The organism is Granulicella sp. S190 (assembly GCF_009766095.1).
Taxonomy (GTDB): Bacteria; Acidobacteriota; Terriglobia; order Terriglobales; family Acidobacteriaceae; genus Edaphobacter.
Map to the genome: position 1 here is coordinate 1 of NZ_LMUD01000040.1, position 83,156 is coordinate 83,156.

Below are 83,156 nucleotides of genomic sequence, written 5' to 3' on the forward strand. Positions count from 1 at the left end.
ATGGGTAATAGATGCGGGGTGAACTGAATTTGATCTCCGGTGATGTGGAGTTGCTCGAGCAGCTCGCCGGTGTGGCGGTGGCCGAAAACGGCGTAGGCAGAGAGGTTGTCCGCCGCGTACATGAAGTGCGTCTTGGCGGTGGGCGCCTTGCCTGCGCCGCTGACTCCGGACTTGGAGTCGCAGATGATGCCGTGATCGAGATCGACGACGCCGGCCTGAATGAGAGGAGCCAGCGCGAGGATGACCGAGGTCGCGTAGCAGCCAGGGTTGGCCACCAACCGGGCTTTGCGGATTTCGTCGCGGTGAAGCTCGGGGCAACCATAGACGGCTTCGGACTGAAGCTGCGCGGCGTGATCCGCGTCTGCGTCCTTGAGCTTGTAGATCTCGCGGTTGGCGGGGTGTTGGAGACGCCATGCGCCGCTGAGATCGATGACCTTGATGCCTCGTGAGATGGCCTGCGGGACCCACTCGCGGGACTGCTCATGTGGGGTGGCGAGAAAGAGGACCTTGGTGCCGGAGTCTACAAGGCGTTCCCAGTTGAAGGGAAGGATCTCGTGGCTGCGATGGCCGCCGGCAACTGCGAGCTGCGGGTGGAGATCTTCGAGGAAGATCTTGCTGGCGGTCTCGGCTTCGCCGGCGCGGCCCAGGAAGACAGGCGCTGTTTTATGGAGCCTAGGGTGATGCAGGAGCAGGCGTGCGAGCTCTCCGCCCGCGTAGCCGCCGATGCCCACGATGGCCGTGCGGGGCGCGGTGGAGTGCGTGAGGGTGGATTCGAGAGTCTCTGAGGTTGCCAAATTAGCCAAGGTAGCCTTCGATTCGTATCTTGAGGAGATTTGCCTGCTTCTCATCGGGGCAGATGATGAGGACGGTGTCGTCGCCTGCGATGGTGCCGATGACCTCCGGCCAATCTTCGTAGTCGATGCCGGCGGCGATGGGTTGAGCGCTTCCCGTGGTGGTGACGAGGACGAGGAGATTGATGGCCTGACGGACCTCAAGGCCGAAGCTTTCGAGGACTTCGCGGATTCCGGGGAGCGCGTCCTCGTCGGAGTCGTTGCCGCCGGGAAGCGAGTAGCCGGTGGGCCCTTTATTTAGCCGCAACTCGTGAATGTCGCGCGATAATGTTGCTTGAGTGACATGAAATCCGCGTCCGGCAAGTTTTCGACGTAGCTCGTCCTGGCTGGTGACTGCGGTTTTTACCAGCAATTCTCGAATTACGGCGTGACGCTGTTGTTTCATGAGTTTGTTGTACCTGTGTTCTTGTATTTAAGTCGTCAATAGAGGCTCAATATCGAGCTTACTTGTTATGTATAAATATACATTATTTGTGTATATTTATACATGCATATCTCGTCCTTTTTTGTAGAGGATGAATCGCCAATCATAAAAAGGAAGGGATCGCGGCTACGTATTTTTTATCCGCCGCGACGTATAGTGAAGCATGGAACGGTCTCTTGCAGCTAGTCTGAACCCAACTCGCCGAGATGTGGATGGTTCTTCCGAGGTTTCGCTCTCCCTGGATGCTTCTCGCTCGTTAAATGCTTCGCTCTCGCTGATCGATGAGCGTTTCGATCATGATTCCTGCGGTGTGGGTTTTGTGGCTTCGGTGGATGCCGCGGCTTCGCATGTGATTCTGGAGCAGGCGCTGACGGCGCTGGGCCGGCTGGCGCATCGTGGGGCGACGGCTGCGGATGGCAAGAGCAGCGATGGTGTGGGTGTGATGACTGCGGTGCCGCGGTCGTTGCTGTTGAAGGCTGCAGATGTTTCGCTAGACGACAAGCAGACGCTGGGTGTGGGGATGCTGCTGGTTCCGCTGGAGGAGACTCGTGCCGAGGAGGTACTGGAGCGGTGCCTGCTGTCGCATGACTTTGAGGTGCTTTTTTGGCGCGACGTTCCGGTGAAGACTGAGCACCTGGGTGAGATGGCGCTGGGGACGATGCCGAAGATTCGGCAGGTGCTGGTTGTGGATGCAGCAGATGCAGAGCCGGAGACGATGGAGCGGCGGCTGTATCTGGCGCGGAAGCAGTTTGAGCGTGCGCATGAGCAGGGAGATGTGACGGGATACGTCTGCTCGCTGTCGTCGCAGACGATTGTCTACAAGGCGATGTGTACCGGGAGTCTGTTGCGGGAGTTTTATCCAGATCTTGCGTCGGCGGAGTATGTGACGCCGTTTGCGGTGTTTCATCAGCGGTATGCGACGAATACGTTGCCGACGTGGCATCGGGCGCAGCCGGGACGGAAGCTGGGACATAACGGTGAGATCAACACGGTGTGGGGAAACCGGGCGCGAATGGACGCTCGCGACTCGACGCTGCCGGTGGAGTGCAAGCCGGTGCTGACCAAGGATGGAACGGATTCTACGAGCCTGGACGAGGCGGTGGAGCTGCTCTCGCAGAATGGCAGGACGCTGGCGGAGTCGATCCGCATGCTGTTGCCGCCTGCGACCGAGGGGCATCATGAGTCGTCGTTTCTGCGGTACCACACAGACTGTGCGGAGCCGTGGGATGGTCCTGCTGCGCTGGCGTTCAGCGATGGACGAGTGGTGGGCGCTGCGCTGGACCGGAATGGATTGAGGCCTTGTCGATTCGCGATCACTAGTAAAGGGCTGGTGGTGGCGGGGTCTGAGGCGGGACTGGTGGATCTCGACCCGGAAGAGGTGACGCATAGCGGCCGGTTGGGGCCAGGGCAGATGCTGCTGGTGGATCTGGAGAACCACAAGATTTATGAGGATGAGGAGCTGCTGGAGCTTTTCGACGCGGGGGCGACGTACGCGAAGCTCGTCGAAGATACTCCGCTGATTGCTGTAGATGTAATTGCTGTGGATTCGACTGCGCTGGCTGCGTTGCAGCGCGGGTTTGGGTACACGCGGGAAGATGTGAAGATGATCCTGCAGCCGATGGCTGTGGAGGGTAAGGACGCGGTGTATTCGATGGGGGACGATACGCCGCTGGCGTTTTTGGCCCGGTCGCCGCGGCCTGTGTATGCGTACTTTCGGCAGAGGTTTGCGCAGGTGACGAATCCTGCGATCGATCCGCTGCGCGAGGCCTGCGTCGTGCAGCTGCATACTCGGCTTGGGCCGTGGCCACACATGCTGGATAAGAATGCTCCGCTGCCGGGGCTGTCGCTGCCTTCTCCGTTTCTTACGCTGGGGCAGGTTGATGCTCTGCGTAAGGGGGATTATCCGCACAAGGATGAGTTGAAGCTTGCGGAGTTGCAGGCGGTGTTCAGCGTGGAGAAGACGTTGAAGCAGGGAATCGATGAGCTTTGCATGCAGGCTATCAAGCTGGTGCGAGAGGGGGCGCGGATTCTATTGCTCTCGGACCGCAGCTCGAGCGCGGAGAGGCTGCCGATTCCAATGGCGATGGCTACGGGTGCGGTGCATCATGCGCTGGTGAATGCAGGGTTGCGCACGCTGGCGGGGCTTGCTGTTGAGGCGGGCGATTGCAGGGATATTCATCACGCTGCGGTACTGATTGGATACGGCGCCGGTGCTGTGTGTCCTTGGTTGGCGCTGGAGACGGGGATGAGCCTTGCTCCTGCTGGTACGGATGCGCTGGACGCTGAGCGAAAGATGATGAAGTCGCTCGATGCGGGGCTGGCGAAGGTGATGTCGAAGATGGGGATCTCGGTGGTGGATAGCTATCGGGGGGCGCATCTGTTCGACATTCTCGGTCTGCACTCGAGTGTGGTGGCGCGATGTTTCTTTGGGACGCCTGCGCCGTTGTCCGGCGTGGGATTTGCTGAGGTGGAGCGGCAGCTGCGGCAGACCTGGGTGCCAGGTGCGGCTGTTTCTGCGGCTGCGACGGAGCTGCCGGACTATGGTTGGGTTCGGTTCCGTAAGGCGGACGTTTCGGAGCCGCATGCGTGGCAGCCGCCAACGGTGAAGGCGCTGCAGTCGGTGGTGGGGAGTGCGCGAAATGTGCCGCAGCCTACCGATCCCGCGGGTGCATTTGCGATCTACACGAAGGACGTGATCGCGCGCGATCCTGCGGTGTTGCGGGATCTGCTTGAGATTCGTCCGGCGGGGCCTGAGCTTGGGTTGCACGAGGTCGAGATGCCGGCGGAACTGTGCAAGCGATTTGTGGCAAGTGCGATGTCGCTTGGGTCGCTGAGCCCGGAGGCTCACCAGACGATTACGGCTGCGATGAATATGCTTGGCGGCCGCTCGAATACGGGTGAGGGTGGAGAGGATTCGGCGGTGTATCGGCTGCACCCGGAGAGCGCTGAGCGCATTGATACCGGTGGCGGGATGAGCCTTGCTGCGCGGTCGGGTGGAGGGACTGCAATTGCAGAGGCTGCGGTGGAGGCTCCTGCGGTCCATGTATCGCTGAATAACAAGATCAAGCAGGTGGCGTCGGGACGGTTTGGCGTGACGGCGGAGTATCTGGCACACGCAGAGGAGATTGAGATTAAAGTGGCGCAGGGCGCGAAGCCTGGCGAGGGCGGCCAGCTGCCCGGGCATAAGGTGAGCGGATTGATTGCGCGTTTGCGTCATGCGCAGCCTGGGGTTTCGCTGATCTCTCCGCCGCCGCATCACGATATCTATTCGATTGAAGATCTGGCGCAGCTGATCTACGACCTGAAGCGGGTGAATCCACGCGCTGCGGTTGGGGTGAAGCTGGTGTCGGGTTGTGGTGTGGGCACGGTTGCGGCTGGCGTGGCGAAGGCTTATGCAGACTTTATCGTGATCGCCGGGAATACTGGCGGGACCGGTGCGGCTGCGCTTTCGAGCATCAAGTATGCCGGGAATCCGTGGGAACTTGGGTTGGCTGAGGCGCAGCAGGTGCTGATTCAGAACGGCATGAGGGGACGAGTGCGGCTGCGGACCGATGGCGGGCTGGCTACGGCTCGGGACATCCTGGTCGCCGCGTTGCTGGGTGCGGACGAGTATGCATTCGGAACTGCGGTGCTGGTGGTGCTGGGCTGCGATATGGCGCGGCAGTGTCATCTGAATACTTGCCCTACGGGCATTGCGACGCAAAAGCCTGAGCTGCGTGCAAAGTTCCGTGGAAAGCCGGAGCATGTGGTGCGATTCTTCGAGCAGCTTTCGGGCGATCTGCAACATCTGCTGGCTCGTTATGGTCTGCCGTCGATTGAGGCGGCTGTGGGACGATCCGACTTGCTGGAGCAGGTGCGTTTTGACGGAAATCTGGATCTGCAACCGATGTTGACCAGAGTGTCGGATGGCCCGAGCAGGTTTATGGGAGTGCGGAACAATCAGCCTTTGGCGTGTCCGCCGCTCGATGAGGCCTGGGTTGCGCCTGCGATGGCTGCGATCGATGCAGAGATGCCGTTCGTGATGGATTCGAAGATTGCGAACTGCGACCGGGCGGTTGGTTCGCGGTTGGCAGGAGAGCTTGCACTGCGCCGGGCGCAGGGTGAGTTGGCGGCAGATGTCACCTTCAATCTGACAGGAACGGCCGGGCAGTCGTTTGGCGCGTTCACGGTGGAAGGGATGAAGCTGGTGCTCGATGGGCAGGCGAACGATTTTGTTGGCAAAGGACTGTCGGGTGGTGAGCTTGTGATTCGAGCGCGCGGCCTGGCGGCGAAGGATAGTGGGAATCATGTGATTCTGGGAAATGTAGCTCTATATGGTGCGACCTCCGGCAAGTTGTTTGCGGCGGGACGTGCGGGGGAGCGGTTTGCGGTTCGCAACTCCGGTGCTACGGCGGTAGTCGAGGGTGTAGGCGACCACGGATGCGAGTACATGACCGGAGGAACGGTTGCGATTCTTGGCCGGGTGGGGATGAACTTTGGGGCGGGAATGACGGGTGGTCTGGCGTGGGTGCTTGATGCAGATGGTTCCTTCTTGTCTGGGGCGAGGTATCACCCGGACTTTATTGATGCTGAGCCGTTTAACGCGGTTGGAACCGAGGCTCAGGAGAGTCTGCGAGCCTTAGTTATTGAGCATGTGAAGGAGTCGGGGAGTGGGCTTGGGCAGACGATGCTGTCTGATTGGCTGGCTCAGGCTGCGGCATTTGTGAAGTTGACTCCACGGCCACAGGCTTAAAGGGTTTAGTTCCCGCATGGAGGGTTTGTTTCACTTCGCCGCTTACGATGGTCGGTCGAGCTGCGCTAACAGCAGATTCCTCCTTGGCGCTGCGGAATGACAAACATAAAAGCACGCAACGGCAGATAAAAGGCATGCAAGGTCAAGCGAATGAGCCCACTCGAATCGAGAGAGGACGCGGACGGATAAGGGAAACGGAGAGAGTGGGAAGTTCCGTTTGTAGTCTAGGAATACAGGAAGAGAGTGCATAAAGATTCATTGTGGGGTAAATGAATCGCAATTCATTCTTGGCAAAGTCATGCCAATTCATTAGAGTGGCGGCACTGGAGATTTCCGGTTTGAGGCCTGGACTGAAACGTAAAGCGAAGACGACGAGGCCTGATCTAACAAAGGCAGAGGCACCAGCAACCGGACCTGGAAGCGAAAAATATCAGCGCATTCTGGATGCAGCGGTAGAGGTGATCGCCGAACATGGCTATTTCAGTTCACCGGTGAGCGCGATTGCGAAGCGGGCCGGGGTGGCCGATGGGACGATCTATCTTTATTTCAAGAGCAAAGATGACGTGCTACGGACGGCGATCGACTCGACCTTCGACAAGTTTCACAGGCAGGTGGAGGAGGAGTTCAAGACTCTACACGGGCCGCGGGAGCAGCTGGAGTACATCGCACAGGTTCACCTGGAGAGCCATGCCGTGAATCGCAGCATGGCGGTGCTGATGCAGACCGAGGTGCGGCAGAGCGCGAAGTTTATTGCGGAGTTTTCGCACCATCACCTGGTGAAGTACATCCAGGTGGTGCGTGAGGTGGTGCGGAGAGGGCAGCAGGAGGGGATCTTCCGGCGTGATGTCTCCGATGGCGTGGTGGCGCACTGCATGTTTGGGGCGATCGATGAGCTGCTAAGTTCGGCGGTGTTCACGGGGCGGGTCTATGATTCGAAGGCGACGGCTGCCCAGGTGATCGATGTGCTGCTGAGTGGGATTCAGGCGAGATGATAATGGATTTGGAGATAAGGAATGTTTGATTTTGCGACCTTGAATGATGTTTTAGAGCAGGCAACAGGTCGGGGCGACCGTGCAGTGATGATGTCGCAGGAGTTCGGCGGGACGTGGAAGCCTATTACTTCTGATGAATTGTATGGGCGGGTGCGGGCGTTGGCGGATGTCTTTCGCGGGTGGGGATTGGTGAAGGGGGACCGGGTGGCGATTCTCTCGGAGAACCGCTGGGAGTGGCCGGTGACGGACTTCGCTGCAATGTCGATCGGGTGCGTGGATGTGCCGCTCTATCCGACGCTGACGCCGGAGCAGATCGGATATATGTTGCGGGACTCCGGCGCGAAGGTGGCGGTGCTGTCGTCGCGGGAGCAGTATGACAAGCTTTCGGCTGCGGGGGATCTGCCGGAGCTGGAGCATGTGGTGGTGATGGATGCGGGAGAGTATCCGAATGCGGAGAGCTTTGGCGCGCTGATGCAGGGGGCTAAAGAACGAGAGCAGCGGAGTGCCGAGTTCGATGCGATGTTGAAGACGTTGAAGCCGGAGGATCTGGCGACGATTATCTATACCTCGGGTACGACCGGCGAGCCGAAGGGTGTGATGCTGACGCACGGCAATCTGATCAGCAATGTGAACTACTCGACGGGGAAGATGGGCTTTTCGGATAAGGACAGCTGCATTTCGTTTCTGCCGTTGTCGCATGTGACGGCGCGGCATACGGACTATGCTCTGCTTTGTTATGGGGTGCGGCTGGCCTATTGTCCCAAGTTCGATCAGCTGGCGGTGGCGATGCAGGCGGTGAAACCGACGATCTTTTTAGCTGTGCCGCGGGTGTACGAAAAGATTCGGCAGGCCGTGGAGGGCAAGTCAGCGGCGTCGCCGGTGAAGTTGAAGATTTTGCGATGGGCGCTGGGTGTGGGGAAGAAGCACAGGGCGGAGATACTGGCTGGGAAGACGCCGGGTTCGATGAGTTGGAAGATCGCGAACAAGCTCGTGTTTTCGAAGATTCATGAGGCGTTTGGCGGGTGCGCGGAGGTCTTCATCTCTGGCGGGGCTCCGCTGGGGATGGATTCGGCGGGGTGGTTTGCAGATGTGGGGATTCGGATCTTCGAGGGGTACGGGTTGACGGAGACCTCGCCGGTGATTGCGGTGAACTATCCAGAGGCTCATCGAATTGGGACGGTGGGGAAGGCGCTGACAAATGTCGAGTGCAGATTTGCTGCCGATGGCGAGCTGGAGGTGCGGGGGCCGTCGGTGTTCGTTGGGTATTGGAAGAAAGAGAAGGAGACGGCGGAGGTCTTTACCGAGGATGGGTGGTTCAAGACGGGAGATATCGGGAATATCGATAAGGATGGGTATCTTTCGATTACGGACAGGAAGAAGGAGCTGCTCAAGACCAGTGGCGGCAAACTGATTGCGCCGCAGCCGATTGAGAATAAGCTGAAGGCGAACGCTCTAGTGGCGCAGGCTGCACTGGTGGGAGATAAACATAAGTTTGCGTGCGTGCTGATCTCGCCGAACTTTGCGGCGCTTGAGGGATGGGCGAAGGGACAGGGGATTGCGACGAGCGACCATGTGGCGCTGGTAAAGGACGCGAAGGTGGTGAAGGCTTACCAGGAGATCGTGGACAAGGTAAATATCGGGCTGGCGAACTTTGAAAGCATGAAGCGTATGAGCGTTGTCCCGGAGGAGTGGAGCGTGGAGGATGGAACGCTTACACCTAGTATGAAGCTGAAGCGGCGAGTGGTGGAGCAGAAGTACGCGAAGGAGATTGGAGACTTCTATGCGGATGAGGCTACTGCGTCGAAGGGGTGAGTTGAATCTGGTGAGGGTAGGAGTGCTGCGGGTTGCCGGAGTCGTGGCGCTGGCTGGTGGGGTTTGCCTGGCGCAGATGGAGCCGCCGGTTTGCGCTGTGCCGGGAGGCAAGACGGCTGCGAGTTTGAGGCCGACTGTGGGGGCGAGGCCTTCAGTGGCGGCTGCGGTGACTACAGCTGAGATAGCGGCGGCGGATCCTACGATCCTGGTTGCGGCGGAGCCGATGGAGAACTTCGGCGTGGCGCGGTACCGCCTATCGGACTATGCCGACTGCGTGGGAACGGGCGGCTGTTACTGGATGGACCTTGATGCGCAGACGAAGCGGGCGGAGGTGGAGCTGGGACGGCTGATTGCTACTCGCAAGGACGGGGAGAAGCTGGCGCTGGTGTTGGATATCGATGAGACTTCGCTGACGAACTACTGCGAGATGAAGCGGGAAGACTACGGATTCATCTCGGTGCCTTTCAATGAGTGGGCGGTATCTCCGGAGGCTGATATGGCGGTGCCGGGAACGTTGCGGCTGTTTACTGAAGCTCGTGCGGCGGGGCTGGAGGTTTTCTTTATTACCGGGAGGCCGGGGCAGCAGAAGGCAGCTACGGCCAGGAATCTGGAGGCTGCCGGTTATAAAGGGTGGAAGGGGCTGGCTCTGCGAGAGGGGCCGCAAAAGACGATGGACACGGTTGCGTACAAGAGTGAGGAACGGAAGAAGATTGTGGATGCGGGGTATCGCATTGTGATGAGCGTGGGGGACCAGTGGAGTGATCTGAATGGTGAGCCCAAAGCGGAAGTTAGTGTGAAACTGCCCAATCCCTTTTACTATTTGCCTTGAGAGTGTCTGGACTTATCTGAGAGGGGCTTGCCTTGGGGACTGTAGTATCCAGCGATAGAACGATGTTGCGGCGGGCGAATAAGGTGGGACGGAGATTTTTGAATCCGGTTCCTACGGTGATCGGTGGATTGAGCACGATTTTTAAAGTGCTGCCGCATTACCTGATGAATAGAGCTGAGACGGTACCTGCGAAGGCGCTCGGGCCATTCAAAACGGATACTTCTGTTTATGCGACTTCTCCGGAGGGTGGTCTGCGGGTGACTTGGATGGGACACTCTTCGATGCTGGTGGAGGTCGATGGGGTGCGAGTGCTCATAGATCCAATTTGGGATGAACGGGCTTCGCCGATGCGTTGGGCTGGGCCTAAACGTTTTTTCGCAGCGCCGATGCGTCTGGAAGATCTGCCGCCTGTGGATGTGGTGTTGGTGTCGCATGACCACTACGACCATTTGGGCGAGGCTACGATTCGAGGACTTGCGGGATTGGAGTCAATGCGCGGTGCGAGATGGGTGACCTCGCTGGGAGTGGGAGACGAGCTGCGCGGGTTCGGGGTTGAGGCTTCGCGTATCTCGGAGCTGGATTGGACACAGAGTGTGTCCGTGGGTGGGCTGGAGATTACGGCTGTACCGGCGCGGCACTTCTCCGGACGGAGCTTGTTCAATCGATTTGAGACGCTGTGGTCTGCATTTATCTTCAAAGGGCCGAAGCATACGATTTACTTTGGCGCGGACTCGGGATGGTGGGAGGGATTCGCGGAGATTGGTGCGGCGTATGGGCCGTTCGATCTGACGATGCTGGAGATTGGTGCGTTCGATGCGCTGTGGGACGGGATTCACCTGGGACCTGATGGCGCGGCGCGGGCGTTCGAGGCGCTGGGTGGGAAGGGGCTGATGATGCCGATCCACTGGGGGCTGTTTGACCTGGCGCTGCATGCGTGGCGACAGCCGATTACACGGATGCTGGAGTTGGCGGAAGAGCGCGGGATTCAGTTGTGGGCCCCCGAGCCGGGGCGACCGACCGAGGTTTTGAGTGGGGTCGAGGTGCGGTCGGAGTGGTGGCGTTAGTCTATTTTTTGGAGACTGTTGTCCTGCCGGACGGGCCTCCTGCGCGGAGGGCGGTCACTTCGTGACTTTTATGCCGGTCCTGGTGTCGCGATTTCTGTGGGGCTCGCGTTGCTCGGCTTTGATTCCCGTTCGCAGATGGTCTGTTCGGCAGTAAATAAGGTTCCGGTAGTATGATTCCGCTTACGTTCGAAGGAGGCTTGATGCGGATTGGGATGTTGACTGGCGGCGGAGATTGTCCTGGGCTGAATGCGGTGATTCGGGCTGTGGTGCGTAAAGGGATTTTGCATCATGGGGACGAGTTTGTTGGGTTTATGGAGGGCTGGCGCGGCGTGCTGGATGATGTGACGATGCCGCTCACGCTGGAGACGACGTCTGGAATTCTGCATCGTGGTGGGACGATTCTGCGGTCTTCACGGACGAATGTGAAGAAGATTCCGGGTGGGTTCGATAAGTGCGTCGAGGTGTTGGGCAAGCATAAGCTCGATGCTTTGATTGCGCTGGGCGGAGACGATACGCAGTCGATCAGCCTGGCTCTGAGCGAGAAGGGTGTGAAGTGCGTTGGGGTGCCGAAGACCATCGATAACGATTTGAATGGGACCGATGCTTGCTTCGGATTCGATACAGCGGTGGGGATTGCGACCGAGGCGGTCGACCGGCTGCACTCGACTGCAGAGGCGCATAACCGCGTGATGGTATGCGAGGTGATGGGTCGCGATGCGGGATGGATTGCGATTACTGCTGGGATTGCGGGTGGTGCGGATGTGATTCTGGTGCCTGAGGTGCCGATCGATATCGAAGAGGTCTGCCGGTTGGTAAAGTATCGTCGCGAACATGGGAAGAAGTTTTCGATTGTGGTGGCGGCTGAGGGGGCGCAGTTTCCGGAGACGGGTCAGGCGACGCATGGGACCGCCGTCGATTCTTTTGGCCACGCGCGGTTGAGTGGGATTGGGCAGGCGCTGGCCGAAGAGATCGAGAAGCGGACTGGATACGAGACGCGGAGTGTGAACCTGGGGCATACGCAGCGTGGCGGGACTCCTTCAGCCTATGACCGGATGCTGGCTACGCGGTATGGCGTTGCGGCGATTAACCTGGTGCATGCGGGGACGTTCGGCCGGCTGGTGGTGTTGAAGGGGACGCAGATTACGGATATTCCACTGGCCGATGCGATTGCCAAGACGAGGACGGTCGGGGAGGATCTACTGGCGGTCATGAAGGGGTTACAGCCGTTAGCTTCCAGTTAACAAAGGAGATTTTAGTTGTGCCGGTAGGCGAAAGCGGGTACAAAGAGGGTGTCGGCTGGTTCTTCAGCCGACATCGATGTCAGGTGATCTTCCCTCGATCTTGGACTGAATGGACTTGGGCTGAACGGAGACTGTGATGGCTGTGTCGGTGCAGGCAACGGTACGCGAGGTGATGGACATCCGGCAGGCGTCGGAGTATCTGGGCATCAGCGGGGATACGTTGTACCGATATGCGTCGGAGGGTTTTATCCCGGCATTCAAACTTGGAAACCGGTGGCGTTTTAAGAAGACGCTGCTGGATTCATGGATGGATGAGAAGTCGGGCGTGAAGGCGCCGACTCCGATTGCTGTGATGCCGAAGCAGAAGAAGCCGGTAGCGCGGGCACGGTAGGTGGATTGACTATCCCGTTAGCGCTTCACATTAATGGATACATTGTCCTGTTCGGGGCGACTGCGGTTGCGGCGTTCTGGTTTGCGATTCAGCTTTGCTGGTCGGCTGCAGGGAAGCCGTGGTATAGCGTCGTCTGGCGGCTGCTGGGGGCAGTGGCTTTGCTTGGTGCGGGGATTGTGATGATCTTTTTCACTGCCTTTGGCGCGTAAGTGTGGGATCAGGCCGCTCCAAGGGTGATAACGGTGATCTCGGGTGGGCAGTTGAGACGAAAGGGAAGGCCGACCGTGCCGAGACCGCGGTTCACGTAGAGCTGCATTCGGTTGAAGCGGTAGTGGCCTTCGGGGTAACGCTCGCCTAGTGGGGGCAAGATGAGAGGGCCCAGAAAAGGCAGGCGAACCTGACCGCCGTGGGAGTGGCCAGAGAGCATGAGATCGACGAGTGGACCTCGGGGGTGGGCTACGACGGTGTCCGCGTAGTCAGGCTCGTGCGCCATGAGTATGACTGGGCCGTCGGGTGCGGTGGGGATGGCGAGGTTGAGGTCGGGAGCACTGGTGCCTGGGTCGTCAACGCCACAGAGCCAGAGGCGCGCACCGTTGCGTTCGATGGGAAGGTGCTGGTTGACGAGAAGCGGTGTGCCGCGACTGGAGAGAGCTTGAATGACCATGGGGGCGCTGACGGCTACGTCGTGGTTGCCGAGGATGCCATACCGCAGAGGGGCGGTGAGAGTCGAGATGATCTCGGCGCAGCGGTGGACGGCGTGCTTGCCATTGAAGAAGGTGAGGGAGCCGTGGGTGATGAAGTCGCCGGTGAGCAGGACGAGGTCGGCAGCGAGAGTGTTGACCTTCTCGATGACGCGCTCGAAGAAGAACGGTTCGGTGTACTCGTCGAGGTGAATGTCGCTGAGCTGAACGATGCGGTAGCCATGGAAGGCAGCGGGGAGGTTCGCGATGTCGATGGGTCGCTGAACTATTCCGATTTCATGGCGTGCAATCTCCCCAGCGTAGAGGGCGAATGCTGCGGCGGTGGTGCCGGTGCCAATGAGGAAGTTGCGTCGAGTAAAGCGCGACGGCTGAGAGGGGGGAGAGCCGGGCATGTCCCATGATAGCGGGTAGATGTGGGATAGACCAAAGGAGAGTGTGTGTGTCACGGAGTTGGGTAGAATCAAAGGTAATGAACTTTAGTTTGAGGAAGAGACGAGCAGGAGCTGCAGCGAAGATGGCCGGTGTCGATGCCATGTTGCTGACTCATCTGCCGGATGTTCGGTACTTATGCGGGTTTACGGGCTCGAGTGCAGCGTTGGTGCTGGTGGGTGGGCGAGCGACGCTGTTTACCGACGGACGCTATACGGTGCAGGCACGGGCCGAGGCGGCAGGGACAAAGGTCGTGATTGCAAAGAAGCCGGCGGTGGTGGCGGCTTGCGAGTGGCTTGAAAGTGCCGGAGTGAAGCGCTGTGGATTTGATGCTACGCACACAACAGTGACAGGTTTGGAGACGATGCGGAAGTCGTTGTCCGCGAAGGTGCGCAGAGGGATGTTTGTCGCGGTGAGGCCGGTGGTGGCCGGAATGCGAGAGGTGAAGGACGCGGACGAGATAGAGCGTCTGAGGGTTGCGGCGCAGGTGGGGTGCGAGTTGTTCGATGGGATGCTGACGTATCTTGAGGCGGGGCTGACCGAAGTGGAGGTGGCGGCGACGCTGGAGTACGCGGCGAGGCTGGCGGGTGCTGAGGGGATGTCGTTCGATACGATTGTGGCGAGTGGAGAGCGATCGGCGTTGCCGCATGGGCATGCAACCGCTGCCAGGCTGCCGAAGCAGGGGTTCGTTACGCTGGACTTCGGTGTTATTCTCGACGGATATTGCAGCGATATGACCCGTACCGTGCACATAGGCAAGGGATTGCCCATGGAGCGGGACGTGTATGATTCTGTGCTGGAAGCGCAGGAGGCTGCAGTCGCCGCTGTGGCTCCGGGAGTGACTGCCGGAGAGGTGGACGAGGCCGCCCGAAGCGTTTTGCGGAGGGTGAAGCTGGACAAATACTTCAGCCATTCCACCGGGCACGGTGTAGGGCTGGAGATTCACGAAGGACCACGGCTTGCGGCGAAGCAGACGCAGGTGCTGGAGCAGGGAATGGTGATTACAATCGAGCCTGGCGTGTATCTGCCTGGACGGTTCGGGTTGCGCATTGAGGATATGGTTCTGGTGACTGCGAATGGCGGTGAGATCTTGACGCCGAGTGTGAAGGCCTGGATAGAGCTATAAAAACGAGTTGGTGCCGCAAGAGGCACGGGAAGAGACATGATGGACGGAAATAAGTTGAATGAGCTGCGCGAACTGGTGGAGTTTCTGAAGGCGAATGAGATCGCCGAGTTCGATATGGAGCAGGACGATCTAAAGGTGCGGATCAAATTTGCGGGCGAGCCGGCAGCGGCTGCCGGCGGGTTCGATATGGCCCACTTGAGCCGATTAATGGCTTCGGCACCTGCTGCACCGGCGGCTTCTGCGGTTCCAGTAGCGGCAATCCCAGCAGCGGCTGCTCCGGTGGCCGAGGTCGAAGAGAAGCTGCACGAGGTTAAGTCGCCGATTGTAGGAACATTCTATGAGTCGCCCTCGCCGGGTACCCCTTCGTTTGTGAAGGTGGGGGATCAGGTAGAGGTCGGCCAGGTGCTCTGCATCGTCGAGGCTATGAAGCTTATGAACGAGATTGAGTCCGATGTGGCAGGCGAAGTAGTGAAGCGGATCGCAGCGAGCGGACAGCCGGTGGAGTATGGGCAACCGCTGTTTGCCATCAAGGCGCGTTAAGAGACTGAAGCGATTCGTCAGCAAAGTTTGATGGAAGGCATCTGTATTTATGTTTCGTAAGGTTCTGATTGCTAATCGTGGGGAGATTGCACTGCGCGTGATCAGCGCTTGCAAGGAGATGGGTATCCGCACGGTTGCGGTGTATAGCGAGGCGGATCGAAATTCGCTTCATGTGCGGTTCGCTGATGAAGCGATCTGCATCGGCCCTCCGCGGTCGGCAGATAGCTATTTGAATGTGCCTGCGGTGATCTCGGCTGCCGAGATCGCGGATGTGGATGCGATTCATCCAGGGTATGGTCTGTTGAGTGAGAATGCGAACTTTGCCGAGGTTTGCAGAGCGTCGAATATCAAGTTCATTGGGCCTCCACCAGAGGTGACGCGAATGATGGGCGAGAAGTCCACGGCGCGGCAGACGATGAAGAAGGCGAAGGTGCCGATTCTGCCGGGCTCGGATGGAATCATCGCCGACGAGAACGAAGCGCTGGAGTGGGCGAAGGATGTTGGGTATCCGGTAATTCTGAAGGCGGTAGCGGGTGGTGGTGGTCGCGGTATGCGGATTTGCCGCAACAAGGAAGAGCTGCCGGGAATGTATCAGCAGGCTTCGACCGAAGCGGCGAATGCGTTCGGCAACGGCGACATGTACATGGAAAAGTTCATCGAGCGGCCTCGGCATATTGAGTTCCAGGTGCTGGCGGATGAGCATGGGAATGTGATGAGCCTTGGAGAGCGGGAGTGCTCTATCCAGCGGCGACATCAGAAGCTGATTGAAGAAGCTCCAAGCTTGATGATCACGCCTAAGCTCCGGGAGGAGTTGGGTAAGACGATTAAGAAGGCGTTGGAGAATATCGGTTATTGGAATGCCGGGACGATTGAGTTTTTGATGGATGAGGACGGCAAGATCTACTTCATCGAGATGAATACCCGAATCCAGGTGGAACATTGTGTTACCGAGATGGTTACAGGTATCGACCTGGTGAAGGCGCAGCTGAGGATTGCCGCGGGAGAGAAGCTGACCTCCATTATCACGAAGCCGGTGGAGATTCGTGGGCATGCGATTGAGTGCCGCATCAATGCCGAGCATCCGGAGAAGTTTACGCCGAGCGCAGGAAAGATTACGGCGTTCAACCTTCCTGGAGGCAACGGTGTGCGAGTGGATACGGCGCAGTATGCCGAGGGATTTGTGCCGCCGTACTATGACTCGTTGATCGCGAAGTTGATCTGCCATGGAGCAGATCGCGAAGAGGCGATGAACAAGATGCAGAGGGCATTGTCGCAGTTCGTGGTTCAGGGAATACATACGACGATTCCATTGCATGAGAAGATCTTTGCCGATAAGGAGTTTCGATCGGGACAGTTCGATACGAAGTTTATGGAACGGTTCTTCGAACGGCAAAAGGACAGTTAGGCTGCGAAGGGGACGTGAAGGCATGAAGAGCGTGCTGCGTTCTCTTCCTAGTTTTTATACGGTAATTGATGCGGGTGTGTTGGCGAAGCGCGGTATCGCTCTCTCCGATTTTGCTCGATCGCTTCGTGATGCCGGTGTGGGGTTGGTGCAGTATCGCGATAAAGAGAGTGCCCCGCAGACGATTCTGCGGAATGCAGAGACCCTACGCGAGATTTTTGCAGGTACAGAGTGCCTACTAGTGTTGAATGACCGAGCGGATCTGGCTGTGATTGCGGGGTGGGATGGCGTTCATGTGGGTCAGGAGGATCTGACGCCTGAGGATGCACGGCGGGTCGTTGGGCTGGAGTGTTGGGTTGGCGTATCAACTCATGCAGAAGAGCAGGTCCGTGTAGCGGATTTGAGTTGCGCGGATTACGTTGCCGTGGGACCGGTCTTTGCGACAGGAACGAAGCTGGATGCCGAGCCGGTGATTGGGTTGGAAGGCGTGAGGCTGGCGAGGACGCTGACGAAGAAGCCGATTGTGGCCATTGGTGGAGTTACGCGGGCGAATGCGCGGAGCGTGATCGAGGCGGGAGCGGATTCTGTGGCGGTGATCAGCGGTTTGGTCGTTGAGGGAGAACCGGTTGAGAAATTGGCGAGAGACTTTCTCAATGGTTTACGGTAGAAGAGACAGACGTGAATCTTGTGAAAAAAACTGAACTTAGTGCTCCTGTACTGACTGCGGCCGATGGCGAAGGAGCGTCGAACGCGCCACAGTTTGTGCAGGGAATGGGTTTGTTTTCAGCTACCGCGATCGTAATGGGATCGATGATTGGGTCGGGCATCTTTATTGTGTCAGCCGATATGTCGCGTGGGCTGGGGTCGCCGGCACTGCTGATTGCGGCGTGGCTGGTTACCGCAGCGATGACGATCATCGGGGCGCTCAGCTATGGTGAGCTGGCAGCGATGATGCCTAAAGCGGGCGGGCAGTATGTCTATCTTCGCGAGGCGCTGGGGCCATTATGGGGATTCTTATATGGATGGACCCTGTTTCTGGTGATCCAGACAGGAACAATTGCGGCGGTGGGTGTCGCGTTCGGTAAGTTTCTCGGAGTCTTTATTCCGAGTGTGAGTGCGCAGAACTGGATCTGGCATATCGGTCATGTTCCGGCATGGCATGTGGGCCCGATGGTGCTGGGCAACATGGATATTGGATTGAACACGGCGAACCTGTCGGCGATCGTGGTAATCACGCTGTTGACGCTGCTGAACACGTTTGGTGTGAGGATGGGCGCTGCGGTGCAGAACGTATTTACCTCCGCCAAGGTGCTGGCGTTGGCTGCGGTGGTACTAGTGGGGGTGCTGGCCAAGAGTTCTATCGCTGTTGCTGCGAACTTCGGTGCAGGCTGGCACAACTTCTGGGCAGGTGCAGGCTGGCATACGTTGCATGCCGTGCAGGTGGGGGTGGGCGGTCCGACCGCGTATGTGGGGCTGTTCACGATGGTGGCTGTGGTGCAGGTCGGTTCGTTGTTCAGTTCGGATGCCTGGAATAACGTTACGTTTACGGCGGGGGAGATTCGGAACCCGAAGAAAAATCTTCCACTGTCGCTGGCGATCGGCACAGGCGTGGTGCTGCTACTGTATGTGCTTTGCAACTTCGTCTACCTTAGTGTGCTGCCGATGATGGGAGACGCGGCTGCGACGACGATAGCGGGACGTGGGATTCAGTTTGCTGCAGAGGATCGGGTGGCTACAGCGGTGATGGAGCAGGCTTTTGCGGGGTATGGCGCGAAGCTGATGGCCGCGGCGATTCTGGTTTCGACGTTTGGCTGCGTGAACGGAATGCTGCTGGCCGGGGCTCGGGTGTACTACGCGATGAGCAGGGATGGGCTGTTTTTCCAATCGGTTGGGCGGCTGAGCGAGAGATCGAAGACGCCGGTCAACTCTCTGTGGGTACAGTGGGGGTGGACTTGCCTGCTGTGCCTTTCGGGGAGCTATGGACAGCTGCTGGATTATGTAATCTTTGCCGTGCTGGTCTTTTATATTCTGACTATTGCGGGGTTATTTGTGTTGCGGCGCACGCGGCCGGATGCTGTACGACCCTATAAAGCGTTTGGATATCCAGTGTTGCCAGCGCTGTATATCGTAATGGCGTTGTGGATTTGTGCAGTACTATTGCGTTACAAACCTCAATACACATGGCCGGGCCTGATTCTTGTTTTGTTGGGTATTCCGGTGTACCTGGTGTGGAAGAGACAGGCAGTTACGGAAGCTGATTAGGGAAGTTGGGAGACGAGAACACGCATGGGAAATCTGTTTGCCAAGAAGTCAATGAACACGATGATGGCCGAGGCGAATGAGCACGGCGTCGATACGCTGGAGCGAGTGCTGGGTCCGGTGCAACTGACTGCGCTTGGCATCGGCGCAGTGATTGGCGCAGGTATCTTCGTGTTGAGCGGGTTGGGAGCGAGGACTGCCGGACCGAGCCTAATGCTTGCTTTTGTACTGAGCGGACTTGGATGCGCTTTTGCAGGTCTGTGCTATGCGGAGTTTGCCGCGATGATTCCTCTGGCGGGAAGCGCCTACACTTATGCGTATGCGACGCTGGGCGAGCTGATTGCCTGGATCATCGGGTGGGATCTGACACTTGAGTATGCGATGGGCGCGAGTACGGTGAGTTCGGGCTGGTCTAATAATTTTGTTGAGATGTTGAATATCTTCCATCTGAGATTTCCATTGTGGCTGGCCTATGATCATTGGACCGGGCTACGACAGGCGACCGATCGGGTGGCGAGAGGCATGGTATTAAGTTCGCATCCCGGGATGGTCCCGGGTACACCGGACTTCAGCGATGCAATGGACGCCTTGAAGGCTGCACACCCTCCCGAACTGGTGACACAGGCTCACGCTCTGCTGAATGCGCCGCACATCTTTGGTGTAGAGATCGGAGTCAATGTTCCGGCTTTTCTGATTGCGCTGTTGATTACAGCGGTGCTGGTGGTCGGCATTAAAGAGAGCGCGAAGTTCAATGCGACCATTGTGGCGATCAAGGTCGGCATCGTGCTTTTTGTGCTTGGACTGGGATCGCACTACATTACGAAGTCGAACTGGGGCACGGATTGGCATAGCTTCGCGCCGTTTGGCGTGGGTGGAATTGGTTTGGCTGCGGGACTGGTCTTCTTCTCGTATATCGGGTTCGACGCAGTGTCTACGACTGCACAGGAGGCAAAGAATCCGCAACGCGATCTTCCCATAGGGATCATTGTGTCGCTTTCGATCTGCACTCTGCTTTACATCGGAGTGGCGGCAGTACTGACGGGGATGGTTCCCTGGCGCGAGGTGAATATCGAAGCGCCGATCTCCCGGGCGTTCCTGGATCACAATCTTGGCTGGGCTTCGAATGTTGTGACGTTTGGAGCGCTGGCTGGGCTTACAAGCGTCATGCTGGTGATGCTGCTTGGCCAGAGCCGCGTGCTGTACTCGATGGCGCATGATGGGTTGTTGCCCAAGAAGTTTTTTGGCGATATTCATCACAAGTTCAGAACGCCGTGGAAGGGTACGATACTGGCTGGGTTTTTGGCGGCGATCGTGGGCAGCGTTACTCCTATCGACGATATCGGCAAGATGGTAAATATCGGAACGCTATTGGCGTTTGTGATCGTATGTATCGCCGTCATTGTGTTGCGAAGGACCGATCCGGATCGGGTAAGGCCGTTCAAAACACCGTGGGTGCCGTTCGTTCCGGCTCTTGGAATCATCTTCAACGGCTACATGATGTACAAGCTTGGAGTGTGGAACTGGGTGCGTTTGATCGTATGGTTGATCATCGGTCTCGTTGTGTACTTCACTTACAGTAGAAAGCACAGCACCTTGCAGCTGGCGCTTGAAGAGAAGCGGTCAGTGGAGACTAAGTAAATAAGGCTTGCTCTCTCAATGGGTCTAACGGGCGTCCGGCTATAGCCGGCGCCCATTCCGCTTTGCGGATCTGCTTATGACGTCTAAAGTAGCTAATTTTTAGTTGGGCCTTTGGGGTTCGAGGATATCGATGGGGCGTAAGGGGCGGATGCCGATCCCGAAGCTGGGAGGATCGGAAGGGTTACGATGTTCGCGGCTGTCGGGTCATCGCGCAGACGCAGGAAGAAGCCGGCTTTGGGGGGGCGGGGGAGAGTTAGGGTGGTCCCTACGAAGCCCTCAGGGACCGTGGTGGGGGCGGTGAAGGCCGGATCGGTTGCGATGGAGTCCACGAGATAGAGGCTTGAGCCTGTGATGGTGCAGGGTTGGCTAGCGTCTGTGGGGCAACGCAGGTCTTTGAAGGTGGGAAGCCGGACGAGGGTAACCAGGGGGATCCAGTCGCCTGTGGTTCCGTCGGGAGAGATGGGATGGAGACGGAGTGGGCCGAAGGCGGAGGTTCCGAAGTCTTTGATCGGGTCCAGAGTTGCGAGGAGAGTGTGGGGGTTCTGGAGCACCAGATTGCCGGTTGAGACGCTGAGCGTGGTGCGAAGGCTGTCGTCGGCGTTCGATATCTCAATCTTGCCGGTGCGGGGGAATGACGCTACGGATTTGAGTGAGAAGGTGAGTAGTTCGTCTGACGGTAGGTCGTCGTCGCCCGCGAGATGGATGGACGTCGGGGTAGCCTGACCGATGTTCTTGCTGATGAGAGTGACGGAGGGACGAGGGGGCGCGACGGTGACGGGAAGGGTGAGGGTGCGACCGTCATTGAGTGAGAAGCGGGCCGTGAGATGCTCGCCAACCTTGAGTTTTGGCGCCTGGCTGTTCGGCGGAAGAGTGAGGCGGAGTTGAGTGTCCGAGTTTGAAGGAGCGGGTATGGGGGTTGCGGTGTCCTGATTGGATGGGATGTTGACCGGGGCGGGAGTGAAGACAAGCTTGTCGATGGTGAGCTGCTGGACCTGGTCGAGGCTGGTGCCGGTGAGATCGGCGGTGGTGTCGCCGGCGTGGAGTTCGAGCGCGGTGAGGCGGGCGGGCTCGGAGTAGGTTTTGGCTGCGACGGTGTCGGCTTTGTCGTCGCCGAACTGCTTGATGGCGAGGTGGAGGGAGCCGGGGTCGATGGATTTGAGCGAGACGGTGACATCGACAGCAGCGGGTTTGTCCGCGGGCTTCCACTTGGCTTCGACTAGTTTGCCTGCGCTGGTGTCGAGGGAGACGGTGTCTAAGCAGGCTGTGCCGGTGGAGCTGAGCATGAGATGGTTTTCGCGACCGGCGATGAGAACGTCATCGTCGGCGAGCTTCCAGTCTTTGCCTGGGGTGTCCTGGAGTTGGAGGGTTGGACCTTTGAAGGCGTCGAAGCCCCAGAAGCCGGTGATGGTGCCGGTGACGGCGTTTGTGGCCTGATGCGGCACTGGCGCAGAAGCTGTTTCTGAGGGGTGGGATTCGGGGGTTGCGGTCGGCTTGGAATCGGTGTCGGAAGGGACGCTTGAGTCGAGGGGCAGAGGCTTGCGGGCGGGAGCGTGAGCGAGGACCAGACCGCCTCGAAAGGCGTCTGGAGTGACGGGAATATCGGTACCGCCGTTTGGGCCGTCGACGTGGAGGACGAGATCGTGTGCCAGAGCTGTTGCATAGACCAGAGGCGCGCCCTCAACGGGGAGAATCACTTCTGGCTTTAGCAGGCAGGCGATGCTTTCGGGGTGGGTGGAGCGCAGAGGCGGGGGCACTGCAGCCTGAATGGCAGGGAGACCGATGACGATGACCGATTTGGGGTTGTTGAAGGAAGGCGGGGTGTTGAGGCGGAGGTTGAGGGCGTCGCCGTCGGGAAAGGCGATGGCGGGGATGTACTGATATTTAGCAGTGTGGAGGGTGCTGGTGATGCGGATGAGGTCGACGATAGCGCCGACGTAGGGGCTGTAGTTTCCGCCGCCAGCGAGGCGGGTGTAGCTCGCTTGATTTATGAGGTCTGAGTTGGAGCCGTCGTTGAGTGCATCGGCGACGGACTGGCCATGGCCATCGTCGAGGAGGGTCTGGTTTCCGGCCTGGGTGAGACAAGTAGATTGTGTGTCGACGGGTCGCTTGAAGCAGTCGGCGTTGGGTTTGAGATTGAGGGTTCGGGAGAGGAGGTCGGAGTGTTCGGCGAGCCCCTTGGCGTCGTCGGGCGGGACGCGACGGATGGCGGCGAGGTAGGTTTCGATACGGGCTTGTTCGAAGCCGGATTCGATGAGGTCTTGTGAGGCACGAACGAAGATGCCGGGGCGGCCGCGTACGGCAGAGCGGAGAGTGCTGAAGTCGCCGCCAGTCTCAGGCGCGAGGAAGAGGATGACCTGCTGGGCTTCGGCAGGGACGGTGATGGTGACGCCCTCTTCGCGGACCTTCTTGTTCCAAGTCTGGATCTCGGTGAACCAGTTTTCGGGAGGCGGATTGGTGGTGCCTCGCAGGAAGACTGCGACGAGCAGGTAGTGGACCGATTGCGTGGGCGGGAGGTCGGCGCGGAGCCATATCTTGTCGCCCGGCTGGAGATTGGGAACCTGGGCGATCGGCAGGGTTTTGCCCGAGCGGGTTACGTGTACATCTACCTTTGGACCTGCGAGGTCAAAACGCGCGGGATCTGCATGAAGCAGCGGCAAAGCCAGAAGTGTGGCAGCGAGAGTTCCAACGATGCGCGAACGACGAAACACTTTTGCCATCATCCTATTTTAGACGGCTAAGAGGTTCCAGTGGCTGTTCACCGGATGTCGTTGATTCTCTACCACTACTAATTGCGAATGCGCGAGGACAAGTGGTCGCCGGCGACGACACCGTCCCGGATGGTGATGATGCGGTGGGCGTATTCGGCGATGTCGGGTTCATGAGTGACGAGGACGATAGTATTGCCGCTGGCGTGGAGGTCATCAAACAGCGCCATGATCTCGTCGCCGGTCTTGGAGTCGAGATTGCCGGTAGGTTCGTCGGCGAGGATGATGGAGGGCTTATTGACCAAGGCGCGTGCTATGGCGACGCGCTGACGCTGACCGCCTGAGAGTTCGTTAGGCTTATGCATCATGCGGGTGCCGAGGCCGACCGACTCAAGGACGCTCTTTGCGCGCTCAGTACGTGCGGCGGCGGGTGTTCCGTTGTAGATAAGGGGCAGTTCGACGTTGTGGAGCGAGGTGGCACGGGCAAGGAGATTGAAGGTTTGGAAGACGAAACCGATCTCTTTATTGCGAATGCGAGCCAGTTCGTCGTCGTTGAGCTCGGAGACGTCGTGGCCGTTGAGCCAATAACGGCCCTGGGAGGGTGAGTCGAGGCAACCGATCAGATTCATCAGTGTCGACTTTCCCGAGCCGGAGGGCCCCATGATGGCGACATACTCGTTATGGCGGATGCGGAGGTTGACACCGCGGAGGGCATGTACCTGCTGGTCGCCCATCTCGTAAGTCTTCCAGAGATTGTCGGTGACGATGACGTCTCCGGGGTTGGGACCGGAGGCGTTGCTGGTGCTCAGATTGGATTCGACTGCAGTTTCGATGGCCATCCGGTTCTCCGTGCTCCTACGAGTTTCAGGATAGTACGTTTGGGGTGGTGGGATGGTTCCGCGGTATTGATTGAGTCACTCCGAGGACAACAATTGTATGGACTTTTCTTGAGGAATCCATACTTTCTCACGATTTATCGGTGTCACCTGCGGCTTCAACGGTGTTATCTACTTTGACGGGAGTTCCACTCTTAAGGGTGCGCAGGATTCGATATCGACCAGTAACGATTTCATCCCCTTCTTTGAGGCCGCTGAGTACTTCGATATCTGTTGCACCCGTAACGCCGGTTGTTATGGGGACGAAGACCGCCCGGAGTTTTTTATGTTCGGTTTGAAGGACGTACACGCCCTGGGCCGGTTGAGGTTTATGACCTGGAGTGGAAGAGTTGGAGGCTGCGCCTGCACTTGGTTTGCCCGCGTTCTCTGCGAGAGCTTTCTCCACCGCCGGGTCACGCTGGACAAGAGCCTGAATGGGGATGGTAAGAGCGTTGGGTTTGTGGGCCGTCGTAATCTTTGCTGTAGCGGAGAGGCCGGGGCGAAGGTCGTCTGAGGCCTGATCCAAGGTGACGACAACTTTGAAGTCTTTTGCCTCCTCCGTGCCCGTGGTGCTTTGCGTGGTGGAGAGGCCTGTCGTGCGGAGGAGAGCCTGGTCACCGACCTCGGTGACATGCCCTTTGAAGATGCGGCCGGGAAGAGCATCGACGGCCACGTCGGCCGGTTGGTTGAGAGCGATGTTGACGATGTCGGTCTCATCAACCTTTACTTCGGCAGTAATGACGGACATGTCGGCGAGAGTCATGATAGTGGAGCCGCCGGCGTTCTGGATACCGACCACGACGGTCTCGCCTTCGCGGACCGGAACGTTGGTGACCAGCCCATCAAAGGGGGCGCGGCTGATGGTTTTGTCGAGCGCGTCGAAGTTAGCGCGTTGGCTCGCGACAGCCTGGTTTGAGTGGCCGCGCAGGGAGTCGGTTTGTGCGCGAGCCTGTGCAAGAGCCGCTTCACGCTGCTCGAGAGTCGCTGCGGACATGTCGTAGGCGGCTTTTTTCGCGTCGTAGTCCTGTTTGGCGATTAGTTTTTCGTCGAACAAGGACTCAGCGCGACCGTAGTCAAGCTTCTTCTGCTCGAGATCGGCTTTGCCTTGAGCAATGTTTGCCTCTGCGGTCTTCTCTGCCGCGATGGAGCTGGTGATGTCTGTGCGTGAGGCTTCGATGCCGGCCTGCTGCGCGGCGACCGTTGCCTGAGGCTGGACACTCTCGACCGTAGCAAGAGTGGCGCCGGCCTTCACGTGGTCCCCCTCTTTGACATAGAGATGGGTGATGCGTCCAAAGGCGGTTGCACCTACGTTAACGTAGGTCTTCGGCTTGATCTGTCCGGTGCCGTTGACGATGGAGATCAGATCCTGATGGACAGCTTTACCTGTGGCGACTTTCGTGACACTGGCTTGTCCGTGGAGGATAGTGCCCACCACGATGCCTCCAAGGATCAGAACCACAGCTACGATCAAGAGAATTTTCTTTATGCTCATTGCCGCTTTCTATCGCGCCTCACTCTGCTTCAGAGGTGCGTGGGAGTCTGTGCTCATTTAAAGACAGTACGGAGGCGAAAGAAATTGCGTTCCGTAATCTTTCGAAACCAAAGTTCGTTCGTCTTATCAGAGGGTTATACAAAGACCTGCAACTCTCTTATAGGCAACACTTGTGGGCTTTCCCGGAACACGAGCGATGATATCAGGAGTGTCCGACAGTCTCCTCTTGTAACGGAGGTATAACCGCTCTACAATGTTGGTTGGCAACAGGAGTGCACCCCTTTCTTATGACGACTTCACGGCGCTTGGTATCCGGCACGACCCTATTTTTGTTGATCCTGATGGGGGGACGTGTTTTGACTGCCCAGGATGCGGCCAATGGCTCTGCACAGACCGACGGCGTGACTAAAGGACCAGTGACGGTGGAGAAACCGGATCCTTTGAAGCGTCCCTTGACCGATAAGGAGAGGCGGGAGCAGCAGAAGAATTTGAAGGTCGAGTTGAAGGGCGTCTATAAAAAGTGGGTCGATGAGGACGTCCGCTGGATCATTACCGATCAGGAGCTTCAGGCATTTCGAAGTTTGAGTAACGACGAGGAGCGCGATCAGTTCATCGAGAACTTCTGGCTACGGCGCAATCCCAACCCGGACTCTCCAGAGAACGAGTTTCGCGAAGAGCATTATGCGCGCATCGCCTACGCGAACGATCATTTTGCTGCCGGTAAGCCTGGCTGGAGAACGGATCGCGGCCATATCTACATCGCCTATGGGAAGGCAGACAGTATCGATTCACACCCAAGCGGTGGGAGCTACGAGCGACCAATTGAAGAGGGCGGTGGAAATACCTCAACTTTTCCCTTCGAGATATGGCACTACCGCTACCTAGAAGGTATCGGAGACAACGTCGATATTGAATTCGTTGATACCTGCATGTGCGGCGACTATCACATGACGATCGATCGCTCTGAAAAAGATGCTTTGAAGCATGTTCCAGGCGCCGGCCAGACACTTTACGAGCAGCAGGGACAGTCTAAGCAGGCAGATCGGTTTTCAGGTGGCGGACTCGAACAGCTTGGCGCGGGACCGTTATCCAGCCAGAATCAAAGCAAGCAGTTTGACCGTTTGGATCGATTCGCGAAGTTGATGGCACCTCCTGAGATCAAGTTCAAAGATCTGGAGTCGTTTATGACGACTTCGAAGATTCTGACCGGACCTCCCTTTCTTTTTGATGTTCGGACGGACTACGTCAAGGTCACCAATGATACGATTCTGGTTCCTGTAACGCTGCAGATCAAAAACGGCGATATTACGTTTACTAACAAAGACGGCGTGGCGATGGGTACTGTGAACATCCTTGGTCGCGTATCGAATTTGAACCACAAAGCGATTCAGACCTTCGAAGACACGGTCAGCGTGCAGGTGCCGAGTGAGCTTCTCGCACGGAAGCGGGCTGATCAGTCAGTGTATTGGAAGTCCCTGCCGCTACGTCCCGGTCTGTACAAGATCGATATTGTCATCAAGGATGTAAACAATCCAGACCATATTGGACGTTGGCAACGTAGCTTGAATGTGCCAGCCTACGACGACGACCGACTTGCGTCTTCTTCCTTGATCTTGGCTTCGTCGATGGAGAGGGTGCCTTCGAAAGATATTGGTGCAGGAAATTTCATTATCGGTGATACGCACATTACCCCGCGCGTTCCCACGGGCCTCGGGGTTCCTGTGACCTTTCATAGAGCGCAAAATTTGAACTTCTGGATGCAGATTTATAATCTGGGGATCGATGAGAAGAGTAAGCAGAATGGAGCTACGATCGAGTACCAGATTCTCGACGTAGGGACAAATAAGTCCATTCTCACGACGCAGGAGCTTACTTCGAAGACTAATCCCAATGCAGATCAGGTTACGATTGAAAAGAGTTTACCGCTGGCAAGTCTTCAGCCCGGCAAGTATCAGATCAACATCAAGGTGAATGACGGAATAACGAAGCAGCAGATCGCAGAATCTGCGCCGTTTATCGTAGATTAGACAGGTGCGGCTAGTACGGGAACATGGTTATGCAGACCCCAATTCGCGATAACCAGCCACATCGCACTCTGTAACGACGTACCCTAATTTGCTGGGTGCGGAACAATTTGGATAGCCATCGACGCGCAGGACGGCTTTACTGTGCAACGACCCCAGGTGAAGATCGCGCTTCTCTCGCTAATGCTGCTGACTGCAGCGGTTGGCGTTGCTGTGGGACAAAATGCGGCTGTGTCAGGTGTCGTGCGCGACGCGCAGGGGGTGGCGCAGCTTGGCGCACTGGTTCAGGTGATCGCGGCAGACTCCGCGATGGCGGGAACGGCGTTTACCGATCTTCACGGACGCTACTTCATTCCTCATCTTCTTCCCGGTCAATACGAGGTGAGAGCAAGTGCGGCCTTGTTTGTTCCAGCGATGCGAGGCAATCTGGAGCTTAGGGCCGGAGCTCAGGCGGTCGTCAATCTGACTTTGAGTACACTTTTTGAATCGACCTCATGGCTTCCTGCTGAACGTCGCAGAGCGGACGAACCGGGCGACGACTGGAAGTGGACGCTGCGGTCGGTGGCCAATCGGCCGATCCTTCGCCTGACTGAAGATGGGGATGTGATTGTCGTCTCCTCCAGTGCTCGGGAGACACCGAAGCGTGCTGAACGAGTCCGCGCTGAAATGACCGCTGGTGATGGTGGTTTTGGGAGCAACGGAGTTCACAGTGTTTTTGCGTTCGATAGGGTGCTCGATGATGGAGCAGGTCTGACGCTACATGCGGATATCGGGACGCAGCCCGGAGCACCTTCTATTGGACAGTCTACGGAGATTGCGACTGGATATGGCATGCGGCTTGGGCCAGGCGGTGCGGCACGGACTGTGTTGAGCTACCAGGCTCATCCCGAGATCGTGGGTTCTGGTGGGACTTCGGGGCTTGAAGTGATGCAGATGGCCAGCGGACAACAGATGCAGCTTGGAGATATGGTCGACGTCGAAGCTGGGGGGACAATCTATGTTGTTCGGACATCCGGGTATGCTTCGGGATCGAGGCCGTTTTTAAAGGTTATGGCGCATCCGACAGAGAACTGGAGTGTTGGATATCGCATGGCCACCTCACAGGATCTGCAGTCTTTTTCAGGGCTCGATACGGTGAAGAGGGAGTTGCCGGTTGCAGTGCTTTACCAAGGAAGAATGCAGACTGAGGGTGGATTGCATCAGGAGTTCACCGTTGGCCGAAAGACTGGCCGTGGCATGGTGCAACTTTCCTATTACACGGACGCTTTGAATCGGGTTGCGGTCTCAGGCGGCGGCGCGTTGACAACAGCCGATATTGCCCAAACGGGACAGACTGGCGCGAGCGGGATTGTAGCCGACGCGACGACGGGAACATTCCGATTTTTGAGTGCGGGATATAAGGCCCAAGGTTTAAATGTCATGCTGACCGAACCGTTGACCACAAGCTTGTGGCTGGCTCTGGAGTATGGCACAGGAGCAGGACTCGCAGCGAAGGATGGCATTGCTGTAGCTCTGCCCAGCGCCGGGTCTGATCTGGCTCCTGTGGCTGCACGGACCGCAACGGTGGCTCTCCGAGGCAAAGTACTTCGTAGTGGCACGACACTTCGCGCAGCTTATCGCTGGCAGCCGTCTCGACTGGTGACCGCCGTTGATCCGTATGCTGCGTTCAACGATCAAGCCTTCCTGAGCTGTTACTTGCGTCAGGCTTTGCGTCTGGGTAATTTGTTGCCGCCGGGGCTTGAGGCGACGGTTGACGTCACAAATCTTCTAGCTCAAGGGTATCGACCGTTTCTGTCAGAGGATGGGCAGACACTGTTTCTTGCTCAGTCGCCTCGGACGGTTCAGGCCGGGCTCGCATTTACCTTCTAGTTGCTTTTTTGTCCTGCCCAGCATAATTAGATCTCATTTCAAGATGCCCATCGTAGTTGGGTATGATGTGTCTCTGTGCGATTCAGCTCTGAGGCTGATATCAAACGAGGAGGCTTGGCTTGCGAGTTGGTCTGATGACACGAGAGTACCCACCTAACGTCTATGGAGGCGCTGGCGTTCACGTCGAATATCTAAGTCGTGAACTGGCCAAATCTGTCGACGTCGAGGTTTACTGCTGGGGAGAACAATCACTCGACAAAGGTAACTTGCATGTCCACGGCGCTGAGCCTTGGTCTGTGATCACAAATGGCACTGAAGGAAAGTACAAGACCGCTCTCGAAGCGCTGAGTCTGAATCTCACGCAAGTGAAGTCGCTCGCGACGATTGATATCGTGCATACGCATACCTGGTACGTCTCTATGGCAGGCTTTCTTGCCAAGAAGCTCTTCCATGTTCCCTTTGTGCTGACCACCCATAGCCTTGAGCCGTTGCGTGCCTGGAAGGCGGAGCAACTTGGCAGCGGATATGCGATGAGCTCCTGGATGGAAAGGACGGCAATCCTGGATGCTGACGCGGTGATTGCCGTTTCTAAGGGCACCCAGGAAGACATTCTCCGTGCCTATCCGGAGATCGATCCTTCACGAATTCATGTGATCTACAACGGGATTGATCTAAACGAATATCAGAAGACCTCTGAGATCTCAGCATTAGTGAAGTACGGGGTGGATCCTTCTGTCCCCTATGTGTTGTTTGTGGGAAGAATCACGCGGCAGAAGGGTGTTACCCACCTTGTGGAGGCGATTCCTTATCTGCCGAAGGGAACTCAGGTTGTGCTCTGTGCCGGGGCACCCGATACCCCGGAGATCGCGGCGGAGATGCGAGAGAAGGTAGAGCAAGCCAGCAAAGTAAACTCTCGCGTTGTTTGGATAGAGAAGATGGTGACAAAACCGGAGGCGATTCAGCTTTACAGCAACGCAAGCGTCTTCTGTTGCCCATCTGTCTACGAGCCGTTCGGCATTATCAATCTGGAGGCGATGGCTTGTCGCGCTCCGGTTGTGGCGAGCGCGACGGGGGGAATCCTAGAGGTTGTAGTGGATGGTGAGACGGGCCACCTGGTGCCTTTCGAGCAAGACCCGGTAACGACTTTTCCATCTCATCCGGAGAAGTTCTCCCGTGATCTTGCGGAGAAGATCTCTGATCTTTTGACTCATCCGGAAAAGGCGAAACAATTCGGCGAGGCTGGCCGCAAGAGGGTAGAAGAGACCTTTTCCTGGTCGGCGATTGCTGCGCAGACTGTCGATCTGTATCGAACCCTTATTCGACAGACGAAATAAACTGGTGATCTCCGGTATGACCAACGCATATCGAAGATCGTCAACACATGCGACGCCAGGGATAAGTCCCTTATTGTTTGAGCCGCTCGAGCATAGCCCTTGGATCAGGCTCTTGTTGGGTATCGGCATCCCCCGCCCCCGCGATCACCAGGGCTATGGTTTCATCTCCAGCAGAATGAGTGCATTAGGTTCCAGCTTGAGGATGAGTTGATCGTTTTTAAGATGGGTTTGTTCGGATGGTCCAAGCGAAGTCTCTTGATTTAGCTGGTCTACCTGGGATTCAGAGGGGTCGAGGGGGCTGCCCATTGCTGCGTATTTTGGCAGGACATTAGCATGTTCGTTATCTACCCGCTGTATCGAGATAAGTGTGTTGGGGGGGACATTGTGGACGTCGAGTTTCATAGCGACCGATTCGCCTCTGTCTTCGGGGTCAACTAAGTTCCAGGCTGCTATGACCAGGGTGCCGTCTTTGCGCCTGGTGACAAGGACGTTGTGGGAGGGGTTTGGGAGACGCTCATCGCCTAGCTGATGAAGGAGGGCGAAGTCATAGAAACTAGGCTTGTTGATGCCGCCTTTGGCTCGGAGGCCAAAGGCTCCTTCAAACGGGCGAGGAGCTGGGCCGCCTTCCTCAAACACGTCCGAGAAGGTCCAGAAGGACATCATGTCCACCATTCCGCCATCGCACTCTCGGATAGTGTTGGCGAGGGCTGGGCCTACGTAGGTGGTATCGCGGGCCTCCATGTGGCCGGGGACGTTCCATTCGGTCCAGAAGAGGGGGACATTCGGGGTGGAGGACGCCAGGATCTGGTTGTGGACCTTCTGGACGGCGCGGCAGACTCTGTCGTCCATAGGGATTTTCTCGTCGGTACCGATCATATCTTCAACAGAATCATCGGCATAGCCGTGGGTGGAGACGAAGTCTACCGGGACGTGGTTGGCGGCGGTGTGGGCGAGGAACTCATCGACCCAGTGGGCAGCGGCGGTTGCTGGGCCGCCTACGCGGAGGCGGGGATTGACTGATTTCAAAGACTTTGCGGTGTGGTCGTAGAGCTCGAAGTAGCTCTTTTCGCGGGGAATTCCATTCCAGAAGTCGATGTTGGGCTCGTTCCAGACCTCGAAGTACCACTGCGCTACCTCGTTGATTCCATAGCGGTCTACGAGGTGCTGGGCGAAGTGGGTGATGAGGTCGTCCCATCGTTCCATGCTCTTGGGCGGGGAGACGTTTGGCTTGTACCAGAAGGGGTGAAGGGCGTCGGGATTGAAGGCTAACTTCTTTGGCATGAAGGAGATTTCGACGACGGGACGAACGCCGTTCTTGAGCAGGCCGTCATAAATCTGGTCGACGTAGGCGAAGTTATAGACGGGGTTGCCGTGCTCGTCTTCGTTGTAGACGCCGACCTCGTCGTGGAGGATGGCGTGAAAACGGACGTAGCGGAAGTCGGTGATCTTCTTGACGGCGCGGAGGTCGTCGCGGTAACTCTCGCGTAATGAGAGGATTGCGCGGCCTGAGCCGAACATCTGTTCCCAGAAATGGGGGAAAGGTGTGGCTTGGGCGTGGGCGTCGATTTGAACAGTTTCCTGCGCCGGGGCTGGGAGGGTTGCGGCGAGGAGGAGGAGAAGTGGAAAAAGTCTGAACATGATGGCCTCGGACGAGATAGAGGTGATTTCGGGGTGGTGTTTGGATGGTGTGACCGCGGTGTCTGGTGGTGGTGAGATGGTGTTTAAGCAACGAGTAAACGTGGTGAGAGGCTGGATTGACGCGGGTTTTAGCGAGTTGGTGGTGAAAAAAATATGGTGGCGTGGTGGTTCGTGCGTTTCCTGGGGTCTGGGTTGTCAAGTTTTAATAGCTGAGCGGGGCTGGGACCGGCAAAGACGGAATACAGGGATCCTTCACTTCGCTCAGGATGACGACCATTACCTACTACCTATGACTCCATTAGCTGTGATTCATCGCTCTTTTCAAGCCGTCCTCCAACTCGCTTGAGTCGGCCTATTACCTCGGCGCCGAGACGTACTCTTTCCCTGCGGCAAGTTACTCTTTTTACCAGAACTCGGAGCGGAGCTTCTTGGGAGAGGTCTTAGCTGACCTCTCCCTTTGACTGTTGTGGAGTGTTAGAAGCTGAAGCGGGCCTGGAGGTTGACGGTTCGAGAGCCGAGAGCAGTCTGGGCCTGACCGAAGTTGCTGGAGGTGATTGCGTTGGAGATGCTGGAGGTTTGGAAGTTGAGATTGTTGAAGAGGTTGAAGGCGTCGGCGCGGATCTCGAACTTCGCGTCCTCGCCGAGGATGGGGAGTTTGGGAAGGCCGAAGGCTTTGGTGATGGTTGCGTCCACGTCTTTGTAGCCCGGTCCGTCGAGGGAGTTGCGTGCCACTCCGGGGAGCTGTGGAAGAGGTGCGATGGATAGCGGACCGCCAGTGGGAATGGGAGCAGTGGGTGCAACAAAGTATGCTGTTCCCGTTGCGGTCGAGGCGAGTGGAAAGTTTTTATTCTGGCCGCCGCCGACGCCGGGGCCTGACTTGAAGGCGTCGTTGCTGGTGTCGTGGCCTGCTCCGCCAAGGTAAGAAGCAGGACGCAATGAGCTGTAGCCGCTGCTGGCGTAGTAGAGGCTGCCAGGCGCGTTGAAGACGGGAGTCCAGGGGAATCCGGTGTGGATGTTGAAGATGCCGCTGAGGGACCAGCCGCCTGCGACCTTCTCGACCCAGCTATGGGAGCCGTGGAAGAAGACGGGCTGCCAGAGGCCGTAGATCTTGAGCGCTTTGCCTACGTTGTAGTCTGAGCGGCCGCGGGCAAGGTATGGCGCAAACGGGTAGGGATCCTGATAGAAGGGTCCCGATCCGTCGTCCATGGTCTTGGCCCATTGAAACTGTGCCTCAACCTGGAACTGGTGCGACATTTGATGCTTCAGGCCAGCGAGCATGGCGTTGTTGTTGGATGCGCCGTTGTTGCCGAAGAGCTGGATGCTGTTGACGAGAGGGTTGAGAGCGATACCCTGAGCCACCGCAGTTACATATTGGTTGGAGGTATTGATGACGTGGCGCGTCGTGCTGCCTTGATAGCCCAGAGTTGCGACAAGTTGATAGGGAAGCTGGTATTGGGTATCGAGCGAGTAGTGCTGGGTGTAGATGGTGGGCAGGTTGGCAGGGAGGGAGACGAGCCCGACACCACCTTTGACGGGGAGATTGGCGCTGTTGAAGGTGGTGATGGTGTTTGGATTGGGCGGATAGCCGAAAAGAGAGTGCGGATCCGAGGCGATGCCGTAGACGATGCCGGGGCTGATGTTGGCGGGGCTCGCACTCGAGAAGTTCGAGGTAACGATGCTTGGCGGATTGCTGGCTACGTTGCCGGCGATGGCGATCTCTTCCTCGTTGTAGTTGAGTCCATAGCCACCACGCACGACAAATTTTCCATTGAAGTGCGGCGGGCTGTAGTTGAATCCGAATTGCGGACCGAAGTTGCCCTTCTGCGAGCTGTAGAGCGCGCCCCCTTGCCGAATGGAGAGGCCGGTGAAGGTGCTCGCTCCTGAGCCCAGCACAATTCCGTTGATGTTGTTCTGTTTCGAGTTGAAGGGGCCAAAGTAGGAGTAGCGCAGACCGAAGTTCAGGGTGAGGTTAGGCCGGACCTTCCAGTCGTCCTGGGCGAAGAAGCCCCAGAGGTCTTCTCGTGTGTCCTGACGATTGGTGGCTGGTGTTCCGGTGAAGGGGTTGAAGCTTCCGACTTCGGAGTTTGGTGCGTCGTTGAGGAAGTCCCAGTAGTTGTAGAAGTTGTAGCTGGGACGCGCGGAGTAGGTGGGATTGTTGAGGTAGTAGAGACGAGTTAGTTCGCCGCCGAATTTGATGGTGTGGTTGCCCACAATTTTGGTAGCGATGTCCCTGTAGCCGAAGGTCCACTGATTAACATCGCTTGGTCCGGGTGCGCCGAAGCTGCCGATGTTGGTGGTGGTGATGCTCCCGAAGGCTCCGATGGAGTCGGTGGGGAGGCCAAAGGGCTCCTGCGGATTGTCTCCGATCTCATTCCAGCGATAGCCAGCCGCGTTGGCACGGGCTTCGTTGAGGAATGTGGGGGAGAAGATGTGATTCCAGATGACGGAGAAGGCGTCGTTGATTGCGTTGTGGTTGTAGAGATTGTAGGCGCGAATGGAGCCGTTGTAGTCGGTGCTGGATGCTGGAACCCAGTAGATGGCGAAGGAGGCGTGATCTTTCCTGGTGACGTCAGCGTCGATGCGTCCGTTGTACTGAGATTCGGTGATAGCGGTGGGGTTTTCGAGGGTGTAGTTGGCGATATCGGCTACGTTGGCGAGGCCACCGCCGACACCCGGATTGGAGGTGCTCTTCCAGGTGAGGTCCTGGGTGCCAAGTCCGGTGGTGATCGGCGATCCGATGTTGAGGCCCTGACCAGCGATGGTGCGGCAGTTTACATTCTCGGTAAGGCCGGCAGTGGCGCAGGTCTGGTTGATGAGCCCAATGGAGTTGACGGCTGCGCCGGGGAAGGAGAGGAATGTCTTCGAGATACTGTTGGCGGGTGCAAGAGCGGCGAAGGCCGGGGTCTCATACCAGCCTGTGCTGGTAACCGAGGAGTTATTGCGTTGGGTCTCGTAAGCGAAGAAGGCGAAGACGTGATCCTTCCAGATGGGGCCGCCGACGCTGCCACCGTACTGATTGAAACGCTGCGTGTCTTTGAGGAGTCCGCGATCTGCGGGTGTACCGGACATGAGCGAGCCTGGGCCGTTATACCGCTGGTAGGCGTTGAGGCCAGGCCTGCTGGCGCGAAAGAAGAGGCTGCCATGCCAATCGTTGGTGCCACTCTTTGAGGTGACCTGAACCTGAGCTCCACTGAAGCGGCCATTCTCTGCGTCGTAAGAGTTTGAGACGATCTTGACATTGCCTACCGAGTCTTCGGTTGGGGTGATGACGGAGGTTCCGCCCCATACTGCGCTGACGGTACTGATGCCATCGATGGAGATACCGTTGGTCTCGTACTGGCCACCGTTGGAGACGGCCTGCGGACCGTTCTCTGTAGCGAAGATTCCGGCGTTCGCGCTGGTGCCGCCTGGGCCCTGGGTGCCGGGAAGGTTATTCGAGCCGCCAGCGCCGCCTTGCGATCCGTCGCCGAAGACACCGGGCGCGAGCTGAACGAGTTGGAAGACGTCGCGACCGGCTGAGGGGAGGTGCTGTATCTGATTACTGTCGACGGTACCGCTGGTGGAGGCGGTTTCGGTTTCAAGTGCGGAGACCTGGTCGCCGTTGACGGTGACGGTGGTGTTGGTGTCACCGATCTGGAGGGTGACGTTGATGGCGTTAGGCTGCTCGGGAATGATGTGGACGTCAGGGATGTTGTTGGTCTGGAAGCCCTTGGCGGTGGCGGTGAGGGTGAAGGGATCGGGCGGGAGAGCATTGAAGTTATAGACTCCGCTGCCGTTGGAGATGGCAGTGAGGGCGTGGCCGGTGGCGGTGTCGGTGAGGGTGAGGGTGGCGCCGGGGATGACGGCTCCGGTGGAGTCGGCTACGGTGCCCTGGATGGAGGCGCGGAACTGAGCGTGGGCGGGAATGGCGAAGATTGAGACCGCGAAGGCGAGAACGAGAGCCAGGAGGTGGTTCGAGCGCGTGGAGTTTGCGGCGGGTGCTTTAGAGGTTGAGAGAATCATGATGCGGCAGTCCTTTCTGAACAGGTGCGCGTGTGTGCTATGGGGAGGCAGAAAAAGGGTCATGAGCCAACGGGGAGGCTGGGGTCGATTGGGATACGGCGAGGGGGAGGAGACTTTGCGGCATGGGAATGGCGGAGGCATACTTCGCTCGTGGAGATAGGATGCAAAATCTTCCTCTTGGGGGGCATCTAAAACGGTAAAAGCGAGACGGGAGTTGTCTGCTTGCGTTCGGCAGCTACGTCAAAACACCCCGCATCGACTTTGAGAAACGTGATGACCACTTCGTGGGAGAATCAAAGCATCTGATTTATCGCATCGAAAAGAGCGGAACGGCGTAGAGCATCACCAAACTACTCCATTGCGTCGGCCCTGCCCAAGCAGAGATCTCATTGTGAGCGAACTCGGGAAGATGTGGCACAAGATTGCCTAGAAGATGATGAGGCACTCTTGCATCGAGCCGAGAGCAGATCCGAGGAGAGCGTAGCGATGGGCAATACGATGGCGTCTCAGTCTGCTGCAGCCGACCCCTCAGCATCCTCTAAGCGTCTCCTGCCATGGCTGGTGGCGGTAGCGTTTTTCATGGAGTCGTTAGATACGACCATCCTGAACACCGCGGTTCCGGCGATCTCCGCAGCGCTCGGCGTTGCTGCGCTCAGCATGAAGGCGGTGCTGGCCAGCTATACCTTGAGTCTCGCTGTATTTATCCCAATCAGCGGATGGATGGCAGACCGGTTCGGGACTCGGCGAGTGTTCGCGTCAGCAATCGGACTTTTCACCTTCGGGTCTTTCCTGTGTGGCATATCCGGCAATATTCATCTGCTGGTTGCTTGTCGGATCCTGCAGGGTTGCGGAGGCGCGATGATGGTGCCTGTGGGCCGGCTAACTCTGGTGCGTACTTTCGCCAAGGCGGACCTTTTGCGCACGATGAGTTTCGTTTCCATACCGGCCCTGGTCGCTCCGATGCTGGGACCGATTGCAGGAGGTCTCATCGTCGGCTATCTGCATTGGCGATTCATCTTCTTTCTCAACATCCCGGTGGGCCTGGCGGGACTTGTTCTCGTTTACATCCATTTGCCGGACTATCGGGAAGAGGCCTCTCATCCGCTCGACGTTGTCGGCCTGATTCTGTTTGGATCTGGAATCGCGTTACTGTCCTACGTCCTGGAGATCTTCGGGGAGCACACATTAAGCGCCCGAGAGATGTCAGGTCTCCTGGCGCTCTCTGTGATTCTGCTTGCAGGTTACTGGCTTCACGCCAGAAGGCTCAAGTTTCCTTTGCTACAGCTGAGGCTATTCACGATTCGCACCTTTAGAGCGGCGGTGAGCGGCAGCTTCTTCACTCGTCTGGGAATTGGCGGGGTACCGTTTCTTCTGCCTCTGCTGTACCAGGTCGGACTTGGCTTCACTCCAATTCAATCGGGGCTGCTCGTGATGCCCCAGGCGGTCGCCGCCATGACGATGAAGACGATTATGCCAAGGCTTTTGAGACGGGTTGGATATCGCGGCGTACTGATCTCGAATACTCTCATCCTGGGAGCCCTCTTATTAGGGTTTGCTACGATAGGTCTCCGAACGCCGATCTGGGCAATCGTTCTGCAGGCTTTCCTTTATGGTGCCTTTACTTCGCTTCAGTACACGAGCATGAATACCCTCGTTTACGCTGATATCACAGAGCAGGACACCAGCAGCGCGAGCTCTATAGCGAGCACGATGCAGCAGATGTCGATCAGCTTCGGTGTTGCTACCGCAGGCCTGGCGACTGCTTTCTTTATCTCCAACACGCATACCAGTCCAGTGGAGATGATCACGGGAGTTCATAAAGCACTCATCGCTCTTGGAGTTTTGACCATAGTCTCAACGATTGTGTTTCGCAGCCTCAAGAGCGGCGACGGCGACGACGTTAGCCAGCACAAAGTCCTTCACCCCGGCGGGTAATGGCGCGACCGTCCCGACGAGCTCAGCCACACGATGGGGCAATTGATTCGACGACCATTACATTTATTCGCGGAGTACCGAACTCTCATCGAGCCCAACTCCTCTCTCAAGTGTGCAGGCCACACCCAATCCGAAGGAGGCCCCAACCGCTGACCAGACACTCCTTGTTCTTCTGGCCCAAACCGGCGACCGGGCTGCGCTGGAGCAACTTCTGCGTAGTCACTATGCTCCGTTGCGCAGCTACATTACCCGCTTAGTCGACGTTGCCCTGGCAGACGATATCCTGCAGGAGACCTCGCTCCAGATCTTTCGCAAGCTCCCGTTTTTACGTGAGCCCGCGGTCTTCCGCGCCTGGACGTTTCGTATCGCCTCGCGCATTGCTTTTTCCCACCTGAGACGCGCTCGCCGTTGGCAGCCCCTCGACAGTGGTCCACCCGAACCCATCACTACCCCCAGCCCCAATCTTGGTGAGCCACCCGACGCCGCGTTCTTCGCTCTGCTCGACCTCGTCTCGCCCGCCAGCCGAGCCGTCCTCCTTCTCCATTACCAGCACGATCTCTCGCTTGAAGAGAGCGCCGCCATTCTGGAGATTCCGGTCGGCACTGCCAAGTCGCGCCTCCACTACGGAGTCACAACCCTTCGCAAACAGCTCGCCACTGAAAGGAAACCAACATGAGCCCCGAATCTCAGCAGCCTAACTCCGGAGATACTAACGCCGAACTCGCCTTCGTCCAACAAGCCCTCGCGGCCGCCGACAGGTCCGAACGCACCTCGCGCATCGTCGTCGGCGTTCTCGCGATCCTGGCCCTCGCCGCCTTCATCTGGATGCACCTCAATATGTTCCCGCCACAAACGCTCGGCGGACTTTTGCATTCCTTGCTTCGCGTCGACCTGTTTTTTCTTGTCCTCCTGTTCGCGATCACCATGTACCTTCGCCGGGTCATGAACCAGAACACCCGTACCTTACTCCGGGCGCTTGCCAACACCCGCCAGCGCTAGTTCATCGGAGATGAAGCGCGGACGCCGAGATCCGCGATGGTATGCGTTTGGACTTCAATCTTCCGGATGGGCTGATAGAAGATATATTCATTCATGACCGGATGATCAGTACCGGTCAAACGGCGATTGCGCAGATGGGTTGTAGCCAAGCGCTGTTCCCGCGGGGATTTATGAATATTGAAGCTGTCGCAAGACGCGCCAATGTCTCAACTGCCACAGTGAGCCGGGTGATCAATCGACCAGAACTGGTGCGGGCATCGACGGCTGCGGCGGTTCTGGAGATCATTCGTGAGTTGAACTTCTACCCCAACCGGAATGCGCGAGCGCTGGGAACAGGGCGCAGCAGCATGTTTGGGCTGATCATCTCCGATATCACCAACCCTTTTTTCCCTGAGCTGGTGAAGGCTTTCGAGACGATTGCGGTGGAACATGGGCAGGAGGTGCTGGTCGCGAACACTGACTACGATCCGGTGAGAATGGAGCATTGCCTGAGCCGCATGCTGGAACGCAAAGTGGACGGAGTCGCCATTATGACCTCGGAGATTGATGAAGCGCTGATCGGGCCTTTCGGCAGGCGCGGCATTCCGCTGGTGTTTTTAGATGGCGGGACGCCGGCGCTTGGAGTCAACACCATCAGCGTGGATTACAAAGCGGGTGTCGGCCTGGCGATGCGACATCTTAGATCACTAGGTCATCGGCGGATCGGGTTTATCAGCGGTCCACTGAGACTGATCTCTGCGCAGAGGCGTCTGGACGCATTTGCGATGGGTATGGCAGTCCATCAACCGCGCATGAAAGAGAAATGGATCGAGGAGGGAGATCATCGGATCGAAGGGGGAAAGATTGCGATGAGACGCATGCTTACTTCCAAGGTTCTACCGACGGCCGTGATAGCGTCAAACGACCTTACCGCGATCGGGGCGATCGACGAGATTCATGAAAAGGGTTTGCGGGTGCCGGAGGATATCTCGGTGATTGGCTTCGACGATATTCATATGAGCGCTTTTACGTATCCTGCGCTGACGACAATCAGCCTGCCCAGAGCGCAGATTGCGCAGATCGCGTTTCAGGCCTTGTTTGAAAGTTACGATGGGCAGCAGATAGAACCTCGCACAGGAAAGAACCGCGTGATTGAACCGACGCTGGTGATCAGGAAGTCTACTGGACCGCCGAAGAAGTAGAGTTGTTTGAGTGCGATATTGCGCTTCGGAGAAGAGCTTCGGCATGGGGCGGATTTAACTGCGGTTCGTGCTCTCGCGCAAAGTCCCCCACCCTGTCGCGATGAGACCGCGAAAGGATGGGGGCTGGGACAACACCGGGCACTGGGCGACGGGGTCAGGCTTGTTCTGGTGAAGATGCCGAGCACTGTATGTCGATCGTCTGCGTGCCCAGGACCGGGTGGATGGCGTGCAGGCGGAGGTTGCCGGGTTGCTCTTTCGTTCGGATCCATATGGCGCCTGTGCCACCAATGAGGGCGAAGGGATTGTCGCCGATGATTTCGCCGGGGCCGTCGAGTTCAAGGCGGATGGCATCGTTGGCGAAGGGGCGGACCTGGCCGAATTCGTCGTTTACGCGCAAGACCACCCGTGTTGCGTCCGCGCCGTCTGCGATCAGCTCGCGATCGTCGGGCAATATTACGAACTGCTGGTCGACGCCTTTGCCGGAGTAGCGTTTTGAGATGACCTGTTTGCCAGCGATGTAGCCCTCGATGCGGAGATCTCCCCAGTCACGAAGACCTTCGCCGAGCGGGATGGAGAAGGGTGGGTGCTTGAGGGAGGGGAACTGCTTGCGATCGGGATCGCCTTCGCCGACCAGGCGGTCTCCTTTGGCACTTTGGACGAAGAGCTTCAGGTGGTCGCAGTTCGAAGAGATCATGGCTGTTGTGAACCCCGTCGATTCGTCGTTGCGGGCCCAGTGGAAGGCCGGCTCGAGGACGATCTCTTCGGAGGGTTCGCACATGGATTTATAAAAGCCTGCGGCGGATTTGGGCGTGCGGAAGATGTCCATGACGCCGTGATAGCAGATGCGGTCGCCGGAGCCGAAGTTGTCGTGGGTGTTGTAGTCGAAGGCGCACCAGCCGATGCCGCCGGCGTATTGGGGGTTCGAGGCGAGAGTGTCGTGGACGCGAGCGTGGCGGACGACAAACTCCTGCAGGCGCTCCTTACTGTCGATGGTCTTGGTGGGGAAGGTGTGGCCGACGAACTCGGTGTTGAGGTAAAGGGGATGGTTTGGGGCCTTGAGGGGCCAGCCAAAGTCATTCATGGTGAAGACGTCTTCGAGGAATTCGGACTCCTGGAAGTAACGGATGCCGCCGGTCTGGCGCTGCTCGTCGAGTGCGTGGGCAAGGGCGTTGGTGCGGGTGTAGAAGTCGTGATTGTCGCGTGACTCATTAATGCGGACGCCCCAGAGGATGATGGATGGGTGGTTCCAGTCGCGCCGGATCATGCGGCGGACGTTGTCGACGGCGATGTCCTGCCAGGGCTTGTCGCCGATGTGCTGCCAGCCGGGAATCTCTTCGAGAACGAGGAGACCGATCTCGTCGCAGGCGTCCAAGAAGTGCCGGGACTGCGGATAGTGTGAGGTGCGGACGAGGTTGCAGCGAAGATCGTGCCGGAGGATCTTTGCGTCCTGCCGCTGCACGCGCGCGGGCATTGCCTGGCCGACGAAAGGAAAGGTCTGGTGGCGGTCCAGGCCGTGGAGCTTGATGATTTTTCCGTTGAGCGAAAAGCCTTGCGGGGTGAATGTCGCCTCGCGGAAACCGATGCGGCGCACGTCTTCGTCGATGACTTTTCCGTTTTCTACAAGTTGCACATGAACGGTGTAGAGATGCGGAGTTTCGAGATCCCATAGATCGAGCTTGCCCATCTTATCGAGGGTGAGGGTGTACGAGCCGGGGACCGGGGACGAGGGCGGAAGAGCGCCCAGGGCCTGATCGGCATCGGCCTCATGGTGTTCGATGGGCGAAGGCTCAGAGATCTTGTGAGTGGCCGAGGAGAGGACGTTGCCGTCGTGCTCGCGGCGGAGTTCGGTGCGGATTGAAAGTGCTCCGAGACGAGAGTTTGGGGCGCGGTCGAGGAAGCATTCGACCTCAACGGTCGGGGAGGCGCTGAGCACATTTTTTGGACGGGCGTAGATATTTTCCACGAAGGTCTGCGGGACGATCCGGAGTGCGACCTCGCGATAGATGCCGCCAAAGGTGAGGTAATCGACCTCGTTGCCAAAGGGCGGGATGTCGGCGCGCTCCGTTGAGTCGACGTCGAGCGAAAGAAGATTTTTGCCGGAGGGGTCAAGATGCTGGGTCAGTTCGAAGGAGAATGGCGTGTAGCCCCCGCGGTACTCGCCCAGCTTCGTGCCGTTGAGGTAGACGGTGGATGCGGTCATGACGCCTTCGAAGTCAACGAAGACGCGTCTACCGCGTGCGCTGGCAGGAATGTCGAGCGGACGACGATAGAGTGAGATGAACTCGTAGGTCTTCTCGTCAAAGCTGTGCCAGGGGAGGCGAACATTAGTGTGCGGAACGACGACGTGGGTAAAGCTGGAGTCATCGAAGCTGGGCGAATGGCCTTCGCTCGAGGTCTTGGGGCTATAGCGCCAGCCACGATTGATTGGCAGGATCGTGCGACTGCCAGGAGTGGTGACGGGGGCGATCGCCTGACTTGTGGCGACGGGGGCTATGGTGCCGGCGGCGAGGACTGCACCGGTGGAGGTGAGAAAGTTTCTACGGTTCATGCTGTTTGTATCCGTTCTATGTGTTGGGGAAGATTGGTTGGGATGGTAGAGGCATTATTTGTGATCGACCTTTTCGAAGACAATAGCGGTGCTGTCGTAGTCGCCGATGAGATGAAGTGAGATGCCTGGTCCCATGAGTTCACTCCCGGTTATCTGCTGGGGCAAGCCTGGAGCTTTCGATGGATCGAGTGGTTTGACGCGGTAGAGCGCAGCGGGCTCGAGTCCTTGGAGGCGAATGGTTTGAAACGGTTCTCCATAGTGCTGTGAGTGCAGGAAGCCAAAGAGGACGGCCTGATGCCTATCTTCGGCGACGTACTCGACCGCTGACTGCTCGCTCGCCTCGGGCGCGATGAGGCGATAGAGCGCACCTTGCTGCACGGTGGAGCGGACGGTTTTGTAGAACGCTACGAGACGTGTTGCGAGAGCTGATTCGTCCGGCGTCCATTTGGTGACGTCGCTTCCGATGCCGAGAGCCCCAGTCATGGCGACCGTGAAGCGGAATTCGAGCGGGATGTTACGGCGGTCGAGGAAGTTTGGGACGTCGGTGACCCAGGCCACCATGACTCCGGGGGTGTACGCCTGGGAGAAACCGTCCTGAATGGAGAGGCGGTCGAGAGCATCGGTGTTGTCGGAGGGCCAGACTTCGTCGGTGTAGCGGAGGATCCCGAGATCGACGCGGCCTCCGCCTCCTGAACAAGACTCAATCTCAAGCTTCGGGTGGCGTTTGCGGAGTTCTGCGAGTACCTCGTAGAGGTTGTTGATGTAGCGAACGTAGATCTCTTTCTGCTCAGGCAAAGGCACTGCATCCCAGCCCGGTTCGGACCAGTTGCGGTTGTAGTCCCACTTGAGGAAGGCAATATCGTTTTCGCTTACCAGCTTGTCGAGAAAGGTGAGAAGGTACTGCTTCACGTCGTCGCGGGCGAGGTTGAGCACGAGCTGATTGCGGGCTTCGGTTCGGGGACGGCCGGGGAAGCTCATGGCCCACTCGGGGTGCTTGCGATAGAGATCGCTATCCGGATTTATCATCTCGGGCTCGACCCAGATACCGAAGTCCATGCCAAGTTGATGGACCCGGTCGATGACGGGTTTGAGGCCGTGGGGGAACTTTGTCTGGTTGACGTACCAGTCTCCAAGACCGGCGTGATCGGTGACGCGCTGACCAAACCAGCCATCATCGATGACCATGCGCTCCACGCCGAGGCTGGCCGCCTTTTCCGCGAGCGCTAACTGACCAGCTTCGTTGACGTTGAACTCTGTTGCTTCCCAGGAGTTGTAGATGATTGGCCGGGGCTTTGGAGTCGGCGCTCCGGGCAGAATCTGCTTTTGCTGAAATCGGTGAAGTATTCGCGACGCCTCTCCGTGGCCCTTGTTGGTGTAGCCCACATAGAAGATGGGCGTTTTGAGGAGTTGGCCCGGGGCGAGAGGATAGGAGAAATCGAAGGTGTTATAGCCGCCGGTGATCTTGACGCGATGGCTGTAGGTTTGTTCGACATCGATCTGCCAACTGCCGCTCCAGCCGAGTTCTCCGAACCAGACGGGACCTGATGTCTCGGTGGTCTCCCCGGTGCGTCCAATGGCGAGCCATGGATTGGATTGGTGCGAGGTGCTGCCACGGCGGCTTTCCAGTACGCTGTGCCCAGGCACGAGGGGGACCGTGTGAAGCTGCCATTCAGCGCCCCAGCGACCGGTGAGTGAGCTTAGCTCGTAGGAGGTGCTGGGCGGAAGGTTGAGGGTTGCGGAGGCGGCTTGCTCCACCGTGATGACTCCCTTGGTGCGATTCTCTATTTGTGACCAACGAGCGAGAATACCTGTCGCGTACACCTTGTAGAAAAGATGGACATAGACCTCGGCGAGGCGGTCACGGAGTGTGATCTCCAATTGATCGCCATTGGGGCCGTCGGTCTGTTTGCTGTCGAGATAATCGAGAAGGAGAGAACGGTTGCCGTCGGGGAAGCTGATTTTGAGAGCGGGTTGCGTTGGTAAGCCCCCGCCCCAGCCGGCGTATTCGAGTGGGGTTGCCGAGACGGAAGGATCGAAGGACGCTGCCTCCGGGTAGGCCTTTGCCGAGACGAGTGTCGATGGCCCTTCAAGGCGTTGACCCCAGTAGATCGTCTGTAGGCCTTTCTGATCGTTGACGCCTATTGCGTAGGTCATCTCTCCTGCTGACAACTGCCAGACGCGTGAGTCCGCATCGTAGCGAATCGCAGACTGAGAGAGCGCAGCCCGTGAGCTTATTAACGCCACAAGGAGAACGAGGCAGATATTACGTCGAGACAAGAAGAGCTCCTTAATCGGGAGAATATAAGGCGCACGGATCAAAGTATCTGCGCGGCGCAGAGCTCCGGTTCGTTCGATCGATCCCGTCCAATGTACGCGCATACATTGGACGCTAGCAATCCTAATTTTTCGTACACGCTGCGAGAGACCATGATTCCAGCTCGTGCGCTATTTAATCGTTGGTGTTGCGAGAGTGGAGAGATGCGACTCGGATCAGGGTAAGCGTGGTTCACCTTCTAACAGAACGATGCGGAGGTATAGTTGCAGTCAAGTACATGAACAACCACCCTGACAACCTGTTTAATACACCTGGGGCGAATTTGCTGGCGATCCTATTGCGCAAGTTGCGTTCTTACTTCAAGGCGAGTGCTGCCGATTGGTTTCGCGGTGCTTTGGTGGCTGCCGCTATGCTTTTGTCTGTTGTCTTCCTTCGCGTGGCAGTTGCGCAACAGATCTCTGCCGACGCGACTGGGGTAGTGCAGGGAACTGTCCATTCCGTGGGCGGTAAACCTGTCGACGGCGCAGTCGTGCGGCTTGAACGGAAGGATGCTTCCGGGGGTGTCGAAACCCGAACCAACGCGGAGGGGATCTTCGCGTTTTCGTCACTTCAGCCGGGGACATACCTGTTGAGCGCGGAGAAGTTAGAGTTGCACAGCCGCGCTGTAGCTGTCACACCCTTTTCAAGGGGCACCCAACAGAAGCTTGATCTGGTCCTCGAAGAGGGCACTTCCGTTTCATCCAACTCCGGAGCAGCCTCATCGTCTTCCAGACAAGCTATGGCGTTCGCCGATAAACCGAACTTCACTGTTGCGGGAGTGACTGACTGGACCGCCGTTGGGGGGCATGGATCGGACTCGATGCTGCGAACCAGCGAAGCTCTGGCGAGTGAAACCGTTACGCTCAAACCGTGGGAAGAGCGAGGCAGTATCGGAACAGTCGATGCTGCTCCTGTTATGAAGGAGACGGAAGGCAAGCTGCGCGCAGAGGTGGGACATTCTCCCGGAAGCTTTGAAGCGAACCATCAGCTTGGCGAGTTCTATCTTCGAACTGGAAGATACGGGGAATCACTGGCGCCTCTACAAAATGCCTCCCGGATCGATCCTGAAAACATGGAGAACCAGTACGACCAGCTACTGGCTTATGAGCAGAGCGGTCGTGTTGCGGAGGCCGTCGCTCGCGTTCATGAACTACTCAAGCAGCACGGGAGTGGGAAGCTGTATCGGCTTGCAGGGGAGTTGGATGAGAGATCAGGGGATCCGCTAGCCGCTGTCCACGAGTATGAGGAGGCGGTCAGCCTGGAACCGAGTGAACAGAATTATTTTGAGTGGGGTTCTGAGTTATTACTTCATCGAGCTGTTTGGCAGGCACAGGAGGTCTTTCGCAGAGGAGAGGAAGCCTACCCGAAATCGGCCCGAATGCAGACGGCCCTGGGTGCGGCTCTCTTTGCGGGCTCGTTGTACGAGGAGGCGGCCGTTCGCCTGTGCAGTGCCTCCGATCTTGCCCCGATGGACCCCGAACCCTATGTGTTTATGGGCAAGATGCAGATTGTGGCTCCCGATATATTGTCATGTGTTGAGCAGAGGCTGGCACGGTTTGTGAAGGAGCAGCCTGACAATGCTCTTGCAAACTATTTTTATGCGATGGCGATCCTGAAGCGGCAGCAGCATTCGGCGGATACAGAGGCCACGTATCAGGCCGAGAAGCTGTTTACAAAAGCAGTCACTCTCGATGGAAAGTGCGGCGACGCTTACCTTCAGCTGGGGATACTGTCTGCGTCTCGATCCAAAGTTCCCGAGGCGATCGATTTTTATAAAAAGGCAATCGAAGGGGAGCCGCAACTGGGCGAGGCTCATTACCGGCTCGCGCTGGCCTATGACCGCGTCGGCGAACGAGCGAAGGCTGAAGAAGAGTTCAAGCTTCACGATGAGATCAAGAGCCAACAGGCAGAGGCGGTTGAAAAGGAGCGGCGCGAGGTCAAGCAGTTCCTGATCGTACTACCGGACCAGCCGGTTCCTTCGACGCACGATAAGAGCAACTAGACTCATTGAGCGCCTGTAGACAGTGTCTCCCTAATGAGAACCGATCTTATGTTCCCTGAGTGGAGCGTGAGGCGGAGGCCGGCTTGAAGGTTGCGACGACTCCCTCGCCTTCGCGGATGGTGAGTATTTGATTGGCTTTGACCTGCAGGAATCGTTCGACCTTTTGCGTTGTCGGCCACTTCACTTCAAGCACGTCCACTACTTCTGCTTTGCCAAGACCGAAGTGAAGGCGCAGGTCGCTTTGCGACATCACGCTTGTACCGCTGTGGACTTCGTCCATTTGAACGTGCTTTCCAGTTGTGACCCGCACGCGCGCTCCGATTGCAGTGCGATTGCATTTCACGCCCAGCAGTTTGATCTTGATCCAGTTTTGCTTGTTGCCTCCGTCGTTGCGAAGGAGAGATGGAAGATCGTTCATGTTCAGAATCAGCGCATCCATGTCGCCGTCGTTGTCGTAGTCTCCAAAGGCCGCGCCCCGGCTGGAAAAGTGTTCGGCGATGCCGGGGCCCATCTCCGACGAGACGTCCTTGAAGCGTCCATTGCCGAGGTTCTTGTAGACGAGACGGGGATTCTTGAAGGTCTGATCGAAGTGATAGTTGTCGATCTCAGGGTAAACGTGTCCATTCACCTGAAGGATGTCCTGCCAGCCATCGTTGTCATAGTCAATAAAAGCGCATCCCCACGCGACGTAGCGGTTGTTGATTCCGACGCCTGAGGGAAACGTAACATCGCTAAAGGTTCCATCTCCGTTGTTGTGATACAGGTTGCAGGTGTCGTCCGCAAAGTTGGTCTTGAAGATGTCGAACCAGCCGTCGCAATCGTAGTCGGCGACCGCGACGCCCATACCGGCCTGCTCATGGCCGCCGTCGCTGTAGGCACAACCGGCGATAACGGCGACATCGGTGAAGGTTCCGTCATGATTGTTCTGGAAGAGAATGCTCGGTTGTGAGTCGACCGCAACGTAGATATCCGGCCAACCATCGTTATCGAAGTCGTAAGAGACGGAGGTGATGGAGTATCGCGGGCCGGGTTTCAGGATGCCTGACTTTTGAGAGACGTCGGTAAAAGTGCCGTCTCCATTGTTGTGATAGAGAATGTTGGTGTCGCCGGGAAGGCCGCGGGGGCCGCACATGATGGGGACACCCTTCCACTGACAGTAGTGCGTATTGTCTGCGGCTGGAATCGTCTCAGGATTCAGCTTCAGATAGTTGCAGACGAAGAGATCGAGATGGCCGTCCCTGTCATAGTCGAGAAAGGTGCAGCCAGCACCCCAACGGACCTGTTCCTGATAGAGGCCGGCTTTGTGCGTGACATCGGTGAAGGTTCCATTTCCATTGTTGCGGAAGAGGATGTTATGCCCCCAGAAGGTGCAGAAGAGATCGTCCCATCCGTCGTTGTCGTAGTCACCGATGCAGACGCCGGTCTGCCAACCGGTGACACCCAGACCTGAGTTCTCGGTGACATCGGTAAACGTGCCATCCCGGTTGTTCTTGTATAGATGAGATATCGGCGCCTTTCCAGCGGGCCATTGAGTATCCAGTCGATTTCCATTGGTGAGATAGATGTCGAGCCAACCGTCGTGGTCATAGTCGAAGAAGGCCAGTCCGCTTCCCTTGGCCTCGATAATGGAGTGCTTGTGGTCGATACCACCCCACACATTTGGGATTTTCAATCCGGCTTGCTGCGCGACATCCACAAACTGCACAGGCGGCGCGGAATTCGAGGTTGCGGCCTGGACCAGCGTTGGATCTTTCCATTGCCAGAGCGGAGTCGTTAGCGCGTCCATCAACGGGGTGCCGAGCATAAAGAGCGATGAGCCGAGGAAGCGGCGCCGGGGAAGATTCATAGGTTGCGATTATAGAAGGACAGGTGGCTTCGGCTGTTGCTGACTTGAAGTGTTAATCAAGGTACTGCGTTCAACATCTCCGTGGCTTGTATGGCACTCTGGTTTTGCGGCTGAAGGCGTAGCAGATCCTGCAAAACCTCTTTGGCCTTTTCCTTGTCGTTCCGCAATGCGTAGAGTCGAGCAAGATTGAGATAGGACTGGTCGAAATTTGGGACGATGCGGATGCAAGTCTTGAACTGATCCTCTGCCTTGGCATAGTCCTGCTGCCTCACGAAGAGAACGCCAAGGTTATTGCGTGCTTCAGGATAATCGGGACGCAGTTCAACGGCTTTTTGCAGATAGTCCGATGCGGTCTGCATCTGGCCTTGCTGGACGTAGAACATGCCGAGACTGTAGTTGACTTCAGGATTGTCGGGCTCCATTTCTAACGCGCGTTTCAAGCAGTCCTGTGCCTTCTCAACAGCACCCTGCCGCCGGTACACATTGCCCAGGTTTAGGAGTGCGATGGCATAGTTTGGTCTGAGGGCCAATGACTGTTGAAAGCTCTGGATGGCTTCGTCAGGCTGGCCTTCCTGGGCAGCCATCATTCCAAGATTGTTCCACGCCTCGGGATAGTTCGGTCGGAGCTTCAGGGTTTGCTGAAGGTATTGGCGGGCCTGCTTGAAGTCATTTCTCCGCAGGCTGAGCGTTCCCAGGTTGTAATAGCCTTCCGGGTTATCCGGCTTTGCGGCGACGACCTGCTTGAATGACTCAGCGGCCTGTTCGAGATAACCGTGCTGAAAGAGCGCTACGCCATAGGTAAAGTCATTGCGTTGAAATGCTCCCTGGTAGAGCACACCGCCTAGAGGGATCGCCTTTTGCATGCGCCCTGCTGCCGTGGTGGGAACGGACTTTACATCCTCGAGCAGACGTGCTGGGATGATCGGTCCCTGATATAGCTTGACGATCATGCCTTCTCTGTCCAGCAGGAAGGAGGTTGGAATCGCGAGGTCTCTGCGACGATCAAACAAGTAGCGGTAGATGATGTTGTAGATCCCCGCTACTTCGGCTGTCGCGAAGACAAGTGGGAAGGTAAATTTTTCCTGAGCCGCGAAGGAGCGAGCTTTGCCTAGATCTTCCGGTTCGTCGACGCCTATTGCGAGAATCGTTAGCTGGTTTGCGGTGAAGGATGATTGGTGTCGATGAAGAAGTCTCAACTGGTCGCGACAGAGCGGAGCCTTTGTTGACCAGAAGTTGAGAAGCACGAAATTACCCCGCAGCGCTTGTAGTGTTCGCATGCTGCCCGTGAGATCAGGCAGGGAAAACTCCGGCGCTAGCAGGGGCTCAATGAGCCATGTGTCTGCCTGGGAGGGTAGAGGCTCTAACTTCGGCGCGGGACCCGCTTGCGCAAAGGAAGGGTTTGGGGCAGAGAAGGGCTTGGCTATAAATGTGGGAGTGCCCTCTTCGATTTCGATCCGATGGTTTGCTGTTAAGTTTTCGAACTTCTGAGAGAGCCCACTCGGCCAGGTGATCGTGACGCGGATCGGTCCCTCCGGCTTCCCAACCCCAAAGAACACTTCTTTGGAATGCTGAGCCAGGAACCCTGAGCCTGCTTGCAGATACTTTGTCTGGCTGAGAGTTCCTACTTCGACTTTAATGGCGGTTCCGATGGCATCGCGATTGCTTTTGGTCCCTCGCAGGCGAAATGCAATCGATTCGCCGATATTCTTCATCGAGTTGTGAAGGACCCGCAGCTGTGGGGCGTTGCGGTTTTTGAGGATGAGCTCCAAACGGCCGTCGTGGTCGAGATCTGCAAGAACGAAAGAGCGGCCGTCCTCTGGAAAGTCCAAACCGAGCGCGCCGGAGACTTCGGAGAAAGTGCCATCGTGGTTGTTGGCGAAGGCTACATTTCTTTCATGGCCGCTCCACGAGCTGTCCGATCGGATCAATTCGTTGAGAGCGTTCCATCCATGTTCGTAAGCCAACGAGGGCGTGGCGTCGTCGGGGGATTTCGCAACTACCTGTCGCCAGAAAAAACTGCCGAGGTCGTTTCGCTCCGATCGATGTTCAGGGGCGGAGATGTACCCATTGGCGACGTAGAGATCAGGGTAGCCGTCATGATCGAAGTCCCACAGATCGGAGCACCAGGCCCATCGGCCCATCTCTACTCCGGCTTGTTGGGTGACGTTTTGAAACTGCCCATTCCCCTGATTTTTATAGAGGGTATTACCTCGCGCGTGCCGCTGGTAGAGTGCTCGGATGTCTTCCGGGGCTTTTTGCTGAAAGAGCTTTTGTGCTGAAACTCTTTGACCCGCTGCCGACCACATATTAGCGACATAAATATCCTGATTTCCGTCGTTATCAAAATCGGACCAGCAGGCACTCATCCCTGCACCCACGTCCTCAACGTGGGCTGAGCTGGAGACGGCGGCGAAGGTTCCGTCACCGTTGTTGCGGTACAAGTTATTGCGCCCGAAGTCATTGGCCACGTAGAGATCGGGGAAGCCCCTGGAGGTGGATTCGCCCCAGGCGCACGCGAAGCTGTATCGATTGTTCTCGACGTTCAGTCCGGCCTCTTCGGTCTTCTCTACGAAAACTCCGTCCCCCTGGTTGTGCAGCAGACAGTTGGCTGGGCCATTGCGGGCGTCGAAGTAGGGTATTGGGTAGTGATATTGATCGAGGCCAAGGTAGTAGCTGTAAAGGCAGAAGTAGATATCAAGACGACCGTCGCGATCGTAGTCGGCGATGGCGGCATGGGTAAAAGATCCCTGGGGCGGATTCGCGAACTGGAAGGCGTCGCGCTTGATCGCGAAAGTTCCGTCCCCTTTGTTCAGGAAGAGCAGGGGGCCGCTGCCACAGACCACCAAAAGATCCTGAAGCCCGTTGTTCTGAAAGTCGGCGAAGAGAGCGCATGCGGTGTTGTCGAGCACTCCGACGCCCGCTTTTTCTGTCACGTCTTCAAAGGTTCCGTCGCCACGGTTGCGGTAGAGGCGGTTCGGCAGACCTGCCGGCTGACAGACATAAAGATCGTCGAATCCATCGTTGTCGAAGTCGCCCGCGGCCACACCGTTGTTGCCGTAGACATCGATGCCGCATGCACCATCCAGGACCGTACGCCAATAGTCGGATCCGCGAAGCATCTGGCTCGTGTACGACTCCGTTCCTGCGAGAGCTTGATGGGTGACATCGACAAACGCGGGCCCTTCGGTGACGCTCAGGACCTCTTCGGTGGCCTCCCACCGGTGCGCCTTCCAAGCCTCGGATGCGTTGCGGGATTCATCGTAGGACCACTCGGTGCGCCACGATCCGACTCGCTCCTCACGGCGTTGATCGCTAAGACTGGAGACGAGGTCGTACCGGATATCCAAGCGAACCGTGAGCCGATCTCCCGCGACTTCCTCGATACCAGTGATTTCGAACTCCGCGGTGTCCACGCGCGAGACCTGCGCCAGCCAGCCTTGGATTTCCTGGAGAAATCGCTCGCGTCCAGGGACGACCTGGGCGGGAAACTTTCGCTTCATTCGATGGATCGCATCCCCGGAGCCGAGCCTTATCTCCCCGACAGGTGCCAGAGGCGAGGCTTCCAATGAAGAATCCAAGAGCCTGGCTAATGAAGAGAGGTCGTGGACCGATGCCTCAAGGGCTCGACCCCATTGGGTCAGTTGTGAGGCGATTTCAAAGGCGTATTTTTCGGTGACGTACTCATCCGAACCTGGAGGGACGAGGCGGAGAACCTCTTCCAGAGGAGACCTTGCAGGGTAGTGGGGTGTGAGCCGGATGTCGGTGAAGGAAAAGTTGAAATCCTGACTCGGAAGGGTCTGCTGTGAGGCAAGCAGAGAGGAAGACGCATGGAGAGCAGCTGAACGAAAGAGCACGGGAGCCAAGCTTAGGCTCTTGAGGAGCTTCCGCCGTGAAAAAGAGTAGCTTCCGTTTTTGTGATGAGACATTTTTAAGCGAGGTCCGTGTAGACCGAATGTTAGCACTTGGCATGGGCCAGCCGGGGATCGTTTCGGCGAGTGAAGGGGCAGGTATCGAAGTGTCCATCAATCTGCGGACGGCGGTTTCAACCTTTTGATTGACAATAGTTATCTGGTTGTACTAAATTCCTCGCGTCGACAATGTAACCGCTTACTTTTATTTGAAAAACGTCTACATATGTCTCCCAATAGAGTTTCAGATTCGACCAAGCGTACTAAAGATAGAACAAAAATTGAGGTAATTCGGATGGCCTTTGATCGCGAAGTGACGAGTTGGTATAGACGTTTCGGCTTCATAACCTTTTCATTTTTGTGCCTTCTCCTGATCCAGACGCAATGCGTCTTTGGACAGGTAGACGAAGGTGCAATCAACGGTACGGTTGTGGACTCCGCAGGTGCGCTTGTTGCGAATGCGCATGTGACCCTCCTGAACAAGGACGTCGGCTTGTCTCTCGAGGCCACTACGAATAACAGCGGCGAGTTCACCTTCACGCCGGTGAGAATCGGAAACTATTCCCTTAAGGTTACCGCTCCTGGATTCTCCACCACGACACAGGAGAACCTGAAAGTGAACGTCGGACAGCATCTTCAGGTGCCTGTCCAATTGAAGACGGGCGCTTCGGCTGAAACCATTGAAGTGACTACAGCGCCGCCTCTGCTGCAGTCCGACGAAGCATCGGTTGGGCAGGTCATCGGCGAAAAGACGGTTAACGACCTTCCGCTGAACGGTCGTAACTTCACCTTCCTGGCACAGCTCGGCGCCGGCGTGAACACGCCGCAGGCAGACACCAGAGGCAACGCGGCCTCCGGTGCCTTCTCCGCCAATGGGCTCCGTCCTTCGCAAAACAACTACCTGTTGGATGGTATCGACAACAACTCCGATACCGTCGACTTCCTGAATGGAACAAACTTCATCGTTCTGCCTCCTGTAGACGCAATCCAGGAGTTCAAAGTTCAGACCGCGGATTTCAGCGCTGATCTTGGTCGTGCCGCAGGTGCCGTTCTCAACGCAACGATCAAGTCCGGCACGAACAGCATTCACGGCAGCGTTTGGGAGTTCTTTCGCAACGACAAGCTGGATGCAGCCGACTGGTTTTCAAACAACAACGGCACTGCGAAAGGAGAGCTACGTCAGAATCAATTCGGAGCCTCCATCGGTGGGCCGATCATTAGAAACAAGTTGTTCTTCTTCGGGGACTACGAGGGGCTGCGAGTCGTACAAGGTGTTACCTCCACCGCTACGGTGCCAACTCTGACAGAGCGCAACAGCGGTTATACCAACCTCTCGGACCTGCTTCAGAGCAAGACGCAAACGGACGCGCTGGGCCGCATCATACCGCTAGGCACCGTTTTGGATCCGGCGACAACGCGAGCGGTAGGTACCGGCTTTGTGCGTGATCCCTTTCTAGGGCCCGGGTCACCCTGTTCCGCTGCGACCAAGGACTTTTCCGCCGGCTGTAACCTCAATCAGATTCCTGTTGCCCGGCTGGATCCGAACGCTATCGCCCTGTTGAATCTCTACCCCTTGCCGACAAGCGGAGCGCTCAACACGACAAACTTCTCGTCATCGCCGAAGTCGACCCAGAACCGAGATGCCTTCGACGTCCGGGCGGACTTCAACCCCACCGACAGAAATCAGGTGTTCTTCCGCTTCAGCTATGTGGATAACCCCCAATTTATTCCTGGCACCTTTGGCGGTATCGCAGATGGTGGCGCCTTCCAGCAAGGCATCCAGACCGCGAAATCCGATCAGGCCGCGTTAGGATTCACTCATGCATTCTCGCCGACCGCGGTCAATGTGGCACGCGCCGGGTTCAACCATCTTCACACCACGCGATTCGGCCCAGAGGGCTCCGTCATGGGCATTCCCGCTCAATTCGGGATTCAAGGAATCCCACAGGTAAGTGAAAATGGCGGTCTTCCCGGCTTCACGTTCGGCGGTTTGTCTAACCTGGGCGGCAATAACTTCCTGCCCTCCGACGAAGTCAGCCAGACACTCCAGATCACCGATGACTTCACGAAGATCTACGGTAAACACAGCTTTAAGACAGGTATCGAATACCAGCACGTGAAGTTCTCAACCCTGCAGCCGGCATATTCGCGCGGCCAGTTCGACTACAACGGTACCTACACGGACGTTCCCAACAGCAACCAAAACCTCACCGGCATAGCGCAGTTTCTTCTACAGCCGATGCTGTCGACCGTTCCGGGAGGAGTCGATTATTCGGGGGGCTCCGATCAGGTACAGGCCTCCAACATCAACAAGACCTACGACGTGAAGAACTACTTTGCGGCGTACTTCCAGGACGACTGGAAGGTAAGTCCTAAGATGACTCTCAACCTTGGTCTGCGTTATGACTACTTCGGGCCGCTCGGTGAATCCAATGGCGGCCAGGCCAACTTCATTCAGGACGGCCCGCCAAACGGGACTCCTACCTACCTCATCCCTGCCACAGGCAAGGACGATAGGACGCTGTCGACGAGCTTCGTCAACCTGTTGGCTAAGGATGGAATTGCGCTTGAGTTGACCAACAAATACGGTAATGGACTGACGCAGACGCAAAAGAGCAACTTCTCGCCGCGCGTGGGATTTGCGTATCAAGCCTCTCCAAAGGCGGTGGTACGCGGCGGCGTGGGCTTGTTCTACAACGCCTTTGAAAACCAGGGATATGGCCCCAATATTGGCGAAAACTATCCCTTCGTCTACAACTTCAACTATCAAATACAAGGTGCGGTCAATCCTGTCAGTGCCGGTACACCTTTTGCCGGATGCCCGACGGCGGGTCCGGGTGGAACCGCGACTTTTGAGTCTGGTTTCTCCTGTCTCTCCTTTACGCCGTCTCTGGTCAATGGATCGCAACTGAATCTGCAGGGACTTCAGTTCAACTACCAGACGCCAGTCACGTTGAGTTCGAACCTGACTGTTCAATACGCGATAACGCCTACACTTAGCGCGACAGTGGGGTATGTCTTTACGAATGCCTGGAATCTTCAGACCGGCGTTGGTAACAATAACCCCTCACAGCTCTGGGCAGCCGGTACAAACCTGACCACTACACCAGGCGCATTGCCATTCCCTGACTTCGCGCGCAATGGCAGTTATCAGCGAACGATTGGAAGTAGTGACTACAATGGCCTGCAAACCAAGCTCGAACAGTCAAACTGGAAGGGGCTAAGCTTCCTCGCCACCTACACCTATTCAAAGACACTCTCCGATGCTGGCGACCTGTTGAATGGAGGAAGCATAGGCGGATACCGTGCACCGGCGGTACCGGGGCTTGGTATTGGTTTTGACAATGCTCTGGCCGGCTTCGATATTCGAAATGTATTCCACTTCAGCGGCGGATATAGCCTTCCATTCGGCAAGGACAAGCAGTTCCTGGCCAACTCAGGGAAGCTGACCAACGCTTTGATTGGTGGTTGGAGTGGAAACTGGATCGTAACTCTTGAGGGTGGCCAGCCGATTACGCTAAGCTGCCCCACCGCGACTACTTCAGGAACGAACTGCGACGATATCAATGTTCCTGGCGAGAGTCAGAAGCTCGGTCTTCATCTCGACTCAAACAATAAGTTGAGTTGGTTTGGTAATCCGAACGCGTTCCAGCAACCTTGCCCGCTGGGCCAACCGGGAACAGCTGGATGCATCACTGCAACAGGTTCAGCCCTACTGGGAGGCAACCCTGCGACAACAACTGGACCGGGAATCAAGACATTCGATTTCTCGGCGTTCAAGGCCTTCCAGCTTACCGAACGGTTCTCGATGCAGTTCCGGTCTGAGTTCTTCAACATCCTCAACCATCCCAACTTCAATGCGCCTAACTTCGGCGGCAACGGCGTAGTAGGGATCTCTGGCTCTGGCAACTTCACCAGTAACACGTTCGGTGAAATTGGATCCACTCGTACTGCTCCGAGACAGGTCCAGTTTGCTCTGAAACTGTACTTCTAAGCTAAGATGGAAGACACCCTTGAGGTCACAGAATCAAGTGGCTTCAAGGGTTTTCTTCTGCGTGACGCTTTGCTCATGCAGCTATAACAGAGGTGGAGTATGAGCACGCGGGCTCGGTTTTGGCTGCTGGTCTTTTGTTCCGCGCTGGCTTGCGTAAGTTTTGCGACAGCCGAAGACAAGCCAGACAAGCCCAACCAAAAACTGAACCTTCAATTTCAGTCCGCGGAAGCGCAATACGATGCAGGTCACTTTGCTGAAGCCGCGACCCAACTAGAGCATCTCTTACCTTCTGCCCCACAGAGCTTCGAGATTCATGAGCTTTTGGGCCTCGTCTACGCCGCTGAATCGGAGGATGCGAAAGCTCTCAAGCACCTCGAGATAGCGGTCCGATTGAAACCGGACTCGGCAGTCGCTAGAACGAATCTGGCAGCAAACCTTACCCACTCTGGAAAGCTGGATCTGGCCGAAGCACAACTCCGTAAGGCGCTCGCTCTCGCGCCTCAAGACTTCGATGCCAACCATAACCTCGCCGACTTCTATCTTCAGTCCAATAAGATTGCGGAAGCACTCCCTCTTCTCGAACAGGCGCAGAGAATCAGCCCCTCCTCCTACAACAACAGTTACGATCTGGCGTTGGCCTTCTTTCTAACTGGAAGATCAGACGATGCGCGGCCACTTATCCAGGGCCTTATGGCGCAGAAGAACACTGGAGAGCTGCACAACCTGTTGGGTCAGATCGACGAGAAAGAAGAAAAATTTCTTGATGCCGCGAACGAGTTCCAAATAGCTGCTCAAATGGATCCAAGCGAAGACAACCTCTTTACGTTGGGAAGCGAACTTCTGCTTCACAGGACGTACGAGCCAGCTATCCAGGTCTTCCAACTCGCAAGCCAGCGTTATCCGAAATCACCTCGGCTGTTGATCGGACTCGGCATGGCTCTGTATTCACAGGGCAAGTACGAGGAGTCGATCAAGTCTTTGCTTACAGCAGCAGATCTCGATCCTACTGATGCCCGATGTTATTTGTTTCTATCTAAGTCCTACCTCAGCTCTCCGAATCAGGCAGATGAAGTCATTCAGAGATTTCGGCGTTACTCAGAGTTACAGCAGAACAACGCGCTGGCACAGTACTATTACGCCATAAGCTTATGGAAGGGAAGGCGCCTGGAAGAGGCCAGTGTAGATTTTCGGACGGTGGAGTCTCTCCTGCAAAAGTCCATCGCACTGGACGGAAAACTAGCAGAGGCTCATTTGCAGCTAGGCATCCTCTACGCGGACCAGCATGAGTTAGCTAAGTCGCTTCCGGAGTATCAACGGGCACTGGAGCTGGATCCTAATCTTCCAGACGCACACTACCGCCTCGGCCAATATTATGTACGCGCAGGACAAAAGGACCATGCACAGCAGGAGTTTGCGGTTTATCAGCAGCTTCAGGCCCAGCATATGGCCGCAGTCGACAAGGAAAGAGCCGAAGTCCAGCAATTTGTACTTTCAGAAAAGCCTGGTTCTGTTACAAAACCTTGAGTGCCGCGTTTTGGTGATGACAAGAGATATCCGATAGGCGTACGAAGAGTAGAAGAAAGTAAATGCATGATCGAGCACGAGGAACCATAAGGTGGATTTACGTTGACGGTTTCATCTTCATTCAGCAAGACGCTTCCTGCACGACATGAAGTTGCCAGACATCTTGGTCGCAGCAGGCGCGACTTTCTTCGCAGTACAGCTGGACTCGCGCTAGGAAGCGCACTGATGAGCGGCAGCCCCTTTGTGCACGGACAAGCTGCGGCAAAGAAGCGAAAAGTCATCGTCGTTACCTTTGGTGGAGGTGCGCGAGATCAGGAGACGTTCGCTCCTGAAGGGCAGGAAAACATCCCACATATGCTCCGCGAGTTGGCTCCTCAGTCCAGCTTCTTCACTCAGGTGATGAACCAGGGGATATTGGGCCACTACGTGGCGACCGCAAGCCTGGCAACCGGCGTCTACGAGACGCTCAACAACTTTTCGGCAGTTCCACCCGACCATCCCACAGTGTTCGAGTACTTCCGCAAGGATCTCAATCGGCCATCATCAAGCACGTGGGTCGTCGCTCCCAGTAACGGCTTCAATCGAATTGGCGAAAGCGACAATCGCTCCTATGGTCCGGGCCTCGGGGCCAAAGTCATCTTGCCGAAGCATTTACTCAGTGCGGCAACCTCTGGAGCCACTGCGGACTACAACCACCTGCTACGTGACAACTACGAGACGCCGCTCTACACCCCGCAAATCGGAGGCGGCGAGTTCGAACTCCAGCAGATGGAACAGATATTGAAGCTCTCCGTCGATGACTTCAAGACGCACGCGCGAACTGTCTCAAGCCCGGATGAACTCTCCATTTACATTACGAAGCGCCTGATGAAGCTGGAATCTCCCAGTCTGTTATGGATCACGATGCACGACATCGATATCGCTCACTCCGGCGCTTACTCGCTCTATATTGAAGCAATTCGGCGCACCGACCGTCTCTGTGCGGAGCTCTGGCAGGCAGTCCAGGCCGAGCCCGAATATGCGGGCAACACAACGATGTTCATCCTTCCAGACTTTGGCCGCGATGCCGACGAGGATGCCGGCGGGAACGGATTTCAGCATCACCGTACCGGTGACGCAGCGTCACGCACTACCTGGATGATGACCCTCGGCGCAGGTGTTCGCCAAGGAATGGTGTATGACCGTCCGTTGCAATCGATTGATCTTGTCCCTACTCTCGGCTCAATCATGGGCTTCTCTCCCAAACTGTCACGAGGCACACCGATCCACGAGTTGTTGTAATTATGTTGCCAAGCGATCTCAAAGCCGAACAGTTTGCCGGATATCCCCCCAAGGCGAGGGAGCTCGCAGTGGCTCACCTTGGAACGCTGCGACAGCTGCCGCTCAGCTTCGTACCAAGTTTGTTGCGCGAAGTTATTGACTACGACTTCAAGTTTCCCGCAGAGCGCTCGTCAATCGATCGGGAACTTGCCACTCTCAGTTCACTTACGCCCGCGCAGCTCAGGGAATGGTTTCAACCGTTCTCTCAACTCTCGCTCTCGCCCAAGCTTCAGAGTCTTGATTGGATCAACCAGCCAGGTCAATTCGTCGAACAGCTATCCGCATATCTTTGGACGACTCATCAACTGGATGCATTTCGCGAGGCAGCGACGACATACGGAGACCGTACCCGCACGGTAGCGGCGTCAGACCCAGCTGCCGTGCGCAGGCTGGGAATCGCGGTTATAGGGCAGGGAGTTGAGTCGTATGACGGAACCCTCTTTCGCAACCTGCGCAAGCACGGCACCTACTTTAAGCGAGTCGAGCCGGAACGCGGAGTTGAGCTCTTGCTGACCAGCGTCGAGACCAGGGCAAAAGCACATCCCGTTCCTTACGGACATTGGTACATCGATGGAGGGCAGCACGCGGAACACAGCCCGTCGCTCACTTGCGTGTCATTTCAAAAGCTAGAGCCCGTTCGCGCCGCATTGCTGAAAAACATTCAAACCGAAATCGCAAGACCGGGGATGGGGCCGGAGGAGCTGCGCACACATATGGCGCGCCTCTCTCCTTCGGATCTCGGGATGGAACGAGGGGGAGACGAAGTGCTGGCGCGTTTTGAGGTCAAGCTCTTCACCGAGGGTTCTGGGACGCAGATCTTCAGCACAACCTTCGCTCAGTGGGCGACGCGCGAGGCATTGCGAAGGGCACAACCGCATACCCTATTGGTGCGCTATGCACCCAGGCAACGACAGAAGCCAATGAATGAGCTGATGGCTGTCAGCGACAGCAAACCTGAGCTAGATCCCCTGGGCTCACTGATAGATGCGGACATGGGCGCTTACTATCAGTGGATCAACCAGCAGCGGCTGCCTGAGTCTGAACAGTCATCGTTCCTAGTCTGGTTCGAAGGCCATAATCAGGCCCTTGTTATTGGCCCCTCACTGCCTCGGGGCACAGAGTCGAACACGATTCTTAATCTGGGAGAGTTGCTCTCCGTTGCCGTCGGCCGGACCTAAATGTGAGGAGTCTATCAGCGACTGATGGGCTTTAATGTGCTGGTCCCAGGAGTCGATTGAACCGGTTCGTCCACTCGAAGAATCTGGTCCGCCTTTATCTCGCCGAGCTTCTGGACGATACCACTGGGCCAGTGAATTTCAATCTCCTTTGCGACTGATTCCGCACCGAGCCCGAAGTGCGCGCGCTTATCGTTGGAGGAGAGGTAGCCGCCCGCCGTCGAAACGGTGACATATTGCGGGCCTTTGGATGTTGTCAGTTTTATCTCTGCGCCGATGGCGTCCCGGTTGCTGCGGTGTCCAACCAGGCGAAGAGTGAGCCAGTGATTCTGCGTCTCAGTTTCGTTATGCAGGATGTGGGCGGCTCCGCCGTTTGCTGTGACGACCGCGTCGATACGTCCGTCATTGTCGAGATCTCCTACTGCCATCCCGCGACTAACCCAAGGCTGCGCAAAGACGCTTCCTGAGGCCTCGGAGACATCTACAAAGCCATGACCAGTGTTACGTGCGAGAAGCATCGGCTCCTTGTAGTGAAGTTGCGGCGAAGTGAGTTCGATAGTGTCGAGATCGTGGCTCTGGGCGATAAGGAGATCCTTGAGTCCGTCGTTATCGTAGTCGAGAAAGTGCAGGCTCCAGCCGGAGTGGAGGAGAGTGATACGGCCAATGCCTGACATGTAGGTGTCGTAAGTGAAGCTGCCGTCGCCGTTGTTTTTGTAGAGGGCGTATGCCTGGTTGGCAAGGTTGGTGATGACGAGGTCGGGAAGTCCATCGTTGTTGTAGTCTTCAAAATCGATGCCCATGCCGGCGTAGGTGCGGCCATCACCGTCGACTGCGATCTCGGCGTTGAGCCCGATTTCTTCGAAGGTGCCATCTCCTTTGTTGCGATAGAGGAACTCGAGCATGGAATCGTTCGCGACCGCTATATCGATCTTGCCGTCACGGTCAAAGTCGGCGAGGGCGATGCCAAGACCTTTGCCGGGGACAGAGATCCCGTTTTTTTTAGAGACTTCGGTGAAGTGGCCGTTTCCGTCATTGTGATAGACCAGCGGAGCGATCGCAGGGAATGTGTCCGGATGACAGTAGGCGCGGTAGCCGTCACGGTGCTCACCGCACCAGATGTCATCAAAGTCCCATTTGACGTAACGAAGGACGACGAGGTCGAGCAGGCCATCGTTATCGAGATCGACCCAGGCTGCGCTGGTCGACCAGCCGCTGCCAGCGGTTCCGGAGCTTTCGGTGATGTCGGTAAAGGTGCCGTTGCCGTTGTTGTGATAGAGGCGATTGCCGCCATAGGCTGTCACGTAGAGATCTTCGAAGCCGTCATTGTCGAAGTCTCCTACTGCGACGCCCATGCCATAGCCAATGCCTTTTAGTCCGGAGTGTTCGGTGGCATCTTCGAAACTGCCGTCCTTTTTCTGGTGATAGAGGCGATTCCAATCCTGGGGACCCGACTTCTGCGGAATCGTGCCCTTTGGTGTTGGATTGCTTAGAGGAGCTCCGTTGACGAAAAAAATGTCGAGTAGACCATCATTGTCATAGTCGAAGACCGCTACGCCCGAGCCCATTGTCTCGAGCAGATACTTTGCCGAGGTGTGAGACGCGACGCCTAGAAAATGGACTCCACTACTTTGGGTGATATCTACGAATTTGCCGGGTATCGCGGGCCCTTCTTCAGAATGTTGTGTGGCAATGCGAGGAGGAGGCGAGGTCTGCCCGAAGAGAACAGATGCAGTCAGAAAACAGAGTACAACCGCACCGCCGATGCTTAAGGATCGCGCGGTCAGAGGGATTGGGAGTTGTGTCGGGAGTTTCGCGGCCTTAGATGAATCTCCTAAGTACACTGTTCGCTCTTTCTGCTTGTGCGATCTGGTGATTTCGATCTATTGATATGATCTCTCTCTTTGGCCATTGGGCAAGATTTAACTGGCAAAGTCCTCGTTTTTGGCCTACCCGTTTTTTTCGTTGCAGGAGCAGAAGATGACTGATTGCCCTCTTCCAATGCTGCGAGGGTATGGCCCACCTCCCCAATCCAGGGCTGTAGAGTAGCACAATTGTGAGAGTGTCTTCGGCAGCCTTTTTAAATCGTCCCGCGCCCGAAGACGCCGCGCCCATTCTTCTAATTACATCAGCCCTGATCGAGTTAATGAGATGGTCGCCATGGCCAACAAGCTGGCCCGCATCGCCTGGGGTGTGCTCTCCAGCGGTAACAAGTACAGACCCGGTCGCAACCTAACGGTTCTAGTTTACTTCGACAGTTTATTTTTGTTCGCGTCGCGAGAAAGCGAGCGTACCTATGTGCTCGTACCTGGATTAATATGATGAATATGTGTGGTGTCTCATCTATGAATTTTTCCGAACGTCTGGAATCGTCTCCCGTTATCCTGACCGAAGGTGCTGTCGTGACGCGCCTCAACTACGAATTCCATCTCTCTACTCCGGATTCCGCAGCGTTCGTACATCTATTTGATCGCACGGGTCGCGCCGCCCTGGATGCAATCTCTCGCAGTTACATGCAGATTGCGGCAGACCACGACCTGCCGATGCTGGTGAGCACACCGACTTGGCGAGCGCACCCAGAAGGTCTCGCCCGTCAGGGCTTTACGGCTACCAATGATCTTGCGCGTGTCAATCACGAGGCTGTTAGCCTCCTCCACGACATGCGTCGAGACATGGGACTTGAAGAGACTGTCTATATTTCTGGCGCCGTGGGCCCGCAGTTTGATGGCTATGATTCCAAAGGGCGCCTGATGCGACAGCGGCAGAGGCTTACCACGATGCCCAGGCGCAGATACTAGCAAGTCTCGACATTGATCTTCTCTACGCACCTACGTTTTCCAGTGCGAACAAACTGCTTGGCGTCTCCCGTGCGTTCGCTAAGACCAAGCTGCGCTATATCATCGCACCAGTCATCGATTCTGTCGGCTGTCTCCCGGATGCTGTGGCACAGGCGAAAGCCATATTCGAGCACTGGCGCAGCGATTTGCGCTTGGGGCCTCCCGTACGAATTAGATAACGCAGTTGAGCAAAGGTTGGCCGTGCCGCAACCGTTCGATATTTGCAGCGACGACGTCGGCGATGTCGTTGAACGACTCCTCCGTTACTCCTGCAAGATGAGGAGTGGCGATGACATTCGGCAGGGACAGAAGCGGATGGCCCACAGGCATCGGCTCCTGAGAAAACACGTCGAGGCCGGCGCCAGCAAGATGCCCCTCTTTCGAGGTCGAATACAAGTTATCCTCGTCGAGAAATCCACCGCGCGCGATGTTCAGAAGATAAGCGCCGAGGCGCAGACAACTCAGCTCATGCATGCCGATCGTTCCGCGCATCTCGGTGAAATACCGCATGCACAGCACCAGAATGTCCGTCTCTGCAAACGCCTTATCGCGATCGGCCACGGAGAAGCAGTGGTCAAGAGCGAACTCCGAGACCTTCTCAGAGAGCGGATTGCGAGTGACTCCGATCAGCCGAACGCCGAACGTCTGTAACCGTTTGGCGAGTGGTAACGCAATCGCGCCCAATCCATAGAGGCAGACAGTGCGTCCCGCCAATACCTTGCCGATCGGCGCTCCAAGAATGCTGGCGCGAACATTTGCCTGCGCCCTGGGGAGATCTCGAAGCAGCGCAAGAATCAGCAAAAGCGCATGCTCCGCTACCGATTCCGCATTGCCTCCAGTCGCGGGTACGTTGGCCACACGGACTCCGTTTTCGCGAGCTGCCGCAAGATCTACGCCTTCAAGACCCGCGCCCCACTGCTGCACAAGACGAAACCTTCCCACCTCCATCTCATGCCGCCCTACGCGCTCCATGCGCGGAATCACCACGTCGACACCATCCAGCATCGGGCGGACCGGCCACTCCGGACAGACGATCAGCTCGTCGTTTGCATCGGGTGGGAGTCTTCGCCGCAGGTAGTCGGGCTCGTCGGGAAACGCATCTCCGCAGAAAAGGATCCGCATCAGAGCACCTCCTTTTTTCGCGATGACGGCTCCGCTTCGACCTTATGCAGCACATCACGGCCGGCGCTGCGTTCGTCGCGGATGGCCATCATGGTCGCATTGGCTCGTGCGATCAACCGGTCTCGCTCATCGAATACGTCGCACTCGAAGAAACTCAGATTCTGCCCTCGCTTCACGCATCGTGCCTCCGAGCGAAGCAGCCCCCCGAGCGCAGGACGCAGGTAGTTGATCTTTGATTCGACAGTAGTGCCCGTCTCCTCAGGGGAGAGCGAGGCAATATGAGCCAGGCCAATCGCAGTATCGGCAAGTGTAAAAATGGTACCGCCATGGGTGTAGCCGAAGACATTCTGATGTCTCTGATCGCAGATCATTTTCACATTCGCTGCTCCCGGCTCAACGGATTCCACCTCGAAGCCCATCAGGGTACCTAACGGCATCATTGCCGCGTCCTTGCGCCGCAACGCATCAAGCTGCGACACACGTGTCTCTGAAACAAGAAAACTCGCCATATTCCAATGCTACGGTTGGTCTATTCATACTGTCCAATATCGAAAGTTCGATGATCTATATTGATTTAGATATGAATGAAATTGTCGATCTGCGCCAGATCAAATATTTTCTTGCAGTAGTAGAGACACTTCACTTCAGCCGTGCAGCCACAAAGCTCGGTATGGCTCAACCGAACCTGAGTATGCAGATCAGGAAGTTTGAGGAGGCTCTGGGATGCGCCCTGTTTGAAAGGACAACTCGCGGAGTCGCGCTGACGCCGGCCGGCGCATACCTGGCCAGGCGAGCGGAGATGCTGCAGACTCAGTTTCAGGAAGTCATGAACATGACCCAGCAGATTGGGCGAGGCGAGGAAGGTGCGCTCGCCATTGGGTTCAATGGGTCTGCAATGTATGGCCGCTTGCCTCTGGCTCTGGAACGTTTTCGCCGTCAGCATCCGGGGGTAGCAGTGCAGTTGCGGGAGATGTACGCAGCCGATCAGATGCCATTGCTCCTCGATGGAACACTTGACGTCGGTTTCATTCGAGATGGCACCCCAACATCCGGGCTGAAGATGACCTCTCTCACGCGCGAACCGTTCCATGCGGTTCTACCTCAGTCCCATCCCTTGGCAAAAGAAAAGGGACCGATCCGGCCAAGGGCACTTCGCGACGAGCGCTTTGTTCTGTTCGCACCGCGAATCGCGCGGCTCGCGTTTGAGCGGACGATGGAGGTCTGTAAGGCAGACGGATTCACGCCAAATATCTCACTTGAGGCGCCGCAGTGGGTAACGATCGTGAGCCTTGTTGCAGCGGGCATGGGAGTCTCACTCGCTCCGGCATCCGTGAACAAACTCAATATTCCCGGTGTTGTTTTCCGCCCGCTTCGCTCAAAGGGTTGGTCGTCCGTGGACGTATGGACAAAGCTTGATCCCCCTAATCCCGCGGCCAGAGTTCTTCTGAAGATCGCGCAGAAAGAGTTCTCGGGAGGTGAGCCGAAGAGTTGATAGGGGAGAGAGAGTGGTGGACGCGGTAGGGATCGAACCTACGACCAGTCGATTAAGAGTCGAATGCTCACATCATACTAACCGCCTGTATATTCATTGATTTGAATGCATTTACAGCCCTTTCCGCCCGCACAGACGCATGCCGCAAGTTGTTCAATTTGTTCAGTAGATTTGGAGATGTCTTTGGACGTTGGTCATGTTTTGGTCAGGTTCCATTAGTTCTTCTTGACCAGGTGCCGATTCACGTGGGTTCTGGATTTAGACCTGTCCTCGCAAGGACATCCTGTTGGTTACAAAGATGAGTCAAGAATTCATCTTCTAAAAGGACGTGGGCAAGCGGATCGACGTTTAAACCGATACAGCAAATTACCTTCCTCCAATTTCAAATACCGGTAGATACTTCGTAGTTCTTACACCAAACTATTTGGCTCTGACGAATCCAAAAATGACTGCCGCATCTTTCCCGTGGTACCCAAATCGAAGGGGACAAAGACACTCGACCGTTCCGTAACGTCAGTTCCCACTTCGGCCTTGCCGATGGCATGAGACATACATCGATTCGCTCGCCGCAGCCACAGGGACAAGAGAGTATCGCCCACTTATATCTAGCGGGCTTCCCCATGACGAAGAGACGATCGCCGAGCACGTCTGGAAGTTCCTGCATGGACGGGATCAGTTGGAGATGGAGTTGATCGGAGCGCTGTGCGACCGTAGCCCACAGGCGCCGTAGGACATTCTTGCTGTGCATAGGAGAGCATGATGCCACACTGCAACGTCTTGTTCTTATGCACCGGCAATTCGGCGCGATCCATCCTGGCCGAGGCCATCATGAACCGGAAGGGAGCGCCGAACTTCACTGCTTATAGTACCGGGAGCCATCCGTCAGGAAAGGTACGCCCGGAGGCGCTTCGACAGATGGAAGATGCGGGGTTGAATATTGCTGGTTTTCGCAGCAAGTCATGGGATGAGTTTGCCAAGCCGGATGCGCCGGTGATGAACTTTGTCTTCACGGTCTGTGACAACGCTGCGAACGAGGCCTGCCCTGTGTGGCCGGGGCAGCCGATCACGGCACATTGGGGCGTACCTGATCCAGCAGCCGCAATGGGAACGCCGCAAGAGATCGAGCGGTCGTTTACGCAAGCCTTCTACATTCTGGAGAGGCGCGTCACTCTCGTGCTCTCTCTTCCACTTACCAGCCTGGATTCGATGGCGCTCAAGAGCGAGTTGGACAACATCGGAAAGAAGTAACGGGAGACATCATGTTCAGAGTCATTTTCGCTTGTGTTCACAATGCCGGACGTTCCCAGATGGCGGCGGCCTTCTTCAACCAGCTTGCAGACCGGCAGAAGGCAGAGGCCATCTCGGCAGGAACGGAGCCGGGCGCGCGCGTCCATCCCGAGGTTCAGGCCGTCATGCAGGAGGTCGGGATCGACCTGAGCGATGTCAAGCCTCAGAAGCTTATCAAGGAATTGGCGAAGGACGCAGACTTATTTATCACGATGGGATGTGGTGACAAATGCCCTTATGTTCCCGGTTTGAAGAGGGATGATTGGCCGATCCGCGATCCTAAAGGGCTTTCGCCGGACGAGGTGCGTACTATCCGGGATGAGATCGAGGAAAGAGTGCAATCGCTCATCGCGAACTTCCCAACAAGCGCAGTGGCCGCTGGTGATCTAGCCAGCCAAGATTTATCGTAAGAAGCATGGAACGTCCCACCGCAACACGAGCCTGCGTTATCGCATGGCTGTTGTGCGCGGTGTTGGCTTGCCTGGCAGTTCACTCGCCGCACTGCGACTTGTGCGATGGGCCGTACTTTGTTGCCTCTTCACACCACTCTCATGCCAACCACCCGCTACCTGCCGCTTCGGATACCTGTAACGGAATCTGCTCGTGCTGTGGGTTTCGCGGGCTCCCGAATGCAAGCCCTGTCCTGGATCTGGTAAGTACGGTGACCACAGGTGTTTGGCCTGAATCGACTTCCCCTGCCCGTGGCCCGCGCTCGCCCATATTTCGACCACCCCGCATAGCATTCTCCTCTTAGCCTGTCGGCGCCCGCGCCCCTTCGCGCGGACACACACAACTTCAATATGGAGATTCGTTATGCGTATACGCTCGTTCACGCTCGCTGGAGCGTGCCTGTTTCTGTTTTTGTGTCTGCCCGCTCCTGGACAAACCTTCGGAGGTAAATCCTCGACCCATCCACCACCAGCAGCCGAGAACAAAGACCCTGTAGCTATCCTTGAACTTGGCGCCTCCACAAGCTGGAACTTCAGCGGAGGCGCGGCGACGTTCGCGCCGAACCTTGCAGCGGAGATTACGCCCATAGAGAATTGGCTGGAAATTGAAGCAGGCGTGTCGCCCTTCTACACTCGCAATTCTACGGAGTGGGACACCGACCTGCTCTTCAAGAAACCGTGGACCCTGTCGCGGACGGCAGAGTTCATGCTGGGCGTCGGTCCCGAGTGGGTTCACCTCAACCAAAATGGGAAGGCGAGCAACTCGATAGCTGGTGAGGTGGCGGGAGATTTTATGTTCTGGCCAAAGAGAAAGCACTGCTTCGGATGGTATCTTGAACCGGCTTACGACTACAGCTTTGCAAGAGGTCACCAGCAATCCATTGGCATGAGCGGCGGTCTGCTAATTGGCATTCCGTGATGCCCAGGGGCGATAGAAAAGTCGATTAGTGCGAAGGGAGAAGGGGAGGACCTTCTCCCCTCACTGAAGTCCGTGGCTGTAGATGTCCCTTCCGCAATGCACGTTCCTTCATCATCACGAAGAAGACGGGCACCAGGATCAGGACGCCTATAGTGGACGTAATCATGCCGCCCACTATAGGCGCAGCAATCGGCTTCATCACATCCGAGCCGATACCGGATTCCCAGAGGATCGGAACGAGACTGGCAAGCACAGCGCAGACGGTCATCAGTTTTGGCCTCAGACGATGCACCGCCCCTTCGATGGCCGCGGCTTCCACATCAGCCTCGGTCAATGTCTTTCCGCTTTGCAGTTTGTTTTCGAGCGCTTCATGGAGATAAACAACCATGACCACGCCGGTTTCTACCGCGATCCCAAAGAGCGCGATGTAACCAACGGCCACGGCGACGCTGAAGTTGTAGTGAAGAAGCCATTGCAGGAGCAGCCCTCCACTCATCGCATAGATGGTTGGAAAGATGAGAACAAGCGCTTCGGCAACTGAGTGAAAGACCAGATACAGCAATAGAAAAATCACAAAGAAGACCACCGGGAGAATCAATTGCAGGCGTTGTTTGGCACGTAGTTCTAGTTCATATTCTCCCGACCACTGGAAGGTGTAATTGGCGGGCAAGGCGAGTTTGTCGTGAATCAGTTTGTTCGCTTGTGCGACGAAGCCGCCGTAGTCGGAGTTCTTGAGATCGATGTAGATGTATCCCGTCAGTGCGCCGTCTTCGTCCCGAATCATTGCAGGGCCATGCGTGACGGAGATCTTCGCTACCTGACCGAGCGGAATCTGCGCTCCCGAAGGTGTGCCGATCAGCACGCCACGCATCTTCTCGACATTGTCGCGGAAGTCTCTCTGGTAGCGGACATTGATCGGATAGCGCTCTCGTTCCTCGATGTTCTCGGCAATATTCTGTCCGCCGATGCCGGATGAAACCGCTGTCTGCACGTCCGCGATCGTGAGACCGTAGCGGGCCGCCTCCTCTCGCTTGACCTCAACATTGACGTAGAAACCTTGCGCGACCTTTTTCGGCAAAGACGGATCTCACCTGCGGAAGCCCTGATAGGACAGTCTGAAGCTGCGAAGCCAACTGCTGAATGCCGTCCACATTCGGCCCCTGCACCTTCATGCCCAGAGGTGTCTTGATGCCGGTCAGCTCCATGTCTAAGCGGTTCTCTACCGGGCTTGTCCAGGTATTCGAGAGCCCCGGAATCTGGAGCTTCTCATCCATCTGCTGAATGAGCTTTTCGTAGGTTATTCCAGCGGGCCATTGCTCCCGTGGTTTGAGCATGAGCGTGGTGTCATACATATCCAGTGGAGCATTGTCAGTTGCGCTGTCTGATCGCCCAACCGCACCGACTACGCTGGCTACTTCCGGAAAGCTGCGCAGAACACGGTCCTGCTGCTGCAGGAGTACCTTCGCCTGTTCAATGGAGATGCCGGGGAGAGCAGTCGGCATATAGAGGGTGGAGCCTTCAAATAGCGCTGGCATGAACTGGCTGCCCAATCGGGATGCAAGCGGAAACGTGATCAGCAGAAAGATCAGGTTGACCACAATGGTGAGCCAGCGATGGTGCAGGCAGAACTTCAGGATAGGCAGGTAAATCGCCTGCGCGATGCGTGAGATTGGATTCGCATTCTCCGGCTTCAGCCGCCCTCGAATCAGCAAGACCATCAGGACCGGAACCAGCGTAATGGCGAGGATGGAGGAAGAGCCGACGGCCAGAGTTTTGGTCCATGCCAACGGGCGGAACATCCGGCCCTCCTGCGCTTCGAGCAGGAAGACCGGCATGAAGGAAACAACGATGATAATCAGCGAGAAGAAGAGCGCTGGACCAACCTGCTTCGCCGAGTTGATAAGAATGGCTTGTCGCTCCGGCTCCGATACCGGGTTTGCGTCGTTTTCCTGCCGTTTCGAAAGATGACGATAGCCATTTTCGACCATCACAATGGAGGCATCGACGAGCACACCAACGGCCAACGCGATGCCGCCCAGCGACATGATGTTCGAGCTCACGCCCAGCCAGTACATCGGGATGAAAGACATCAGTACCGCGATGGGTAACGCGACAATTGCGATGAGCGCCGAACGGAAATGAAAGAGGAAGACGATGATGACCAGGCTGACGATGACGGCTTCTTCGAGTAGATCGCGCTGCAATGTTTTGATCGACGCATCGCGTTCATCGAGTGACTCGTTCCGATGGCGGACTTTGCGAAGAGGTCTCAGTCAACTCTGCCCACGCGCGCAAACTTGAAATCGCTCTTAGTTTTTCTAAATGCGGACTTGGATAACGTGCTCTATTGTCCGTTTTTCTGAAGGGACTCCTTATTCGGAAGAACACGGATTTCACGACGGATCACATTGTCGTCTACATCGATTTTAACGGGGCTGCGGCTTCGGACCTGACAATTTCAAGTTCAAATCGAGTATGGCCGCCCTTCGAGTGCGCGCTCGACCGATTTCAAATCCCCAGGCGGGGCAAGGGGTGCTCATCGACTTCTGGGCATCCCCTGCCGGAGCGCGATGGCCGTGCTTTATCGGAGCGTTACGACTTAAAGAGGGGGGAGCGGTCGTTTTGGCTCTCCTCTGACCCATCCGTTACTTTACGGTGGCTAACCGTTACTCCAAGGGGGCCAAACGGAAGTTGTAGTGTGAAAAAGTGGTACACCCCTGTACGCTTCAGAGGTTATGCTTGGAGGGAAAGTGGGTCTGGTTGAGTTTAGCTCCTTTGAAGATAGTCTTCATCCTTGTTGTAATGCCATTCTCTCTGCCAACCAATACGTAAGGAAGATGAAAGGTGGTTCACAGTCGATGTTAGTTCGAGCCAATGATGGCAGAAACTACGTTGTAAAGATGTCGGACAATCCCATAGGCCCCAACCTCCTTGCCAATGAACACGTGGGCAGCCTCGTTGCAAAAGCTGTCGGGCTCCCCGTAGCGGAAGCCAAGGGGATATGGCTCTCTGACAGCTTCATCGACAGTCACCCGGACCTGTGGTTCGAACTTCCATCTGGAGTACGCCGTCCCAATAAGGGGATGCATTTTGGCAGTCTGTTAGTAGGCCAAACCTCTGGCGCTGACCGGCCAACGGAATACATAAGCCCTTCGAGAGTCAGCATGATCACGAATCGGCAGGCGTTTTTGGGGATGTACCTTCTTGATGTTTGGGCCAACCATCAAGATAACCGTCAGGCTATCTTCCGACGAAGTTCGACAAACGCTCAGGAAGTTTGCTTCATTGATCACGGCCATATGTTCGGCGGCCCAGAATGGAACTTTCAAGGTAATCTTGGTTCCGCTCTTCATTTAGAGATGGCAGTCTATACAGATCTTTGGCAAGATGAACAAGTAGCCTCTTGGATTTCACGATTTCAAACTATCATTCCGGAAGTGCTCACATCGATTGTCGCCCCTATGCCATCAGAATGGTATTCGGGAAACTTGCGTGAACTGCTCAGCAATTTAGCGGATCGCTTACTTCGCTTGCCGGAACTCGTCCAAGCAGATTCAGAAAAGACTTGGCACCCAAGTCAACAGAAAAGCATAGATGAATATCTGCGAGTATCAGATTTTGGAATACACGACCTCAGAACTCCGGGCACACGGAGTGCCTTTCGTCATAGTCGTGCGACTGCCTGAACGTAGTTCATACGCGTTACAGGTTCTTTGCCTGCGGGATTGGAAAATGAAAATTGGAGTTGCCTCCCAATGGGAGATTGATGAAATCGAAACCTTCTTAGAAGATCTTCGACTTCAAAGTAACGAACAGAGTTCGATTGCCGCTTTGTTTAAACGCTTAGCCAATCTGAACGTTGGCCCCATGCGTGCCATCGTGTCGGGCTCTTGCTCCGTGCAAGACCTAAATGAAGTGATCCAAGAGTTCTTTGATGTTGTTCGCGGATCTTTGCCTTGGCACGAGTATTTCGATAACCTTCTTTAGATCCAGAATGGGAATGCGCTCATAGGCCATTGCGTTTTTGTCAGCGTTGGTAGGCGATGTGCCCTTTACCATCTGATTTATGGAAACAGCGATCATCGAGAGTGGGGGCGACCATTCCTCGCATTCAGAAACCGAAATTACGCCGGCCATGCCGCTATCAGATTGCTTTGAAGCTTTTGTGGGACTGCGAAATGTCTGTCTAATCTCCGTTACTTTTTGGATTGTTCTTGCGAAGGTCATCCATACGCTGCACTTCATGTTTCACAATCCACAGTGATGATTATTTCCTCTGAGTGAATTGTCTGAATGCAGCCCTGGTATCCAGAGCACAACGATTCCAGGCAGCCGGCACAACTCGCTGCGCCAAGTTGCAGGCGCTCTCAAGAGCGCAGCATCCGGACAGCCGGCTGTGGCGAATGGAGCGCGGTGCAGGTAAAACTGATGGGCTCCGGTAAAACTGAACCAAAGCAAATGTTAGTCTTCGGCAAAATCTGAAGGGAGATTTTGCATGAAGAAGAAGTGATTTTCTGTGTAGCAGATTGTGGCCGTGCTGAAGCAGGCGCAGCTGGGAGTGCCTGTGGCGGAGGTGATTCGCAAGGTTGGGATCAGCGAGCAGACCTTCTATCGATGGAAGAAATAGCATGTTGGTATGGAGACGGACCAAGCACGGCAGATGAAACAGCTCCAGGAAGAAAATAGCCGACTCAAACAACTGGTCGCAGATCTAAGTCCGGATAAGACGATGCTGCAGGAGGTGCTCAGAAAAAGTTCTGAAGCCCTCGGGACGCCGTCCGATGGTCGATCATCTATGTGACCAGTATCGGGCGAGCGAGCGGTGCGCCTGCCGGGTTCTTTTGATGAGGCGAGGCACATATCGCTACTAGGGCTATCAGGAGCCATGGACGGAGTTGCGAATGCGAATACGCGAGATCGCGCAGAGCAGGGTGCGCTAGGGGGATTGTAAGATCCGCGTGCTGCTGAGCTGGGACGTTGGGAAGTATCTGATATATCAGTTGCAGGATGGAACGCGCTTCCGAGCGTTGACGATCCTCGATATTTACACACGGGAACCTGCCTGCTCAGTCTCAATGCTCCTCACAGGTGCAAATGGCTCCCTTTTACTCTGTCCTTGACAACAAGACTGCCTCGGCTTCGAGTTCTTCAGCGAAGATCTAGCCGAGATTAGACGGTACTAATCCAGCGTAGATAGATTACGTCACAATTACGGGTTAGATTTTTATCACCCGGATTCTTTATTTAGCCAAATCGCGTCTTGGCGCTTAGCCACGGCTGGGACTGGCAAATTAGAAAATCATAAATAGCGCTGGTCAGTTTTTGGAATCGAAGGTGCAGAGAGAGGTCAGGCAGCAGTGCTCTATCTGCACGCGAGACTACCTTACAACACGCAATGAAGATTAGAAGTCACTGCGCCTGGTTCAAAAGGGGGGATTTAAACGGATGAAACAGGTTGATTGTGGTTTATTCCGAAAAGCTAGTAATGGCTATAAGCCGATTATGGATAACCGGCTTATAGCACGCTCGGTCTTTAAATTGCGGTGCTTTTTTATTGCCAGTTGCTGTGTCTTGCTTGGCTTTCACGAAGAAGCTCTTGCTCAGCCTGCATTTATCTTCCCGTCTACAGTCCAGGTCGCGGGCGGATCTCTGACCGAATCGGTTACGGTGACGATTCAGTCTGCAGGAAGTCTCGCTGCAGTTCATGTGGTGACCCAGGGCGCCACCAACTTAGATTTCAACGGTTCCGGGATCGGCTCGTGTATCACTGCATCCTACGTTCAGGGACAGACCTGCGCCGTATCTGTCACCTTTACGCCTAAGTACCCTGGAGCGCGCATCGGAGCCATCTTGTTGATCGCTGACGATGGTCATGTCATGGCGACGCAATATCTCTCCGCTGTAGGGACAGGCGGCCTCAACGTGGTAGTTCCCGGCCAGATCAACACTGTAGTTGGCGACGGATGTCTAAGCGATAGCACCTGTCCCAGCAGCGGCGGCACACCTGCCACCCAATCCGCTTTGAAGCTTCCTCTTGGAGTGGTAACGGACGTCGCAGGGAATCTTTATGTCTCTGACACCGGAGGCAACAGTATTCGCAGGATCGATCTCACCGGAAATATCGCAACCATTGCAAACAATAGTGGGGTTGCGGGTTCGAGTGGAGATGGAGGTTCGGCTGTATCCGCTCTGATCAATCAACCGTCGGCGATTGCGATCGATGGAGCCGGCAACGTTGTCTTTGCCGACACAGGGAATAGTGCGATCCGCAAGATCGATGCGACTACAGGCAATATCTCGACGATCGCTGGAACTCTCGGGAGCTCAGGATTCGGCGGAGAAGGGCAGGCCGCGACAACTGCGTTACTGTCGTCACCTCAAGGTTTTGGCTATGACAAGAACGGCAATCTCTTCATCGCGGACACCGGAAACAATCGCATTCGTAAGGTGGATGCCTCCAGCCAACTCATCACAACCATCGCTGGGAACGGAGGTGCTGGGTTCTCTGGAGATGGCTCTGCAGCAATCTCGGCTCAGTTCGACCAACCGTGGGGCCTTACGATTTCGATAAATGGAAGCATCTATATCGCTGACTTCGCGAACAACCGCGTTCGCAAGATCGATGGAGTCACCGGAGACGTCACAACCGTTGCTGGAAATGGCAGCAGCGGCTTTGCAGGGGACGGTGGCCCCGCAACAGCAGCTACTTTAAACAGCCCGGCCAGTGTCATTACTGACCCGGCAGGCAATTTCTATATCGCAGACTCTGAGAATAACGTTATCCGTAAGGTCAACGTCGCAGGTGTCATAAGTACGATCGCCGGTAATGGCACGGCTCTCTTTGGTGGCGATGGTTTCAGTGCAGCACTTGCAGGCCTTTATAAGCCTTACTCGGTCTACCTTGATGGCGCAGGCAATCTCTTTCTCGCTGACCGTCTGGATCTTCGTATTCGTGAGATCAGCGCGTCTACAGGTAGCCTTCAGTACCCCACTTTGAAGGAGGGGAAGATCTCCTCACCTATCGCACAAAAACTAGAAAACGATGGCAACACACCACTCAACCTGTTTGATCTCACGGCCGAGCCGGCCACTCAAAATGCGGCTTTAGATCTCAACCCGACAGACCCGATCACAACTACATGCTCGACCTCTCACCCGCTAGGCGTTGATGGTAGTTGCATTCTAGCGGTAGAGTTCGCGCCGATCACTGTGGGCACTCCGGGAACGGGTGTCCTGTCGGTCACATCCGACGCTGGTAACAATCCCACTGGCGTAGATCTAACTGCCACTGTGCTCTCGGTCGATCCAAGCTCGACCACCGTTACATCAAGTCTCAACCCAGCCGGGGTTGGTTTGGCAGTGACATTTGCTGCTCATATCGCAAGCCCGAACCAGGTAACGGGAACCGTACAGTTTTTTGATGGGTCAACTCCGATAGGTGTTCCTCAGCCGGTGGACCCTTCGTCTGACACCGCAACGATCACTACCTCGTTTTCTGTTCTCCAGGGCCACACCATTACTGCTGCCTATAGCGGCGATAATTTAAATGCTGCCAGTTCACCCAATCATCCGCTCATCGAGACAATCGAACAGACGACATCTCTCAACGTGATCCCAAGTGCGAATCCAGTCGCCAAGTTTGTTGAGGTGACCTTCGCGGCTACGGTGGCAGGATGGATCATACCTCCCGCGGGAGTCATTTCATTTTCAGATGGCTCGGTCGCTCTCGGAGCCTCGACTTTGAGCAGCAACGGAACTGCATTCTTCACCATGCCTCTGCTTCCAGTAGGGACACACGACATCACGGCTACATTCGCCGGAGACGCGAACGATTTCACCAGCAGCTATTCCTTTGTGCAGACGATCAATCTTGCTCCTACATCGACCATATTGAGTACGAGCTCTGCTGTAGCGCAGTTTGGAACCCCAATTACTTTGACCGCTACGGTGACGGGAGTAAGCGCCTCAATACCAACTGGTGCCGTCAACATCATGGACGGCACCATCGTTCTCGCATCCATACCGTTGAACGGAGCAGGTGTCGCGACCTATATCAACGCGAGCCTGACTTCGGGAACGCATACGATCACCGCTGTATACCAGGGAGATGTGAACTATGCGACTAGTAAATCGACTCAGATCATTACGGAGACCATCTCGCAGACGCCGACGGTTACTGCTCTTTCTTCGAGCACGACCAGCTCGCTCTCTGGAAGAGCTGTCGTTCTTAGCGCATCTGTCACGGCAGCAGGGGGAAGCCCTCCCACTGGAACGATCGCATTCATGAACGACAATGTATCCCTCGGAACAGCAAATCTCAGCCATGGCACGGCTTCTCTGAGTGTCTCCAACCTGAGTGTCGGAACGGATAATCTGACCGCGATCTATAGTGGCGACTCCAACGATGTCGGCAGCAGGTCGCGGGTGGTTACGATCGTCGTTCTGCAAACTCCAACTTCGACGGCTGTCTCATCAAGCCAAAGTCCGCTCCCCACTCTTACTTCAGTCGTAATCTCTGCGGCGGTCTCCAATGGAGGATCGATTTCGCCTACTGGGCTGGTTACATTTTCCGAAGATTCGATCTCAATTGGAGTTGGCACTCTGGATGCGAGTGGTGTCGCGACTATCTCGATCCCATCTTTGCCGGCGGGCTCTCATACGTTCACGGCCAGCTATGCTGGCGATATTCAGGACATCCCAAGCACTTCCGGATCCTTTGTCCTGGTTGTGCAGCCTCGCTCTACCACCGACATCTTGACCACCTCGGCGACCTCCCTGAGCGGAGGCCAGCAACTGACACTTATCTCCGTTGTCCGCGCTATAGGCACTCCTCCTGCTACGGGGCCAACTGGAACCGTAACATTTCTATCGGGAAGTACCACATTGGCTACTACTCCCGTCGACGCGACAGGAGTGGCAACCGTCACCGTCATTCTGTCTGGAAGCACAGCTACCATCTCATCTACCTACGGAGGCGACGCCAACTACGCGCCCTCCTCTTCCTCGCCGACTCAGGTGACCATCGGTCCGGCACCTGATTTCAGTTTGGGAGCCACTCCGTCTACCTTTCAGATGCAGACTAAGCAACACAGTACGATTGCTCTTACATTGACCTCGGTCAAAAACTTCACCGATGTTTTTTCGCTTGGTTGCCTTGGGCTACCTCAGAACGCTACATGTACCTTCTCCAAGGACCAGGCGGAGCTACCTGCCGGCGGGGTGCTGCCCCTAACTGTAATCGTCGATACGAACTCTGCGTTGTTGAGCGGAACAGAGGCGCGTCTGGAACCCCGCTCCAAGGCCAACACAGTTCTTCTAGCGTGCTCACTTCCAGGTCTACTCGGTCTTGGACTGCTGGCCTTTCGAGCTAGACGGTCGGGCTTTAGTCACAGCCTCATCGTCTTGGTCGCGCTTTGTATGGTGGCCCTGGGCATTGCCGGTTGCGGCAATATCCAAAGCATCGGCACCCCACCGGGCACCTATAACTTTGTCGTGAATGCAACGGGTCGGACCGGCGTCTCGCAGTTTGTCAATATGACTATGACGATCACGAGATAGGGGGAACTTAATGAAGAATCTGTTCGCTCTCATCTCTTTCGGCTGCTTTTTAGCCTGTTGCCGCCAAGGTGATGCCCAGGCAGAGCCCACGGCAACAGCGCCGGGCGCTTACATCTCGGTCGGCACGACCTATTCCTTGTTCAATACCGGTTACGGCGGACAAAAGGTGCTGGGCTCTGGTGCCTATATTGACATCAACCCCGTTCGGGCTGCTGGCCTCGAAGCAGAGGGACGATGGATGAAGCAGAGCGGATGGCCCGACATCGGCCAGTCCGCGTATTTTATCGGGCCGCGAGTCCAATTTCGTAAAGGACCGTACACCCCTTACGTGAAGACTCTCGTCGGTCTAAGCTATTTCGAATTCCCCTACGATGCAGCAAAAGGGCGATACTTTACAGTTGCGTCGGGTGTAGGAGTGGACCTTATGCTGGGTAGCAATCTGAAGATCCGGTTGATTGATGTGGAGTATCAACAATATCCGCAGTTCACGTTTGGTACGATCAGCCCCTACGGTGTCAGCTTTGGCATAAGCTATCGAGTCTTCAACGGGAGTCGATGAATGCCAGAGAGGAATTGCAGTCCTCGATAAAAAGGACACGAAAACTGAAGCTCAGAGTAATTGGCAGGTGCGGGCGATTTGGAAGCTACAAGAAACATTCCCGACGACTCAGTCGATTGTCGTATCGCAAAGCTCTTCACGAAAGAGGAGAGACAGAATGAAACTGTGAAATCCATAAAAGCTATCTTTTTCTCCTTGCCAAAGGCGGGGGTCTTCTTGACCGGGTCGAGCAACATATCACATTCTGCACCAACTCTCAAAGATTGAGATTTGAGACTACTTCCCACGAAATGCAGCTCTGGCTAATGTTTTCTTGCTGGCTTCTTAGCGAGGTGCGACGACGAGCGGACCGAGCGATGCGAATGGCTTTATAAAATGTGTGTCTCACTGGAAGGCCTGAACTATTTCATCGACCGACACTATTCAGCTCCTCCTGCTGGCTAGTTCGGAGGCCTGGTGGTGGGTTCGAGTAATGGAAATGCGTTTGTCGGTGAGTGACATCTGTGCTCGATTGTAACCACTGCAGTTCAGCCGAATGGGCGCTCGAAGCAAACGTGATGCGTGGTGGATTGCTAGAGCAGTTCTGCAGGGTGTAATGACGCTGCGATATGAAATGCAAGGATCCTTCCCCATTCGGCACGCCCAGGGTCTTCGGATTCGACAAGGTGCGATACCGAGGCATTGCGACAAATCATCATCGGCTCTGCACGAACTTCGCCCTCATCAACCTCTACCTTCACCGCAAACGCCTGGCAGAACTCGGGGCATAAGTACGCCTGGAGGACGCAAAAACAGCCTCCAGTCCACCCAAATCAAAGGTCAACCCATCCACTCCGACGATCCCTCTGGCAGATCTCACCTCGCCAACGAAGTCAAATGTCCGCGCAGAGGCTCCCTAGAGGCGAAGAAAGCGGTTCACGCTTCCGCGTAAATGACCCACTCTTCGTGATGAGGCTACGAAAGGGTAGGTCACCCATTGTTGAAATAACCCACCTTTCGCGATGAGGTTTTTCCCAAGGACATGTGGTCGCAGTTCGTTATTCACAGGTTGTGGTGAGTTCCATTATGGGAGTTGGTCTTACTTTGAGGTATTACGAACGGCTCTTAGGTCGATAAAGAGACTATCGGTCGTCCTGGAGATATCTCTGTGAACTGTACTACGCACACTGTCTTATTACTGCTGGGGAGCTTCGCCAGCAGCTGCCCGTACCAACTACTTGCATCGAATAACTCGTCTAACCAGCCTTCTAACTCCGGTTGTCCTGAAGTGGTTGGAGTGAAAGCCGGCACGAACTCCATAACTACCGACGCAGGCTGTCGCACTCGAGAAGTTGCAAAGTCGGAGGCCTCAGCAGCTGCTGAACCGGGGAGCGATCATAGGGTTGCGACGGAGTTACCGGGCAAGGTCTCTCCCTCCACGGATTTGAAGACTCCGGGTGTTATCGGCGTATTGAGAACTACGATCAAGGTAGAAGGTAGACCAACCACTACCGATACGACGGAGGGATTTGAGCGAAAGGTCAGCGAGAAAGAGATCGAGGAGTCTGCGGGTACGTTTGGCGATCCGTCGCGGTTTCTGCAGCTGCTGCCCGGTGTGGTCTCTGACAACGATCAGTACAACGACTTTATCGTTCGCGGAGGAAACCCGGATGAGACGCTCTTCCTGGTAGACAATATCGAGGTCCCTTCGATCAACCAGCTTGCGCTCTCCGATACGACCGGCGGCTTTGTGTCGATGATCGATAACGCCGCGGTCCAGAAGTTGACCCTGCACACGGATGCCTACGACAGCAAATACGATCAGCGGCTATCTTCCATTGTGGAGTTCTCTACCATACCGGAGGGCAAGACCGTTGCGCACTCGGAGTCGGAGCTGGGCATCGCTGGAGTCGGAGGGTCGAGGACCGTGCCTTGGGGAGACGGATCTCTGTTTGTCTCCGCTCGTCGGAGCATCCTGAATTTGTTGACCAACGACATCGGGCTTAACGGTGTGCCCATCTATTCGAATGCGTTGATCAGAGCTGATAAGCGCGTGGACGATAGGAACAACTGGTGGGGTTTATCGCTGACGGGGATCGACTCCATTAATATTCATCCGAGTCCGACGGATCCGTTCGAGACAAATCCATACGATATTCACTATCAGGGTTGGAGAAATACTACTGGATTGAACTGGCAGCATGTACTTTCGGCGCGATCATTTGGTGTGCTTAGTGTGAGTAACTCGCAGCAGTCACAGACGGTGCTGCAAGATGCGCAGCTGCTGAACGAAGCACCTATCTACTCCGAAGAGTCGAGCGATGGTGTCAGTACGATAAAGTATGATTGGACCTTGCAGGCGAAGCAGTGGCTGACGGTGACCTCGGGTGCTCGGGCGTCAGTCGATCGTCTGGACTATCGGGTGGATCAGCCGCTGGGGCTGCAGAATCCTTACAGCGAAGATCCGGCTCCGCTGGATGCGACGTCACTGAATCGAAGATTTACACCATTCTCCTCGGCCGTGTATGGGCAGGCGAGCGTGTTGCTGCCGCATGGGATGAAGTTGGTTGGAGGGGAACGAGTCTCACAATGGGCCATCACTGGAAGTACGATCTGGAGTCCGAAGGTTTTGTTTGTGGCGCCTATTCTGGGCAGGCTCGTCCATGTTGGCTATGCAGAGTATGCGCAGCTTCCGCCGAATCTTTATCTGGTCTCGTTTACGAACCAACAGACGTTGAAGCCGATTCGTTCGAAGCAGTATACGGCGGGGATCGATGTGGTACAGAGCTTGCATATCGCGGTCTCGGTGGAGGCTTATCGGAAGCGTTACATGGATTATCCGGTGGCTACTAACTACCCGCAGCTTTCGTTGGCAAATATTGCCGATACGTTTGGACAAGCCTTCTTACTTTTTCGTATGACGAGTGCAGGGCTGGGACTGGCGCAGGGAGCGGAGTTATCTGTTCGATATAAACCTACGTCGGGATTTACGGTGACGAGCGCGGTGACGTATGCGAGGAGCTGGTACTCCGGGTTGGATGGCGTGTTGCGGCGCGGTAACTATGACATACCATTTGTAGCGAATATCGCGGGGACACTTGCTTTGCGGAAGAGGATGGTGCTCACGTCTCGATATAGCCAAACCTCCGGGCGGCCATATACGCCGGACAATATCGCGCTGAGCGATGCACAGGATCGAGACGTCTACGATCTGAGCATGATTAATGCGGCGAGATCGGCTGCGTATCATCGACTGGACTTCAGGTTGGAGCAGAGCCATCCGTTACGACGGGGCGTGTTCACGTGGCACGTCGGACTTGAGAATGCGTTGGGGTCGAGTAACTTCTATTCGTACCAATGGCGACCGCGAGCAGGAGATCTCGGCGTACTGGCGCAGGACCAGTTGCCGAGGTTTCCCGATGGTGGGATCAAGTTTCTGTTTTGAGTTGGAACTTATTGGGCCGCGGCTACGGAGAGTAGGTCGAGAGCGCCTTTGGAGTTGAAGTCGTCTGCGACACTTAGGCCAAGGGTGATGGGATCACTGTGTAAGGGGCTTCGGTATCGATCTGGACTGACCTGCCCCCAAAACCCGCACGTTTGTGAATACGAATTTATCCCGTCGCCGGAGCTGTGGCAAAGTGGGAAACGCTGGAGGCGTTTTCCAAGCAGGCGTAGCCTGCGTCTTTTCCATAGCTCGCCTTCTTGATTGCCAGTGCGAACTCATTGGGTGTTCTGTAGTCGAGGCTGCTGTGGGGCCGAACTTCGTTGTACTCCTTTCTCCAGTGAGCGATCTTGGTGCGTGCGTCGAACAGGTTGCGGAACCAGTTGGTTCGTAGGCACT

Annotated in this window: 55 protein-coding genes and 2 pseudogenes; 38 read left to right on the forward strand and 19 right to left on the reverse strand. The window is 56.3% G+C overall.

What is annotated here, in order from left to right; genetic code table 11:
• Both GSQ94_RS18085 and GSQ94_RS18090 read right to left on the reverse strand, forming a co-directional pair.
• On the reverse strand, positions 1-803 hold an 803-nt coding region (locus tag GSQ94_RS18085), incomplete at its 3' end, for an Asd/ArgC dimerization domain-containing protein (RefSeq protein WP_254063967.1).
• A complete protein-coding gene (locus GSQ94_RS18090) occupies positions 796-1,236 on the reverse strand; it encodes an arginine repressor (protein ID WP_158945268.1) in 441 nt (146 codons plus the stop codon). The genes GSQ94_RS18085 and GSQ94_RS18090, both read right to left, overlap by 8 nt.
• Positions 1,237-1,438: 202 nt before the next feature.
• Between GSQ94_RS18090 and GSQ94_RS18095 the strand changes: the two genes are divergently transcribed.
• The 8 genes from GSQ94_RS18095 to GSQ94_RS18130 all read left to right on the forward strand — a co-directional run bounded on the left by GSQ94_RS18095 (position 1,439) and on the right by GSQ94_RS18130 (position 12,545).
• Positions 1,439-6,007 (forward strand): glutamate synthase-related protein, encoded by a 4,569-nt coding sequence (locus GSQ94_RS18095; RefSeq protein WP_158945269.1) that lies wholly within the window; start codon positions 1,439-1,441, stop codon positions 6,005-6,007.
• Positions 6,008-6,345: 338 nt separating this feature from the next.
• Positions 6,346-6,999 (forward strand): TetR/AcrR family transcriptional regulator, encoded by a 654-nt coding sequence (locus GSQ94_RS18100; protein WP_158945270.1) that lies wholly within the window; start codon positions 6,346-6,348, stop codon positions 6,997-6,999.
• A 21-nt stretch (positions 7,000-7,020) separates the two neighbouring features.
• Positions 7,021-8,811, forward strand: coding sequence for a long-chain fatty acid--CoA ligase (locus tag GSQ94_RS18105; RefSeq protein WP_158945271.1), 1,791 nt, complete (start codon positions 7,021-7,023; stop codon positions 8,809-8,811).
• Entirely contained in the window at positions 8,780-9,640 is an 861-nt protein-coding gene (locus tag GSQ94_RS18110) for an HAD family acid phosphatase (RefSeq protein ID WP_254063968.1), read from the forward strand. The genes GSQ94_RS18105 and GSQ94_RS18110 overlap by 32 nt, the downstream gene beginning before the upstream one ends.
• Before the next feature lie 32 nt (positions 9,641-9,672).
• A complete protein-coding gene (locus GSQ94_RS18115; RefSeq protein WP_254063969.1) occupies positions 9,673-10,704 on the forward strand; it encodes an MBL fold metallo-hydrolase in 1,032 nt (343 codons plus the stop codon).
• 200 nt (positions 10,705-10,904) lie between these two features.
• A complete protein-coding gene (locus GSQ94_RS18120; protein WP_158945272.1) occupies positions 10,905-11,945 on the forward strand; it encodes a 6-phosphofructokinase in 1,041 nt (346 codons plus the stop codon).
• A 136-nt stretch (positions 11,946-12,081) separates the two neighbouring features.
• A complete protein-coding gene (locus tag GSQ94_RS18125) occupies positions 12,082-12,336 on the forward strand; it encodes a helix-turn-helix domain-containing protein (RefSeq protein ID WP_158945273.1) in 255 nt (84 codons plus the stop codon).
• Between the two features lie 5 nt (positions 12,337-12,341).
• A complete protein-coding gene (locus GSQ94_RS18130; protein WP_158945274.1) occupies positions 12,342-12,545 on the forward strand; it encodes a hypothetical protein in 204 nt (67 codons plus the stop codon).
• An 8-nt stretch (positions 12,546-12,553) separates the two neighbouring features.
• Here the strand turns inward: GSQ94_RS18130 and GSQ94_RS18135 are convergent, their stop codons facing one another.
• Positions 12,554-13,429, reverse strand: a complete 876-nt coding sequence (locus tag GSQ94_RS18135) for a metallophosphoesterase (RefSeq protein WP_158945275.1) — start codon at positions 13,427-13,429, stop codon at positions 12,554-12,556.
• 77 nt (positions 13,430-13,506) lie between these two features.
• On the opposite strand from GSQ94_RS18135, the gene GSQ94_RS18140 reads away from it, so the two are divergent.
• The 6 genes from GSQ94_RS18140 to GSQ94_RS18165 all read left to right on the forward strand — a co-directional run bounded on the left by GSQ94_RS18140 (position 13,507) and on the right by GSQ94_RS18165 (position 20,431).
• Positions 13,507-14,592 carry a Xaa-Pro peptidase family protein gene (locus GSQ94_RS18140; RefSeq protein ID WP_158945276.1) on the forward strand — a complete coding sequence of 362 codons (1,086 nt, stop codon included), beginning with the start codon at positions 13,507-13,509 and terminating at the stop codon, positions 14,590-14,592.
• Positions 14,593-14,631: 39 nt separating this feature from the next.
• Positions 14,632-15,132: an acetyl-CoA carboxylase biotin carboxyl carrier protein gene (gene accB / locus GSQ94_RS18145; RefSeq protein ID WP_158945417.1), complete on the forward strand. Its 501-nt coding sequence runs from the start codon at positions 14,632-14,634 to the stop codon at positions 15,130-15,132.
• Positions 15,133-15,181: 49 nt separating this feature from the next.
• Positions 15,182-16,537, forward strand: coding sequence for an acetyl-CoA carboxylase biotin carboxylase subunit (gene accC, locus GSQ94_RS18150; RefSeq protein WP_158945277.1), 1,356 nt, complete (start codon positions 15,182-15,184; stop codon positions 16,535-16,537).
• Positions 16,538-16,559: 22 nt separating this feature from the next.
• Positions 16,560-17,201, forward strand: a complete 642-nt coding sequence (gene thiE / locus GSQ94_RS18155) for a thiamine phosphate synthase (RefSeq protein WP_158945278.1) — start codon at positions 16,560-16,562, stop codon at positions 17,199-17,201.
• A gap of 104 nt (positions 17,202-17,305) precedes the next feature.
• Entirely contained in the window at positions 17,306-18,796 is a 1,491-nt protein-coding gene (locus GSQ94_RS18160) for an APC family permease (protein WP_174240966.1), read from the forward strand.
• Between the two features lie 24 nt (positions 18,797-18,820).
• Positions 18,821-20,431 (forward strand): amino acid permease, encoded by a 1,611-nt coding sequence (locus tag GSQ94_RS18165; protein WP_158945279.1) that lies wholly within the window; start codon positions 18,821-18,823, stop codon positions 20,429-20,431.
• Positions 20,432-20,523: 92 nt separating this feature from the next.
• Here the strand turns inward: GSQ94_RS18165 and GSQ94_RS18170 are convergent, their stop codons facing one another.
• The 3 genes from GSQ94_RS18170 to GSQ94_RS18180 form a co-directional block, all read right to left on the reverse strand.
• The gene (locus GSQ94_RS18170) at positions 20,524-23,148 is read right to left on the reverse strand and encodes a hypothetical protein (RefSeq protein WP_371417570.1); all 2,625 of its coding nucleotides are present in this window, start codon (positions 23,146-23,148) and stop codon (positions 20,524-20,526) included.
• A 68-nt stretch (positions 23,149-23,216) separates the two neighbouring features.
• Complete coding sequence (locus tag GSQ94_RS18175) at positions 23,217-23,975, reverse strand: ABC transporter ATP-binding protein (protein WP_158945280.1); 759 nt, start codon at positions 23,973-23,975, stop codon at positions 23,217-23,219.
• A 127-nt stretch (positions 23,976-24,102) separates the two neighbouring features.
• Positions 24,103-25,503 (reverse strand): efflux RND transporter periplasmic adaptor subunit, encoded by a 1,401-nt coding sequence (locus tag GSQ94_RS18180; RefSeq protein WP_158945281.1) that lies wholly within the window; start codon positions 25,501-25,503, stop codon positions 24,103-24,105.
• Between the two features lie 287 nt (positions 25,504-25,790).
• On the opposite strand from GSQ94_RS18180, the gene GSQ94_RS18185 reads away from it, so the two are divergent.
• The 3 genes from GSQ94_RS18185 (at position 25,791) to glgA (ending at position 30,730) form a co-directional block, all read left to right on the forward strand.
• A complete protein-coding gene (locus GSQ94_RS18185; RefSeq protein WP_158945282.1) occupies positions 25,791-27,530 on the forward strand; it encodes a GWxTD domain-containing protein in 1,740 nt (579 codons plus the stop codon).
• 141 nt (positions 27,531-27,671) lie between these two features.
• Complete coding sequence (locus GSQ94_RS18190) at positions 27,672-29,396, forward strand: carboxypeptidase regulatory-like domain-containing protein (protein ID WP_158945283.1); 1,725 nt, start codon at positions 27,672-27,674, stop codon at positions 29,394-29,396.
• A 119-nt stretch (positions 29,397-29,515) separates the two neighbouring features.
• Positions 29,516-30,730 carry a glycogen synthase gene (glgA, locus tag GSQ94_RS18195; protein WP_216843131.1) on the forward strand — a complete coding sequence of 405 codons (1,215 nt, stop codon included), beginning with the start codon at positions 29,516-29,518 and terminating at the stop codon, positions 30,728-30,730.
• Between the two features lie 153 nt (positions 30,731-30,883).
• Here glgA and GSQ94_RS18200 read toward each other — a convergent pair whose 3' ends face one another.
• Together GSQ94_RS18200 and GSQ94_RS18205 are read right to left on the reverse strand one after the other, a co-directional pair.
• The gene (locus tag GSQ94_RS18200) at positions 30,884-32,368 is read right to left on the reverse strand and encodes a glycosyl hydrolase family 39 (RefSeq protein ID WP_158945284.1); all 1,485 of its coding nucleotides are present in this window, start codon (positions 32,366-32,368) and stop codon (positions 30,884-30,886) included.
• Between the two features lie 474 nt (positions 32,369-32,842).
• Entirely contained in the window at positions 32,843-36,370 is a 3,528-nt protein-coding gene (locus GSQ94_RS18205; protein ID WP_158945285.1) for a TonB-dependent receptor, read from the reverse strand.
• Positions 36,371-36,856: 486 nt separating this feature from the next.
• Here GSQ94_RS18205 and GSQ94_RS18210 point away from each other — a divergent pair, with 486 nt between their 5' ends.
• The 4 genes from GSQ94_RS18210 to GSQ94_RS18225 all read left to right on the forward strand — a co-directional run bounded on the left by GSQ94_RS18210 (position 36,857) and on the right by GSQ94_RS18225 (position 40,485).
• Entirely contained in the window at positions 36,857-38,305 is a 1,449-nt protein-coding gene (locus GSQ94_RS18210) for a DHA2 family efflux MFS transporter permease subunit (RefSeq protein ID WP_158945286.1), read from the forward strand.
• Positions 38,306-38,417: 112 nt separating this feature from the next.
• The gene (locus GSQ94_RS18215; protein WP_158945287.1) at positions 38,418-38,981 is read left to right on the forward strand and encodes an RNA polymerase sigma factor; all 564 of its coding nucleotides are present in this window, start codon (positions 38,418-38,420) and stop codon (positions 38,979-38,981) included.
• Positions 38,978-39,304: a hypothetical protein gene (locus GSQ94_RS18220; RefSeq protein WP_158945288.1), complete on the forward strand. Its 327-nt coding sequence runs from the start codon at positions 38,978-38,980 to the stop codon at positions 39,302-39,304. Before GSQ94_RS18215 ends, GSQ94_RS18220 begins: the two co-directional genes overlap by 4 nt.
• A gap of 170 nt (positions 39,305-39,474) precedes the next feature.
• Complete coding sequence (locus tag GSQ94_RS18225; RefSeq protein WP_158945289.1) at positions 39,475-40,485, forward strand: LacI family DNA-binding transcriptional regulator; 1,011 nt, start codon at positions 39,475-39,477, stop codon at positions 40,483-40,485.
• A gap of 154 nt (positions 40,486-40,639) precedes the next feature.
• On the opposite strand, the gene GSQ94_RS18230 is transcribed toward GSQ94_RS18225, so the two are convergent.
• Positions 40,640-43,033, reverse strand: a complete 2,394-nt coding sequence (locus GSQ94_RS18230; protein ID WP_158945290.1) for a glycoside hydrolase family 2 protein — start codon at positions 43,031-43,033, stop codon at positions 40,640-40,642.
• 54 nt (positions 43,034-43,087) lie between these two features.
• The gene (locus GSQ94_RS18235) at positions 43,088-45,187 is read right to left on the reverse strand and encodes an alpha-galactosidase (RefSeq protein WP_254063971.1); all 2,100 of its coding nucleotides are present in this window, start codon (positions 45,185-45,187) and stop codon (positions 43,088-43,090) included.
• Positions 45,188-45,585: 398 nt separating this feature from the next.
• On the opposite strand from GSQ94_RS18235, the gene GSQ94_RS18240 reads away from it, so the two are divergent.
• Complete coding sequence (locus GSQ94_RS18240) at positions 45,586-47,349, forward strand: tetratricopeptide repeat protein (protein ID WP_158945292.1); 1,764 nt, start codon at positions 45,586-45,588, stop codon at positions 47,347-47,349.
• A gap of 46 nt (positions 47,350-47,395) precedes the next feature.
• On the opposite strand, the gene GSQ94_RS18245 is transcribed toward GSQ94_RS18240, so the two are convergent.
• Both GSQ94_RS18245 and GSQ94_RS18250 read right to left on the reverse strand, forming a co-directional pair.
• Entirely contained in the window at positions 47,396-49,195 is a 1,800-nt protein-coding gene (locus tag GSQ94_RS18245) for a CRTAC1 family protein (protein WP_158945293.1), read from the reverse strand.
• Positions 49,196-49,251: 56 nt separating this feature from the next.
• Positions 49,252-53,049: an FG-GAP-like repeat-containing protein gene (locus GSQ94_RS18250; protein ID WP_254063988.1), complete on the reverse strand. Its 3,798-nt coding sequence runs from the start codon at positions 53,047-53,049 to the stop codon at positions 49,252-49,254.
• Between the two features lie 349 nt (positions 53,050-53,398).
• Between GSQ94_RS18250 and GSQ94_RS18255 the strand changes: the two genes are divergently transcribed.
• From GSQ94_RS18255 to GSQ94_RS18270, 4 genes are all read left to right on the forward strand, one after another.
• On the forward strand, positions 53,399-57,097 hold the full coding sequence (locus GSQ94_RS18255; protein WP_158945295.1) for a TonB-dependent receptor: 3,699 nt from the start codon (positions 53,399-53,401) through the stop codon (positions 57,095-57,097).
• A 99-nt stretch (positions 57,098-57,196) separates the two neighbouring features.
• Entirely contained in the window at positions 57,197-58,621 is a 1,425-nt protein-coding gene (locus GSQ94_RS18260; RefSeq protein WP_158945296.1) for a tetratricopeptide repeat protein, read from the forward strand.
• Positions 58,622-58,846: 225 nt separating this feature from the next.
• Positions 58,847-59,902: a hypothetical protein gene (locus tag GSQ94_RS18265; RefSeq protein WP_254063972.1), complete on the forward strand. Its 1,056-nt coding sequence runs from the start codon at positions 58,847-58,849 to the stop codon at positions 59,900-59,902.
• Between the two features lie 2 nt (positions 59,903-59,904).
• Entirely contained in the window at positions 59,905-61,119 is a 1,215-nt protein-coding gene (locus GSQ94_RS18270; protein WP_158945298.1) for a hypothetical protein, read from the forward strand.
• 14 nt (positions 61,120-61,133) lie between these two features.
• Here the strand turns inward: GSQ94_RS18270 and GSQ94_RS18275 are convergent, their stop codons facing one another.
• Entirely contained in the window at positions 61,134-62,681 is a 1,548-nt protein-coding gene (locus tag GSQ94_RS18275; protein WP_158945299.1) for a CRTAC1 family protein, read from the reverse strand.
• A 777-nt stretch (positions 62,682-63,458) separates the two neighbouring features.
• On the opposite strand from GSQ94_RS18275, the gene GSQ94_RS18280 reads away from it, so the two are divergent.
• A complete protein-coding gene (locus GSQ94_RS18280; RefSeq protein WP_158945300.1) occupies positions 63,459-63,911 on the forward strand; it encodes a homocysteine S-methyltransferase family protein in 453 nt (150 codons plus the stop codon).
• A 210-nt stretch (positions 63,912-64,121) separates the two neighbouring features.
• Here the strand turns inward: GSQ94_RS18280 and GSQ94_RS18285 are convergent, their stop codons facing one another.
• Positions 64,122-65,072 (reverse strand): 2-hydroxyacid dehydrogenase, encoded by a 951-nt coding sequence (locus GSQ94_RS18285; RefSeq protein ID WP_158945301.1) that lies wholly within the window; start codon positions 65,070-65,072, stop codon positions 64,122-64,124.
• The gene (locus tag GSQ94_RS18290) at positions 65,072-65,551 is read right to left on the reverse strand and encodes a PaaI family thioesterase (RefSeq protein WP_158945302.1); all 480 of its coding nucleotides are present in this window, start codon (positions 65,549-65,551) and stop codon (positions 65,072-65,074) included. Before GSQ94_RS18290 ends, GSQ94_RS18285 begins: the two co-directional genes overlap by 1 nt.
• Before the next feature lie 2 nt (positions 65,552-65,553).
• Here GSQ94_RS18290 and GSQ94_RS18295 point away from each other — a divergent pair, with 2 nt between their 5' ends.
• Positions 65,554-66,564: a LysR substrate-binding domain-containing protein gene (locus tag GSQ94_RS18295; RefSeq protein ID WP_254063973.1), complete on the forward strand. Its 1,011-nt coding sequence runs from the start codon at positions 65,554-65,556 to the stop codon at positions 66,562-66,564.
• 382 nt (positions 66,565-66,946) lie between these two features.
• Here GSQ94_RS18295 and GSQ94_RS21930 read toward each other — a convergent pair whose 3' ends face one another.
• The gene (locus GSQ94_RS21930) at positions 66,947-67,312 is read right to left on the reverse strand and encodes a DUF6527 family protein (protein WP_371417560.1); all 366 of its coding nucleotides are present in this window, start codon (positions 67,310-67,312) and stop codon (positions 66,947-66,949) included.
• Between the two features lie 11 nt (positions 67,313-67,323).
• Between GSQ94_RS21930 and GSQ94_RS18300 the strand changes: the two genes are divergently transcribed.
• From GSQ94_RS18300 to GSQ94_RS18310, 3 genes are all read left to right on the forward strand, one after another.
• A complete protein-coding gene (locus GSQ94_RS18300) occupies positions 67,324-67,812 on the forward strand; it encodes an arsenate reductase ArsC (protein ID WP_158945421.1) in 489 nt (162 codons plus the stop codon).
• 11 nt (positions 67,813-67,823) lie between these two features.
• Entirely contained in the window at positions 67,824-68,261 is a 438-nt protein-coding gene (locus GSQ94_RS18305; protein WP_158945303.1) for a low molecular weight phosphatase family protein, read from the forward strand.
• A 403-nt stretch (positions 68,262-68,664) separates the two neighbouring features.
• Entirely contained in the window at positions 68,665-69,219 is a 555-nt protein-coding gene (locus GSQ94_RS18310) for a hypothetical protein (RefSeq protein WP_158945304.1), read from the forward strand.
• Positions 69,220-69,244: 25 nt separating this feature from the next.
• Here the strand turns inward: GSQ94_RS18310 and GSQ94_RS21530 are convergent, their stop codons facing one another.
• Positions 69,245-70,297, reverse strand: a complete 1,053-nt coding sequence (locus tag GSQ94_RS21530; RefSeq protein ID WP_254063975.1) for an efflux RND transporter permease subunit — start codon at positions 70,295-70,297, stop codon at positions 69,245-69,247.
• Positions 70,257-71,423 (reverse strand): efflux RND transporter permease subunit, encoded by a 1,167-nt coding sequence (locus tag GSQ94_RS21535; RefSeq protein ID WP_254063976.1) that lies wholly within the window; start codon positions 71,421-71,423, stop codon positions 70,257-70,259. Before GSQ94_RS21535 ends, GSQ94_RS21530 begins: the two co-directional genes overlap by 41 nt.
• A gap of 546 nt (positions 71,424-71,969) precedes the next feature.
• On the opposite strand from GSQ94_RS21535, the gene GSQ94_RS18320 reads away from it, so the two are divergent.
• The 7 genes and pseudogenes from GSQ94_RS18320 to GSQ94_RS18345 all read left to right on the forward strand — a co-directional run bounded on the left by GSQ94_RS18320 (position 71,970) and on the right by GSQ94_RS18345 (position 82,760).
• Positions 71,970-72,905 carry a HipA family kinase gene (locus GSQ94_RS18320; protein WP_158945305.1) on the forward strand — a complete coding sequence of 312 codons (936 nt, stop codon included), beginning with the start codon at positions 71,970-71,972 and terminating at the stop codon, positions 72,903-72,905.
• A 46-nt stretch (positions 72,906-72,951) separates the two neighbouring features.
• The gene (locus GSQ94_RS18325) at positions 72,952-73,206 is read left to right on the forward strand and encodes a hypothetical protein (RefSeq protein WP_158945306.1); all 255 of its coding nucleotides are present in this window, start codon (positions 72,952-72,954) and stop codon (positions 73,204-73,206) included.
• Between the two features lie 541 nt (positions 73,207-73,747).
• Complete coding sequence (locus GSQ94_RS18330) at positions 73,748-73,846, forward strand: helix-turn-helix domain-containing protein (RefSeq protein ID WP_158945307.1); 99 nt, start codon at positions 73,748-73,750, stop codon at positions 73,844-73,846.
• Between the two features lie 944 nt (positions 73,847-74,790).
• Complete coding sequence (locus GSQ94_RS18335) at positions 74,791-78,777, forward strand: Ig-like domain repeat protein (protein WP_216843133.1); 3,987 nt, start codon at positions 74,791-74,793, stop codon at positions 78,775-78,777.
• Between the two features lie 10 nt (positions 78,778-78,787).
• On the forward strand, positions 78,788-79,336 hold the full coding sequence (locus tag GSQ94_RS18340; RefSeq protein ID WP_158945309.1) for a hypothetical protein: 549 nt from the start codon (positions 78,788-78,790) through the stop codon (positions 79,334-79,336).
• A gap of 644 nt (positions 79,337-79,980) precedes the next feature.
• Positions 79,981-80,106: pseudogene (locus GSQ94_RS21540) on the forward strand (IS5/IS1182 family transposase); the annotation flags it as partial.
• Between the two features lie 377 nt (positions 80,107-80,483).
• The gene (locus tag GSQ94_RS18345; protein WP_158945310.1) at positions 80,484-82,760 is read left to right on the forward strand and encodes a TonB-dependent siderophore receptor; all 2,277 of its coding nucleotides are present in this window, start codon (positions 80,484-80,486) and stop codon (positions 82,758-82,760) included.
• Positions 82,761-83,019: 259 nt separating this feature from the next.
• Here GSQ94_RS18345 and GSQ94_RS21935 read toward each other — a convergent pair.
• Positions 83,020-83,156: pseudogene (locus GSQ94_RS21935) on the reverse strand (integrase core domain-containing protein); the annotation flags it as partial.

Excerpts from the sequence above, each read along its gene's own strand:
- GSQ94_RS18090 (WP_158945268.1), bottom strand. The coding sequence starts at position 1,236 with ATGAAACAACAGCGTCACGCCGTAATTCGAGAATTGCTGGTAAAAACC.
- GSQ94_RS18095 (WP_158945269.1), top strand. The coding sequence starts at position 1,439 with ATGGAACGGTCTCTTGCAGCTAGTCTGAACCCAACTCGCCGAGATGTG.
- GSQ94_RS18105 (WP_158945271.1), top strand. The coding sequence starts at position 7,021 with ATGTTTGATTTTGCGACCTTGAATGATGTTTTAGAGCAGGCAACAGGT.
- GSQ94_RS18110 (WP_254063968.1), top strand. The coding sequence starts at position 8,780 with ATGCGGATGAGGCTACTGCGTCGAAGGGGTGAGTTGAATCTGGTGAGG.
- GSQ94_RS18120 (WP_158945272.1), top strand. The coding sequence starts at position 10,905 with ATGCGGATTGGGATGTTGACTGGCGGCGGAGATTGTCCTGGGCTGAAT.
- GSQ94_RS18125 (WP_158945273.1), top strand. The coding sequence starts at position 12,082 with ATGGCTGTGTCGGTGCAGGCAACGGTACGCGAGGTGATGGACATCCGG.
- GSQ94_RS18135 (WP_158945275.1), bottom strand. The coding sequence starts at position 13,429 with ATGCCCGGCTCTCCCCCCTCTCAGCCGTCGCGCTTTACTCGACGCAAC.
- GSQ94_RS18140 (WP_158945276.1), top strand. The coding sequence starts at position 13,507 with ATGAACTTTAGTTTGAGGAAGAGACGAGCAGGAGCTGCAGCGAAGATG.
- accB (WP_158945417.1), top strand. The coding sequence starts at position 14,632 with ATGGACGGAAATAAGTTGAATGAGCTGCGCGAACTGGTGGAGTTTCTG.
- accC (WP_158945277.1), top strand. The coding sequence starts at position 15,182 with ATGTTTCGTAAGGTTCTGATTGCTAATCGTGGGGAGATTGCACTGCGC.
- thiE (WP_158945278.1), top strand. The coding sequence starts at position 16,560 with ATGAAGAGCGTGCTGCGTTCTCTTCCTAGTTTTTATACGGTAATTGAT.
- GSQ94_RS18160 (WP_174240966.1), top strand. The coding sequence starts at position 17,306 with ATGGGTTTGTTTTCAGCTACCGCGATCGTAATGGGATCGATGATTGGG.
- GSQ94_RS18165 (WP_158945279.1), top strand. The coding sequence starts at position 18,821 with ATGGGAAATCTGTTTGCCAAGAAGTCAATGAACACGATGATGGCCGAG.
- GSQ94_RS18170 (WP_371417570.1), bottom strand. The coding sequence starts at position 23,148 with ATGGCAAAAGTGTTTCGTCGTTCGCGCATCGTTGGAACTCTCGCTGCC.
- GSQ94_RS18175 (WP_158945280.1), bottom strand. The coding sequence starts at position 23,975 with ATGGCCATCGAAACTGCAGTCGAATCCAATCTGAGCACCAGCAACGCC.
- GSQ94_RS18180 (WP_158945281.1), bottom strand. The coding sequence starts at position 25,503 with ATGAGCATAAAGAAAATTCTCTTGATCGTAGCTGTGGTTCTGATCCTT.
- GSQ94_RS18185 (WP_158945282.1), top strand. The coding sequence starts at position 25,791 with ATGACGACTTCACGGCGCTTGGTATCCGGCACGACCCTATTTTTGTTG.
- GSQ94_RS18200 (WP_158945284.1), bottom strand. The coding sequence starts at position 32,368 with ATGTTCAGACTTTTTCCACTTCTCCTCCTCCTCGCCGCAACCCTCCCA.
- GSQ94_RS18205 (WP_158945285.1), bottom strand. The coding sequence starts at position 36,370 with ATGATTCTCTCAACCTCTAAAGCACCCGCCGCAAACTCCACGCGCTCG.
- GSQ94_RS18210 (WP_158945286.1), top strand. The coding sequence starts at position 36,857 with ATGGGCAATACGATGGCGTCTCAGTCTGCTGCAGCCGACCCCTCAGCA.
- GSQ94_RS18220 (WP_158945288.1), top strand. The coding sequence starts at position 38,978 with ATGAGCCCCGAATCTCAGCAGCCTAACTCCGGAGATACTAACGCCGAA.
- GSQ94_RS18225 (WP_158945289.1), top strand. The coding sequence starts at position 39,475 with ATGAATATTGAAGCTGTCGCAAGACGCGCCAATGTCTCAACTGCCACA.
- GSQ94_RS18230 (WP_158945290.1), bottom strand. The coding sequence starts at position 43,033 with ATGAACCGTAGAAACTTTCTCACCTCCACCGGTGCAGTCCTCGCCGCC.
- GSQ94_RS18235 (WP_254063971.1), bottom strand. The coding sequence starts at position 45,187 with ATGACCTACGCAATAGGCGTCAACGATCAGAAAGGCCTACAGACGATC.
- GSQ94_RS18240 (WP_158945292.1), top strand. The coding sequence starts at position 45,586 with ATGAACAACCACCCTGACAACCTGTTTAATACACCTGGGGCGAATTTG.
- GSQ94_RS18245 (WP_158945293.1), bottom strand. The coding sequence starts at position 49,195 with ATGAATCTTCCCCGGCGCCGCTTCCTCGGCTCATCGCTCTTTATGCTC.
- GSQ94_RS18255 (WP_158945295.1), top strand. The coding sequence starts at position 53,399 with ATGGCCTTTGATCGCGAAGTGACGAGTTGGTATAGACGTTTCGGCTTC.
- GSQ94_RS18260 (WP_158945296.1), top strand. The coding sequence starts at position 57,197 with ATGAGCACGCGGGCTCGGTTTTGGCTGCTGGTCTTTTGTTCCGCGCTG.
- GSQ94_RS18265 (WP_254063972.1), top strand. The coding sequence starts at position 58,847 with ATGAGCGGCAGCCCCTTTGTGCACGGACAAGCTGCGGCAAAGAAGCGA.
- GSQ94_RS18270 (WP_158945298.1), top strand. The coding sequence starts at position 59,905 with ATGTTGCCAAGCGATCTCAAAGCCGAACAGTTTGCCGGATATCCCCCC.
- GSQ94_RS18275 (WP_158945299.1), bottom strand. The coding sequence starts at position 62,681 with ATGGGCTCGGGCGTAGCGGTCTTCGACTATGACAATGATGGTCTACTC.
- GSQ94_RS18280 (WP_158945300.1), top strand. The coding sequence starts at position 63,459 with ATGAATTTTTCCGAACGTCTGGAATCGTCTCCCGTTATCCTGACCGAA.
- GSQ94_RS18285 (WP_158945301.1), bottom strand. The coding sequence starts at position 65,072 with ATGCGGATCCTTTTCTGCGGAGATGCGTTTCCCGACGAGCCCGACTAC.
- GSQ94_RS21930 (WP_371417560.1), bottom strand. The coding sequence starts at position 67,312 with ATGCACAGCAAGAATGTCCTACGGCGCCTGTGGGCTACGGTCGCACAG.
- GSQ94_RS18300 (WP_158945421.1), top strand. The coding sequence starts at position 67,324 with ATGCCACACTGCAACGTCTTGTTCTTATGCACCGGCAATTCGGCGCGA.
- GSQ94_RS18305 (WP_158945303.1), top strand. The coding sequence starts at position 67,824 with ATGTTCAGAGTCATTTTCGCTTGTGTTCACAATGCCGGACGTTCCCAG.
- GSQ94_RS18310 (WP_158945304.1), top strand. The coding sequence starts at position 68,665 with ATGCGTATACGCTCGTTCACGCTCGCTGGAGCGTGCCTGTTTCTGTTT.
- GSQ94_RS18325 (WP_158945306.1), top strand. The coding sequence starts at position 72,952 with ATGAAAATTGGAGTTGCCTCCCAATGGGAGATTGATGAAATCGAAACC.
- GSQ94_RS18340 (WP_158945309.1), top strand. The coding sequence starts at position 78,788 with ATGAAGAATCTGTTCGCTCTCATCTCTTTCGGCTGCTTTTTAGCCTGT.